The organism is Streptomyces sp. NPDC052052, assembly GCF_040680455.1.
Lineage (GTDB): Bacteria > Actinomycetota > Actinomycetes > Streptomycetales > Streptomycetaceae > Streptomyces.
In genome coordinates, this window is the sequence record NZ_JBFAWU010000021.1 from 1 (window position 1) to 113176 (window position 113176).

The 113176-nt window shown below is 70.6% G+C and carries 103 protein-coding genes, 2 tRNA genes, 2 pseudogenes and 1 riboswitch (1 of these 108 cut by a window edge); of the genes and pseudogenes, 40 read left to right on the top strand and 67 right to left on the bottom strand.

The genetic code is table 11. The features are described from left to right. Positions 1–144 precede the first annotated feature (144 nt). The 7 genes from AB0L71_RS23815 to AB0L71_RS23845 all read right to left on the bottom strand — a co-directional run bounded on the left by AB0L71_RS23815 (position 145) and on the right by AB0L71_RS23845 (position 6409). Positions 145–681 carry a nuclear transport factor 2 family protein gene (locus AB0L71_RS23815; RefSeq protein WP_365246496.1) on the bottom strand — a complete coding sequence of 179 codons (537 nt, stop codon included), beginning with the start codon at positions 679–681 and terminating at the stop codon, positions 145–147. Beyond that, positions 678–1280, bottom strand: a complete 603-nt coding sequence (locus tag AB0L71_RS23820; RefSeq protein ID WP_365246499.1) for a nuclear transport factor 2 family protein — start codon at positions 1278–1280, stop codon at positions 678–680. Before AB0L71_RS23820 ends, AB0L71_RS23815 begins: the two co-directional genes overlap by 4 nt. Positions 1281–1291: 11 nt before the next feature. Beyond that, the gene (locus tag AB0L71_RS23825; RefSeq protein WP_365246502.1) at positions 1292–1546 is read right to left on the bottom strand and encodes a hypothetical protein; all 255 of its coding nucleotides are present in this window, start codon (positions 1544–1546) and stop codon (positions 1292–1294) included. 319 nt (positions 1547–1865) lie between these two features. Beyond that, complete coding sequence (locus AB0L71_RS23830) at positions 1866–2771, bottom strand: VOC family protein (protein ID WP_365246505.1); 906 nt, start codon at positions 2769–2771, stop codon at positions 1866–1868. 35 nt (positions 2772–2806) lie between these two features. Further along, positions 2807–3985 carry an acyl-CoA dehydrogenase family protein gene (locus AB0L71_RS23835; RefSeq protein ID WP_365246508.1) on the bottom strand — a complete coding sequence of 393 codons (1179 nt, stop codon included), beginning with the start codon at positions 3983–3985 and terminating at the stop codon, positions 2807–2809. A 39-nt stretch (positions 3986–4024) separates the two neighbouring features. Then, complete coding sequence (locus AB0L71_RS23840; RefSeq protein ID WP_365246511.1) at positions 4025–5170, bottom strand: Rieske 2Fe-2S domain-containing protein; 1146 nt, start codon at positions 5168–5170, stop codon at positions 4025–4027. Between the two features lie 267 nt (positions 5171–5437). Continuing rightward, positions 5438–6409, bottom strand: a complete 972-nt coding sequence (locus tag AB0L71_RS23845) for an LLM class flavin-dependent oxidoreductase (RefSeq protein ID WP_365246514.1) — start codon at positions 6407–6409, stop codon at positions 5438–5440. 314 nt (positions 6410–6723) lie between these two features. Here AB0L71_RS23845 and AB0L71_RS23850 point away from each other — a divergent pair, with 314 nt between their 5' ends. Beyond that, positions 6724–7683: an IclR family transcriptional regulator gene (locus AB0L71_RS23850; protein WP_365246517.1), complete on the top strand. Its 960-nt coding sequence runs from the start codon at positions 6724–6726 to the stop codon at positions 7681–7683. A 261-nt stretch (positions 7684–7944) separates the two neighbouring features. Here the strand turns inward: AB0L71_RS23850 and AB0L71_RS23855 are convergent, their stop codons facing one another. From AB0L71_RS23855 to AB0L71_RS23910, 12 genes are all read right to left on the bottom strand, one after another. Next, complete coding sequence (locus tag AB0L71_RS23855) at positions 7945–8811, bottom strand: amidohydrolase family protein (protein ID WP_365246520.1); 867 nt, start codon at positions 8809–8811, stop codon at positions 7945–7947. Beyond that, positions 8808–9119 carry an L-rhamnose mutarotase gene (locus tag AB0L71_RS23860; protein WP_365246523.1) on the bottom strand — a complete coding sequence of 104 codons (312 nt, stop codon included), beginning with the start codon at positions 9117–9119 and terminating at the stop codon, positions 8808–8810. Before AB0L71_RS23860 ends, AB0L71_RS23855 begins: the two co-directional genes overlap by 4 nt. A 76-nt stretch (positions 9120–9195) precedes the next feature. Continuing rightward, positions 9196–10188: an aldo/keto reductase gene (locus tag AB0L71_RS23865; protein WP_365246732.1), complete on the bottom strand. Its 993-nt coding sequence runs from the start codon at positions 10186–10188 to the stop codon at positions 9196–9198. 2 nt (positions 10189–10190) lie between these two features. Beyond that, entirely contained in the window at positions 10191–10952 is a 762-nt protein-coding gene (locus AB0L71_RS23870; protein WP_365246526.1) for an SDR family oxidoreductase, read from the bottom strand. Further along, a complete protein-coding gene (locus tag AB0L71_RS23875) occupies positions 10949–12301 on the bottom strand; it encodes an L-fuconate dehydratase (RefSeq protein ID WP_365246529.1) in 1353 nt (450 codons plus the stop codon). The genes AB0L71_RS23870 and AB0L71_RS23875 overlap by 4 nt, the downstream gene beginning before the upstream one ends. Before the next feature lie 11 nt (positions 12302–12312). Beyond that, the gene (locus tag AB0L71_RS23880; RefSeq protein WP_365246734.1) at positions 12313–13164 is read right to left on the bottom strand and encodes a fumarylacetoacetate hydrolase family protein; all 852 of its coding nucleotides are present in this window, start codon (positions 13162–13164) and stop codon (positions 12313–12315) included. Between the two features lie 570 nt (positions 13165–13734). Further along, positions 13735–14427, bottom strand: coding sequence for a FadR/GntR family transcriptional regulator (locus tag AB0L71_RS23885; protein WP_365246532.1), 693 nt, complete (start codon positions 14425–14427; stop codon positions 13735–13737). A 142-nt stretch (positions 14428–14569) separates the two neighbouring features. Beyond that, positions 14570–15940, bottom strand: coding sequence for a nickel-dependent hydrogenase large subunit (locus AB0L71_RS23890; protein WP_365246535.1), 1371 nt, complete (start codon positions 15938–15940; stop codon positions 14570–14572). Next, positions 15937–16740 carry an oxidoreductase gene (locus AB0L71_RS23895; RefSeq protein ID WP_365246538.1) on the bottom strand — a complete coding sequence of 268 codons (804 nt, stop codon included), beginning with the start codon at positions 16738–16740 and terminating at the stop codon, positions 15937–15939. The genes AB0L71_RS23890 and AB0L71_RS23895 overlap by 4 nt, the downstream gene beginning before the upstream one ends. 1 nt (position 16741) lies before the next feature. Further along, on the bottom strand, positions 16742–17566 hold the full coding sequence (locus tag AB0L71_RS23900; protein WP_365246541.1) for an FAD/NAD(P)-binding protein: 825 nt from the start codon (positions 17564–17566) through the stop codon (positions 16742–16744). Continuing rightward, positions 17563–18048 (bottom strand): cyclic nucleotide-binding domain-containing protein, encoded by a 486-nt coding sequence (locus AB0L71_RS23905; RefSeq protein ID WP_365246544.1) that lies wholly within the window; start codon positions 18046–18048, stop codon positions 17563–17565. The genes AB0L71_RS23900 and AB0L71_RS23905 overlap by 4 nt, the downstream gene beginning before the upstream one ends. Further along, the gene (locus tag AB0L71_RS23910; protein ID WP_365246547.1) at positions 18045–19199 is read right to left on the bottom strand and encodes a 4Fe-4S dicluster domain-containing protein; all 1155 of its coding nucleotides are present in this window, start codon (positions 19197–19199) and stop codon (positions 18045–18047) included. The genes AB0L71_RS23905 and AB0L71_RS23910 overlap by 4 nt, the downstream gene beginning before the upstream one ends. Positions 19200–19389: 190 nt before the next feature. Here AB0L71_RS23910 and AB0L71_RS23915 point away from each other — a divergent pair, with 190 nt between their 5' ends. Continuing rightward, positions 19390–19884, top strand: coding sequence for a hydrogenase maturation protease (locus AB0L71_RS23915; RefSeq protein WP_365246550.1), 495 nt, complete (start codon positions 19390–19392; stop codon positions 19882–19884). Between the two features lie 28 nt (positions 19885–19912). Here AB0L71_RS23915 and AB0L71_RS23920 read toward each other — a convergent pair whose 3' ends face one another. From AB0L71_RS23920 to acsA, 5 genes are read right to left on the bottom strand one after another with little or no spacing between them, the layout of a single operon-like run. Beyond that, entirely contained in the window at positions 19913–20164 is a 252-nt protein-coding gene (locus AB0L71_RS23920) for an acyl carrier protein (RefSeq protein WP_365246553.1), read from the bottom strand. Beyond that, entirely contained in the window at positions 20161–21513 is a 1353-nt protein-coding gene (locus AB0L71_RS23925) for a dihydrolipoamide acetyltransferase family protein (protein ID WP_365246555.1), read from the bottom strand. Before AB0L71_RS23925 ends, AB0L71_RS23920 begins: the two co-directional genes overlap by 4 nt. A 1-nt stretch (position 21514) precedes the next feature. Further along, positions 21515–22510, bottom strand: coding sequence for an alpha-ketoacid dehydrogenase subunit beta (locus AB0L71_RS23930; RefSeq protein ID WP_365246557.1), 996 nt, complete (start codon positions 22508–22510; stop codon positions 21515–21517). Next, the gene (gene pdhA / locus AB0L71_RS23935) at positions 22507–23574 is read right to left on the bottom strand and encodes a pyruvate dehydrogenase (acetyl-transferring) E1 component subunit alpha (RefSeq protein ID WP_365246559.1); all 1068 of its coding nucleotides are present in this window, start codon (positions 23572–23574) and stop codon (positions 22507–22509) included. The genes AB0L71_RS23930 and pdhA overlap by 4 nt, the downstream gene beginning before the upstream one ends. Before the next feature lie 25 nt (positions 23575–23599). After that, the gene (acsA, locus tag AB0L71_RS23940; RefSeq protein ID WP_365246561.1) at positions 23600–25390 is read right to left on the bottom strand and encodes an acetate--CoA ligase; all 1791 of its coding nucleotides are present in this window, start codon (positions 25388–25390) and stop codon (positions 23600–23602) included. Between the two features lie 407 nt (positions 25391–25797). On the opposite strand from acsA, the gene AB0L71_RS23945 reads away from it, so the two are divergent. Together AB0L71_RS23945 and AB0L71_RS23950 are read left to right on the top strand one after the other, a co-directional pair. Beyond that, on the top strand, positions 25798–26673 hold the full coding sequence (locus AB0L71_RS23945; RefSeq protein ID WP_365246563.1) for a universal stress protein: 876 nt from the start codon (positions 25798–25800) through the stop codon (positions 26671–26673). 253 nt (positions 26674–26926) lie between these two features. Then, complete coding sequence (locus AB0L71_RS23950) at positions 26927–27208, top strand: dsRBD fold-containing protein (RefSeq protein ID WP_365246565.1); 282 nt, start codon at positions 26927–26929, stop codon at positions 27206–27208. 115 nt (positions 27209–27323) lie between these two features. Here AB0L71_RS23950 and AB0L71_RS23955 read toward each other — a convergent pair whose 3' ends face one another. Then, positions 27324–27998, bottom strand: coding sequence for a CBS domain-containing protein (locus tag AB0L71_RS23955; protein WP_365246567.1), 675 nt, complete (start codon positions 27996–27998; stop codon positions 27324–27326). A gap of 389 nt (positions 27999–28387) precedes the next feature. On the opposite strand from AB0L71_RS23955, the gene AB0L71_RS23960 reads away from it, so the two are divergent. From AB0L71_RS23960 to AB0L71_RS23980, 5 genes are all read left to right on the top strand, one after another. Beyond that, positions 28388–29797 carry a nicotinate phosphoribosyltransferase gene (locus AB0L71_RS23960; RefSeq protein WP_365246569.1) on the top strand — a complete coding sequence of 470 codons (1410 nt, stop codon included), beginning with the start codon at positions 28388–28390 and terminating at the stop codon, positions 29795–29797. 32 nt (positions 29798–29829) lie between these two features. Next, the gene (locus AB0L71_RS23965) at positions 29830–30453 is read left to right on the top strand and encodes a CBS domain-containing protein (protein WP_365246736.1); all 624 of its coding nucleotides are present in this window, start codon (positions 29830–29832) and stop codon (positions 30451–30453) included. A 206-nt stretch (positions 30454–30659) separates the two neighbouring features. Beyond that, positions 30660–31337: a CBS domain-containing protein gene (locus AB0L71_RS23970; protein ID WP_365246571.1), complete on the top strand. Its 678-nt coding sequence runs from the start codon at positions 30660–30662 to the stop codon at positions 31335–31337. Positions 31338–31485: 148 nt separating this feature from the next. After that, entirely contained in the window at positions 31486–32760 is a 1275-nt protein-coding gene (locus AB0L71_RS23975; RefSeq protein WP_365246572.1) for an APC family permease, read from the top strand. Positions 32761–32928: 168 nt separating this feature from the next. Next, on the top strand, positions 32929–33807 hold the full coding sequence (locus tag AB0L71_RS23980; protein ID WP_365246574.1) for a universal stress protein: 879 nt from the start codon (positions 32929–32931) through the stop codon (positions 33805–33807). Between the two features lie 86 nt (positions 33808–33893). Here the strand turns inward: AB0L71_RS23980 and AB0L71_RS23985 are convergent, their stop codons facing one another. Both AB0L71_RS23985 and AB0L71_RS23990 read right to left on the bottom strand, forming a co-directional pair. Next, positions 33894–35408, bottom strand: coding sequence for an ArsR family transcriptional regulator (locus AB0L71_RS23985; protein WP_365246576.1), 1515 nt, complete (start codon positions 35406–35408; stop codon positions 33894–33896). 258 nt (positions 35409–35666) lie between these two features. Continuing rightward, positions 35667–36545 (bottom strand): universal stress protein, encoded by an 879-nt coding sequence (locus tag AB0L71_RS23990; RefSeq protein WP_365246578.1) that lies wholly within the window; start codon positions 36543–36545, stop codon positions 35667–35669. A gap of 265 nt (positions 36546–36810) precedes the next feature. On the opposite strand from AB0L71_RS23990, the gene AB0L71_RS23995 reads away from it, so the two are divergent. Beyond that, positions 36811–37524 (top strand): response regulator transcription factor, encoded by a 714-nt coding sequence (locus tag AB0L71_RS23995; RefSeq protein WP_365246580.1) that lies wholly within the window; start codon positions 36811–36813, stop codon positions 37522–37524. An 18-nt stretch (positions 37525–37542) separates the two neighbouring features. Here AB0L71_RS23995 and AB0L71_RS24000 read toward each other — a convergent pair whose 3' ends face one another. From AB0L71_RS24000 to AB0L71_RS24015, 4 genes are all read right to left on the bottom strand, one after another. Continuing rightward, on the bottom strand, positions 37543–39180 hold the full coding sequence (locus AB0L71_RS24000) for a GAF domain-containing protein (RefSeq protein WP_365246738.1): 1638 nt from the start codon (positions 39178–39180) through the stop codon (positions 37543–37545). Between the two features lie 262 nt (positions 39181–39442). Next, a complete protein-coding gene (locus AB0L71_RS24005; RefSeq protein WP_365246582.1) occupies positions 39443–40576 on the bottom strand; it encodes a site-2 protease family protein in 1134 nt (377 codons plus the stop codon). A 245-nt stretch (positions 40577–40821) separates the two neighbouring features. Then, positions 40822–41298 (bottom strand): Hsp20/alpha crystallin family protein, encoded by a 477-nt coding sequence (locus AB0L71_RS24010; RefSeq protein ID WP_365246584.1) that lies wholly within the window; start codon positions 41296–41298, stop codon positions 40822–40824. A gap of 188 nt (positions 41299–41486) precedes the next feature. After that, a complete protein-coding gene (locus AB0L71_RS24015) occupies positions 41487–42722 on the bottom strand; it encodes a cysteine desulfurase-like protein (protein WP_365246586.1) in 1236 nt (411 codons plus the stop codon). Between the two features lie 155 nt (positions 42723–42877). Between AB0L71_RS24015 and AB0L71_RS24020 the strand changes: the two genes are divergently transcribed. Both AB0L71_RS24020 and AB0L71_RS24025 read left to right on the top strand, forming a co-directional pair. Beyond that, positions 42878–43483: a TetR family transcriptional regulator gene (locus AB0L71_RS24020; RefSeq protein WP_365246588.1), complete on the top strand. Its 606-nt coding sequence runs from the start codon at positions 42878–42880 to the stop codon at positions 43481–43483. 58 nt (positions 43484–43541) lie between these two features. Beyond that, entirely contained in the window at positions 43542–45149 is a 1608-nt protein-coding gene (locus AB0L71_RS24025; RefSeq protein ID WP_365246590.1) for an MDR family MFS transporter, read from the top strand. A gap of 118 nt (positions 45150–45267) precedes the next feature. Here the strand turns inward: AB0L71_RS24025 and AB0L71_RS24030 are convergent, their stop codons facing one another. Continuing rightward, on the bottom strand, positions 45268–45795 hold the full coding sequence (locus tag AB0L71_RS24030; RefSeq protein WP_365246592.1) for a DoxX family membrane protein: 528 nt from the start codon (positions 45793–45795) through the stop codon (positions 45268–45270). A gap of 240 nt (positions 45796–46035) precedes the next feature. On the opposite strand from AB0L71_RS24030, the gene AB0L71_RS24035 reads away from it, so the two are divergent. Both AB0L71_RS24035 and AB0L71_RS24040 read left to right on the top strand, forming a co-directional pair. Then, positions 46036–48051 carry an NADPH-dependent 2,4-dienoyl-CoA reductase gene (locus tag AB0L71_RS24035; RefSeq protein ID WP_365246594.1) on the top strand — a complete coding sequence of 672 codons (2016 nt, stop codon included), beginning with the start codon at positions 46036–46038 and terminating at the stop codon, positions 48049–48051. Positions 48052–48141: 90 nt separating this feature from the next. Next, positions 48142–48687 (top strand): PadR family transcriptional regulator, encoded by a 546-nt coding sequence (locus AB0L71_RS24040; protein ID WP_365246596.1) that lies wholly within the window; start codon positions 48142–48144, stop codon positions 48685–48687. Positions 48688–48768: 81 nt separating this feature from the next. On the opposite strand, the gene AB0L71_RS24045 is transcribed toward AB0L71_RS24040, so the two are convergent. Then, the gene (locus tag AB0L71_RS24045) at positions 48769–49734 is read right to left on the bottom strand and encodes a DMT family transporter (protein ID WP_365246598.1); all 966 of its coding nucleotides are present in this window, start codon (positions 49732–49734) and stop codon (positions 48769–48771) included. Beyond that, positions 49731–50609: a phosphatase PAP2 family protein gene (locus tag AB0L71_RS24050; RefSeq protein ID WP_365246600.1), complete on the bottom strand. Its 879-nt coding sequence runs from the start codon at positions 50607–50609 to the stop codon at positions 49731–49733. Before AB0L71_RS24050 ends, AB0L71_RS24045 begins: the two co-directional genes overlap by 4 nt. 162 nt (positions 50610–50771) lie before the next feature. On the opposite strand from AB0L71_RS24050, the gene AB0L71_RS24055 reads away from it, so the two are divergent. The 3 genes from AB0L71_RS24055 to AB0L71_RS24065 all read left to right on the top strand — a co-directional run bounded on the left by AB0L71_RS24055 (position 50772) and on the right by AB0L71_RS24065 (position 53590). After that, complete coding sequence (locus AB0L71_RS24055) at positions 50772–51389, top strand: TetR/AcrR family transcriptional regulator (protein WP_365246602.1); 618 nt, start codon at positions 50772–50774, stop codon at positions 51387–51389. A gap of 291 nt (positions 51390–51680) precedes the next feature. After that, entirely contained in the window at positions 51681–52694 is a 1014-nt protein-coding gene (locus AB0L71_RS24060; protein WP_365246604.1) for an SPFH domain-containing protein, read from the top strand. After that, on the top strand, positions 52691–53590 hold the full coding sequence (locus AB0L71_RS24065) for a hypothetical protein (protein WP_365246606.1): 900 nt from the start codon (positions 52691–52693) through the stop codon (positions 53588–53590). The genes AB0L71_RS24060 and AB0L71_RS24065 overlap by 4 nt, the downstream gene beginning before the upstream one ends. Before the next feature lie 16 nt (positions 53591–53606). On the opposite strand, the gene AB0L71_RS24070 is transcribed toward AB0L71_RS24065, so the two are convergent. Beyond that, positions 53607–55016, bottom strand: coding sequence for an MATE family efflux transporter (locus AB0L71_RS24070; RefSeq protein ID WP_365246608.1), 1410 nt, complete (start codon positions 55014–55016; stop codon positions 53607–53609). 106 nt (positions 55017–55122) lie between these two features. Here AB0L71_RS24070 and AB0L71_RS24075 point away from each other — a divergent pair, with 106 nt between their 5' ends. Then, positions 55123–55647 (top strand): PadR family transcriptional regulator, encoded by a 525-nt coding sequence (locus AB0L71_RS24075; RefSeq protein ID WP_365246610.1) that lies wholly within the window; start codon positions 55123–55125, stop codon positions 55645–55647. Between the two features lie 94 nt (positions 55648–55741). On the opposite strand, the gene AB0L71_RS24080 is transcribed toward AB0L71_RS24075, so the two are convergent. From AB0L71_RS24080 to lepB, 3 genes are all read right to left on the bottom strand, one after another. Then, positions 55742–56848, bottom strand: a complete 1107-nt coding sequence (locus tag AB0L71_RS24080; RefSeq protein WP_365246612.1) for a PP2C family protein-serine/threonine phosphatase — start codon at positions 56846–56848, stop codon at positions 55742–55744. A 135-nt stretch (positions 56849–56983) separates the two neighbouring features. After that, positions 56984–57994 (bottom strand): hypothetical protein, encoded by a 1011-nt coding sequence (locus AB0L71_RS24085; protein WP_365246614.1) that lies wholly within the window; start codon positions 57992–57994, stop codon positions 56984–56986. 153 nt (positions 57995–58147) lie between these two features. After that, positions 58148–58789, bottom strand: coding sequence for a signal peptidase I (lepB, locus tag AB0L71_RS24090; protein WP_365246616.1), 642 nt, complete (start codon positions 58787–58789; stop codon positions 58148–58150). Between the two features lie 200 nt (positions 58790–58989). On the opposite strand from lepB, the gene AB0L71_RS24095 reads away from it, so the two are divergent. Beyond that, positions 58990–59292, top strand: coding sequence for a hypothetical protein (locus AB0L71_RS24095; protein WP_365246740.1), 303 nt, complete (start codon positions 58990–58992; stop codon positions 59290–59292). Between the two features lie 301 nt (positions 59293–59593). After that, the gene (locus AB0L71_RS24100; RefSeq protein WP_365246618.1) at positions 59594–61492 is read left to right on the top strand and encodes a serine hydrolase; all 1899 of its coding nucleotides are present in this window, start codon (positions 59594–59596) and stop codon (positions 61490–61492) included. A 134-nt stretch (positions 61493–61626) separates the two neighbouring features. On the opposite strand, the gene AB0L71_RS24105 is transcribed toward AB0L71_RS24100, so the two are convergent. After that, a complete protein-coding gene (locus AB0L71_RS24105; RefSeq protein ID WP_365246620.1) occupies positions 61627–61977 on the bottom strand; it encodes a hypothetical protein in 351 nt (116 codons plus the stop codon). Between the two features lie 447 nt (positions 61978–62424). On the opposite strand from AB0L71_RS24105, the pseudogene AB0L71_RS24110 reads away from it, so the two are divergent. From AB0L71_RS24110 to AB0L71_RS24120, 3 genes and pseudogenes are all read left to right on the top strand, one after another. Continuing rightward, positions 62425–63511: pseudogene (locus tag AB0L71_RS24110) on the top strand (MerR family transcriptional regulator). A 231-nt stretch (positions 63512–63742) separates the two neighbouring features. Beyond that, positions 63743–64096, top strand: a complete 354-nt coding sequence (locus tag AB0L71_RS24115) for an antibiotic biosynthesis monooxygenase (protein ID WP_365246622.1) — start codon at positions 63743–63745, stop codon at positions 64094–64096. A gap of 392 nt (positions 64097–64488) precedes the next feature. Then, the gene (locus AB0L71_RS24120; protein ID WP_365246624.1) at positions 64489–65781 is read left to right on the top strand and encodes a YeeE/YedE family protein; all 1293 of its coding nucleotides are present in this window, start codon (positions 64489–64491) and stop codon (positions 65779–65781) included. Between the two features lie 237 nt (positions 65782–66018). Here the strand turns inward: AB0L71_RS24120 and AB0L71_RS24125 are convergent. Together AB0L71_RS24125 and AB0L71_RS24130 are read right to left on the bottom strand one after the other, a co-directional pair. Next, positions 66019–66092 (bottom strand) — tRNA-Pro (locus AB0L71_RS24125). A 50-nt stretch (positions 66093–66142) separates the two neighbouring features. Beyond that, entirely contained in the window at positions 66143–68797 is a 2655-nt protein-coding gene (locus AB0L71_RS24130; RefSeq protein ID WP_365246626.1) for an AAA family ATPase, read from the bottom strand. Between the two features lie 107 nt (positions 68798–68904). On the opposite strand from AB0L71_RS24130, the gene AB0L71_RS24135 reads away from it, so the two are divergent. Then, positions 68905–69423, top strand: a complete 519-nt coding sequence (locus tag AB0L71_RS24135; RefSeq protein ID WP_365246628.1) for a DUF309 domain-containing protein — start codon at positions 68905–68907, stop codon at positions 69421–69423. Between the two features lie 44 nt (positions 69424–69467). Further along, a complete protein-coding gene (gene cobF, locus AB0L71_RS24140) occupies positions 69468–70223 on the top strand; it encodes a precorrin-6A synthase (deacetylating) (protein WP_365246630.1) in 756 nt (251 codons plus the stop codon). Here the strand turns inward: cobF and AB0L71_RS24145 are convergent. Beyond that, a complete protein-coding gene (locus AB0L71_RS24145; protein ID WP_365246632.1) occupies positions 70192–70986 on the bottom strand; it encodes a cobalt-precorrin-6A reductase in 795 nt (264 codons plus the stop codon). The two genes, cobF and AB0L71_RS24145, sit on opposite strands and share 32 nt — an antisense overlap. An 81-nt stretch (positions 70987–71067) precedes the next feature. Between AB0L71_RS24145 and AB0L71_RS24150 the strand changes: the two genes are divergently transcribed. Continuing rightward, positions 71068–71583, top strand: coding sequence for a hypothetical protein (locus AB0L71_RS24150; RefSeq protein WP_365246634.1), 516 nt, complete (start codon positions 71068–71070; stop codon positions 71581–71583). A gap of 136 nt (positions 71584–71719) precedes the next feature. Here AB0L71_RS24150 and AB0L71_RS24155 read toward each other — a convergent pair whose 3' ends face one another. Genes AB0L71_RS24155 through AB0L71_RS24165 form a run of 3 tightly spaced genes read right to left on the bottom strand, consistent with a single transcriptional unit; the run spans position 71720 to position 74651 of the window. Continuing rightward, positions 71720–72352, bottom strand: coding sequence for an LUD domain-containing protein (locus AB0L71_RS24155; protein WP_365246636.1), 633 nt, complete (start codon positions 72350–72352; stop codon positions 71720–71722). Beyond that, the gene (locus tag AB0L71_RS24160; protein ID WP_365246637.1) at positions 72349–73887 is read right to left on the bottom strand and encodes a lactate utilization protein B; all 1539 of its coding nucleotides are present in this window, start codon (positions 73885–73887) and stop codon (positions 72349–72351) included. The genes AB0L71_RS24155 and AB0L71_RS24160 overlap by 4 nt, the downstream gene beginning before the upstream one ends. Further along, positions 73884–74651 carry a (Fe-S)-binding protein gene (locus tag AB0L71_RS24165; protein WP_365246638.1) on the bottom strand — a complete coding sequence of 256 codons (768 nt, stop codon included), beginning with the start codon at positions 74649–74651 and terminating at the stop codon, positions 73884–73886. The genes AB0L71_RS24160 and AB0L71_RS24165 overlap by 4 nt, the downstream gene beginning before the upstream one ends. A 252-nt stretch (positions 74652–74903) precedes the next feature. On the opposite strand from AB0L71_RS24165, the gene AB0L71_RS24170 reads away from it, so the two are divergent. Further along, entirely contained in the window at positions 74904–76580 is a 1677-nt protein-coding gene (locus AB0L71_RS24170; RefSeq protein ID WP_365246639.1) for an L-lactate permease, read from the top strand. A 90-nt stretch (positions 76581–76670) separates the two neighbouring features. On the opposite strand, the gene AB0L71_RS24175 is transcribed toward AB0L71_RS24170, so the two are convergent. Continuing rightward, complete coding sequence (locus tag AB0L71_RS24175; RefSeq protein ID WP_365246640.1) at positions 76671–77441, bottom strand: FCD domain-containing protein; 771 nt, start codon at positions 77439–77441, stop codon at positions 76671–76673. A gap of 141 nt (positions 77442–77582) precedes the next feature. Between AB0L71_RS24175 and AB0L71_RS24180 the strand changes: the two genes are divergently transcribed. Together AB0L71_RS24180 and AB0L71_RS24185 are read left to right on the top strand one after the other, a co-directional pair. After that, the gene (locus AB0L71_RS24180) at positions 77583–78464 is read left to right on the top strand and encodes a DUF2510 domain-containing protein (protein WP_365246641.1); all 882 of its coding nucleotides are present in this window, start codon (positions 77583–77585) and stop codon (positions 78462–78464) included. Positions 78465–78588: 124 nt separating this feature from the next. After that, the gene (locus AB0L71_RS24185) at positions 78589–78978 is read left to right on the top strand and encodes a hypothetical protein (protein ID WP_365246642.1); all 390 of its coding nucleotides are present in this window, start codon (positions 78589–78591) and stop codon (positions 78976–78978) included. Between the two features lie 169 nt (positions 78979–79147). Here AB0L71_RS24185 and AB0L71_RS24190 read toward each other — a convergent pair. Then, positions 79148–79224 (bottom strand) — tRNA-Pro (locus AB0L71_RS24190). A 126-nt stretch (positions 79225–79350) separates the two neighbouring features. On the opposite strand from AB0L71_RS24190, the gene AB0L71_RS24195 reads away from it, so the two are divergent. Together AB0L71_RS24195 and AB0L71_RS24200 are read left to right on the top strand one after the other, a co-directional pair. After that, a complete protein-coding gene (locus tag AB0L71_RS24195) occupies positions 79351–80052 on the top strand; it encodes a transketolase (RefSeq protein WP_365246643.1) in 702 nt (233 codons plus the stop codon). An 82-nt stretch (positions 80053–80134) separates the two neighbouring features. After that, positions 80135–81037: a transketolase gene (locus AB0L71_RS24200; protein WP_365246644.1), complete on the top strand. Its 903-nt coding sequence runs from the start codon at positions 80135–80137 to the stop codon at positions 81035–81037. Between the two features lie 84 nt (positions 81038–81121). On the opposite strand, the gene AB0L71_RS24205 is transcribed toward AB0L71_RS24200, so the two are convergent. From AB0L71_RS24205 to AB0L71_RS24235, 7 genes are all read right to left on the bottom strand, one after another. Further along, a complete protein-coding gene (locus AB0L71_RS24205) occupies positions 81122–81709 on the bottom strand; it encodes a GAF domain-containing protein (RefSeq protein WP_365246646.1) in 588 nt (195 codons plus the stop codon). Next, positions 81706–82266, bottom strand: a complete 561-nt coding sequence (locus tag AB0L71_RS24210; protein WP_365246742.1) for an ATP/GTP-binding protein — start codon at positions 82264–82266, stop codon at positions 81706–81708. The genes AB0L71_RS24205 and AB0L71_RS24210 overlap by 4 nt, the downstream gene beginning before the upstream one ends. 256 nt (positions 82267–82522) lie before the next feature. Continuing rightward, a complete protein-coding gene (locus AB0L71_RS24215; protein WP_365246648.1) occupies positions 82523–82894 on the bottom strand; it encodes a DUF742 domain-containing protein in 372 nt (123 codons plus the stop codon). 2 nt (positions 82895–82896) lie between these two features. Next, positions 82897–83331 carry a roadblock/LC7 domain-containing protein gene (locus AB0L71_RS24220; RefSeq protein ID WP_365246650.1) on the bottom strand — a complete coding sequence of 145 codons (435 nt, stop codon included), beginning with the start codon at positions 83329–83331 and terminating at the stop codon, positions 82897–82899. A gap of 7 nt (positions 83332–83338) precedes the next feature. Then, positions 83339–85342: an ATP-binding protein gene (locus AB0L71_RS24225; RefSeq protein ID WP_365246652.1), complete on the bottom strand. Its 2004-nt coding sequence runs from the start codon at positions 85340–85342 to the stop codon at positions 83339–83341. A gap of 442 nt (positions 85343–85784) precedes the next feature. After that, positions 85785–87029 (bottom strand): MBL fold metallo-hydrolase, encoded by a 1245-nt coding sequence (locus tag AB0L71_RS24230; RefSeq protein ID WP_365246654.1) that lies wholly within the window; start codon positions 87027–87029, stop codon positions 85785–85787. Positions 87030–87128: 99 nt separating this feature from the next. Further along, positions 87129–87569: a PPOX class F420-dependent oxidoreductase gene (locus AB0L71_RS24235; protein WP_365246656.1), complete on the bottom strand. Its 441-nt coding sequence runs from the start codon at positions 87567–87569 to the stop codon at positions 87129–87131. A gap of 283 nt (positions 87570–87852) precedes the next feature. Between AB0L71_RS24235 and AB0L71_RS24240 the strand changes: the two genes are divergently transcribed. Beyond that, complete coding sequence (locus AB0L71_RS24240) at positions 87853–91578, top strand: S8 family serine peptidase (RefSeq protein ID WP_365246658.1); 3726 nt, start codon at positions 87853–87855, stop codon at positions 91576–91578. 124 nt (positions 91579–91702) lie between these two features. Next, on the top strand, positions 91703–92293 hold the full coding sequence (locus tag AB0L71_RS24245) for a TetR/AcrR family transcriptional regulator (RefSeq protein WP_365246744.1): 591 nt from the start codon (positions 91703–91705) through the stop codon (positions 92291–92293). Positions 92294–92501: 208 nt separating this feature from the next. On the opposite strand, the gene AB0L71_RS24250 is transcribed toward AB0L71_RS24245, so the two are convergent. Then, complete coding sequence (locus AB0L71_RS24250) at positions 92502–93503, bottom strand: DUF6745 domain-containing protein (protein ID WP_365246660.1); 1002 nt, start codon at positions 93501–93503, stop codon at positions 92502–92504. Positions 93504–93681: 178 nt separating this feature from the next. Then, positions 93682–94008 (bottom strand): hypothetical protein, encoded by a 327-nt coding sequence (locus AB0L71_RS24255; protein WP_365246662.1) that lies wholly within the window; start codon positions 94006–94008, stop codon positions 93682–93684. Between the two features lie 262 nt (positions 94009–94270). On the opposite strand from AB0L71_RS24255, the gene AB0L71_RS24260 reads away from it, so the two are divergent. The 6 genes from AB0L71_RS24260 to AB0L71_RS24285 are packed head-to-tail and all read left to right on the top strand — an operon-like array spanning position 94271 to position 100462. Further along, positions 94271–95227, top strand: coding sequence for an STM4015 family protein (locus AB0L71_RS24260; RefSeq protein ID WP_365246664.1), 957 nt, complete (start codon positions 94271–94273; stop codon positions 95225–95227). Between the two features lie 6 nt (positions 95228–95233). Next, a complete protein-coding gene (locus tag AB0L71_RS24265) occupies positions 95234–96202 on the top strand; it encodes an STM4015 family protein (protein WP_365246666.1) in 969 nt (322 codons plus the stop codon). After that, complete coding sequence (locus AB0L71_RS24270) at positions 96183–97337, top strand: STM4014 family protein (protein WP_365246668.1); 1155 nt, start codon at positions 96183–96185, stop codon at positions 97335–97337. Before AB0L71_RS24265 ends, AB0L71_RS24270 begins: the two co-directional genes overlap by 20 nt. A 37-nt stretch (positions 97338–97374) precedes the next feature. Then, a complete protein-coding gene (locus AB0L71_RS24275) occupies positions 97375–98190 on the top strand; it encodes an STM4013/SEN3800 family hydrolase (protein ID WP_365246746.1) in 816 nt (271 codons plus the stop codon). Then, positions 98187–99551, top strand: a complete 1365-nt coding sequence (locus AB0L71_RS24280) for an STM4012 family radical SAM protein (protein WP_365246670.1) — start codon at positions 98187–98189, stop codon at positions 99549–99551. Before AB0L71_RS24275 ends, AB0L71_RS24280 begins: the two co-directional genes overlap by 4 nt. An 8-nt stretch (positions 99552–99559) precedes the next feature. Continuing rightward, positions 99560–100462 carry an STM4011 family radical SAM protein gene (locus AB0L71_RS24285; RefSeq protein ID WP_365246672.1) on the top strand — a complete coding sequence of 301 codons (903 nt, stop codon included), beginning with the start codon at positions 99560–99562 and terminating at the stop codon, positions 100460–100462. An 18-nt stretch (positions 100463–100480) separates the two neighbouring features. Here the strand turns inward: AB0L71_RS24285 and AB0L71_RS24290 are convergent, their stop codons facing one another. From AB0L71_RS24290 to AB0L71_RS24300, 3 genes are all read right to left on the bottom strand, one after another. Continuing rightward, positions 100481–101326, bottom strand: a complete 846-nt coding sequence (locus tag AB0L71_RS24290; RefSeq protein ID WP_365246674.1) for an SGNH/GDSL hydrolase family protein — start codon at positions 101324–101326, stop codon at positions 100481–100483. Positions 101327–101534: 208 nt separating this feature from the next. Continuing rightward, on the bottom strand, positions 101535–102452 hold the full coding sequence (locus AB0L71_RS24295; RefSeq protein WP_365246676.1) for a LysM peptidoglycan-binding domain-containing M23 family metallopeptidase: 918 nt from the start codon (positions 102450–102452) through the stop codon (positions 101535–101537). 5 nt (positions 102453–102457) lie between these two features. Next, a riboswitch (cyclic di-AMP (ydaO/yuaA leader) is annotated at positions 102458–102613 on the bottom strand. Positions 102614–102910: 297 nt separating this feature from the next. Beyond that, positions 102911–105007, bottom strand: a complete 2097-nt coding sequence (locus AB0L71_RS24300) for an alpha-galactosidase (protein ID WP_365246678.1) — start codon at positions 105005–105007, stop codon at positions 102911–102913. Between the two features lie 226 nt (positions 105008–105233). On the opposite strand from AB0L71_RS24300, the gene AB0L71_RS24305 reads away from it, so the two are divergent. Beyond that, the gene (locus AB0L71_RS24305) at positions 105234–106046 is read left to right on the top strand and encodes a tyrosine-protein phosphatase (protein WP_365246680.1); all 813 of its coding nucleotides are present in this window, start codon (positions 105234–105236) and stop codon (positions 106044–106046) included. Positions 106047–106069: 23 nt separating this feature from the next. On the opposite strand, the gene AB0L71_RS24310 is transcribed toward AB0L71_RS24305, so the two are convergent. The 8 genes and pseudogenes from AB0L71_RS24310 to shc all read right to left on the bottom strand — a co-directional run. Further along, entirely contained in the window at positions 106070–106237 is a 168-nt protein-coding gene (locus AB0L71_RS24310) for a DUF6126 family protein (protein ID WP_365246682.1), read from the bottom strand. A 33-nt stretch (positions 106238–106270) separates the two neighbouring features. Continuing rightward, entirely contained in the window at positions 106271–106879 is a 609-nt protein-coding gene (locus tag AB0L71_RS24315; RefSeq protein ID WP_365246684.1) for an XRE family transcriptional regulator, read from the bottom strand. Positions 106880–106962: 83 nt separating this feature from the next. Then, entirely contained in the window at positions 106963–108360 is a 1398-nt protein-coding gene (locus tag AB0L71_RS24320) for an aspartate aminotransferase family protein (protein WP_365246686.1), read from the bottom strand. Continuing rightward, positions 108357–110258 carry a 1-deoxy-D-xylulose-5-phosphate synthase gene (gene dxs / locus AB0L71_RS24325; RefSeq protein ID WP_365246688.1) on the bottom strand — a complete coding sequence of 634 codons (1902 nt, stop codon included), beginning with the start codon at positions 110256–110258 and terminating at the stop codon, positions 108357–108359. The genes AB0L71_RS24320 and dxs overlap by 4 nt, the downstream gene beginning before the upstream one ends. 31 nt (positions 110259–110289) lie before the next feature. Beyond that, a pseudogene (locus AB0L71_RS24330) lies at positions 110290–110495 on the bottom strand (hypothetical protein); the annotation flags it as partial. Between the two features lie 148 nt (positions 110496–110643). Next, the gene (gene hpnH, locus AB0L71_RS24335) at positions 110644–111663 is read right to left on the bottom strand and encodes an adenosyl-hopene transferase HpnH (protein WP_365246690.1); all 1020 of its coding nucleotides are present in this window, start codon (positions 111661–111663) and stop codon (positions 110644–110646) included. A 5-nt stretch (positions 111664–111668) separates the two neighbouring features. Next, positions 111669–112328 (bottom strand): 1-hydroxy-2-methyl-2-butenyl 4-diphosphate reductase, encoded by a 660-nt coding sequence (locus tag AB0L71_RS24340; RefSeq protein ID WP_365246692.1) that lies wholly within the window; start codon positions 112326–112328, stop codon positions 111669–111671. Then, positions 112328–113176, bottom strand: the 3' end of a protein-coding gene (gene shc, locus AB0L71_RS24345; protein ID WP_365246694.1) for a squalene--hopene cyclase. 1152 nt of this gene lie beyond the right edge of the window; 849 of the gene's 2001 nt are visible here — the last part of the coding sequence; its start codon lies off the right edge, out of view; it ends in the stop codon at positions 112328–112330. Before shc ends, AB0L71_RS24340 begins: the two co-directional genes overlap by 1 nt.

The window sequence follows — 113176 nt, forward strand, 5'->3', positions numbered from 1 at the left end:
GGCGACCTCGACGGTCAGCCCGAACCGGTCGAGGAGCTGGGGCCTGAGCTCCCCCTCCTCGGGGTTCATGGTCCCGACGCCGGCCTCCACGGCCGGTCCCGCCTCCGTCGCTTCTCTGTGGGGCGGCACCCCGGGGCCGCACCCTCACCCCACCGGGCCGCGCCCGTCCGCCACCCCCGGGGGAAACGTGCCGCGGCCGGTGTCGCGTTCGGGCCAGTTCGCGGGCGGGAGGTCGTTCGGCGGGGTCGCGGGGGGTGCGCCGTAGAACAGTTCGTGGTCGCGTTGCCGCTCGAACCTCCAGGCTCCGTCCTGGTGGCAGTAGTGGTCACCGTAGTGAATGGCCTGGTGGAAGAAGGACCCGTCGCCGCGCTGGACCTCGGCCCGGCAGTAGGCGCTCCCCACCGCCCGGCCGTCGTCGGTGAGGCGGACGATGTGGTTCCCGGTGTGCAGGACCGCCATCCGCACCCCGTCGGGCGGAGCACTGGACTGCTCGAACGACGCGCGCAGGGCCTCCCTGCCGCTTGCCTCGCCGCTCCGTAGCGTCACCGGATCGGCATAGAGGCCGGCCAGGGCGTCCATGTCGAGGCCGGCGTAGTGGTAGGCGTACCTGGCCGGCAGGGACCGGATCTCCGCAAGGGCCTCCAGGCGCGCGACCCGGTCCTCGACCGCGTCGCCGCTCATGTGGCCTTGTCCCCGGAGCCGGAGGCGGTGTCCGTCCCGGTGCCAATATCCGTGCCGATGTCCGTCCCGGAGCCGATGTCCGCACCCCAGAAGCGCTGCCAGGTCTCCCAGCGTTCGGGCAGGTCCGCCCGGTGGATGAAGGGGTTCCCCGGGAAATGGAACCGCCCCGGAACCTCCAGCGGATTCTCCCGGACGTCCGCCGCGTAGAACACGTGGGTGCTCCGCGAGGCGAAGTACCAACGTCCGTCGCGGCGTTCGTAGCGGTCCCAGTACTGCATCGGCATCACCACCCACAGGTCCCCGACCTCGTGCTCCGGCCGGCAGTAGACGATGCCGGTGGCGTGGTCCTCGTCCGTGAAGTCGATGATGTGGTTGCCGACGAGGTGGAAGGTGATGCCGTAGGGCCGCAGCACCGGATCGAACCACTCGGCCAGGGCCTCGCGGCCGACCCGCCCGTCATGGGTCCTGACGTCCTCGACGAAGAGGGACACCAGGGTGGGGACGTCCCGGCTGTCCAGGGCGAGGGCGTAGCGGGAGACCAGTTGCCGGATCTCCTCGATCGACTCCAGCCGCCCGACACGGGCTTCGAGATCGCTCATGGGACCCTCCTTCAGGGTGCGGGCAGGGGCGCGGGCTCGCTGAACCTGGATTCGGGTATCAGCCCGTCGCGCACCGCCGCGTCGATGGTCTCCCGCAGCGGCGGGCACGACGGTACGAAGGCGCTGGGCCTGCCCTCTTCGGCGGAGGCGGCGAACCGCGGGCAGCTGTCCTCCGCCTCGGAGAGCCACTGGACGCTGGTGTGGATCTCGCTGTACTTCGCCACGAGCACGCGGGTGTCGCACGCGCTGCACTTGACCGGTTGCATGGGAAACGCTCGCTCTCCGGGCCCGGTTCCCCTCGTGCCCTGTCACGGGTACGCGCAGGGACCGGGCCCCTGTCTACGGACGGGGAAGCGCCCCGGGGACGGAGCGCCGGGCGGGTTCGGCAGGTACCCGCCGGAGCGGTGGGGGAACGGGACACACGGCCGCCGTGCCGTTCGCGACCGACGAACGGCACGGCGGCGCGGACCGCGGTGCGCGAACGGTGGGGACCACCGCGGGGCTTCTCGTCCGGATCGTGCCGGGGCCGCGCAAGCCGCTCCCCCGGCACCGCTCCCGGGGCCTGCCTGATCGAAACGAAAGGACCTAGCCGAAGGTCGCGAGCGGTTCGGAGCCGGACCAGTCGTGACCCCAGTAGCTGTCCGCGGTGATCTCCTCCGCCGTGTAGTACGACTCGTCGACGAGCAGGCCCTGACAGCCGTACTCGATGTCCCAGCCGCCGGGCGCGCGCAGGTAGAAGGAGACCATCTTGTCGTTGGTGTGCCGACCCAGCGTCGAGGAGATCGAGAACTCGCGGCCCACACAGCGGTCGAGCGCGCGGCCCACGTCGTCCAGGTCCTGGACCTCGACCATCACGTGCACCAGCGCGGGCATGTTCACCTTCGGGGCCGGGCACAGCGCCAGGCTGTGGTGACGCCGGTTCACGCCGATGAAGCGAATCCGCTGCGCCGGGACGCCGGGCGGCGTGAGGCGCATGGCTCCGCGCGGACGGAAGCCGAGCGTGTCGAGGTAGAGCTTCTCGGACGCCTCCATGTCGGCGGTCGGCAGGACCACGTGTCCCAGTCCCTCGGCACCGGTGACGAAGCGGTTCCCGTGACGGGTGACGACCGGCGAGTGGTCGAGGACGGGACCGTGGAAGATCTCGGTCCGCACACCGGACGGGTCCACGAAGGCGATGGCCTCCTCCACCCGGCGTTCGTCCGCTTCCTCCACGGACAGCCGCTCGACCTCGTACCCGGCCTTCTCCAGGGTGTCCGTGACCCGGGCCAGCGCGAAGCGGTCGCGCACCTCCCAGCCCACGCTCCGCACCGCGTCGACGTCACCGGGGTGGACGACCATGCGCGCCGCCCGCTCGTCCATCCGCAGGTAGAGGGCGTCGGGGTCGGGGCCGGTGCCCTCGGCGAAGCTCAGGACGTCGAAGGCCAGTTCACGCCACCGGTCCATGTCGGTGGTCTGGACGGTCACGTACCCCAGAGCTCGGATCTCTGTCATGGTTCTCCTTCTGCTGTGCTGTGTGTCGACTGCGGTCAGATCAGGGCCCGCAGGGCGCCCTGGGGTTCGACTCCCATACGGGTCAGCGCGTTCGCGTGGTACGTGGGGCCGGGGATGTGGATCGCGTGGTTCAGCCCCGCGTGGGCGTCGCGCCAGTAGCGCTGCAGCGGCTTGTCCATGCGCAGGGCGTTGCCGCCGGACCGCGCGAAGATCTCGTCGACGGCACGGACGGCCCGCCAGGCGGCCCGCACCTGGGACAGCCGGCCCTCTGCCCGTACCTCGAAGGGGACTTCGCGGCCCGAGTCCACGATGTCCCAGACCCGGTTGAGGTTGCCGAGGATCTCGTTGCGGGCGGCCCGGATGTCGGCGATCGCCTCCCCCAGCACCGACAGGGTGTACGGGTCCTCACGGACCCTGGTTCCCTGGGCGTTGATCCGGTCGCGCTGGTATCCGAGGGCCGTCTCCAGGGCGCCCTCGGCGATACCGATGATCGCGGAGGTGATGCCCGCGGGGAAGGCGCACGACCACGGGATGCGGTAGAGCGTCTCCTCCCGGCCGAACTCCCTGACGGCGCTGCCGTCGATGACCTTGTCGCCGTCCATCACCCGGTAGTCGGGCACGAAGGCGTCGCGTACGACGATGTCCTTGCTGCCCGTGCCCTTGAGACCGACGACGTTCCAGGAGTCGTCGATGATCTCGTAGTCCGAGCGCGGCAGGATGACATGGACCTGCCGGGGCGGGTTGAGGGGCTCCCCCGTCTCGTCGGCGAGCAGTCCGCCGAGGAAGATCCACTGACAGTGGTCGGTGCCCGAGGAGAACTGCCAGCGCCCGGAGAAGCGGTAACCGCCGTCCACCGGCCGCAGCCTGCCCAGAGGCTGGTACGGCGAGGCGAGCCAGGTGTCGGGGTCCTCGCCCCACACCTCCTCCTGCACGCGCCGGTCGGCGTAGGCGAGCTGCCAGGGATGGACACCGACGATTCCATGGACCCATCCGGCGGCCCCCGAGAAGCGGGCGGTCTCCATGACCGCCTCGGCGAACTCGGCGATATGGGTCTGGGCTCCGCCGAACTCCTTCGGCTGGAGCATGCGCACGGCGCCCGCGGAGCGCATCAGGGCCACGGTCTCGTCGGACAGCCGTCCGAGCCGCTCGGCCTCTTCGTCCTGCTCCCGCAGCTTGTCGGCGTTGGCGATCATGTGTTCACGTACGGTGCTCATGAGGATCCTCGTGATTCGGGGTGGAAGGGGAAGTGCGCATCAGGCCTGGGTCCGGCCCTGCCGGTCGGCGTTCTCCCGGGACTCCGCCTCCCAGATACCGATCGCCCTGTCGCAGTCGACCTCGAACTCGAAGCGCTGCACCATCTCGGGCGTGACGTCCTCGACGTCGACGTAGAACTGCTCGTACCAGCGGCGCAGTTGGTAGACCGGACCGTCCTCCTCGGTGAGCAGGGGGTTCTCGATCCGCGACTTGTGCTTCCAGACCTCGACGTCCTGGAGGAACTGCTCCTCGAGACCGTCGACGAACATCGTGCCCATCTCCTGGGCCTGCTCGTCCGTCCAGCCCGGCTTCTTCTCGACGACGATCCCGTACTGCAGCAGGAACGAGTCGGGGCTGATCGGGTAGTGGCAGTTGACGAGCTTGGCCTCGACCGTGTCGCCGTTGGAATCGGTCCAGATGGTGTCCAGCATGAACGAGGGGCCGTAGTAGCTCGCCTCGGAGCGGGTGACGGCTTCGGGGAGGTCCATCTGGACGCCCGTCTTGATGTCGTCGCGCCCGGTGGACGTCATGTACTGGCTCGCGATGTGCCCCTGGAAGACGTTCTTGAAGAAGCGCGGGATCTGGAAGTGCACGTAGAAGAAGTGGGCCATGTCGACGAGGTTGTCGACGATCTCCCGGCAGTGCGCGCCCTCGACCAGGTACGACTTCCAGGCCCACTGGGTCCACCGGCCGTTGTCGTAGTCCTCGATCTCGGGGATCGTCACCTCGAGCGGGGGCGGGTTGCCCTGGGGGTCGTTCCACACGAAGAACAGCCCGTTGGATTCCCTCGTGATCCAGGCCTTGGTCCGCCCGCGCAGCGGCACCCGCCGGGCGTACGGAACGCCCGTGCAGCGACCCTCGCCGTTCCAGCGCCAGTCGTGGAACGGACAGGCGACGGTGTCGCCCTTGATCGTGCCCTTGGCCAGGTTGCCACCCATGTGCCGACAGAACGCGTCGATCATGTGGAGGGTGCCGTCCTGCCGCGCGAACACGACGGCTGTCTCGCCGAATATCTTGATCTCGTGGGGCTTGCCGTCCCGGAAGGTCTCCGCCAACCCCACGCAGTGCCAACCACGCGCGAACCTGGTGGGGTTGCTCCCCGCTTCGATGATCCGGATCTCGTCCTCGGCGACCGCGTCACCCATGTCTGCCTCCCAGACTGCCCGGTGCGCCACTGCACCGTGTCGGTGCGTCATCCTGAACAGCGTGTGGCCGAGTTCCTAACTACCGCTCCCGCTGATCGGGAGCGGCGGGAGCGGGCCGCGTACGGCCCTGCCTCGCGGTCGACGGGGAGGCGGCCGGCCTCGGCCGCGCTGCCCTCGCCGCACCGGCCGGCACCCACGCCCCGGCGCCGCGAGGATGGCGCCGGGGCGCCGCCCCGGCGGGCGCGGAATCCGCCGGGGCCGTGCCGCTCACGCGCTCCCGGAACGCAGCGCAGGCGCCACCTCACTCAACAACAGATCGACATGACGCTGCGTCAGGTCGTCGGGCATGGCGGCGACACTGGCCCAGAAGTAGACGTGTTCGACCGGGAGCCCGGCCGTACGTTTCCGGACAGCCTGGACGGCGTCCTGCGGGGTGAGCACGGTCAGCCCGGGAGCCCCGCCCTTCGGGGCGGCCCCGGCCGCCACCTCGTCGAGGGTGAGGTCGCGGGGCGCGTCCGGTCCGACCGCGCCCATCCGCCGGTAGGAGTTCACCTGATAGGCGTAGTGCGGGAGGATGCGCTGGAACGCCCTCTCGGGGTCGTCGGCCACGATGATGTCCATCAGGCCGCCCATGCGGGCGACCGACGGAAGGTGCCCGCCCTCCGCGAGAGCCTCGGTGTAGGGCTCCAGCAGACGCGGGTCCAAGGACAGCAGCCCGGTACCCAGCAGACCGGCACGACGGGCCCCCTGCGGCCCCTGGTACCCCATCCAGAGCGGCACCGGACTCTGCACGGGAGGCGGTGTCACCTCCTCGGCCAGCAGCCGGCGGATCTCGGCGGCCGCACCGTCCGTCAGGGAGTACCGGCGTCGCAGATCCGCCCCGAAGGCGTCGTACTCCCGCCGGGAGAACCCGGCGCCTATCCCGAGCTCCAGCCTGCCGCCGGAGACGAGGTCGACGACCGCGGCTTCCTCTGCGGTGTGCCGGGGGTGCCGCAGCGCCGCCAGCAGGATTCCGGTGCCGATCCGGACCCGGGAGGTGCGGGCCGCCACGGCGGCGGCGAAGGTGAGGGGCTGCGGGAGGTACCCGTCCTCGGTGAAGTGGTGCTCGGTCAGCCACACCGCGTCCGCGCCCCGCTCCTCTGCCTCGGCGATCAGGTCCAGGGTGCCGCGGTAGTGATCGGCCCAGGGCCGTTGCCAGCGGGGAGGGTTGCGCAGGTCGAAGAAGAGTCCGGTCTTCATGGTTCCACTCCTGGGGCTCCGGTTGAGAACTCGCCGCGCCTGCGTGCCGTGGATGCGCCGTCGTGGGCGCGACGCGTCGGAGCCGGTGGGGCGACGGCGACAGATCTGGGGAGCGTACGGAGGCCGGCTGACGGTTCTCGGCGGCGGATCCCGGTCAGCGGGAGACCGGACCCGCGGCCGATCCATCGCAACATGCCTCGTCAGGGGTATGGACCTGCAACGGAGCGGCGATTACAGTCCGACCCAAACAAACGCTTGATTGACAAAATCAGCACCCGCGTCCAAGGCCCTTCTGTGAAGAAGAGGAGCGGCCCGTGCCGACAGTGAAGTCCGCCATGCCCTCGCCTGCCCTCACCGAGACCGATCAGAGATACGACCTGTCCTCGTCCATGGTCAGCCGGATGACACGCATCCTCGATGCGTTCGGCCGGAGCAGAACCAGCCTCACCCTGGAGGAGGTGGAGGCCCGCACGTCACTGCCCCGTTCCACCGCGCACAGGATACTGAACCAGCTCATCCAGCTCGGCTGGATCACACGTGGCCAGCACGGGTACTCCCTCGGGCGCCGCGCACTGCAGTCCGCCGGAGGCGCGCACAGCTGGGACGAGCTGCGCAAGGCGGCGGCGCCGGTTCTGCACGGCCTCCAGGTGCACACGAAGCTGGTCGTGCACCTCGGGGTGCTCGACGGCCCCGAGGTGCTCTTCCTGGACAAGATCGGCGGGACCTTCGCCGCGTCCCTGCCGTCCGACGTGGGCACCCGCTGGTGGGTGACGAACAACGGGCTCGGCAAGGCCATGCTGGCGTATCTCCCCCCGGAGGACGTCCAGGAACTGCTGCGCGACTGCCCCGAGCACGTCGACAACGCGGACGAGGGCTTCACCTCCATCCACTGCGAGCTCAACGTCATCCGGCGTATGCGCGGGCTCGTCTTCGACCGCGGCGGAGGCATGCCGGGGGTGGGATCCGTGGCCTGTGTCATCCGCGGCGCAGACGGTCCGGTCGGCGCCATATCGGTCTGCGGCGAGCTGGCGCAGATGCATCTCGAACGTCTGGCGCCGCTGGTCGCCACGGCCGCGCACCAGGTGGCGGAGGCGCTCTACGCGGACGGGGCCGAAGCCGGTGGCGGTGAGCCCTCCGCGTCCGGCGCGGGCCGCGTGGATGCCTGGCCGGGTACCGCCCTGCGGCGGGACGCGGCGCGCGCATGGCTGGAGGGGCCGTACGGCGGTGGATGCTGCGGGCAGCGCGCGGTCTGCGATCGGCGCAAGAAGGTGTGACCGCCCGGCCGCCCGGTACTGCGGCGGGAGGCCGGGGATGTTGCCGGCTCCGGCGGCGCGCGGCACCGCCGCTCATCGCCGGTCGGCCGCCCGGCGGTTCCTCAAGGCCTCGGGCGCTGCCGGCAACGGGGCGTGACAGCCTCTCCAGCGGCGGATGGCGACCTGACGTCGGGCGGGGTGAAGCCACCCATGCTCGGGCCGAAAAGCCGGCCCGGCGCCACCGGGGAGTGGCCACGCGGCACGTCGGCGTCCCCTGCCATGTCATCCGGATGTGGCACGGAGCCCATAGACGCGCAGCGCATTGCCGCGGAACACCGCGTCCTTCTCCACGGGGTCCAGCGTCTCCGTGAGGCTGTCGGCGATCCCGACGACCGTCCCGTAGTCCGCTTCCAGGGTGCACACCGGCCAGTCGGATCCGAACAGCAGCCGCTGGGGGCCGAAGGCGTCCAGGGCGATGTCGGCCGCGGGCCTGAGGTCCTCGGTCCGCCAGGCCCCGGGGGCGGCCTCGGTGACCAGGCCGGAGAGCTTGCCCACCGTGTTGGGCAGGGCGGCGAGGCGGCGCAGGTCGGCGGCCCAGGAGGAGAGTTCTCCCCCGGCGATCGGGGGTTTGCCGAGGTGGTCGAGGACGAAGGTCAGGCCGGGGAGCCGGGTCGCCGCGTCGGCCGCGGCGGCCAGTTGACGTGGGGTGACGACGAGGTCGTAGACGAGCCCGGCTCCGGCCACGGCGGTCAGCCCGCGCAGCACGTCCGGGCGCAGCAGCCAGCGCGGGTCCGGCTCCTCCTGGACCTGGTGGCGGATGCCGACCAGCCGGTCCCCGCCCGGCAGTTCACGCAGCGCGGTGATCGTGTCGGCGACATCCGGGGCGGTGAGGTCGGTCCAGCCGACGACCCCGTTGATCAGGTCGCTGCGGGCGGCGAGGGCCAGTAGCTCGGGTGTCTCCTCGGGTACGCAGACGGTCTGCACGACGACCGTGCCGGCCATTTCCGCCACCCGCGCCTCTGCGGCGAGGTCCGCGGCCGAGAAGGACCGGGCGAGCGGGGCGAGGGCCTCGCCGGTGATCCAGGGCTGCGGCCGGGCCGTGAGGTCCCAGACGTGGTGGTGCGCGTCGATGATCCGTCGGCCGGTCACAGCTCCCACACCATCGGCAGTCCCGCCTCGGCGCCCGCCTCGGAGTAGTCGTGGGCGACGTCGAGGAGTTCCGCCGTCCGCGCCTGCCAGGCGATGTCGGCGGGGAGGTGTTCCCGTTCGGCGAGCAGGCGGGCGTAGTCCTCGCGCTCCAGCAGGTGGAACAGTTCGCGGCCGCTGCGCCAGATGGTCCACGAGGTCACGCCCGCGGCCCGGATGGCGCCGGTGAGTTCGGCGGACACCTCGCGGTGGGCCGCCTCGTACGGCGCGATCCGGTCCGCGCGCACGCGAGTGTGCAGGGCGGTCCTCACGGCTTCTCCTGAAGGGGTCCGAGGGGGCGGGGCCGACAAGGGTGGCTGAAGCGGGTGGTGGACAGGGCGACGCGCATCAGCGTTCCCGCGTGGGGGTCGGGACGTCCGGTGGGAGCAGGTCACGTTCCTTGAGCTCCGCCCAGAGCGCGTCCGGGACGGGGTGGTGGAGCATGGCTGCGGCGTCCTCGGCCTCGGTGGCGCTGCGGATGCCGACCAGCACGCTGGAGACGGCCGCGTGTCCGAACGGCAGGCGCAGGGCGGCGGCGCGCAGCGGCACGCCGTACCGCTCACAGACGGCCTGCAGGTCGAGGGCGCGGGCCACCAGGTCGTCGGGCGCGGCGGCATAGTCGAAGGTGGCGCCGGGCCGCGGGGCGGCGAGCAGGCCGGAGTTGAAGACGCCACCGATGACGACCCCCACGCCCCGCGCGGCCGCGAGCGGCAGCAGGTCGGCGAGACCGTGCTGGTCGAGCAGGGTGTAGCGGCCGGCCAGCAGCACGGCGTCGATGTCGGTCTCGCGGAGGAAGCGAGCCGGCAGCTCTGCCTGGTTCATGCCGACGCCGATGGCGCCGAGCACTCCTTCGCCGCGCAGCCGTTCCAGCTCCGGGTAGGCCTCTGTCAGGGCCTGCTCGGCGTGGTCGTCCGGGTCGTGCAGGTAGGCGATGTCGATCCGGTCGAGTCCGAGGCGTTCCAGGCTGTCTTCGAGTGAGCGGCGCACGCCGGAGGCGCTGAAGTCCCAGACGCGGCGGTGGGTCGCGGGTACGGCGAAGCCGCTCGCCAGATCGTCGGCGCCGCCGGCTGCCGCGGGTTGGAGCAGTCGGCCCACCTTGGTCGACACGGTGTACTCGTCCCTCGGGCGGCCTCGCAGAGCGGCGCCGAGGCGCCGCTCGGACAGGCCGAGGCCATAGTGCGGGGCGGTGTCGAAGTACCGCACGCCCGCGTCCCAGGCGGCGGCCACGGCTTGTCCGGCCTGCTCGTCGGTGACCGGGGTGAACAGGTTGCCGATACCAGCCGCACCGAAGGAGAGTTCGGTGACCCGCACGGCAGTGCGGCCGAGCCGGTTCCGACGCAGGGTCACGGCTGGGGCTCCGGTCGCAGACGGAGCCCCGCCATGCCGCCGTCGACCGCGAGGGCGGTGCCGGTGGTGCTGCCCGCGGCCGGGGAGGCCAGGTAGGCGATGGCGGCGGCCACTTCCTCGGCGGTGACGAGCCGACCGGTGGGCTGCCGGGCGCCCAGCGCTGCGCGTTCGGCGGCCGGGTCCGCGGCGGCGTCCAGCAGCCGGCCGACCCACGGGGTGTCGACCGTGCCCGGGTTGACGCAGTTGACGCGGATGCCCTCGCGGATGTGGTCGGCGGCCATGGCCAGGGTGAGCGCGAGCACGGCTCCCTTGCTCGCGGAGTACAGGGCGCGCTGCGGCAGGCCTGCGGTGGCGGCGATGGAGCAGGTGTTGACCACCGAGGCGGCCCGCGAGGCGCGCAGATACGGCAGGGCGGCGCGGGTGGTGCGGACGACGCCGAGGACGTTGACGTCGAGCACGCGGTGCCACTGCTCGTCCGGGTTGTCCTCGACCGTTCCGGCGGCGCCGATACCGGCGTTGTTGACCAGGATGTCGAGCCCGCCGAGCGCCTCGGCCGCCGCCTGTACGGCGGCGCGCAGGGAGTGGTCGTCGGTGACGTCGGCGGTGAAGCCGCGCAGCGGGGCGGGCGCGCCACGGGGATCGAGGTCGATGACGGCGACGTTCGCGCCCTGCTCGCTCAGCAGTCGGGCGGTGGCCAGGCCGATCCCGGAGGCGCCACCGGTGACCAGGGCCGCGAGCCCTTCGAGGCCGGTCGTCATGTGTGGTCCTCCCTTTCCGTGCCGGTGGCACCGGCGGCCAGGTCGGCCGTCCAGAACGTGCCGTCGGGGTAGCTGTAGGTGTCGAGGGTGGCCTGGTGCATGGCGGCGGAGAAGCCGGGCGCCGTGGGGGCCCGGTAGTGTCCGTCCGTGATCACCGCCGGGTCCAGGAAGTGCTGGTGGAGGTGGTCGACGTACTCGATGACCCGGTCCTCGGTGGTGCCGGTGAGCGCCACGTAGTCGAACATCGACAGGTGCTGGACGAGTTCGCACAGTCCGACGCCGCCGGCGTGCGGGCAGACCGGAGTGCCGAACTTGGCGGCGAGCAGCAGGATCGCGAGGTTCTCGTTGACGCCGGCCACCCGCGCGGAGTCCAGCTGGAGGACGTCGATGGCGCCGGCCTGCAGGAGCTGCTTGAAGATGATGCGGTTGTGCACGTGTTCGCCGGTGGCGACCTTGACGGGGTGGACGCCGCGCCGGATGGCGGCGTGTCCGAGGATGTCGTCGGGGCTGGTGGGCTCCTCGATCCAGTACGGGTCGAACTCCGCGAGTGCCTTGGTCCATTCGACGGCCTCGTCGACGTTCCAGCGCTGATTGGCGTCGATGGCCATGCGGATGCCCGGCCCGACGGCCCGACGGGCGGCGCGGCAGCGGCGGATGTCGTCCTGGAGGTCGGCGCCGACCTTCAGCTTGATCTGGGTGAAGCCCTCGGCGACGGCCTGCTCGGCGAGGCGGGTGAGTTTCTCGTCGGAGTAGCCGAGCCAGCCGGGTGAGGTGGTGTAGGCGGGGTAGCCGCGGCGCAGCAGTGCGACGGCCCGTTCGCCGGCGCCCTGCCTGCCCTTGCGCAGCAGTTCCAGGGCTTCGTCGGGGGTCAGGGCGTCGGTGAGGTAGCGGAAGTCCACCTGGGAGACCAGCCAGGCGGGGTCGGCGTCGGCCAGGAGCTGCCACAGCGGCTTGCCCGCGCGCTTGGCCGCCAGGTCCCAGACCGCGTTGACCACGGCGCCGATCGCCATGTGCATCACGCCCTTCTCCGGCCCGAGCCAGCGCAGCTGGCTGTCGCCGATGAGGTCGCGGTACAGCGAACCGGGGTCGGCGCACAGCTCGGCGACCGGGCGTCCGACGACGTGCTCGCGCAGCGCGGCGATGGCGGCGACCTGGACATCGTTGCCACGGCCGATGGTGAAGGTGAAGCCGTGGCCCTCGTGGTCGCCCGCCGAGGTGCTCAGCACGACGTATGCGGCGGAGTAGTCGGGGTCGGGATTCATCGCGTCGGACCCGTCCAGTTCCCGGGAGGTCGGGAAGCGGACGTCGTAGGTGTCGACGGCGGTGATCCGCGCGGCGGTTGCGGACAACTCGGCGCCTTTCACGCGTGGGTGAACGTCTGGCGCTGGGTACCGAGACCGTCGATGGACAGCTCGACCGTGTCACCGGCGCGCAGGTACGGGGTGCCGGGCAGGCCGAGGGCCACGCCGGCCGGGGTGCCGGTGTTGATGACGTCACCGGGGTTCAGCACCATGTACTGACTCAGGTACCGGACGAGATACGCGACGTCGAAGATCATGTTCTTGGTGTTGCCGTCCTGGCGGACCTCGCCGCCCACGGACAGGTGCAGGCCGAGCGCCTGCGGGTCACCCACCTCGTCCGGGGTCACCAGCCAGGGACCCAGGGGGTTGAAGGTCTCGCAGGACTTGCCGAGGTCCCACTGGGCGGAGTACTCGAGCTGGAACTCCCGCTCGGAGACGTCGTTGCTGACGGCGTAGCCCGCGATGTGGGCCGCGGCCTCGGCGGGGCTCTCCAGGTAGCGGGCCTCCACGCCGATGACGACGGCGAGTTCGACCTCCCAGTCGGTCTTCACCGAGCCGCGCGGAATACGCACCCCGTCGTAGGGACCCACGACGGTCGACGGGTCCTTCATGAAGACCACCGGCCGCTCGGGGACTGCCGCGCCGGTCTCCTCGGCGTGGTCACGGTAGTTGAGGCCGACGCACACCACCTTGCCCGGACGCGCGACGGGAGCGCCGATGCGGCGTCCTGCCAGGTCCAGACGCGGCAACGATCCCTCGGCCAGCGCCTGCCTGACCCGGTCGACGCCGCCGGAGGCGAGGAAAGTGCCGTCGATGTCCGTGGTGAGGCCGGTGAGCGTGTACGCGGCGCCTTCCTCGTCGAGGACCGCCGGCATCTCCGCTCCCGGCTCTCCGACGCGCAACAGCTTCATGTTCTTCTTCTCTTTCGTCGTCACGGCGGACGCCGATGCCCCCGGCGCCCCATACATCGGAGGACTTTCGGAGCCCGACCCTACGAGGAGCAGCCACACCTGCGCAACAAGTCCTCCGACCTTTCCCCGCCACCCTCCCTTCAGGGAACTTCAATCAACAGGCGGGGAGGGAGTTCAAGGACCGGGAACCCCGCCGTTGGAGCCCGTACGCCACTCGGAGATTCATCGGAGGTCCCCTCTCGCCGTGTACGTTTCCCGAGCGCCAGGCGCCGGGCCCCCCGTGCACGGCCCGGCCGATCGCCTGCCCCGGCGGACCGCCGGTTCTCCAAGGGCTGTCCCGTATTCCCTGATGGATCGGTGCACGGCGTCACGAACGCTGCATCGCAAGGCGGAAGGGCGCCCGCATACTGCGTGTCTTCGGGCGTTCCGACAACGGAGTGGGTTCCCCGTGCCGTTGAGGCTACGGCGGGGAGAGCGCGACCCGGTCCGAGCCCGCTCCAGGGGCGTGGAGGTCGGCCGCGGGCGGGAGGCCGGGCAGTCCGCCCCGGTCCCGGCGCCGCCGCCGCACCGTCAGAGCGCCGCCGCTTCGGGGCCGAGGGTGCCGCGCAGCCACCGTTCCACGCCGGCGACATGCACGGTCATCCAGGACCGGGCCAGCTCCGGATCCCGTCCGGCGATGGCGTCGCAGATCGCCCGGTGCTGGTCGCGGGTGCGCTGGACGGCGCCCTCCTCGGTCAGCCCGCGCCAGACCCGCGCCCGGGTCGTCGGGCCTGCGATCCCGTCGATCAGCGAGCACAGCACCGGGTTCCCGGTGCCGGAGGCGATCAGCCGATGGAACTCCAGGTCGTTGGCGATGAGTTCGTCCAGCGAAGGCTCCTTCGGGAGACGGTCGAGGATCTCCGCCAGAGCGGCGATCCCCTCTTCCGGCATCGCGCTTGCGGCCATCGCCGCCGCGGCGGGCTCCAGCAGCCGGCGGACCTCCAGGAAGTACAGCACCGTGTCGTCCTGGTGGAAGTCGACGACGAAACCGAGTGCGTCCAACAAGAGCTCGGGTTCCAGGCTGGTCACGTAGGTGCCGTCACCCTGACGCACGTCGAGGACCCGGATCAGCGAGAGCGCCTTGACCGCCTCTCGCAGCGAGTTGCGCGACAGGCCGAGCCGCTCGGCCAGGTCGGCCTCCTTGGGAAGCCGCTCTCCCGGTCGCAGCTCGCCATCGACGATCATCGCCTTGATCTTCTCGATGGCCTCGTCGGTAACCGGCACGGTGTGACCTCCTCGTACGAAGGCGCCACTTTACATCGGATGAATGTACGGTCCGGATCATGTGTCGCCCCCACCCCCTACATGGCCGGCTCCGGCGTCCGGAGGCGCACGCCGTCCCCCGGGGAGTGAACCGGCCCGGGCTTCAGCCTCGCTCGACAGTGAGGTCGAGGAAGTGGGTGGAGCAGGAAATACACGGGTCGTGACTGCGGATCACGCGTTCGCACAGTGCGGTCAACTCGGCATCGGTGGTGCGGCTGTCCGAGTCCAGGCGGCACTGCACCGCGCGCCGCAGGTCGTGTTCGATCGCCGCCAGGTTCTGGGCGGTCGGCGGGACCAGTACGGCATCGGTGACCGAACCGTCGGCGTCAAGGGTGTAGCGGTGGTAGAGGAGTCCTCGGGGAGCCTCGGTGGCGCCGTGGCCGGTGGCCGCTCGCGCGGGAACGTCGAGCCGGGGGTGAGGCGGGCGTTCGTAGGCATCGATGAGGCGTTGCGCCTCGTGAACGGCGTACAGCACCTCGATGGCTCGGACGATGATGCTGCGGAACGGATTGCGGCACACCGCTCCCTCGTTCGGGTCACCGAGCCCGGCCTCACGTGCGCTGCTCAGGACGTCGGGCGGAAGCCAGCGGCCGCTGATCGCGTAGCGGGCCAGCGTCCCGGTCAGATGGCGGCGTCCGTCGAGACGGGAGTGCAGCGCGGTGGAGTGCGGTACCTGGGTCTCGGTGATGTGCTCGGCAAACGCGTGGAGCGGGAAGGTGCGCGTGGGCAGGGCCCGGTCGCTGTCCGGGGGCAGGCCGGTGGTGCTCGGTGCCGGCATGACGGTGGGGGTGCCCGAGCCGATGGCGTAGCTGCCGGGCTCGGCCAGTGCGAGGAACTCGTGGTCGCTTCCGCCGTCGGGGAAGTCGAAGCCCGCCACCCAGCGCACGGTGGCCTCCGCGGCGTCGCGGGCGCGCCGCAGCCGTTCGGCCAGGGGGCGCAGTTCTTCTCTGGTGGGCACGCGGTGGAAGCCGCCGAGACAGACGTTGACGGGGTGGATGGGGCGGCCGCCGAGCAGTTCGACGACCGCATTGCCGGTCTGTTTCAGCGCCAGCCCACGTTCGACGTCGGCGGGGTGGGTGCGGGCCAGGTCGATGACACTGTCCTGCCCGAGGAAGTCGGGTGCGTGCAGGAGATAGATGTGGAGGGTCTGGCTTTCGATCCACTCGCCGCAGTAGAGCAGTCGGCGCAGGGCGTCCAGTTGTCCGTCCACGGTGATGCCGCACGCGTCCTCGATGGCCCGGCATGCGCTCATCTGGTAGGCCACCGGGCAGATTCCGCAGACGCGGGCGGTGATGTCGGGCGGTTCGGTGTAGGAGCGACCGCGCAGGAACGCCTCGAAGAACCGTGGCGGTTCGTAGATCTTCAGATGGGCATCGACGACCTGGCCGCCGTCGAGCCGAAGGTGCAGTGCGCCTTCGCCTTCCACTCGGGCGAGGGAGTTCACCCGCAGCACCCTGGTGCCCTGGTCCGTCACCGCTGCGCCTCCTTTCGGGATGCCGCGTCGAACTCGGGCGCGGCGGTGTTGAACGTGCGCAGCACCCTGACCACGTCGAGGGTGTCCATGCCGTCACGGCGCAGCAGCGGGATGAACGAGGGGAAGTTCACGGAGTTCGAGGGGCCGAAGCAGCCGTAGCAGCCTCGGTCGTAGACGGGGCACAGGGCGCCGCAGCCGGCGTGGGTGACCGGCCCCAGGCAGGGGGTGCCGTGGGCGACGGTGACACAGACCGTTCCGCGACGCTTGCACTCGAAGCACACGCTGTGTGCGGGCACATCGGGGGTCCGGCCGGAGAGGTAGGCGGTGATGACCTCGATGAGCTGGCCGCGGTCGATGGGGCAGCCGCGCAGTTCGAAGTCGACGGGGACGTGTGCGCTGATGGGAGTGGATGTGGCGAGGACGTCGATGTAGTCCGGCCGGGCGTAGACCACAGCCTGGAACTCGGCAACATCGGCGTAGTTGCGCAGCGCCTGGACGCCGCCGGCGGTGGCGCAGGCCCCGATCGTGACGAGGCGGCGGGAGGCGGCGCGGATGTGCCGGATCCGTTCGGCGTCCTCTGCGGTGGTGACCGATCCCTCGACCAGGGACAGGTCGTAGGGGCCCGGTCCGGGGTTGCTGGAGGCCTCCAGGAAGTGGGTGATCCGGACTCGGTCGGCGATGCCCAGGAGCTCGTCCTCGCAGTCGAGCAGGGTGAGTTGGCAGCCGTCGCAGGAGGCGAACTTCCACACGGCCAGCTCCGGCCGCCGTGGGGACGTACTCCTGCCGGCCGTGGTGGTCACGTCACAACTCCCTCACAGAAAGCAGGTGTTCGGCACGGCTCCAGGGGACGACCGGGCCGTCGCGGCACAGCAGCAGCGGGCCGAGCTGGCAGTGTCCGCAGTGGCCGGTGCCGCAGTGCATGGTGCGTTCCAGCGACACCCTGACCCGGTCCGGGACGAGCCCGCGGTGGACGAGCTCACGGGCGGTGGCCCTCATCATCACCTCCGGTCCGCAGACGAAGGCCGCCGCTCGCCCGGGGGTGAACTCGGCCCGGTCGAGCAACGCGGTGACCACCCCCACCTCCCCCTGCCAGTCGCCGTCCGGCCGGTCCACGGTGACGTGGACCTGGGCACCGGCACCACGCCAGTCATCCACATCTCGGCAAAAGAGCAGATCATCCGGGGTACGGGTGCCGATGAGGACGGTGAGCCGCCCGTAAAGTCGGGGCGTGGCGAGCGCGGCACGGACCAGGGGGCGCAGGGGTGCCAGGCCCAGTCCCCCGGCGATGACGAGTAGGTCGAGTCCTTGGGCGGAGGGCAGTTCCCAGCCGGTGCCGAACGGTCCGCGGATCCCGACCGTCGCGCCGCGCGGCAGGGCGTGCAGGGCGCGCGAGACCGCGCCGACGGCGCGGACCGTGTGCGTCAGCCGGCTGCCGTCGAGACGGCTCAGGGAGAGGGGGATGTCACCGATGCCGAAGGCGTACACCATGGCGAACTGGCCGGGGACAAAAGGCGACAGGGCCTCCGCCACCGGGTCGAGCACCAGCTCGGCGGTGTCCGGGGTCTCGTCCGAACGCTCGGCCACCCGGTACGGAAGCGGTGGGAGGCTCGGGCGGGCCGCCGTCACGGCCCCCGTCCTTCGGTCCCGGACTTCAACGGCTCGTCGGGCGGGCCGTAGAGGTCCAGCAGGCGGGTGCGGGCGGCCCGTAGTCTGCGGCCGATGGCCACCGCGGCAACGCACCGGGTGAGGGCCAGGCCGAACGCGCAGTCCGCGTCGATCGCGTCGCGCACCTGTCGGGCGTCGAACTCGTAGGCCGTCACGGGCGCGCGGGTCCGTGCTCCGAGATGCCATTGGTAGGGCTCGAACAGCCAGGACCAGCCGAGCAGTTCCCCCTGGCCGAGGGTTTCGACGACGGCCGTGCCGCGGCCCGGCTCGTGCATCTCCAGAGCCACGGTCCCGGAGCGGATGATCCAGAACCGGTCGGCCTCGCCGCCCTCCTCGAAGATCCGCAGCGCCGCCGGCAGGGAGACCTCGTGGGCGAGGGCCAGCAGCCGGTCGCGGTGCACCGGTGGGAGCGCCCCGAGAAATCCGGTTCGGCGGCCGGTCACGGCGTGGCCTTGCCCGGTACGCCGTCGGCCTCGCGCTCCGCGTTCAGTGCGTGGGCCTCCTCCGTGATGTCGATGCCGACCGGGCACCACACGATGCACCGTCCGCAGCCGACACATCCCGAGCTGCCGAACTGGTCGTACCAGGTGCCGAGTTTGTGGGTGGCCCACTGCCGGTAGCGGCTGTGGCCGGAGGCACGGACCGGACCGCCCGGCAGATGGGTGAACTCCAGGTCGAAGCACGACTCCCAGCGCCGCCAGCGCTCCGCGTGGTCGCCGGTCAGGTCGGTGACGTCCTCCGCGGTCGTGCAGAAGCAGGTGGGGCACGCCATGGTGCAGTTGCCGCAGGTCAGGCAGCGAGCGGCAACGTCGTTCCAGCGATCGGCATGCAGCGTCTCACGCATCAGCACCTGCAGGTCCACCTCCGGCATGGTGCGCCCCATCCGGCCCGCCGCCGCGGCGACGAGCTCCCGGGCCGCGGTGGCACACCCTGCGTCGGCCGGCTGCTGCGGCAGTTCGGCCAGTACCGAAACGCCCTCGTCGCTGCCGGCCCGGGCCCAGAAGCGGTGCCCTCTTTCGTCGATCACCTCGGTCAGCGCCAGGTCGTATGCGCCGTCCACTGCCGGCCCTGTCCCCATCGAGGTGCAGAAACAGGTGGCGCCGGGCTCGGTGCACTCCACGACGACCAGGAACACGCGTGCGCGGCGGGCACGGTAGCGGCTGTCGGTGTGCGGTCCGGCGGCCAGAACCCGGTCCTGGACGGCGATGGCCCGGAGATCACACGGCCGGACGCCCAGGAACGCGTAGGACGGAGCCGGAGTGTCGTTCCCGGTCACGGTCCAGGCGCCGTCGTTCCCGCGGTCGGCGCTCCACTGCCGCTCACGCTGCGGGTGCAGGTACGTCTTCCAGGACTGGGGCCCGGCGCTGTGTGCGAACGCCGCCCCGTCCTGGCGGGGCCGTACCCGGTAGTGGCCGGCTTCCAGCTCGACGCCCGACCCGTAGGGCAGTTCCTCACCGCTGCGGAGTTCGGCCAGCACGATCGCGCCGTCGCGCACGGTCGGCCCGATGACCGTGCGACCGCGCTCGGCGAGGACGGTGATGAGTGCCGCCAGTCCTTCCTTCCCGATCACCGCGGTGGTTGCCTGGTGTGTCATCAGCCGCCTTTCGGTGCGGGCCGTACCGGCCCGGTCGGGTACCGACCCGGTCAGTATGTGACCGGTGGCTGTTCGGGCCTGCTCCGACGGTCCGGGGTTGTGCTCCATACAGCGCTGTGGGTACCCCGCACGGTCCCCCGACCGTCCCGGACGGGGTCGCCGACGGCGGCGCCGGGGGAAGAACCGGTGCATGACTCTCCCCGGCGCCACCGCTCGCATCGCGGTGATCGGCATCGGCAATGTCCACCGTCGCGACGACGGCGTGGGCTGGACGGTCGTCGCCGGACTCGGACTGCGGCGGCTCCCCCGCGAAACCCGCCTGCTCTCCACCGACGGGGACCCCGCCCGCCTCATCGGCGCCTGGGAGGGTGCGAGTCTGGCGCTCCTCGTCGACGCCGCGCACGCCCGCCCGTGCCGGCCCGGCCACGTGCACCGGCTTCGCCTCCACGACGTGTTGTCCCACGGCACGTACGGCGCGACCAGCTCACACGGCTTCGCAGTCCGTGACGCGGTACAACTGGCCCACGTCCTGGGACGGTTGCCCGGTGAGCTGCTCGTCTACGCCGTGGAGGCCGCCGAGACCGGTCACGGTACCGGTCTGTCGCCCTCGGTCGCGGCCGCAGTGGGGCCGCTCATCGCGCGCATCGAGCAGGACCTCGACCGCCATGCCCGCGCCTCCCCTTGAGCGAGCCGCTGAGAGCCGCGCAGCCCCGCTACGCGGTGGGCGTGCGTGAGGAGACGTAGTCCGCGCAACTGTTGAGCGTGTTCAGCGCGGGGTAGTCCGTCTCCGGGAGTGCAAGGCCCGTGCGCCCGCTCAGCGCTTCGACGAAGTTGAGGAAGTCCAGCGAGTCCATCTCCAACGCGATCCTGAAGTTCTCGTCGGGCGAGAGGGCTGCGAGGTCGGCGCCGGGCACCACGTCTGTCAGGATCCGCTTGATCAGTTCGAGTGCCTCGTCGTGGTTCACAGTTCCTCCGGTCGTTGGAGCAGTTGGTCGAGCACCGTCAGGAAGCGCGCTCCGGTCGCGCCGTCACTGGCGCGGTGATCGGCGGAGAGCGTGGCCGTCACGGTCGGGTGCACCGTGAGCATCCCGTCCACGGCCACGGGACGCTCGACGACACACCCCAGTCCCACGAGCGCGACCTGAGGCGGGTAGATCACCCCGAACACCGTTTCGACTCCCTGATCGCCGAGGTTGGTCACGGTGAGCGTGGGATCGGCGGTCTCCGAGGCACGCAGGCGCCCTCCGCGAGCCCGGACGACCAGGTCCTTGAGGGTCTCCATCAGCTCCGGCAGGCCCATGGTGTCGGCGTCCGCGAGGGCCGGCGCCGCCAGGCCACCGCCGTGCAGGGACACAGCGACACCGAGCCGCACGGTGGTGGCCTGCACGAACGCGTCGTCCTTCCAGTGGCCGTTCAGCTGCGGCACCTGCCGTGCGGCCAGAGCAACGGACTTGAGCAGCAGGGCCGCGGGCACGAGGCGTTCCTTCACGGTGCTGTTCGCGTTCCTGTGAAGCATCCATGCCATGGCGGCCGCGAGGTCGATCGTCGTGGCGAGGTAGTAATGGGGGATGTCGCGGTTGGCACGTGCCATCAGCGCGGAGATCGCCGCTCGGGCGGCCGGTGTCCGCGTGCCGGGGGCGCCGGGCCCGGCCGAGGGGCGTACCGGGGGCGTGGTCCATTCCTCCGCCGCCGGCGGACGGCGGCCGTGCGGGCGGTGTGCGCCTTCCGCGGCCGCGCCGCGCACGTCGTCGGCCCTGATGGTTCCGTTCCGCCCGGTTCCCCGGACCTGGTCGAGATCCACTTCGAGGGCCTGCGCCAGACGGCGGGCCAGCGGCGACGCGCGGACGCGGCCTCGCGGCCGCGGTGCCGCCTTCAGGACGTCGGCGCGGGTGATGTGGCCGCCCTTGCCGGAACCGTGCACGGCGGCCAGGTCGATGTTCTTCTCCCGTGCCAGGTGCCTCACCAGCGGGGTGGACGTGGTTGCGGCGTCCACGGGTGCCGGACGGACGGACGCCGCGCGGGATTCAGGGGGTTGTGGTCCGGCCGATGGCCGCGCGGTGGTGCGTGCGGAGGGCTCGGTGGCGGGACCGATGACCGCAAGGGGCGCCCCGACCGGCACCGTGGTGCCGGGGGCGACCAGGAGACTGCTGACGGTTCCCGAGTCGAAGCATTCCACCTCGATGGTCGACTTGGCCGTCTCGACGACCGCTACGACTTCTCCCTTCGCCACGGTGTCACCTTCGCCGACCAGCCATTCGACCAGCTTTCCCTCGTCCATGTCGGCGCCCAGGGACGGCATGGTGAACTCGGGCATGTCAGCTCACCACCTGACCGACCGCGTCCACGATGGAGGCGGGCTGGGGCAGCGCGGCTTCCTCGAGCTGCCGGGCGTAGGGGATGGGCACTTCCGCGCTGCACACGCGCTGCACCGGGGCGTCCAGCTCGTAGAAGGCCTGCTCGGTGATGCGGGCCGAGATCTCGGCGGCGAGACTGCCACTGCGCCAGGCCTCGTCCACGACCACGGCGCGGTGCGTGCGGGCCACGGAATCCATGATCGTGGCATCGTCCAGTGGGCGCAGGGTGCGCAGGTCGAGGACTTCCGCGCTGACGCCTTCGCCGGCCAGGACGTCCGCCGCGGCCAGGGCCTTGGGCAGTGAGCCACCGTACGTGATGACGGAGACGTCCGTGCCGGGCCTGCGGATGGCGGCGCTGTCCAGGTCGACGGCATCGACCGTGGGATCCAGGACGCCCGCGGTGTTGTAGAGGCTGCCGTGCTCGAAGAGCAGTACCGGGTCCGGGTCGGCGAGGGCGGCCGCCAGCATGTGCCGTGCGTCGTCCAGGGTCGCGGGGGCGAGCACGCGGATGCCGGGGATGTGGGCGTACCACCCTTCCAGGCTGTGGGAGTGCTGGGCGCCGAGCTGCCGTCCCGCGCCGGTGGTCATGCGGATCACCACGGGCACGTTCAGCTGTCCGCCGGACATGTGCAGCAGGGTGGCCGCATTGTTGAGTATCTGGTCCAGCGCGAGAAGGCTGAAGTTGACCGTCATGATCTCGACCACCGGCCGCATCCCGCCGAGTGCGGCCCCGATGCCCGCGCCGACGAACGCGGACTCCGACAACGGGGTGTCACGGATCCGGTCGGGCCCGAACTCCTCCAGCAGTCCCAGGCTGACGCCGAAGCACCCGCCGTACCTTCCGACGTCCTCACCCATGAGGAACACCCGATCGTCGTGCAGTGCTTGGCGCAGTGCTTCGCGCAGTGCCTCCCGGTAGGTGGTGGGACCGTTCCTGGCTGCCCGGCGTGCGGTCATGAGGCGCCCCCGGCTTCACTCGTCACATGGCGAAGCAGGTCCGCGACAGGCTCCTCCGGTGCCTTCTCCGCCGACCGTACGGCCCGCTCGACGACATCGAGGACCTCCTGCTCCAGCTCTTGCGACGTCCGGTCGCCCAGCTGCCCTTCGGAACGCATCCGGTCGGCCAGTCCTTGGATCGGGTCGCGCTTCTTCCACTGCTCGATCTCGGTTTTGGCCCGGTAGCGATCCGGGTCGTACATGGAGTGGGCACGGAACCGGTAGGTCTGCGCTTCGAGGAAGTGCGGCCCGTTGCCCGCCCGGACGGACTCCGCAGCGCGGTCCGCGGCGGCTTCGACGGCGAGCACATCCATGCCGTCCACGGTCCAGGCGGGCATTCCGTAGGACGAGGCACGCATCGCGAGGTTGGTCTGCGCGTGTTCACGGGCCAGGCTCGTGCCCATCGCGTACAGGTTGTTCTCGCAGACCAGGAGCAGCGGCAGCCGCCAGAGTGCGGCCAGGTTGGCCGTCTCGTGGAACTCTCCTTCCGCGAAGGCGCCGTCACCGAAGAAACAGCAGGTGACATGCTCGCTTCCGCGCATGCGGTCGGCGAGCGCGAGCCCGGCCGCCAAGGGCAGTCCGCCCGCCACGATCGCGTTGCCGCCGTAGAAGCGTCGGTCCGCGTCGAACAGGTGCATGGAGCCGCCATGTCCGTGACTGCAACCGGTGGCCTTGCCGTACATTTCCGCCATCACGGCGTCCGTCGGCACTCCGCGGGCCAGAGCGTGCCCGTGCTCGCGGTAGGTGGACACCACGGCGTCCTCGGGGCGCAGAGCCGCGTTGACGCCCACGGCGACGGCCTCCTCACCGATGTAGAGGTGGACGAACCCCCGGATCTTCGTGCTGCTGTACAACTCGACGCACTGCTCCTCGAACCGGCGGATGAGGAGCATCTGCCGGAGGAGCGAAAGGCGGTGGTCGGATGCGGGCGCATGGCCTTCCGTGCTGGTGAGCGCTTTCCTGCGCGTGCCCTTGTGTGCTGCCGGACGGGCTCGTCCGCCGGCTCGCGCGGTGGTGGTGCTCATGGTCGTGCCTTCTCTCGCGGATGCGTCATCCCGGGTTCTCGACCGTGGACAGGTCTCCTTCGGGCAGACCCGTTTCCCGGGCACGCAGAACCCTGCGCATGACCTTGCCGCTGCGGGTCCTGGGGAGGTTCTGCTCGAACTCGATCTCTCTGGGGGCCACGGCCGGCCCCAGCCGTCGCCGTGCGAACGCCAGAAGGTCCCGCTTCAGGGACAGGTCGGGCGTGTATTCCGGGCGCAGGGACACGAAGGCCTTGACGACCGCTCCCGCCACTGGATCCGGACGGCCGATGACACCCGCTTCCGCTACGGCGGGGTGCTCCATGAGGGCGCTCTCCACCTCGAACGGGCCGATCAGATGTCCGGCCGACTTGATGACGTCGTCGGCGCGGCCCACGAACCAGAACCAGCCGTCCCGGTCCCGTCTCGCCAGGTCGCCCGTGAGGTACCAGCCGCCGGCGAAGCACGCCGCGTAGCGGGCCTCGTCATGCAGATAGCCCCGGAACATGGACGGCCAGCCCGGACGGAGCGCCAGTTCTCCCACCCGGTCCGGTTCGCCGATCACGCGTACGCGGCCACCGGTGACCTCGGCGCGGCCGTCCTCGCCGCGTTCGAGCAGGCCGGCCTCGACTCCGGGCAGGGGACGCCCCATGGAGCCCGGCCGGACGTCGTCGGAGCCGAAGTTGGCGATCATGATGGCGCCCGTCTCCGTCTGCCACCAGGTGTCGTGGATGGGCAGGCCGAGGACGTCCTGTCCCCACAGGACGGCTTCGGGGTTCAGCGGTTCCCCGACGCTGGCGACGAAGCGCAGGGCCGACAGGTCGTACGGCCCCGGGAGGTGTTTCGGCCCGGTCCGGGGCGTGCCGCGCATCAGCATGCGGATCGCGGTAGGTGCCGTGTACCAGACCGTGACCCTCTGGTCGTCCAGGATGCGGTACCAGCGGTGCACGTCGAACTCGCCCTCGTCCACCACCAGGGTCACCCCGTGGGAGAGCGGAGCGATGATGCCGTACGAAGTGCCGGTCACCCAACCGGGGTCGGCTGTGCACCAGTAGACGTCACCCGGGCGAAGGTCGAGCGCGAAGGCCGCCGTCGCGTGATGGGCGACGACGGCCTCGTGCACATGGATCGCGCCTTTGGGCGCCCCGGTTGTGCCACTGGTGAAGTGGAGCAGCGCCCTGTCCTCCGGTTCGGTCCGGGGAACGGTGTACGCGGGTGACGCCTGCCGCATCACGTCGGCGAACGAGTCCGTTCCCGGCGGCGGATCCTTGACCGGGCCGACGAGCAGCACATGGTCCAGGCGAGGCAGGCGGCACCTGTTCTCCTCCACCTTGCGCCGGTACAGCTCCTCCGTCGTGACGAGCACGCGGGCGTCACCCAGTTCAAGCCGCTGGTGTACGGGCTCCGGGCCGAACGCGGGGAACAGCGGACACAGCACGCGGGCGCTGCGCAGCGTGCCCAGCACGGTCGCAAAGAGCTCCTGGCAACGGCCCAGGAGTGTGAACACCGTTTCCTGCCGGGCCACCCCCATGGCCGTGAGCACGTTGGCAAAGCGTCCGGTGAGACCGGCGAGCTCGGAGTAGCTGATACGAGTGACCGTTCCGTCCGCCGCCACGCAGCGCAACGCCTCCCGGCCCCCAGCGCCTGCGGCCACCTGCCGGTCCACCGCTTCGTACCCCATGTTGAGCCCGCCACCAGGCAGTCCGGCCAGCCGAGCCCGAGCGCCGTCCCAGGTGAACTCGGCGCGGATCCGGTCATGGTCCAGGTGCGCGGAAGCGTCACCGGGCGGGTGCTGATCACGGGTGATGCGATGGTCCATGGCCGGGTCCCTGTCCTCGCTCCGGATTCCTCGAGAGCCTGCTCAGAAGTCACGATCCGCCGGTCCCCGGCCGGGTGAGGAGGGCCGAACGGGTCTGGGCCGGGGCCACTCGGACCCGGCTCGGGCGCACGGACGGGGCAGGACCGCCTCGACACCTCGAGTGCGGACCGGGGCGGCCGTGTGCTTCTGCGCGTCGGGCCACTCCGGGCTCCGGGTGCACCACCGGAGGATCTGGGATATCTCTCGAATGAGCGGAGGCCCTGCTGGGCGCGACCGCGCGGGCCCCACCCCGTTGATCACTCCCCCTTCGCCCACCACGCCTCTGAACCGGGGCGCGGGGCGGCAGTCGTGCGGAAGGACGGCTCGCAGACCGTCGTTCCGGACTTCTCGCGAGACGGAGGCAGTCCATGGAGCCAGTCGTCACCGTCGGCCTCGACGGGTCACCCGAGAGCCTGGCCGCTGCCCGCTGGGCCGCCGACGAGGCCGGGCGGCGGAGGCTTCCTCTCCGCCTCCTGCACGCCTGGCCCATGCTGGTGCCGGAACCGACCCGCGTTCCTGCCGAGCTCGACCAGAACTACTGGGCACGGCGGATCGTGCACAACGCACAGACGGAACTCCAGGCGCGCCACCCGGGCCTCTCCGTGGCCGGAAGTCTGGTTGCCGACGACGCCGAGCACGCGCTTCTGCGCGCGGCATCGGAGTCCGAGATGACCGTCCTCGGTTCGCGAGGGCTGCTGCCCGTCGAGAGCTATTTCCTCGGGGACATCAGCCTGAACGTCGTGGCCCGGGCCGAGCGGCCGGTGGTCCTGGTACGGGCTGGGACGGGCGAAGAAGGTCAGGAGGTCCCACAGACCTCGACAAGGGAGGTGGTGGTGGCGCTGAAACTGCACGGTTCCTGCGACGACCTGCTCGAATTCGCCTTCAAAACCGCTGCCGCGCACGGCGTGACTCTTCGAGCCGTCCATGGCCGGAGTCTTCCGGTGCAGGCATACGCACCCTGGGGCGTGAATCACGACGTGGCCCACGAAATCACTCGGGACGCACAGAAGCTCCTCAGCCAGACCCTCCGCCCCTGGTGTGAGCGATTCCCGCTGGTGGACGTGGCGGACAGCGTCGCACTCGTCAGTCCGGCCAAGGCCGTCGTACGGGCCGCCGACGGTGCCGGGCTGCTCGTCGTCGGCCGGCGTCAGCACCGCCCTGCGCTGACGCCGCAGCTCGGCCCCGTGGTCCAGGCCGCCATTCATCACGCACACTGCCCCGTCGCCGTCGTCCCCCACGCCTGACACGAGGAACGCGCGGCGCCGATGCGGGAGAGAGCGGACACGAGAGTGCTGTCCGACGGTGCCGGGTGGCGGACCCGTCCGGTCCGCGTGGTGGTTCCAGTAGGCCCAAGCCGCGGACAACACGCGCAGCGCATGCTGGAGTCCTGAGCAGGTCGAGGAGGCGCTTGCCGCTTCGCCGGCGGGGAGAAAGCCCGGTACGCCGTCGGGCGGCACGTCTTCGGGCAGCCTGGAGCATTCAGCGGAAGGACCGGCCATGCCCCAGCACACCGGCACCGAAAAGCCCCGCACCAAACGGTGGAGCGTGCGTCTGGACCTCTTCGAGGAAGGTGACCTCACCAAGGTTCACGCCGTCCTCGACACCGAGGACACCACGCTGCAGAGCCGCACCTCCGCACACCGCAACCCTCACGATGCCCCCGTCCCCGAGATCGGCGACGAGTACGCTGCGGGCCGGGCCCTGATCGACCTCGGCAACCAGCTGCTCCGCGCCGGAAGCCTGGACGCCACACGAAGCGGCCTCACGGTCCCGGAGTGAACGAGAACCCCCGATTCCGTCGGACGGCCACGCGTCCACACCGCATGGGCGGCTCCGGAGGCCCGTTGCCGCCTCGTCACGCCGGGCCCGACCTCGCTCCGGCGGCAGGCCGGTCTCACCTGCCGGTGGAATCGCTCCGGCCGTCGTCGGTGCGATAGGAGAGGTGTTCGGTCACGGACACCACCCCGTCCACACTCCGGCAGAGCCGTTCGACGATCGGAATCAGGCTCTTGAACTCGACCGTTCCGCCGAGTGCCACCTGCCCTTCCCGGACCTCCGCGGTGACCGCCCCCGGTGCGAGCCCCAGTGTCTGCTGCAGGACGTCCCGGTCGATCTCCTCCCGGATGGCCTCGTCCCGGCGCAGGAAGATCCGCAGGAGGTCACCGCGGCTGACGATGCCGAGCAGCTTGTCCGTCTCGTCCACGACGGGCAGCCGCTTCACGTTGTGCACCTCCATGAGGCGGGCCGCCTCGACCACGGTCCAGTCCGGACGCGCGCACACCGCGGGGGCCGACATGATCTCCTCCGCGCGGGCTCCCTCGGCCTTGGCCCGCTCCCACGCCTCGATGTGCGGAAGGGGCGTCAGGCCGGACGGATCGGTCTGGTCGGAGGACTTGCGCAGCAGATCGGCCTCGGACACCACCCCCAGCGGCCGGCCGAGTTCGTCCACCACGGGCACCGCGGTGACATCGTTCTCCGACAGCAGTTTGACGATCTCCTTGAACGGCAGGTCACGCCGCGCCCGGACGACGTCCCGGGTCATGAGTTCTGCAACCGTGCGATGACGCATGCGACGCCCCTTCGGAATGTGGCGGCGGAAAATGGTGACGCGTTCGGCCGATCAAGGCACCGGGCTGCTGCGACGGGGCCCGCGGGGCTCCCCCGGACCCGGTGGAACCCTCCACGGCGGCCCGGTCCGCCCTCCGGGCATTGTGCGTCTCTCCTCGTGCGCGTGCACGCCGTACAGGGCAGTTCGAGTGCGGCGATACGACGAGGGAGTGTGCGAGCCCGCGTCGGCGATCACCTGGTCGTCGCCGGTCCGGCACCTCCCGGCCTCCGGCTGGCCCGCCGTGTACGGGCGACCGATAGTGGAGACAGGAGGGCGAAGCCGGAGCGGCGGTCACGAAGGACCGGGTGACGTTGCCGGCGTGTTCGCGCGGCCGGAGGAGGGTGCCTTCGATGTCCAGGGCCACGAGCACCGACCTCTACGAGGTCACCATGGCTCGTTCGTATCTCTGCGAGGGCATGACCGGGCCGGCCACGTTCAGTCTGTTCGTGCGAAAGCTGCCGCCGGACCGTGGGTTCCTCGTCTGCGCCGGACTGGAGTCGGTACTCGACTTCCTCACCGCCTACCAGGTGGAGACGGAGGACGTGGCCGTGTTCGCGTCGGTGACGGGGCGGCGGTACGAAGACCTGGAGCCGCTGCTGGGTCTGCGGTTCGAGGGCGAGGTCCGGGCGATGCCCGAGGGAACCGTCGCACTGGCCGACGAACCCCTGCTCGAGATCACGGCTCCTCTGCCCCAGGCACAGCTGGTGGAGACCTACGTGCTCAACCAGGTCAATCACCAGACCGCGGTGGCCTCCAAGTGCGCGCGGTGCGTGCTTGCGGCTGCCGGGCAGGCGGTCGTCGACTTCTCGCTGCGCCGCACACACGGCATCGAAGCAGGGCATCAGGCCGCCCGGCTGGGCGCCATGGTCGGGTTCACCGGGACAAGCGATGTGGCGGCCGCGTACGCCGAGGGGCTGACCGCGGTCGGCACGATGGCCCACTCGTACGTCGAGGCATTCGGTACGGAGGAGGCCGCGTTCCGTGCTTTCGCCCGGTCCTGCCCCGGTCCGGTGACGCTGCTCGTGGACACCTACGACACCCTGGCGGGCGTGGAGACGGCGGCGAAGGTGCTGCGCGACCTGGGTCTCGGCCCGGGGTGTGCGATCCGCCTCGACAGCGGGGACCTGGGGGCCCTGGCCGAACAGGCTCGAGCCGTGCTGGACGGCGCCGGACTCCAAGAGACCCGGATCGTGGCGAGCGGGGGTCTCGACGAGTTCGCGGTCGACGAGCTGGTCCGTGCGGGAGCGCCCATCGACACGTTCGCGGTCGGCACCCGGATCGGGGTCTCCGCGGATGCTCCGTACCTGGATTCCGCTTACAAGCTGGTCGAGTTCGACGGTCGGCCGGTGATGAAACTGTCGTCGGCCAAGGTGACGGCGCCGGGCCGCAAGCAGGTGTTCCGCCGGCCGGGGCAGGCGGATCTCGTCGCCCTCGCCGACGAGCGGCCGCCGCCCGGTGCCACCGCCCTGCTGGAGCCGGTCATGCGTGAGGGGCGCCGGACATCGCCCCCACCCGGACCGGCGGACGCCCGAGAACGGTTCGCCGACGGTCTCGCGGCGCTGCCACCCCGGGCCCGCGCCCTGCGAGCGCCCACCGCACCGACGGCGGAGATCTCCGAACGCCTCGGTTCGCTCACCGCGGAGGTCCGCCGGCACATCGAGACCCATCTCCTGCCGGACGGCCACCGGCCCGGTGGCGGGGCCGAGCACGCCGACAGACCTTCGGCGTCCGGCCGTGCGCCCGCAGGAGGCTGTCGATGAGCACCGCCCGAGCCACTCCCGAGGAGCACCTCATGGCCGCGTCCCAGTACACCGTCAGCGATGTCATGACCCACACCGCCGTGGCGATCGGCCGCGAAGCCTCGTACAAGGAGATCGTCGAGCTCATGCACAAGTGGAACGTCAGCGCGGTGCCGGTCCTCGAGGGCGAGGGCCGCGTCGTCGGTGTCGTCTCCGAGGCGGACCTGCTGCTCAAGGAGGGGTTCCGGGGGAACGGGCCGGAGCAGCCGCTCCGGGTCGAGGACGCGTCCAGGGCCGACGCGGTGCTGGCCGAGGAGCTCATGTCGAGCCCGGCCGTCACCGTCCATCCCGATGCCACACTCGCCGAGGCCGCCCGGATCATGGCGCGCAGGAAGGTCAAACGCCTGCCCGTCGTCAACGGCCTGGGCATGCTGGAGGGCGTCGTGAGCCGCAGCGACCTGCTGAAGGTGTTCCTGCGCCCCGACGACGAACTGTGCGAGGAGATCCGTTCCGCCGTGGTCGCCGAGTTCCCTGACACCGAACGCGTGGAATTCTCGGTACTGGAGGGGGTGGTGACTCTTCGGGGACCCTTGCGGAACCACTCCCTGCTGCCCCTGTTGGTGCGGGCCGTTCGCGCCGTCGAGGGCGTCGTGGACGTGCGGGTGGAGGTCACCTGACGTTCCTCCTCGCCCCCTTCCGTTTCCTCCTGCCCGGTCGGCGCTCCGAACCAGGACCGACCGGCCCCCGCCGCGGCCCGTTCGGCCCTGCTCTCCCGGGTGCGGCCCGGCGGATCGTGGCTCCTGAAGGACCTGTGGAACTCACGAAATCCCATCCCCGGATCGGCTTCGGGTCTCCGCCGGACACAGCGGGAGGAGGTGCTGCCGTGCAGCACATTAGAGTGGGCGACCTGATGACCGACGAGGTCGTCTCGGTCGTTCCCGCCTCCCCCTTCAAGGACGTCGCGAAGCTGCTCGCGCAGCACGACGTCAGTGGGCTGCCGGTGCTCGACGAAGAGGACCGGGTCGTGGGTGTCGTGTCCGAGAGCGATCTGCTGGGCCGTACGGCGATGGCCCCGGAGCAGGGCCCGGTCCCGCTCGCGGTCACCCCCGGCCGGGCGGGTGCGGCCGGGACGGGGCTCACCGCCGGTGACATCATGTCGGCCCCCGCGGTGACCGTCCGCGCCGAGGCGATGGCCCCGGACGCCGCCCGGCTGATGACCCGCCGCGGGGTGGAGAGGCTCCCGGTGGTGGACCACGAGGACCGGCTCGTGGGCATCCTCACGCGCCGGGACCTGCTGTGCCTCTTCCTGCGGCCCGACGCGGAGATACGCCGCCGCCTGGTCGACGCGCTCGTGGAGAACATGGGCCTCCAGGCGGACGTGGTCTCCGTCCATGTGGTGGATGGCGTCGTCACGCTGGAGGGCCGCCTCGGAGCCCCGGAACGGATCGCGTTCCTCACCTGCCTCGCGGAACACCTCGACGGGGTGGTCTCGGTCGTCAACCGTGTCACCGCGTGCCCGCCGGGTCCGGCGGCCGCCGCGCCGGGGTACGCCGGTTCCTGACCGGACGCTGGGCGAGGAAGCGTACGGCCGCTCCGACGATTCATCCGGGGGACGGGCGGCGTGCCGCGTCACCGCGCGTTCACCTCGTTCCCCTACCGTCTTCCGGCATCGATCGCGTCCTACGCTGCGGCCGCCCAGGAGCAACGACATGAGCAAGGGTCCCTCGCAGACGCCGAGCGAACCGGGCGGGCTCCAGCGGCGCCTGGGCGTGACCGATGCGGTGGTGATCGGCCTGGGGTCGATGGTCGGTGCCGGCATCTTCGCCTCACCGGCCCCGGCCGCCCGTGCCGCCGGATCCGGTCTGCTCCTCGGTCTGGCCCTCGCGGCAGCCGTGGCGTACTGCAATGCGACCTCCTCGGCCCGGCTCGCCGCCCAGTACCCGACTTCCGGCGGTACCTACGTCTACGGCCGCGAGCGCCTGGGCGCGTTCTGGGGGTACCTGGCCGGGTGGGCGTTCGTCGTCGGCAAGACCGCTTCCTGCGCGGCCATGGCCCTGACTGTCGGCGCCTACGTCCGGCCGGGCCAGGCCCACGCGGTGGCGGTCGGGGCCGTGGTGGCCGTGACGGCGGTCAACTGCGCCGGGGTACGGAAGTCCGCGTCGCTGACGCGGATCATCGTGGCGGTGGTGCTGGCGGTGCTGGCCGCCCTCGTCGTCTCCTCGTCGGCCTCCGGCGCGGCGGACCCGGCACGTCTGGACATCGGTCCGGACGTCACGTTCGGCGGGGTGCTCCAGGCGGCGGGCCTCCTCTTCTTCGCCTTCGCCGGCTACGCCCGCATCGCCACCCTCGGCGAGGAGGTCCGTGACCCGGCACGCACCATCCCGCGGGCCATCCCGCTCGCGCTCGGCATCGCTCTCGTCGTCTACGCGGCCGTGGCGGTCTGTGCGCTCACCGTGCTGGGCCCGTCCGGGCTGGCGACGGCCGAGGCGCCGCTGTCCGACACCGCCCGCGTCGCCGGGGCCGGATGGCTCGTCCCGGTGATCCGGGCGGCGGCCGCCGTCGCGGCCCTGGGCTCGCTCCTCGCGCTCACCCTCGGCGTCTCCCGCACCACCCTGGCCATGGCACGCGATCGGCACCTGCCCGCCGCACTCGCCACGATCCGGCCCGGGTCCCACACCCCGTACCGCGCCGAGCTCCTGGTGGGGGCCGTGGTCGCCCTCACGGCCGCACTCACGGACGTACGCGGGGCCATCGGGTTCTCCTCCTTCGGCGTGCTGACGTACTACGCCCTGGCGAACGTCTCGGCCCGAACTCTGTCCCCCGCCGAGGGCCGTCCGGCCCGGGTCGTCCCCGTTCTCGGTCTGGCCGGCTGCCTCGTCCTGGCCCTTGCCCTGCCGCTGTCCTCCGTGATCACCGGCGCCGCGGTGATCACGGCAGGAGCCGCCGTCTACGGGGGACGCCGCGCGCTGACCCGTCGGAGGTGATCACGACCGCTTCGCACCGGGCGCCAGGGCCGACCGGGCCAGGTCCGACCGGGTCGGCCCGGGTGCCGGCGGAGGTGGGGTGCGGGACCCTCGAATACAGCGGGTCCGTCGTCCGGACGTACCGGCGCGGGCCGCACGCACGGGTGCCCGGTGTGACGGGAGGCCATCATGAACCAACGCGTCGTCGTCGGCCTCGACGGTTCCGCGGAGAGCGCAGCCGCGTCCCATTGGGCCGCGAGGGAAGCAGTCCTGCGCGGCACCTCCCTGCATCTCGTCCATGCGGAGGAGCGGGGGGCGGCCCTCGACGCCCCGGCCGCCAAGTCGGATCCGGACCGGACGTGGGTACAGGACCTGTTCGACCGGATCTCCGGGGAGCTGCGCGAAGAGCACCCGCGGCTGCGCATCAGTTCGGAATCCCTGGACGGGCGTCCGGCGGACGTACTGGCCGGGGCAGCGGAGAGCGGGAGCATGCTGGTCCTCGGTTCGCGCGGATTGGGCACGCTCATGGGGTTCGTGCTCGGCTCCGTCGGTATGGCGGTCGTCCACACCGCGCGGCAGCCGGTGGTCCTGGTCCGTGCGCCCCGGCGCACGCCCCCGGACGCACGGAAGGATCAGGCTGCGCGCACGGTGGTGGTCGGCATCGGCCTGGGCCGCCGGTGCGACGCCCTGCTCGCCTTCGCCTTCGAGGAGGCGTGCCGCCGAGGCTGCGGGCTCGTCGCCCTGCACGGGTGGACGCCGCCTCCGCTGGCGGGATCCGGGCTGGCCTACAGCCCGGAGCTCAACGCGCGCCTCATCCGCGACGCGCAGACGGGTCTGGAGGACCTGCTGCGTCCCTGGCGGGAGAGGTACCCCACGGTCGTGGTCGACGCGCGTGCCGCGGCCGGACGTCCTTCCGTACAGCTGCTGGACGCCTGCGCCGAAGCGGAGCTCGTGGCCGTCGGCCGTCGCGTCCGCCGTCTGCCGACGGGCGGGGAGCACATCGGGCCGGTCACCCACGCGGTCCTCCACCACTCCACCGCCCCGGTCGCCGTGGTCGCCCACACCTGAGGCGCTCGGCCGGTGGCTTCGGGCCCGTGCTGCGCCGATGCGTGGGGCCGACGGGTTCCGTAGGGCGGTCAAGCGCCCCAGGGCATTCAAGAGCCTCGGTAGAGACGTTCGAGGTCCACCAGCATCACCTCGCCGCGCGCCTGGGCGAAGTGCAGTGCCGGGCTGAACCCGGAGGCACCGTAGAGGGCCAATCGGACCGAGCCGGGGCCGGCTCGGTCGCGGGAGTCGAGCCGGTCCAGGATGCGGCGCAGATGGTGCAGATGGTGGAGGTCCATGCCGGTGCTCCAGCGCGCAAGCCCCAGCGACACGAGCGGGCCGGCCGGTGAGCCGTTCGTCCGCCGCACCACGACCTCGGCGTCGAGGCCGGCCTCCCCCGACGGGCCGCTGAGCGCACCGTGCGATGCCACGACCTGTTCGGTCCCGAGGCCCCAGTCGGCGTAGGAGACGGCCCAGTCCCGGCAGATCTGGGCGAATCCGCGGACGGCGACCAGGGCATCGAAGTCGGGCCGGGCCTCTTCCCACACGGTCCGGGCATCGCTCAGTTCCAGAGCGGCCCTGCGCGGGCGTGCCACGGCGTGTTCGAAGGCGAGCAGCGGGTCGGCGATGTGGTGGCGGGTGATTCCCAGCTGCAGTCCGTCCGGCTGGGACCGGAGCAGACCGCGGTCGCGCAGCACGGCGAGCGCACGTGAGGTGTCGGTGAGCTGCTGTCCCAGGAACGTGGCGATCTCTCCATGGGTCGTGCAGCCTCTGGCCAGGGCGGCGAGCACGGAGTGGCAGACCCCGCGGTTCCACGGTCCGGTCTCCTCGTCCAGGAGATGGCGGGCCTCGTGGTACAGCGGCATGCGTGGGTTGAGAACGGTGCGGCAGACCCAGGCGTCGAAGTCGTTCCGGTCGGCCGGGACGTCGTCGTCCACGTAGTCGTGCCGGTAGGCGGGCGTGCCCCCGACCACGGTGTGGACGAGGAAGGCGAGCGCGGGTTCGTCGATGCCCCACAGGCGCGCCGCTCCCCGGAAGTCCATCGGTTGCACGTCGAGTATCAGTCCGGTGCGGGCGCGCAGGGGTGAGGCCGAGCCGAAGAGCCGGGTCATCACGGGCGCGGCCTCACCTCCGAGCAGCAGCCGCACCCGGTTCTCCAGGGGCGGCCGGTCGAAGTGGCGCAGGGCGCCGTAGATGATGGACGGCAGCGCCGGGCTCGCCGCGACGAGATCGGGGAAGGAGTCGATGACGACGGGCACGGGACCGTCGTCCCCCGTCGCCACCAGGGCGTCGAGGCATTCCTTCCAGTCGCGCCAGCACAGAGGTCGCGATTCCCGTCGGTATCGGGCGTACTCCTCCCCCATCCTCCGCAGGGCTTCGGCCTCGGTGGCCTGCTGGCCGCAGAAGTAGAAGCCTCCGGTGGCACCTGCCAGCGACTCCAGCAGGAGTGTCTTGCCCTGACGGTGACGGCCCATGACGACGGCCAGGTCCGGCCCCGGGTGGGGGTCACAGGCGAAGGACAACAGGGCGGCCCACTCGCTCTCCCGGTCGAAGAGGCGCTCCGGCCTGGGCGCGCCGTCGGGGGCCATGACCGGATTCCGTCGCTGTGCATGTACGGCGTTCATGCGGGACACCTCCGCAGGTGCTGCCGTTCTCCGGTCGGCCGCCTTCTCGTCCACGCACGTCCGTCGGCGTCCACTCCCAGGCTGCCCCGGGTCCGGGAGCCACGCTTGGGCCGTTCGGTCCCCGGCCGGTCCTTTCGGCCCCTGGTACCCGGTGCCCGGTGCGTGTGGGCGTCGACCGGGGAGGGTGGTCTCGCTGTGCACGACACCGCCCTGGTCCGCGCCGCGAGCCGACTCGTCCGGGGCCGGGCCCTGACCGGGTCAGGGCTGGGGGACGAGGACGACCGGGCAGTGGCTGTGGTGCAGAACGGCATGGGCCACATGGCCGAGCGGAGAACCCACGAGGTGGGAATGGCGGCGGGGTCCGATGACGATCAGGTCGGCTTCGCCGGTCGCCTCCACCAGCGCCTCGGAGACGGATCCGGCACGCAGGACGGCTTCGGTCACCGACAGTCCCGGGAAGTCGACGCGCACGGTCTGAACGATCTCGGCGACGGTTCCCGAACGGTCGGCGGCGAACCGGTCCGCTCCTTCGAACCTGCTCGCCATGTTGCCGACGCTCTCGAGGAGGACCCAGGCACTCACCACCCGCAGCACCGCACCGTCCCGGTCGGCCAGCCGGGCGGCGACGCGCAGCGTTTCGCTGTCGCGTTCGTCCTTCACCGCGGCCAGGACGACACCCACCGGTTCGCGGTCCTCGGCGGGCACCACGACGACCGGGAAGGGGGAATGGCACGCCACTTGGAGCGAGTCCGACCCGAGGAGCAGGGAGGAGAACCCTCCGCGCCCGCGGGAGCCCACCACGACGGTGGCGCCGGGGCCCGCCTCGGCGAGCAGACACGGTGTGGTGCCGTGCTCGCAGAGCGTCGTGGTCACTGCGACGGACGGTGCCAGCCGGCGGGCGAGCTCGGCGGCGTCGTCCAGTACCGAGCCGCCGAATGCCGCGATGCGTCGATGGTCCTCCTCGGAGAGGTACGGACTCGCGAGGCGGATCCCGGTGGCGTGCACCAGGTGCAGTGCCGTACCACGGGCGGCTGCCTCGCCCGTCGCCCACCGCACCGCCCGCAGCGCGTCAGGGGAGCCATCGGTGCCGACCACGAGCGCCCCCGTCATGAACACGTCGCTCGGCGTGCTGGGCATCCTGCCTCCCTGGTGTTTCCGCGGACCGGCACAGAGCCATACGACCACGGTGCGCCCACCACCGGCCTCTCGGCATGGGCCGGGCGGACACGGGACCGGGCCGGGCGGCCCCTGCGCCGCGGGGCCACGGTGACGTTTCCGGGGCTCAAGCGTGCGCCCAGGACGGGCGCGGACCCGTTCGGCCCTGGCGCGGATCCGCCGGAGCGGACCACCATGGACCGAGCGGGGAACGAGTCGACTGGCCGCCGACGGTGCGGAGGATGCCATGAGCGAGGATTCGGGTTTCTCGGCCTCCAGGCCCATCCGGGTGTTCCTGGTCGACGACCACGAGGTGGTGAGGCGCGGAGTACAGGACCTGCTGGACGCGGAGCCGGACCTCGAAGTCGTCGGCGACGCCGGTACGGCCGATCACGCACTGGCCCGCGGCCCCGCCCTCCGCCCCGATGTCGCGATTCTCGATGTGCGGCTGCCGGACGGTGACGGCATCACGGTCTGCCGTGAACTGCGCTCCCGCACACCGGGGCTGGCCTGTCTGATGCTCACCTCGTTCGACGACGACGAAGCCCTGCTCGATGCCATCATGGCGGGCGCGGCCGGCTACGTACTCAAGGAGATCAAGGGGGCCGATCTCGTCACCGCCGTCCGTACCGTGGCCTCCGGGCGCTCGACGCTCGACCCCGCGACCACGGCTCGGCTGATGAACAACCTGCGCGCGGAGGAGTTCGGGGCCGAGTCCGCCGCGGACGGTGCGCTGTCGGAGCTGTCGCCCCGGGAGAAGGACGTCCTCGCACTGATCGGCGAAGGGCTGACGAACAGTCAGATCGGCAAGCGTCTGTACCTGTCCGAGAAGACGGTCAAGAACCACATCTCACGTCTGCTGGCCAAGCTCGGTGTCGAACGACGCATCCAGGCGGCGGTGATCGCGGCACACAGCGAGGAGCCCCCGCGTGCCGACGGCACCGGATACCGGCATCGGTGACCCCGCAGGCGCGGGGCTTCACGGCTGCCGCAACGGCACCTGCCACTCCAACCGGGTGCCTCCGCCCGCGGCCGCTCCGAGCCGCAGTTCCCCACCGAGTTTCTCGGCTCGCCGCGCGAGGTTGTCGAGTCCGCTCCGGGATCCCCCGTCCTCGGGCATCCCCACCCCGCTGTCGGGCATCCCCACCCCGTTGTCGGACACGACCAGCGCCAGCCGGCCGCCTTTGACCATCAACGACACATCCACCGCCGTCGCCCGCGCATGGCGCGCGACATTGCTCAGCGCCTCGCCGAGAACCGCGACCACCTGTTCGGCGACATCGGCAGGAACATCCGTGTCGATCAGCCCGCCCATGCGCAGGGACGGCTGGAATCCCAGGGCCCGCGCCGCTTGCTCGATCTCCTTGGCGATGCGTACACGCAGTCCCTGGCCCGCCCGGTCACGCGCCCGGAGGTCGAAGATGGCCGAACGGATGATCTTGATGGTTTCGTCCAGGTCGTCCACCGCACGCACCAGCCGCTCGCTCGCCTCTGGTTGCTCCACCAGCCGCACCACGCTCTGCAGGGTCATCCCGGTGGCGAACAACCGTTGGATGGCCAGGTCGTGCAGATCCCTCGCGATCCGGTCGCGCTCCTCCAGCAGGGCGATCTGTTCGGCGGACTCGCGCCGCTCCGTGAGCTCCATGGCCAGGGCCGCCTGCCCGGCGAACGTCCGCAGCGGTGCGATCTCGGCGTCCGTGAACGCGGGACCGCCCTGCGCGCGGGCCAGCAGCAGCACGCCGCACGTCCGATGCCCCGTGACCATGGGAACCGCGACGGCAGGGCCGAACCCCTTCCACCGCAGGCCGTCGGCCGCCCGGGGATCGTGCGCGATGTCGGCGCTGGTGACCGGCTCGCCCGCGTCGAGCGCCGCTCCCGCGAACGATCCCTCGCGCGGCAGGGTCAGGCCGCGTTGCGTCTCGGCCCCCGGCCCCGATGCCAGCGCCACCTGGACGGACGAACCCCTGGCGGGGAGCGCCAGGATGGCGAGGTCCGCGCCGAGAATGCCCGAGGAACGGTCGACGATCATGCGCAGCACGCGTGCGTCGTCCGCGCCGCTCAGCAGCCCCGCGACGATCTCGTTGCTGGCCTCCTGCCAGCGCTGACGGTCGCGGGTCAGCGTGTACACGCGCGCGTTCTCGATGGCGACTCCCGCCGCCACCGCGAGTGTGGACAGCACGACCTCGTCCTCGGCGTCGAACGCGCGTCCGCCTCGCTTCTCGGTGAGATACAGGTTGCCGAACACCTCGTCGTCGATCCGGATGGGAACCCCCAGGAACGAGTGCATCGGGGGGTGGTTCGGAGGGAACCCGTGGGAAGAGGGGTGCTCCGAGAGTTCGGCCAGTCGCAACGCCCGGGGGTGACGGATCAACTCGCCGAGGATTCCATGGCCTTCGGGCAAGGGACCGATGGCCGAGCGCTGCTCCCCGGTGACCCCCACGGGCAGGAACTGTGCGAGCCGGGTCCCCTCACCGACCACGCCCAGGGCCCCGTACTCCGCGTCCACCACGACGACGGCTGCCTCGACGATGCGACGCAGCACCTGTGACAGTTCCAGTTCCCGTCCGACCGACATGACGGCCTGCAGAAGCAGGGCCGCGTCGGCCGGGCTGTGCATCACGGCGTCGAGGCGGCCCCGGAGGTCTTCCGGCAGCGCACTGCTGAGGCCACGGCGCCCCTCTTCGCTGGGTCCGGTCGCGTTGCCGCCCACGGCGCCTCCGTCCCGCCCCGCGCTCCCGGGGCCGGTTACCTCTCTCCACGGTAAGTCCGTGGACAGTCCGGCACCCGGTTCGCGAGCCCCCGCGCATCCCGAGGCCCGCCCGGACGCACGCCCTGCGAACCGACGCACCGGCCGTCTCGGGGACGCCGTGATCGGTTTCTCAGCGCCGCGGTGCGGCCTTCATCAGCCAGTTCACCGTGCGGCTCACATCGGAGAGCGACAGGATTCCGACCAGTGTGCCCCGATCCATGACCAGGACACGGTGTTCGGCGCCGGGCTCCATACCGGGGAGCAGGTCGGCGAGAGGGGTTGCCGGGTCCGCGACGGTGACCTGCGACAGCGGCACCATCACGTCGCCGACCGTCACCGTGCCGCGTTCCTCGGCAGGCACCCGCCTGGCGGCTTCGAGGGTCACGAGCCCGACCGGTACGCCGTCCGCGCCGGTCACCGGGAAGGCGGAGTGCCGGTAACGGTAGAGCCGGTCGGCCAGCAGGGCCGCGACCGTCAGGAAGACGGGTACCGTCAGCGGGTCCCTCGTCATGACGTCCCGTACCGGAACGCCTGCGAGCAGACCGCGCATCTGGGCCTGCTTCCCCTCCGCCGTGGCGGCCGTGATGAGGAACCAGCCGATCAGGGCCAGCCAGAGCCCCCCGAATCCGCCGCCTCTCAGGAACGCCAGGAGCCCCAGCGCGACGAGCACCCAGCCGAGGACACGCCCCGCCTTGGTGGCTCCGGCTGTTGCCCGCAGACGGTCTCCGGTGCGCCACCACAGGAAGGCCCGCAGCAGCCGGCCACCGTCGAGCGGGGCGGCGGGAAGCGCGTTGAACACCGCGAGCAGCAGGTTGATGCCCGCGAGCCACGCCACGACCTCGACCAGAAGACCGGGCGCGGAAACCAGGGCGAGGAGCCAGTCCGCCAGGACGAAGAGTCCGGCCAGCAGCAGGCTGACCAGGGGACCCACCCCGGCGATACGCAGTTCCGCCGCCGGGGTCGACGCCTCCGACTTCAACCGGGCCATCCCGCCCAGCAGCCACAGCACGATGTCGTCGACGGTCACCCCGTTGCGCCGCGCCACCACCGCGTGGGCCAGTTCGTGCGCGAGCAGTGAGGCCAGGAAGACAACGGCGGCCCCGAGCCCCGCGGCCCAGTACACCACCGGGGCATGTCCCGGATAGCTCCGGGGAAGGCGGCCCTGAGCAAGGGCGAACGCGATGATCAAGAAGATGAACAGCACGCTCCAGTGGACGCCGATGCGCACCCCCGCGATCCGCCCCAGACTCAAGCTCGCCCGCACGGCGTCTCTCCCTGTTCGGCCCTTCTCCGGGGATCACCCGGCTCGCACGGCACCCCGCTCTCGCGTCCGGTCCCGCGTTCCGTGCTCGCCGAGACCCTGGCTGCGCCCGGGACCGAGCAGAGGGCCGACGCGGACTTGTGCGCACGCCGACCCCGGTCACCCGGGCGGGCGCACCCGTCGCCGCGCGGCTTCCCCCGGTCCAATCGGGCCGCCCACGCCCGGTCCTCGGGCCGGGCGTGGGGACGTCAGGATTCGCTGATCGCGACGTGTCGGGGCTTCGCGGTCCGCGCCTTGGGCACGGTGACGGTCAGCACGCCGTCGTTGAGGCTGGCGCTCACGTCCTCCGCGCTGACGTCGGACGGCAGGAGTGCGTGGTACTCGAAGTGGCCGGTCCGCCTGGTGCTGCGGCGCAGTATCCCCTCACGCTCGCGCTCCTTGAGTTCCCCGGTGATCCGCAGTTCCCGGTCGCTCAACTCGATGTCGATGTCGTCCCGCATCACACCCGGGAGTTCCGCCTCGATGACGTAGGCGTTTTCGGTGTCCCGCATGTCCGCCGCAGGGGACCACGCGAGGGCGGCCGGTGTGGCGGCAGCGGATCCCAGCAACTGGTTCATCCGCTCGAACAGTTCGTCGAACTCGGCGGCGACCGGCTCGTTCCACCCGAGGCCGGGGAAAGAGCGTTCGAGCAGGCTGCCGGGCCTGTGTCGTGCAGGAAGCGTCATCGCGGTTCACCTCCGCGGAGCAGGTCTTTCGGTCACTTTCCATGGTGCGCGTCGTGCCGGAATCGGGCGACCGCGTCGCGGGGCGGGGCAGACCCCCGTGTCGGCCAGGGGCTGTCCGTACCCCCTACGCCGTGTCCGGGCGCCGGTGGCGATCGGCGCCCGGGCGGCATCGTCGGCCCCGGGGCCGATCAGCCCGCGTCAACCGGCCTCACGGGTTCGGTGCCGAGAAAGCCGGCCAGCGCGTCCAGCAGCCGGTCCACGTCCTCGTTGTCGGTGTAGGGAGCCAGACCGATCCGCAGCCCTCCCCCGTCGCCGAGCCCGAGCCGTCGGGATGCCTCCAGGGCATAGAAGGAGCCCGCCGGGGCGTCGACGCCCCGCTCGGCCAGGTACCGCGAGGCGTCGGTCGCGTCGTGGTCCGCGAAGGTCAGCAGGAGGGTGGGGGTGCGGTGGGCGGCCCGGGAGTGCACGGTGATGCCTTCGAGGCGGGCCAGGCCCTGCTCGATACGGGCGCGCAGAGCGTCTTCGTGGGTCTCGATCGTCCGGAAGGCGGCGATCAGCCGCTCCCGCCGGGTGGCGCCATCGGCTGCGGGGGCCAGTTCGGCCAGGAAGTCCACCGCCGCCTGGACCCCGGCCAGCAATTCGTAGGGCAGAGTGCCGAGTTCGAAGCGCTCGGGCACGGCGTCGGTGGACGGCAGCAGTTTGTCCGGCCGCAGGGTCTCCAGCAGTTCGGGGCTGCTCGCCAGCACGCCGAGGTGGGGGCCGAGGAACTTGTACGGCGAGCAGACCAGGAAGTCGGCGCCCAGGCAGGGCAGGTCGACGACCGCGTGCGAGGCGTAGTGCACCGCGTCCACGTGCAGCAGGGCCCCGGCGCGGTGGACCAGGTCGGCGATGGCGGGGATGTCGGGGCGGGTGCCGATGAGGTTCGACGCCGCGGTGACGGCGACCAGACGGGTGCGCGCGGAGAGCACGGCATCGATGTGATCGACCCTCAGCTCACCGGTCGCCGGGTCGAAGTCGGCCCATCGGACCGTGGCGCCCACCAACTCGGCCGCCTGGATCCAGGGACGGATGTCGGAGTCGTGGTCGAGCCGGCTGACGACCACCTCGTCCCCCGGGCCCCAGTCCTTCGCCAGGGTGCGGGCCAGGTCGTAGGCGAGCTGGGTGGAGCTGCGGCCGAAGACGATGCCCCGCGGATCCGCGCCCAGCAGGTCCGCCATCGCGCGGCGGGCGGCGATCACCACTGCCTCGGCGTTGCGTTCGCCCTCGGTGGTGGTCCCCCTGTTGGCGAGCGGGTTGGCGAGCACGTCCGCGATGGCGTCGATCACCGGTTGCGGTGTCTGGGTGCCGCCGGGGGCGTCGAACCGGGCGGTGCCTGACTTCAGAGCGGGGATCCGGGCGCGGACGGCGCCGACGTCGAAGGCCATGCGAACTCCTGGGACGAGAGAAGCGAGATGGCCGTCACCGTACGGGGCGGGGAGCGCCGCCGCGCACAGGGCTCCCGGTCGCGGTCGCCTGCGGTGCGAGGCCGACCCCCGAAAGAATTTTGCACGCAGAGCAAACTTGCATAGCATGCACCCCCGTGACCACCGACGCCATACCCCTCGGACTGCGTGAGCGCAAGAAGCGCGCGACGCGCGACTCCCTTGCCGACGTGGCGCTGCACATGGCAGCGGAGCGCGGGATCGAGAATGTGACCGTGGAGGCGGTCACCGATGCGGTCGGCGTCTCCGTGCGTACTTTCTTCAACTACTTCGCGTGTCTGGAAGACGCGGTCACCCGGCCCGACCCGGACAGCGCCAGGCGGACCCGCCGGGCGGTGCTCGACGCACCGGAGGAACTCACGGCACTCCAGGCTCTGGCCGAGGCGATCGGCCAGGAACTGGCCCACATCGAGGAGGATCACGAACGCTGGGAGCTCCAGACAGCCGTGCTCAGGACCAGCCCTTCGTTGCTGCCCGGCCTCCTGGCGGCCCAGGGTGCGGACGAACGCGCACTGGTCGCTGTCGTGGCCGAGCGTCTCGGCCGGGATCCCGAGTCCGATCTCCAGCCCCGGCTCCTGGCGTACGTGGCGATCGCCGCTGTCCGCGCCGCCGCCGAACTGTGGGTGGCGTCCGGCCGTTCCCGCACGTTCCAGAGCATCTACCGCGAGGCGTTCTCCTCGCTCGCCGACGGCCTGAACAGCTGAAGCACATCCGAAGCCCTCACCGGGGGGCCTTTCACCAGAAAATGAGGAACGTCAGCAGATGACCTCTGCCGTCACACCCGAAACCGCTGCCGCAGGGGCGCCCGAAGAGGCCGCACCTGCGATGCCGCGTCGTCACGTACTCCAGGCCATGTCCGGCCTGATGGCCGGCATGTTCGTGGCCATCCTTGCCTCCACCGTGGTCTCCAACGCCCTTCCGAGGATCATCGCCGACCTGCACGGCAGCCAGTCCTCGTACACCTGGGTCGTCACCGCCGAGCTCCTGGCCATGACGGCAACCGTCCCGATCTGGGGCAAGCTGTCCGACCTCTACGACAAGAAGCTGCTCATCCAGCTCTCGCTGTCGATGTTCATCGTCGGCTCGCTCGTCGCCGGCTTCTCGCACAGCGTCGGCCTGCTCATCGTGAGCCGTGTGGTGCAGGGCATCGGCGCCGGTGGTCTCACCGCGCTCGCCCAGGTCGTGATGGCGTCGATCATCCCGCCGCGCGAACTCGGCCGCTACTCGGGCATCTTCGGTGCCGTGTTCGCCGTCGGCACCGTCGCGGGACCGCTCATCGGCGGTGTCCTCGTGGACACCTCCTGGCTGGGCTGGCGCTGGTGCTTCTTCATCGGTGTGCCGTTCGCCCTGCTCGCGATCGTGCTGCTCCAGCTGACCCTGAAGCTGCCCACGGTCCGCCGCGAGGTGAAGATCGACTATCTCGGTGCCGTCCTCATCATGAGCGGCGTCAGCGCCCTGCTGCTCTGGGTGACCCTCGCGGGCAACAACTTCGACTGGGCGTCGTGGCAGACCGCCGCCCTGGTCACCGCCGGTGTGGTCCTGCTGGGCCTCGCGGTGCTGGTCGAGTCCCGGGTCGCGGAACCGATGATCCCGCTGGACATCTTCCGCAACCGCACCGTGGCCCTGACGACGGTGGCCAGCATGCTGGTCGGCGTGGCGATGTTCGGCGGCACGGTGTTCCTCTCCCAGTACTTCCAGATCTCGCTCGGCAAGACGCCGACCACGGCGGGCCTGATGAGCCTGCCGATGATCCTCGGACTGATGCTCTCCACCACCATCGCCGGGCAGATCATCTCCGCGCGGGGCAAGTGGAAGGGCTTCCTGGTCGCGGGCGGCATCATCATGACCGCGGGCATGGGCCTGCTGTCCACGATCGGCGCGGACACCTCGTTCGGCCTCCTCAGCGTCTACATGGTGGTACTCGGCGTCGGCGTCGGCATGCTGATGCAGAACCTGGTGCTGGCGGCGCAGAACGACGTACCCGCCTCGGAGCTCGGCGCGGCGACCTCCGTGCTGTCGTTCTTCCGCAGCCTCGGCGGGGCGATCGGCACGAGCGCGCTCGGCGCCGTCCTCGCCCATCGGGTGGCCCAGGAGATGGAGAAGGGCTTCGGCGGTGCGGCGGCCTCCGGGGGCGGCGGGCACAGCGTCCCCGACCTCTCCACCCTGCCCGAGCCCGCCCGGCACGTGGTCGAGCAGGCGTACGGAATCGCGACCGGGGACATCTTCCTGGTCGGTGCGCCGTTCGCGTTCCTCGCCCTGATCGCGGTCCTGTTCATCAAGGAGAAGCCGCTCAAGACGCAGAGCGGCATGGAGCGTCTCGCGGAGGAGAACGCCGCCGCGGCGAACGCGCAGCCGTCCCCGATGCACTGAGACACGGCGCGTTGCGGACCCCGTCCGCACCGGGACCGGGCGACTCCCTCCCTGGGGTGTCGCCCGGTCCCCGTTTCTGTGGGCCCGGTCCCTGTTCCGTCGGCGTTCCGTCGGATGGTCAGGTAGCTTCCGGGTCGACCACGGGCCGGCCCCTGGCCCGCCTGCCGACGACGGCGGCCGCCGCGACCGCGCTGCCCGCGAAGGCGAGGGCAACCATCCAGGGCTGGTTGAAGGTGTGCCGGGTGGCGTGGTCGAGGGAGTACCGGCCGGGGCCGGTCAGGCCGACTGCCGCGGCGGTGAAGCCGAGAAAGGCCGGGTACTCGTAGCCGCCGCCCTGCGCGAAGAATCCGGCGGGTGCGTGCACGGCCACGGCGCCGGCCATCGCCCCGGCCGCGGCGGCACCGGCTGCCGGTGTGGCGAGGCCGAGGGCCAGCAGCGCACCACCACCCGCTTCGCCGAGCCCGGCGGCGAACGCACTGTGCTTGGGCGGGTGGAAACCCATGGCCTCCATCGCGGCCGTGGTTCCTTCGATGCCTCCCCCGCCGAACCAGCCGGCCAGCTTCTGCATACCGTGCGCGGCGAGTACCGCGCCGGTGCCGGCGCGTAGGACCAGCAGGCCGAGATCTCTCCGGTCGAGGCAGCCCATGAAAGCCTCCGCAACAGGTCGGGGATCGGCGGACTTCGACGGGTGACCCGCGCCGTGACGGGCCGATGCCGCCCTTCCCACTCTCCGCCGTCCGGGACGCCGACGTGGTGCGGTGTTACGCCATCCGAGGGATGCCCGCACCCCCCTCCCCGCGATGAACACCATTATGCAACTTGTTGCACAATCGCCTCCCGATGGTCTACAACTGGCCCGAGACCAAGCCCCAGAAGGAGGCATCCCATGAGCCCGTATCCGCATCTGCTGCGCCCGCTCGACCTCGGGTTCACCACCCTCCCCAACCGGGTGCTGATGGGCTCGATGCACATCGGCCTGGAGGAGGCCGAGCACGGCTTCGAGCGGATGGCTGCCTTCTACGCGGAGCGCGCCCGGGGCGGCGTCGGCCTGATGGTCACCGGCGGCATCGCCCCGAACGCCCGTGCCTGCTCGCTGCCCGGCGGCGCCAAGATGACCACCGAGGCGGAGGCCGAGCAGCATGCGAAGGTCACCGCCGCCGTGCATGCGGCGGGCGGCCGGATCGCCCTGCAGATCCTGCACTTCGGCCGGTACGCACACCATCCCGACCTGGTCGCGCCGAGCGCGATCCAGGCACCGATCAGCGCCTTCACCCCGCACGCCCTGACGGACGACGAGGTCGAGGAGACCGTCGAGGACTTCGTCCGGGCCGCGGAACTGGCCCGGCACGCCGGGTACGACGGGGTCGAGATCATGGGCTCCGAGGGCTATCTGATCAACGAGTTCATCGCGACCGCCACCAATCACCGCACCGACCGGTGGGGCGGCTCGTACGAGAACCGCATCCGGTTCCCCGTCGAGATCGTGCGCCGGGTCCGGGAGCGGGTCGGCAGCGACTTCATCCTGATCTACCGGCTCTCGATGCTGGACCTGGTGCCCGGAGGGTCCTCGCTGGAGGAGGTCGTACAGCTCGCCCGTGCGATCGAGTCGGCCGGCGCGACGATCATCAACACGGGGATCGGCTGGCACGAGGCCCGCATCCCCACCATCGCCACCTCGGTGCCGCGCGGCGCCTACACCTGGGTCACCGAGAAGGTGCGCGGCGCCGTCTCCGTGCCCCTGGTGACGAGCAACCGCATCAACACCCCCGAGGTCGCTGAGCAGGTCCTGGCCTCGGGGCGGGCGGACATGGTGTCGATGGCCCGGCCGTTCCTGGCCGACCCGGACTTCGTCGTCAAGGCGTCCGAGGGCCGCGCCGAGGCGATCAACACCTGCATCGGCTGCAACCAGGCCTGCCTGGACCACGTCTTCAGTGGCCGGGTCACCTCCTGCCTGGTCAATCCGCGCGCCTGCCACGAGACCGAACTCGTCCTGTCGCCGACCCGCACCGTCAAGCGGCTGGCGGTCGTCGGTGCCGGGCCCGCCGGTCTCGCCTGCGCCGTGTCGGCGGCCGAACGCGGGCACCGGGTGACGCTCTTCGACCTGGCCGAGGAGATCGGCGGCCAGCTGAACGTGGCCCGCAGAATTCCCGGCAAGGAGGAGTTCGACGAGACCCTGCGCTACTTCCGCACCCGGCTCGCCGAGGAGACGGTCGAACTGCGGCTCGGCAGGCGGGTCACGGCCGAGGAGCTCGACGGCTTCGACGAGGTCGTCCTCGCCACCGGTGTCACCCCCCGCTCCCCCGCGATACCGGGCCTGGACCACCCCAGCGTGGTCGGCTATCTCGACGTCCTGCGCGACGGGGCCCCGGTCGGCGAGCGGGTGGCGGTCATCGGGGCGGGCGGTATCGGCTTCGACGTCGCCGAGTTCCTGACCGATGCGGGTGAGGCGGCAAGCACCGACCCCGAGGTGTTCTTCCGGCAGTGGGGCGTGGACACCGACTACCGGGACCGGGGCGGTCTGCGCACCCCGCAGCGTCCGAAGGCACCACGCACCGTCCATCTGATCCAGCGCAGGGCCGGCAAGGTCGGGGCGGGGCTGGGCACGACGACCGGCTGGATCCACCGTACCGAGCTGCGGCACCGCGGCGTCACGATGGTCTCGGGGGCCACCTACGACCGGATCGACGACGACGGGCTGCACCTCACAGTCGACGGCGAGCAGCACCTTCTGCCGGTCGACACGGTGGTGGTCTGCGCGGGCCAGGAGCCGCGGCGCGATCTGTACGAGGAGCTGCTCGCCGCGGGCCGTCCGGCGCATCTCATCGGCGGTGCCGACGTGGCCGCCGAACTGGACGCCAAGCGCGCGATCCACCAGGGCACGGAGCTCGCGGCCTCGTTGTGACGGCGTCGGGCCCCTTCGCCGAGAAGGCGTCCGGCCGGCCCGGCCCCTCCGTCATGGGGCCCTTGCCCGGCCGTCCTTAGGATGCACCTCATGTCACTGCCCCACGCGATCCTCACCGCCCTGCTCGAAAAGCCGTCGTCGGGGCTGGAGCTGACCCGTAGGTTCGACCGGTCGATCGGTTATTTCTGGTCCGCCACCCATCAGCAGATCTATCGCGAGCTGGGAAAGCTGGAGCGGGCGGGACAGATCCGGGCGCTGCCGTCACCGCAGCCCGCCCGGGGCCAGAAGAAGGAGTACGAGGTCCTGCCCGCGGGCCAGGAGGCACTGCGGGCCTGGGTGGCCCGCTCCGAGGACCCCAAGCCGGTCCGGGATCCGCTGCTGCTGCGGATGCGCGCGGCGGCGGTCGTCGGGGCCCCCGGTCTGAACGAGGAGCTGCGCCGCCATCTGGAGTTGCACCGCCGGCAGCTGGCGGAGTACCTGGACATCGAGAAGCGGGACTTCCCGCCCGAGCGGACCTCCGACCAGGACCGGTTGCGGCACCTGGTGCTGCGCGGCGGGATCGACCTGGAGAACTTCTGGATCGGGTGGCTGACGCGGGCGCTGGACGAGGGCGAGGGCGAGGAGGCGGGCCGGTAGGGGGCGTTCCGCCCTGTGACACCTCGGTGGGCAGATCTCAGGCCCTTGCAACGCCCCCGGAGACCGGCGCCGCTCCCGGCATCACGGACCCCCGACCGGGGCCCGGCCCAGTTCCGGTCCGAACATCGGCTGGTCCAGCTGCCCCCGGTTCCCGGCCACGACCCGCGACGCCGATCCGGCCCCGCCTCTCGGTCCGGCCGTGTCCAGGGCGGTGAGAGCCGAGGTCTCCGCCTGGGCGCGGCTCAGCAGGATCACGCCCCGTACCGCGGCGACCGTGCCCAGCAGGGCCGGGACGAGACCGATCGTGCCGCCTTGGAGGCGTTCGCCGAGCAGGGCGACACCGATGACGGCGGCAGCCACCGGATTGGCGAGGGTGACGACAGCCAGCGGCGCGCCCAGGCCGCCTCGGTAGGCGGTCTGGGAGAGCAGCAGTCCGCCCATCGCGAAGGCGGAGACCAGGAGTGCGACGATCACCAGACGCCAGGTCAGCAACGGGCCGGTGCGGTCGGTGACGGCGACGGTCAGGGTCTGTGTGAGCGCCGAGGCGACGCCGGAGGTGATGCCGGAGGCCGCCGCGTGCCGCAGGCCGGGGCGTGCGCCCGGACGGCTGAGCCCGGCGACGACGGCCATGGTCGCGACTCCGACGGCCAGGGCCTCGGGGAGGCTGAGCGTCTCATGGGGCGCGGTGCCGCCCGTGGTCATCAGGAGGGCGGCGAGGCCGAGCAGGGTGAGGATCGTGCCGCGCCATTCGATGCCGGTGACCCGGCGTCCGGCGACCCTCGCGCCCAGTGGTACCGCGGCGACCAGGGTGAGGGCGCCGAGGGGCTGGACGAGGGTGAGCGGTCCGTACTTGAGCGCCGCGACGTGCAGCAGTGCGCCACCGGCGTTCAGCCCGACCGCCGACCACCAGGCGCCGCAGCCGAGGAGCCGCAGGAATCCGGCGTCCGGCTCGGTGCGGCCGGCGAGCCGGGCCTGTGCCACCGCGGCCGAGGCGTACGCGGCGGCGGACACCAGGGACAGCGCGACGGCGATCAGGGTGGCGTTCATCGACGGGTCCCGGACGAGACGTACGAGGACGTGGGGCGCGCCGGCTGCGGCACGGTGCAGGCCGCGGGCTCGGCGGGCCGGGGCACGACCGCCAGCGCGGGCTCGTTCGCCGTGGAAGGCCACGGGACGTGCACCCGTACCGGCTCCGTGCGCTTCAGCGGCAGTGCCGCGAGCGCCAGCGCGAGCAGTGCGGCGACCACGATCGAGTCGAGCCAGTAGTGGTTGGCCGTCCCGACTATCACCAGCAGGGTGACGAGCGGGTGCAGCAGCCACAGCCAGCGCCACCGGGTGCGGGTGGCGGCGATCAGCCCGACGGCGACCATCACCGCCCAGCCGAAGTGCAGCGAGGGCATCGCGGCGAACTGGTTCGCCATGGAGTCGGCCTCCGGGGCCGCGCCGTACACCGAGGGTCCGTAGACCTGGCCGGTGTCGACGAGTCCCGTGGCGGTCAGCAGCCGCGGCGGGGCGAGCGGGAACAGCAGATGGAGCACGAGCGCGGCGCCGGTGAGCGCGGCGAGGACCCGGCGCGACCATATGTAGTGGCGTGGACGGCGCCAGTAGAGCCACACCAGGAAGAGCAGCGTGGCCGGGAAGTGCACGGTCGCGTAGTAGGTGTTCGCCAGGTGGATCAGCGTCTCGTCGTGCAGCAGCAGACTCTGGACCGCGCCCTCGCCCGGCAGATGCACGGATCGCTCGAAGTCCCAGATGTTTCCGGCGTTGCGGAACGCCTCCTCGACGTGACCGGTCGCGGCCTGTCGGCCGAGCTTGTAGACCACGAAGAGTCCCACGACGAGAAGAAGCTCCCGCACGAGGGGCGGTCGGGCAGAACTGTCCGGCTCCCGTCGGTCTGCGGGCTCGCTACCGGCATACATCACCCGGTGCCCCTTTGCTGACGAAGCAATGTATCGACGGCACGGATCAGCCTGCGCCGCATCGATACGACAGTGTACCGATACGCAACCGTATCGGTACACGCGCGTTTCGGTACACTGGCGTATCGATGAACCTCGTCGCACCATTGCCGAGAGGGAAGACGCATGTCACGAGCCGCGCAGGAGACGGCACACACGCCACGCCGCTCGAAGATCACTCCGGAGCGTGTGCAGGAGTTCTACACGGCCGTGCTCGACATGCTCAGAGAGTCCGGCTACGAGGCCCTCACGATGGAAGGAGTCGCCGCGCGGACGCGCTGCGGCAAGTCCACGCTCTACCGGCAGTGGGGCTCCAAGCCCGAACTGGTGGTGGCCGCACTGCACGGCACCCGCCGCAAACTGCTCTCGACCATCGACACCGGCACACTGGCAGGGGACCTGCGCGAGGCGGCCAGGGTGATCGCCACCAGCTCCCGCCGCGACACCCCGCTGATGCACGCACTCGGCCATGCCGCACTGCAGAGCCCGGAGCTGCTGTGCGCGATGCGCGAGGCGCTGATCCTGCCGGAACTGGCGTCGATCGAGGTCATGTTGCACCGTGGGGCGGAGCGCGGCGAGATCCCGGAGGACTGCCCCGCCGCGGAGTTCGTCTCCGTGCAACTGATGGGCGTGATGCGTGCCCGGCCGATGCTGGAGGGGGCGTTCGCGGACGAGGAGTACCTCACCCGCTTCGTGGAGCATTCCCTCTTTCCCGCACTTGGGCTGGACGCGACCACGTCCTAGTCCCGACAGACGTGGGCCGTCGCCGGAGCGGATGACGGCGGCCCGCAGGCGCCGCACCGTGGGGACGGGGGCGGCGCACCAACCGGTCGGCCGGTGACTTCTCGGGGGAGTCACCGGCCGCTCGCGTTTCCTGCCCGGTCGCTCGCGTTCTCCACCCGGCCACTCGCGTTCTCCGGCCGGTCGCTCACCCCGCCCGCCGAACGGCGCCCCATCGCGATCATTCTCGTCCGCTTGACGATATCCCTCGACCCCCCTTATCGTCTTAACGACGAGAACAAGGGGGTTTCCACCATGTCCGACATCACCAGACGTTTCGGCTGGCGCCATCTGCGCTCAGCACCCACGGCCCACATCCGTCACCACAAGCGCGGCCGGCTCGCTCACGACGGACCCGGACTGAGCTTCTGGTACCGGTCGCTGACCGCCGCGCTGTCGGAGGTGCCGGTCAACGACCGGGAGCTGGCGATGGCCTTCCACGCCCGTACGTCCGACTTCCAGGACGTCACCGTGCAGGCCACCGTGACGTACCGGATCAACGACCCGGCCGAGGCCGCCGCCCGCCTGGACTTCTCCATCGACCCGGACACCGGCGTGTGGCGCGGTGCACCGCTGGAGCAGATAGCGACGCTGCTCACCGAGACGGCCCAGCAGCACACCCTGGACGTACTGGCACGCACAGCGCTGGCGGCGGCTCTGGTCGACGGTGTCGCAGCGGTCCGCGACCGGGTCGCCGCGGGGCTTGCCGCCGAACCCCGGCTGCCCGCCACCGGCATCGAGGTGGTCGCGGTCCGGGTGGTCGCCATCCGCCCCGAGGCCGAGGTGGAGCGGGCCCTGCGCACCCCCGCGCGCGAGCAGATCCAACAGGAGGCCGACCGGGCCACCTACGAGCGCCGCGCCGTGGCGGTCGAGCGGGAACGGACCATCGCCGAGAACGAACTGGCCAGCCAGATCGAACTGGCCCGCCGCGAGGAGCAGCTGGTCGAACAGCGCGGCACCAACACCCGCCGCGAGGCCGAGGAGAACGCGGCGGCCGACGGGGTGCGCGCCGAGGCCGAGGCCGCCCGCACGGTGCGGCTGGCCCGGGCCCAGGCCGAGGCCGCACGCGAGACCGGCGCCGCCCGAGCCGAGGCCCAGGCGGCCTGGCTGAGAGTGCACGGCGAGGTGGACGCCGAGACCCTGCACGCCCTGGCCGCGACCAGGCTCGCCGAGAACCTGCCGCGCATCGACAGCCTCACCCTCTCCCCCGATGTCCTCACCGGCCTGCTCAGCAAACTCGGCAGGCCCGGTCCGGAGCCCCGGGCATGAGCCTCGCTCCGCGCGCCGTACTGGTCCACCGCACCACCGAGTACGAGGAACTGCTGGCCCGGCACGGCACGCACGGCCAGGCCGCGTTCTTCCTCTCCAGCCGCGGCCGGTCCATCGACGAGGTGGCCCGGCGGCACCACCGCACCCAGCAGTCGCTCGCCGATGTGACGGCGGCCGTACCGCTCCAGTGGCGCCAGTCACGGGTGGAGCGCGCCGATCTCGACCGTTTCCTGTTCGCACCCGAGGACGTGGTGGTCGTCGTCGGGCAGGACGGGCTGGTCGCCAACGCCGCCAAGTACCTGTCCGGACAGCCCGTCGTCGGCATCGACACCGACCCGGGACGCAATCCCGGCGTGCTCGTGCGCCACCGGCCCTCCGACGCGGCCGCGCTGCTCCGGGCGGCCGTTTCCCCCGGTGGCAGGACGGAAGATCTCACCATGGTCGAGGCGGTCGCCGACGACACCCAGCGCCTGCTCGCCCTCAACGAGATCTACCTCGGCCCGCCGGGCCACCAGACCGCCCGCTATCGGATCGGCCCCGACGCGCCCGGCGCCCCCGCCGAGTCGCAGGCCTCGTCCGGCGTCCTGGTCGGCACAGGCACTGGCGCCACCGGCTGGATCCGCTCGCTGTGGCAGGAACGCCACAGCCCGCTGCGGCTCCCCGCCCCCACCGACCCCCGGCTGCTCTGGTTCGTCCGCGAGGCCTGGCCCTCCCCCGCGACCGGCACCTCGCTGGTCGCGGGGGAACTGGGACGCGGACAGGGACTGCGGCTCACCGTGGAGTCCGACCGGGTGGTGGTGTTCGGCGACGGCATGGAGGCGGACGCGCTGGATCTGGCCTGGGGTCAGACGGTACGGCTCGGCATCGCGTCCACATCGCTCCGGCTGGCCGCCTGAAGGATCCGGCACCGGGTCAGTTGTCGGGTGTGGTGTTGCTGCGTGTTGTGTTGCCGGGTGTTGTGTTGCCGGGTTCCGTGGCCGATGCCTTCGGCCGGCTTTCGCTCCTCCTGCCTGCACCCTCGGACCGTGCCGTGCGCCGGTACATCCGGGTAACGGCCACACACTGCAGTGCCATCGACAGCGCCATGGCCAGGCAGATGCCCGGGAAGCCCGATCCCGACATGCCGTACGCGAGCACGAGTTGGAGTACCACCCCGCACGCGGTGATCCGGGCGAGAGCCGGGCTGCTGCCGCTGCCCTCGAACACTCCGCCCAGCGCGATGAAGCACGCGAGCAGGACGAGGTAGGGACCCGAGCAGCGCAGATAGAGCGCTCCGGCCCCGGCCACCTCGCCCTCTGCACCGAAGGCCCGCATGATCCACGGTGCGACGGCGAGCAGGGCCAGGGCAGCCGTCAGTCCCAGCGCTCCGGCCAGGACCAGCGTCTGGCGTCCGATGTCCCGCCGTTCGTCCTGTCCGGCGCCGAGCCGATGCGCGGTGTGGATGGCGACAGCCTGGCGAACCGCGTAGAAGGCCATGGTCGCGACGTACATCGCCTTGGTCGCAATCCCGTACGCAGCGACGTCACTCACGCCGATCTGGGCGACAACGGCGACGAGTGCGAGTGCCCCTGCCATTCTGACGAGGAAGTCGGCAGACATCGGCAGCCCAGTCGCAGCTGTCCTGCGCACGTCGGTGCCGATCCTCGTCACCCAGGGCGAAGTCTCTCCAGCAGCCTGCCGCAGCGGACCGTTGCGGCGCAGCGCACGGAGGCCGCATCCGAGCGCGGCAGCCCGTCCCAGCACGGTGGAGATCGCCGCTCCACGCACTCCGAGTCCGAGCCCGAGGATGAGGGCGGGGTCCAGTGCGAGGATCAGCCCGTTCGCGAGCACGGCGAGTTTCATCGGGGTACGGGTGTCGCCGGTTCCCTTGAGGATGCCGTCGACGACGTTCGTGGCGAAGAACACCGCGATCCCCGGTAACGCGATGGCGAAGTACCCGGTGGTGAGGGACAGTGCGGGGCCGTCATCGCCGAGCACGAGTCGGGCCAGCGGGTCGCGGTACAGGTATCCACCGATCGCGACCACGGGTGTGACGAGTGCCCACAGCGCCCAGCCGCCGCGTACGGCCGAACGCATCCCCGCCGGGTCCTCCGCGCCCCTGGCCCGTGCGACCAGCACAGTCGTGCCGGTGCCGGCCACGAGGATGATGCCGAGCAGCAGGTTCTCGACATTCGTGGCGACCGCCACCGCCGCGACGGCATCCCCGCCGAGCCGGGCGACCCAGACCATGTTGATGACCCCGGACATGACGCCGGCGAGGAGCTCGAAGTACACCGGATACGCGAGTGAGATCAGCTTTCGACGGTGTTCCGCAGCCTCCATGACTCCCCCTCTATTCGCTGCACCTCGAATCGAGGTACAGCGAATAGAGGTAGCATGATGCCCCTGAGCGAACAAGTGCGCGCAGTACGAGCGAGGGGGTCGGTGCATGTTGGAGCTGTCGATTCTGGGGTTCCTGTACGACGAACCCCTGCATGGCTATGAGCTGAAGGCGCGCATCCAAGCCCTCAACGGCCACATTCGTCCGGTGAGCGACGGCGCGCTCTATCCGGCCATCACCCGGCTGGCGAAGGCCGGCCTGATCGAGCACCGCACCGAGCCCGGCAGCGGTGCCGCCCACCGGCGGATTCTGTCTCTCACGACGGCGGGGCGCGCCGAGCTGCTGGATCGTCTGAGGAACCCCAAGGACGTCGACATCACCGATGGCCAGCGCTTCTTCACCGTGCTCGCCTTCTTGCGCCATCTCCCGGACCGCGCCGATCAGGCCGTGGTCCTCCGCCGTCGCCAGGCGTTTCTCGCCACCCCGTCGAGCTTCTTCTACCGCGACGGTGAGCCGGTGGGGGCCGAGGAGGCTCCCGACCTGTTCCGGCAGGGCATGCTGCGCATCGCCCGCGCCACCGGAGCCGAGGAGAGGAAGTGGCTGGCGGAGGCGATCGGCAGCCTGGAAGGCTGAACCCGACCTCCGCGTCCGGCTCTGACCCCGGCCATCCGCCCCTGCGATCCGAGGCTCATGGACGAACCCGGCCTCGGCCCCACGCGCTCCGGCTTCAGCCGTACCGGCGACCGCCGCGCCGGGCGACGACGAGGATGGCCATGTCGTCCTGATGCCCCTCGCCGCTCCACCGCTCGACGTCGGCCGTCACCGCGTGGACCAGCTCGTCGGGGTCCCGGAACCGGGCGCCGGTGAGCGCCGCGGACGTGCACGGGTCGTAGAAGATGCCCGCACGGTTGCGCGCTTCGGTGACACCGTCCGTGATCATGAGCAACAGCGCGTCGGCGGGCAGCGAGAAGACATCGGTGAGGGCCTCGTCGTCGGATGCCGGTCCCGGCCCCAGCCCCATGCCCAGGGGCAACTGAGGACGGGACGCGTCGAGTCGGGCGATCGTCCCGTCACGGATGACGTACGGGCCCGGATGGCCGCGGTTGACCAGGCGGAGCGTGCCGCTGTCATCGGGGACCTCGGCCAGCACGGCCGTGGTGAAGTCCTCGTCGGACGTCGCGTTCCCGCGACGGGCCGCGTCCCTGCACAGCGCGTCGTCCAGACGCCGCGCCAGCTCGGCCAGGGTGGGGGCGTTCTCGGCCTCCTGACGGAAGGCGCCGATCGCCACCGATACGGAAGCCACCGCCCGCAGCCCTTTGCCCTTCACGTCGCCGATCATCATGCGCACGCCGTACGGGGTCTCCTGCACCGCGAAGAGGTCGCCGCCGATCCTGGCCTCGGCCTGTGCCGGGGTGTATCCGGCGGCAACCACCAGCGGCCCGGCCTGTGCCGGCGGGTCCGGCAGCACCACCCGCTGCACGGACTCCGCGATGAACCGTGCTCGCGCAAGGTCACGCCCCTGGCGCTGGAGGAGCAGGTTGACCGCGAGGGCCAGGATTCCGATGAGACCGATCACGGCGAAATCGACGAAAGTAGCCGACGGGGGGCGGCCCTGCGCGATGTCGAGCCCTGTCGACAGCGCACAGGCGACGATCGCGACGAGAACACCCGCCCGGAAGGAGAGCATCGCTCCGGCGATCAGCGGTGCCGCGGCCAGCAACGGCAGCCCCATGTAGGGCTCGGGCGCGAGGACGTTCAGCAGTACACCCAACACCAGCGCCGGCCCGACAAGCAGCCAACCCGCCCATGCCGGCGGACGCCGACTTTCCTTCACCCGTGCTCCCGGTCGCTCCCTTATCAAGCCCGAAAAGTGAACGTATCACTCATGTTATCCGCATATACGACGCCTTCTCCCGGCTTCTGGGGCGCCAGCGGCACCACACGAATGCCGGCCGGCAGGTCGAGTCGCTCAGCCTCGCCCTCCCCCGACGGTTCCGGCGACCAGTGCCACCGGGCGGAAGTCGATGACGTCCACCGGCTCCGCCTCCGACCTGCGGCCCTGCCCGCGCACGCGGAAGGCGACGAGCGCGCCCCCGGCGACCGGCAACCGCTCCTCGCAGGTGACGTCGAAGGAGAGCAGGTCGTCCTCGAAGCACGGGGCGAGGTGGTCGCACGAGCGCCAGCCGACGACGGCGGCCAGTCCGGGCACCAGACGGCCCAGGGACGCCTGCGCAAGGGCGACGACGTGCCCGCCGTACACCAGACGGCGGCCCTGCTGTCCGCGGGCGGGGTCACGGTGGGCGGCGGCCTGGTTCTGCGTCAGACGTACGAGGTCCAGGGCACCGCTGAGGGAGTCGTACAGCGGGTCGGTGACCCGGTGGCCCACCTCGGGCAGCGGCTGCTGCGGCAGCCGGGTGAGGTCCCAGCCCTTCGGTACGGCCGGCAGCAGTTCCGCGAGCGGGCGCGCGGAGTCGGCGCCGCCGATGTCCCCGGCCTCCACCAGGCAGTCCCGGTTCCGGACCGGCAGCAGGGACAGGCGCTCCAGTGAGGCGACCAGGGTGCCGTGCTCGTCTCGCGCCTCGATGGACAGCAGCACCTTGGCCCGCCGCCCCTTGCCGTTGTCCCGGCTGAACGCACGGGCGACAGGGGTGACGGTCGAGGTCAGGGTCGTGCCGACGTGGATCTGCCGGTGCAGGGTCACGTCCCGGTAGAAGAGGTTGGCGATGACGTTCTTCGTCGCGACGGTCGACTGGCCGATGGCGACCTGGAGAACCAGTGCCGAGTTCACCACCCGGGCCGCAGCGCCCGTGGTGGCGTGCGACAGCGGTGTGCTCAGCGGGAGAGGGGCCGGATCGCCGCTGATGGCCTGGTACAGCGCCGCCGTGCCCTCGTCGATGGTGAGGGCGGGTGCGGGCGGCAGCGGTTCGCCGATGACGAAGTCATCACCGTAGGGGCCGTCGGGAAAAGAGGATGGGCTCACTGTTCGACCTCCGTGACGATGCGCTGGGCCGGTCGGTGACGGACCGGTCCACCTTTGCCCGTCCGCGCCGATCCCGCCAGCGGCAGGCATCCGGGCCGCCACGCCCACGACCGGACAGGCCCGGACGACCGGGCGAAGTTCCTGTGCAGACACTCACAGGTACACGGCGGACGGCGTTGCGGAACGGCGGCGACGCAGTACCCAGCCGATCAGGACACAGATGGCCCCTGCCACGGCAAGAAGCACGCCCAGCACCAGGGCCAGTCCGAGCACCATCGGCACAGCACTGGTGAGGATCACACGGCCCTGGACCGCGGCTGTCGGTACGGAGCCGGATTCCTCGCTCAGGAAAAAGCGTGAATCCATCGAGTCCGCGCGGTTGTCACCCAAGGGGAACATGCGCCCCTGCGGTACCTCAACGTCGTACGACGCGGCGCCCGTCCCGATGTCCCCACCCTTCAGATAGGGCTCCTGAAGCTCCGCCCCATTGACCGTCAGCCGCCCGCCGGCGAAGACCACATGGTCACCACCGAGCCCGATGACCCGCTGAAGTACCGCCTGCCCGTTGTACCGTCCGGGCACCGTGTAGAGCACCACGTCGCCTCGGTGCACCGCTTCACCACTGACCTTTTCGACTATGACCCGATCACCTTCGCGGTAGGCGGGCTCCATGGCCCCACTCGCGGTCGTGACCGTGTAGCCGCTCCGGACGACCCAGAACGCACCCGCGGCAATCATGCCCCCCACAGCCGCGAGCAGGATTCCGCATATCAGCAGACCACGCTCAGCACGCACCTGTTGCCCCTCCCTCACTTCACTACATACGAGATCGCATGACCGGCTCAACTGCACGCCGACTTGCACCACCAAGCCTCGAAGGCACTGAACCTTTTCCAACCTGCTTGGCGGGTGGGCTGGTTGGGCTGACAAACGGGTGAAGCCCCTGGTAGATGGGGTTTTCGACCAAGAAGAACACGCTCCACCAGAGGCTTCACGTGCTTGTCTACCCGTCCGGGCTGGACCTGTCCAGCTCCACCCTGCGCTTCTTGACCACTCGCCTGCGAGAACGCCGCCGGGCACTTGGCACCCGCTGGCGGCGCCTGAGCTGGGGGCGGTGGGAAACCCTTTCCGCCGGTCAGCAGGCAGTGAACCGGCCCCACGCGAAGACCCGCGCCCTCGTCGAGCAGGCCATAGCCACCCTCAAGTCCTGGCGACTCCGCAAGCTCCGGTGCGCCACCACCCGGATCACCAGCCTCGTCCAAGCCGTCCTCGCCCTGCTGGCCAGCTCATACCGGTGATGGAAAAAGCTCACTATCAGCGACAAGCCGCCCAGACATGAAGATCGCGATCTACAGCTGGAGTACTACTCAGCGGTGTCAAGAGACCCACCCACCCCAGGTTCCGGTCACTCCCTGGAGTTGCGGGGCCAGTCGGTACGGGTTACGTTCGCATTAACCGCGCCGGTCGTATCTGGCTTTCGCGCCCGGGGCCCTCAGCGCCTATTCGTGCAGCCCGGCGCGTTTCCAAAGGCCTCTCGGTGCGCTGCCTCCCCCATTCCGCAAGGCCGCTTCAGGCGTGCCCGTGGTCATGATCCATAGGATGGGTGAGAAGTTGAACGGCTATGAGCTTTCCTTCGATCGCTATGAGGTTTTCTTCGATCTTGACGATCACGCCTATAGGGATGCCTTCCAGAGCGAGATCATCGAACGGGGCTGGAGAATAGAAGACCTCAGTGGCTACGAGGTGAACGGAGTGGCCCGATTCGCAGCGATATTTGCGGAGGGGCACTTCCGTGATCAATGGTCAGACCACTTCATGAGGGAAGGTGACTGGCTGAGTTCGTTCTTGAAGAGAACCCAAGACGGTTACCAGCTCGTCCGCGATCACTCCTTTGAGGTGGCCGGCGATAGGTTCTATTCAGTGCTTTGGGAAAGGTTCGGATACAACGATCCTACGGCCTGGCTGTGTAGTCATGACCAGCACATCCAGCGGTGGGGACCTATGATCGACGAGGCGATCCGGGATGGATTCAGAATCGTCGATATCGAAGGAAACCCGCTTATCGGCGCCGAGGAAACATTCAACGCCACCCAGCACGTCACGGACGGGCGCGACTGGAAGATCACGTTCAGCGCCCTCAACAAGTTCCCTGAGACTCGCAACAGCATGAAGAATCTGGGTTACCGCGCGGTGCGAGTCAGCGGCTTCAACAACGCCACCTCCTTCGGTGACGACTTCCAGTTCATTGTCGGGCTCTGGGAGAAAAATGACGGGCGAGCTTGGAGTGCATTCCACGATCTCTCCCCGATTACACTGCGGGACACGATCATTTATGGGGATTCCCTGCAGCAGAGACTGACCAGTCTAAAAGGCTTCTCGTATGGGCATGGGAGCAATGCCCGTCAGCGATTTAACATCGTGTGTGAGAAGCGTGAAGCGGATCCAGTAGTGGACACTATGGTAACGCGCTTCATGAACCTTCATCAGATCCCTGGAATGGCCATCGCCGTATCTCAGTACGGAAAGCTTGTCTACTCACGCGGATACGGATTCGGCGACCAGACGGGGCGAACGCCGGCAACACCCAACACTCTGTTCCGGGTGGCTAGCTGTGCCAAGCCAATCACGGCTGTGGCTGTTCTGCGCCTGGTAGAGCAAAACCAACTCAAGCTCAGTGACCACGTCTTCGGGACAAACGGGATCCTCAGCCAGTACGTGACGGCCGATACCAGGGCGCACTCGATAACGGTTGAGGATCTCTTGCATCACACCAGCGGCGGATGGCCGAACGATGATAGTGACCCCATGTTTTCGAACTATTCAATGTCCCGGGATGAGCTCATAACTTGGACGCTAGGTAATACTTCCCTCAGGCACGATCCACATACGACGTTCATGTACTCCAACTTCGGATACTGTCTGCTTGGGCGCATCATAGAGAAGATCACGCGGCAAACCTATGAGCACCACGTCCAGACGGCCATTCTGGCCCCCTGTGGAATCACCGACATGCGGATCGCTGGCGATACTCTGGCGGACCGTCTCCCGGGGGAAGCTGTCTACTACGGTGAGGGCCATGACGACCCCTACGCCATACATATTCAACGAACAGACTCTCACGGGGGGTGGGTTGCCAGTGCACTCGACTTGCTACGCTTCGTCCTGAGAGTGGATGGCTACTCCGATCCGGCGCAAATACTGTCCTCGGACGTCATGGCTGATTATATGATTGCACCTTCTGGACTCCCCGACGAGAAGGGCATAGACCAGCACTACGCCTGCGGATGGTGGATACAGGATCGTGACTGGGAATGCAATGGCGACCTTCCCGGCAACACCGCCACGCTTGATCGCGCCTCCGACTCCGTTTGCCTGGCAGCTGTGATGAATACGCGTCGACGTTCGCCTGCATACCTAAACACGCCGGAAGGTCTTAGGCGTCTGATGTGGGGCATAAATGACGAGGTGGATTTCTGGCCGCCGGGATCCCCGATCTAACCGCCGGTAGTCATCTCCTAACCAGGCGCCTCGCCCCTCAGTAGTGCACACAACCGTCTGCTCGAGCGAGAGGATTCCAAGTAATACGGGAGATTGCTTCCGCTCTTCCCTAGCATTACTCATATCGGAATCATTCACCTCTTCATTCGCCGGTAATAACAAATCAGCCAGAATATATTGAAGAGACCCCGACCGTACGGACTGCCACGCTTCATGAGGGGCGGAAGCCCTCGACGTTCCCGCTCGTCAAAATCATCTTGGATGCCATAACGCCAGATTTCGGTTCTGACATCAATAGCGAATATCAGCACGAAGGCAGCCGCACTCGCCGCTTCGATCGAGATCGCGAACCCTGCGACAACAGCTGCGAGGCCGAGCCCCAACCAGACTGCCGCCACAATCCTCCCTCTTGCGCTCAGATGAAAAAGGGCAACGTAGAGCAGGGCGGCCCCCGCGAGTGCAACAAGGAATGCGAGAAGCGTCATCACAACTCTCCACGCCAGGACTTGCATCCATCGTTTATTCGCGCGGCTCCGACTTTCCCCGCAACGGCGTCATAGTGCGAGGCATGGTCCTTGAATCCTGGGCGGGCCCGATGCGAGAAGGCTTTCACGGCGCATACTCTCATGACGCGACCGGCATGACGCCCACTGCCCTACGAAGTGATGTCACCCCTGCCGTAGGCATCGCGCAAAGCCCCATCGCCTGCAGAGCGGCCAGACAGGAGGGCACACTGCGCGAACCACCCCGGTATGAGATCCGGGCCCGCGCCCGCGGGTGCCCCTCCCACGCGAGCGGTTCCGTGCCTGTCACCGCCCGAGGCCGTGGGGCGCGGTGGAGTCACGCGCGGTACCAGGAACGAAGCGCTTGACCCTCACGTGGCGTCATACCGCATTCTCGGGGGCGTGGAAGAGCACCTGACCGTGGGGCGTGTGGCCGGCTTGGCCGGCGTGAGCGTCCGCACGCTGCATCACTATGACGGGATCGGCCTCGTGCGGCCCTCCGCGCGGACCTCCGCCGGGTACCGGGCCTACTCGGCGGGCGACGTGGAGCGGCTGCGGGAGGTGCTCGCCTACCGGCGGCTCGGCTTCGGATTGCGCGAGATCGCGGATCTGGTCGACGACCCGACCACCGACGCGGTCGCGCACCTGCACCGGCTCCGCGGCCTGCTGCTGGAACAGCGCGACCGCGCCGCTGCCACGGTGGCGGCCATCGACAGGGAACTGGAGGCACGGGCCATGGGGATCAGGACGACACCGGAGGAACAACTCAAGGTGTTCGGGGCGCAGTTGTACGACGCCATCGGGTCCGCTTACCCGGCGACGCGGCGCACCGAGCCGCGGATCGCCGCGCGGATCTGGGATGCGCTCGGGGACGCACGGACGGTACTCAATGTCGGGGCCGGCACCGGTTCCTACGAGCCACCCGACCGCGACGTCACGGCGGTGGAGCCGTCGGCGGTCATGCGGGCACAGCGTCCCGCGGGCGCGGCGCCGTGTGTGGCCGCCCGCGCGGAGAGCCTCCCGTTCGAGGACCAGTCCTTCGACGCCGCGATGGCCTTCAGCACCGTTCATCACTGGCAGGACCCGATCGCGGGCCTGCGCGAGATGCGGCGTGTGGCCCGCCGTGTAGTGGTGTTCACGTACGACGCCAGTACCACCGGCTGGCGCGAGAGATTCTGGCTCACCCTCGACTACTTGCCCGAATTCGCCGGCCTGCTCGTCGACTGGCCTTCGCTGGCCGACCTGACCCGCGCGATCGGGGGCCGCGGAGCCGGTGCTGATCCCGTGGGACTGCGCCGACGGCTTCTTCGAGGCCCACTGGCGCCGGCCCGAGGCGTACCTGGACGAACAGGTGCGCCGCGCGGTATCGGTATGGACCAGAGTCGGTCCGGAGGCCGAGGAGCGGGCAGTGAACAGACTCCGCGACGACCTCTCCTCAGGCCGGTGGGCCGAAGGCAACCGCGACCTCGTCGCCCTCGACGCGGCAGAGCTCGACCTCCGCCTGCTCGTAGCGTGAACCCTCGTGCGCGAGAACGCCGCAGAGGACTGACCCGCCGCAATCAGTAGAGGAAGTTCCCCGCGGTCGGCAGCCATGACCGGGCTCATGTCCGGTGGGCTTCCCAAGGCACTGTCCCCGGCAACAAGCCTGGTCATCACCGCCGTTGTCGGTCCGCAGGTTCGTCCGGGTTGCGGCGTGGTTCAGGAAAGAAGCTGACTCTCGGGGCTCGTCCTGCCTCAGAGTGGTGCCATGAGCAATGACGCAGAAGCGCCTGTCGTGCCCGTAGAGGCCTTTGAACCCCCCTACTACGCGGCTGTCTTCACTTCGGTCCGGACCGAGGACCAGAGCGGCTACAGCGAGACCAGTGCCCGCATGGAAGACCTCGTGAAGGACGTCCCTGGGTTCCTGGGGATGGACCACGCGCAGACTCCTGGGGGGTTGTCCATCACCGTCGGGTACTTCCGCGACGCCGACGCACTCACGGCGTGGCGGAACAACGCCGAGCACCTCGCGGCGCAGAAGCGCGGGCGAGTCGAGTGGTACCAGAGCTACACGCTGCATGTGGCGAAAGTGGAGCGGAGCCACGGGTTCGAGCGAGCGTAGGTGCCCGCCTTCCCCTTCTCCCCACAGGTGAGGTGGAGGGTCTGAGGGCCGGCAACACACCGCGCCGGCCACCAGGCTCCTGCGGCCGGGACCATCGCGCTCGACACATGCGCGCCTCTGCCGCCCCCGGCCACCCCGTCATCTCACCAAACGAAAAAAGTGTCCGCATATCAAGACAACATGGTGATCGGAAGCTTGCGTTCCGTACATTTGTCCGCATGTCTGCCCCGGCCTCTCTGCTGTGCCTCGCACTGTTCGCGACCTCCGCGTGGTGTGTCGACGACGGCCTCTGTCGCCGCTGAACCCGGCCCTGCCGCGTCGCCCGTGACGCGCCCCTGCCGCTCAGTGCCCCGCCCGTCGCTCGCTTCGTGCAACCACCCCGGAGACCTTCCGTGACCACCGCGCCCCCCGCCGGGCCGGTCGCGCCCTCACGCGCGCCCATCGGCCTCTTCACCCCCTCCCCCACCTCCTCCGCCCGACCGGACGCACCGCCGCTCCCGCCCCTGCGGTGGATCCCGCTCACGGTGGCCGCGGTGCTCGCCGTGGCGCTGACGGCGTACGTCTGGTCCGCGCACGGCGCCAAGCCGGGCGTCCTGCTGCTGCTCGGGCTCGGTCTGGGCATCGCTCTCTTCCACTCCCGGTTCGGCTTCACCTCCGCCTGGCGCCAGCTCGTGGCCGTCGGCAACGGCAGCGGACTGCGCGCCCACACCCTTCTGCTCGGCACCACCGCCACTCTGTTCGCCCTGATCATCGGCACCGGCACCGGGCTGTTCGGCAGCCAGCCGGCCGCGTCCGGCGGCACCCTCGGTATCGGCCTCGTCCTGGGGTCGGTGCTCTTCGCGATCGGTATGCAGATCGGCGGCGCCTGTGCCTCGGGCACCCTCTTCGCCGTGGGCTCGGGACAGACCTCGCTGGTGCTGACGCTGGGCGGGTTCATCATCGGCGGCACGGCCGCCGCCTGGCAGTACGACCTGTGGAAGGACCTGCCGGCCTGGCAGCCCGTCGTGCTCTCCGACCACATCGGCTGGTTCGGCTCCTGGGCCGTGACCATCGCCGTACTGCTGCTGGTGGTGTGGGTGTCACGCCGGATCCAGGCCCGCCGCAACCCGCCTCCGCTCGGGCCAGTGCCCTCCGCCCGAGGCGCGGCCCTGCGCGCCCTGCGCGGCTCCTGGCCGACGGCAGTCGGTGCCCTGGCCCTCGCCGTGCTCGGCGCCGGCGTGCTCCTGGTCTCCGGGGGCGCCTGGGGTGTCACCAGCGCCTTCGCCCTGTGGGGTTCGAAGCTGATCGGCGCGCTCGGCGGCCGGCCGGAGACCTGGACCTGGTGGCAGCAGCCCGGCAACTCCAACATGCTCGCCGGCTCGATCCTGGCCGACAAGAACAGCCTCACCGACATCGGCATCATGATCGGCGCGGCCGTGGCCGCCACCCTCGCCGGCAGCTGGGTCCTGCACCGGCACATCCCCTGGCGTACCGCGGTCGCCTCGCTGCTCGGCGGTGTCCTGATGGGCATCGGCTCGCGCCTCGCCGGGGGCTGCAACATCGGCGCCTATCTCGCGGGCATCGCCTCGGGCAGCCTCAGCGGCTGGCTGTGGGGTCTCTTCGCGCTGGCCGGCACCTGGGTGGGTCTCCGACTGCGCCCGCTGTTCGGTCTGGGCAACCCCAAGCCCGGCGACAGCGTCTGCTGACGCCGTCTCACCTCCGTCGAGGGTGCGCGGACGACTCCGCGCGCCCTCGACGCGCATCTGGCGGTCTCGGGCCCTCAGCCTTAGCACCCCGGCCTGGTGACTCCTGCCGGGTGACTCCCGGCCCGCCGACCGCGCTGACACCGGTCACGGAGGCCGGTCCCCAACTGGTCCCCGGACACGATCAAGGGCCGATTTCGGATACTTCCGAAATCGGCCCTGAGCTACGACTCTCACGAGTCGGGACGACAGGATTTGAACCTGCGACCCCTTGACCCCCAGTCAAGTGCGCTACCAAGCTGCGCCACGTCCCGGTGCGCTTCCTCCCGGTGCTCCCGGGCGGCGGCGCAGGACAAACATTACCTCACTCCGAGGAGCGGATTGACGCCCGTGCCTGGTGGGCGCGGTGTGCCAGGGTTTCGGCCCCGCAGGCGGTGGCCAGTTTCTGGGCCCTGGCCAGCTCCCTCGGGGAGCTGATCGCGATGCCGTAGTCGACGAGGGCCAGGGCGTGTTCGTACGCGGACGGGGACGCCTCCAGGTGGCGGACCGACTCGGCCAGCAGTTGCGGGACCTCCTCGGGGCGGGCGAACAGCGCGACGCAGCGCAGGGCCTCCCCTATCGCGGTCTCCGTGCCGAAGCGTTCGGCGTGCATCCGGGCCGTGGCGGCGAGTTGTGCGGCACGGGCCGGGTCCTCCTCGGCCAGGGCGCGGGCGAGATCACCGGCCCAGGGCGCCCATACGCCGTTGAACCGGCCGCGGGGTTCAAGGGCTTGACCGGCCGCTTCCAGTTCGGTGGCGGCTTCCTTCATCCGGCCTTCGGCCAGCAGCAGCCGGCCGCGTACGCACGGCGCGTCGGGCAGCACCATCGCGCTCGGGTAGGGCGTGCCGAAGTCGTAGCGGTCGGCGATCCGGCGGGCCTCGCCGACCCGGCCGCGGGCGACGAGGGTGTCGATGAGCAGGCAGGTGGCGTCCCAGTGGACGGGAAGTCCGCTGCCGACACGGTCGGCGAGCCGCAGTCCTTCGCGGAGAAAGCCCTCGGCCTCGGCCAGGTGGCCGCGGCGGCGGTGGACCAGGCCGAGCAGGGTGTGCGCGAAGGCCAGGTGCGCACCGCTCCAGCCGGAGATCTCGAAGGCGCGGACGGCCTCGCCGAAGAGTTCCTCGGCGCGGTCGACCTGGTCGGTGAAGGCGTAGGTGATGCCGACGAGGGTGGGGAGTTCGAAGCCCCATTCGGTGTCGGTCCAGCCGAGCCCTCGGGCGGGATGGCCGTCGACCAGGGCGCGTTCGCAGAGGTCGACGACGAGCTGGGCGTTCTCGCCGCGCATCATGGCGTCGAAGGCGCGGATGGTGAGCAGGGCGCGTTCGGCGTTGTCACGGCCGGAGAGGTGATCGGCGTTCTGGGCGAGACGACGGGAACGAGCGGGCCCGTCGTCCTCGGCGGCCTGCATGCCCTCCCACAGGAAGGCTCCGGCCTGGAGCCGCATGAGGCCGGAGCCCGGGGTGGTGCGCGCGGCCTCGGCAGCGAGGGCGCGCACCGCTTCCTTCAGCTCGTTGTTGTGGGCGTGTGCTGCGGCCAGCCGGTAGGTGGCGTCGACCCGTTGGTCGTCGTCGAGACCGGGCATGTCGAGGGCGGCCCGCAGATGCCGGACCGTGGTGGCCGGGGAGCTGAGCAGTGTGGCGCAGCCCAGTTCGTACAGCAGGGTGGCTCTGACCCGTTGCCGCGGTGGTTCCTCCAGAGCGCGTTCGAGGCAGCGGCGGGCGGCGTCCGGGGCGCCGACCGCGAGGTGCTGTGTGGCTGCTTCGCGCAGCTGCTCGACCAGTTCCTGGTCGTCGTCGGGGTGTACTTCGAGCAGATGCCGGGAGGCCGCGGCGGCGCCGAGTCCGGCACGCGTGATGGCCCAGGCGGCCCTGCCGTGCATGGCGGTGCGGGTGGCCGGCGGGATGGAGCGGTACACCGCCGAGGCGATCAGCGGGTGTACGAACTCCAGCGGGTCGAAGCCGGTGACGATGCGGGCCTCACGCAGTCGCGCCGTACAGTCCGCGGCCTCCGCGGAGGTCATTCCGGCGAGGGTGGCGGCGAGGTCCTGGGAGATGTCGGTGCCGAGCACGGCGGCTGCCCAGGCGAACCGGGTGGCGTTGGTGCCGAGCCGTTCGAGCCGGGCGACGAGGCCGCTGCCGCGGGCCGAGGCGCCGAGTTCGCGCAGCAGCCCCGCCGATTCGTCCAGCGGTGCCAGTTCGCGGTCCTGGACCTTGGCGACGAGTTCGACGGCCTCGTAGGGGTTGCCTCCGGTGACGGCCCACACCTCGCGGCAGAACGGGTCGTCGGCGTGCTCGCCGAGGGCCGCGCGGACCAGTTCCGCGGTGGCGTCCGGGGTGAGGGCGCGCAGGGCGACCCGGATCTGGCAGGGGTGGGCGCCGCCTTGTCCGCTCTCCTCCGTCCGTTCCGCCCGTTCCTCCGTCCGTTCTGCCCGTTCCTCCGGCCGCTGGGCCTGGACGACGAGGACGGGCAGTTCGCCGAGGCGCGCGGTGAACGAGGCGAGCCAGGCGAGGGACTCGCCGTCGGCCCAGTGCGCGTCGTCGATGATGAGCAGCAGCGGACGGTGGCTCAGCAGGGACGCGATCCGGGAGACGAGGAAGTCCAGGCCGTCCCGCACCCCTTGCGGATCGGGCTGGGGACCACTCGGTTCGGCGAGTCCGAGTGCGGGAGCGGCAATCTCGTACCAGGGTCCGAACAGGTTGCGCACCTCGTCGGGCGGGAACTGGCCGAGGGCGGGCTGCAGCAGTTGGCGTACGACGTGGAACGGCACGGACGTGACCGTTTCGCCACCGCGTGCGGACCAGACGGTGCACCGGCCGGCGGCCAGGACCTGGATCTCGTCGAGCAGAGCCGTCTTCCCGATACCGGCCTCACCGCTGAAGATCAGCAGCCCGCCGGTCGCCTGGGCGCCGCACAGGGCGTCCACGGCCTGTGCGGCGGCGGCGAGTTCCGGTTCGCGCTCGTACAACGGCCGGGACTGCTTCATCCCTACCCTCCCCAAGTGGTGCGGATGCACGTCGACCCTAGTGGGGCCCGCGCGTCCCCCGACAGTGATTCGGACAGTTCTCCGCAGGTGCGAGGCACAATCGAAGGGTGGACGAGACCCGCAGGGACCGCGACGCAGAGGGCCGGGCACGCAATGCGCGCCCCCGTGACGGGCTGGGGCGCCCGCTGCCGTACGGGGCACCGGGAGTGGCGCGGCAGCCCGAGGGCGTGGTACGCACCCCCGAGGAGACCCTGCGCGAGGCGCAACGGCTGCTGGGTGCGGGGATGCCGTTCCACGCGCACGAGGTGTTCGAGGACGCGTGGAAGTCGGGTCCGGAGGCGGAACGGCAGCTGTGGCGCGGTCTGGCGCAGCTCGCCGTGGGTCTGACCCACGCGGCGCGGGGCAATACGACGGGCGGCGCCCGGCTGCTGCGCAGGGGCGCCACGGCACTGGCACCGTCCGCGGGCACCCGGCCGCACGGCATCGGGGTCGACGAACTCATCGGCTGGGCCGAGGACTTGGCCGGGCGCGTCGAGACGGAGCGGGCCCACGGCGCGGACCCGACGCAGGTCCGGCCGGTCGATGCCGCGGACGAGGCGCCGTGCCTGCGGCCCGGGAGCCGGTGACCCGGCCGCCCGGACGCGGTGGGGCATGGGGCAGACTCGGTGCCGTGAGACAGATCTATGTCATCGGTATCGGCGCGGGCGACCCCGACCATCTGACCCTTCAGGCCGTCAAGGCGCTGAACCGGGCGGATGCGTTCTTCATCCTCGACAAGGGCGCGCAGAAGGCCGATCTGACCGGGCTGCGGCGGGACATCCTCGATGTGCACGTGCGGAACACCGCGTACCGCCTCGTGGAGGCACGGGACCCGGAGCGGGACCGCGCGACCGCGGACTACTCCCCCGCGGTGGACGACTGGCGCAGCCGACGGGCGGATCTGTACGAGCGGTTCATCGCGGAGGAACTCGGTGAGGACGAGTGCGGGGCGTTCCTGGTGTGGGGTGATCCCGCACTGTACGACTCCACGCTCGGCATCCTCGAGGAGATCCTGGACCGGGGTTCGGTGGCCTTCGAGCACGAGGTGGTTCCCGGGATCAGCAGTGTCTCCGCACTGCTGGCCAAGCACCGCACAGGTCTGAACCGGGTGGCTCGTCCGGTGCAGATCACCACGGGCCGGCGGCTGGCCGAGGGCTGGCCCGAGGGGGTCGACGACGTGGTGGTGATGCTCGACGCACGGCAGGCGTTCACCCGCCATCTCGACCAGGACCTCTTCATCTACTGGGGCGCGTACGTGGGAACCGAGGACGAGATCCTCGTGTCCGGGCGCCTCGCCGAAGTGTCCGACCGGATCGAGGAGTTGCGGGCCGAGGCGCGCGCCCGAAAGGGCTGGATCATGGACACGTATCTGCTGCGCCGCGGCTGAACCGGCCTTCCTGGCCCAGCAGTCGGAGTACGGACGCGACATCGCGCACGACGGTGGTGCCGGGTGGCGGCGGTGGGCGGCGGACCACCACCACGGGCACGCCGAGGTTCCTGGCCGCGGTCAGTTTCGCGGCCGTCGCGGGGCCGCCGCTGTCCTTGGTGACGAGGACGTCGATGGCGGCCTCGCGCATCAGCGCCGTCTCGCCCTCGACGGTGTACGGGCCCCGGTCGAGGACCAGGTCGGTGTGGCGGGGCAGCGGTGGCTCGGGGGGTTCGACGGAGCGTACGAGGAAGTGGAGCGCGTCCGCGCCGGGGGCCGTGGCGAAGGCGGCCAGGCCGAGGCGGCCGGTGGTGAGGAAGATCCGCCGGCCCAGGGCAGGCAGCTGCGCGGCGGCGTGTGCGAGGTCGTCGGCCGGGTACCAGCGGTCGCCGGGACCCGCCGTCCACCCGGGACGGCGCAGCGCGAACAGGGCGGTCCCGGTGGCCTTCGCGGCCTCGGCGGCATGGGCGCTGATGGTGCGGGCGAACGGGTGGGTGGCGTCGACGACGGTGTCCACGCCATGAGTACGCAACCAGTCGGCGAGGCCCCGGGGCCCACCGAAGCCTCCGATGCGGACCTCACCGGCGGGCGTCCGGGGCCGGGCGACTCTGCCTGCCAGTGAGCTGGTGACGCGCACCGTCGTGTCGGCGCCGGGCCCGGTCAGCTCGGCGGCGAGGTGCCGGGCCTCGGCCGTACCGCCGAGGATCAGTATGTGGCCGCTCATGCACCGAACCTACGTCACATTCGGCGCAGGAGTCCCGGAGCGGCGAACAGGGCGGCCCTGAGCGCATTACGATCCGGCGTCATGAGCATTTCTGACCAGGACCAGGCAGTGGATGTCCCGATAGCCACGTCCGGGACCGTTGCGGAACCCGAGTCCCAGGATGCTGCGGAGGCTCCCGCACCACCCGATACCGAGGCCGAGGCGCAGGCCGCTGCGGAGGGGAGCGGCTCCCGAGACGTTGAGCGGACGCCGCCGGGTGCCGGTCCCGACGTCAGGTCCGAAACCGTTCCCGAGGCCCTTTCCGGCCCCGGTCCCGAGGCCGCCTCCGAGGCCGGTGACCGGCGGCTGACGCCGCGTCAGGCCAGGCGGCTGCGCGTCGTTCTCTCGTCGGTCGGCATGGCGGCGATGGCGGTCGTGCTGGTGCTGCGGATCGCCGCCAGGTCCTCGGTCCTGGTGGTCGGTGTGTACGGGCTCGCCCTCATCCTCTGCGGCATCGTGATCGAGCTCAGCAGGAACGGCCGTACCCGGCTGGGAAGTTGGCTGCTGGCCCTCGGCCTGCTGGCCGCGATCGGCTCGGACTGGCTGCTGATCCCCTGACGCGGGTCGGCGCACCGCCGACGGCGAGGACGCCGGTCCCGGTCGTACGGTGCGCAGCGTCGTGCGCGGGGCCGCGGGTGCCGGATCCAGGTCACCGCAGCGCAGCGGTGCCGGATGGCCGCGCGGCCCCGCCCGGCTACACGTCCGTCCGGATCACCACGACCAGCGTGCGCGGACCGTGCACACCCTCCACCCGTTCCAGTTCGATGTCGGACGTGGCCGAGGGTCCGCTGATCAGCGTCGTCGGCCGCTCCGGCACCAGCCTGGACACCGCCTCCGGCACCCCGACCTCGACGGTCGACAGGTCGACGACGCACACATGCAGATCGGGGACGAGGGACAGCGCCCGTCGGCCCTGGTCGGGCGAACCGTCCAGGAAGATCGTGCCCGTCTCGGCGCAGCTGACGGCCGAGGCGGTCACGACCCCGTCCAGTGCGTCGAGCCGGGGTGCCGGGATGTCCGCGGAGTCCCGCTGGACCTCGCCGTCGTACGCGCCGAGCCAGACCGCGTCGAGCCCGGCGGGCACTCCGATCCGCCGGGCGCCCTGTTCCTGCAGCACCTCGGCAACGGCCTGTGCCGTGCGGTCGGCGGTGCAGGTGTGCACCAGTGCCTTGTAGTCGACGAGCCGGTCGGTGAAGAGCGCCAGCCGTTCGTCGTCGGGGAGGGTGCGGCCGGTGCGGTAGGCGCGGGGAACGGTGATGTCCGGGGCCGGGGCGAGGGCCAGGGCGTCCCTGATCCTGCCCAGCACCGTTTCGCGAGCGGTCGTCACTTGTCCTCCTCCTTCTTCTGCTTCTGCTCGTGCTCGGCGGCGGCGGCGCGCATCGTCGCGGCGCCTTCGTCCGATGCGAGCCAGGACCGGAAGGTCTGCTTCGGCGGGGCGGCGGTGTCGCGACTATTGCTCCAGCCGTCGAACGGAGGCGGAAGATGCGAGATCTGCCCGTCCCGCCCGGCGACGACGCGGAGGATCGCCGCGCTCTTCTGCGCGGCGGTGAACAGCTTCGGGCTCTTCATCACTCCGGCCGCGGCCTTCATGGCCAGCTTCTCCGCCGTCGTGCCGGCCTGTTCGGTGTTCTGATGGCGCAGCTCGACCAGGAGCGAGGGAATGTCGATCTTGACCGGGCAGGCGTCGAAGCAGGCGCCGCAGAGGCTGGAGGCGTACGGCAGCGAGCTGTTGGGGTCGTTCTTGGCCGCGTGCATCCCGGCGAGCTGCGGGGTGAGGACGGCACCGATCGGACCGGGGTAGGTCGATCCGTACGCGTGGCCGCCGGCCCGTTCGTACACCGGGCAGACATTGAGGCAGGCCGAGCAGCGGATGCAGTTGAGCGCCTCGCGTCCGATGCGGTCGGCGAGCGCGGCGGTGCGTCCGTTGTCGAGGAGGACCAGGTGGAAGTCCTGCGGGCCGTCGCCGGGTGTCACGCCGGTCCACATCGAGGTGTACGGGTTCATCCGCTCGCCGGTGGAGGAGCGCGGCAGCAGCTGGAAGAAGACCTCCAGGTCCTGGAAGCGCGGCAGGACCTTCTCGATGCCCATGACGGTGATCAGGGTGTCGGGCATGGTCAGGCACATCCGGCCGTTGCCCTCGGACTCGACGACGGAGAGGGTGCCGGTCTCGGCGATGCCGAAGTTGGCGCCGGAGATCGCCACCTTGGTGGTCATGAACTTCTCGCGCAGGTAGGCGCGGGCGGCGGCGGCCAGGTGAGCGGGCACGCTGTCCAGGTCCGGGTCGACTCCGGGGATCTCGTTCAGGAAGATCTGGCGGATCTCGTCGCGGTTGCGGTGGATCGCGGGGACCAGGATGTGCGAGGGCTTGTCGTGGGCGAGCTGCACGATGAGCTCGGCAAGGTCGGTCTCGTACGGGGTGATGCCGACGGACTCCAGGTGCTCGTTGAGCCCGATCTCCTGGGTGGCCATCGACTTGACCTTGATGACGTCGCTGCTGCCCGTCGCCTTGACCAGCCGGGTGACGATCTCGTTGGCCTCGACGCCGTCGCGCGCCCAGTGGACGGTTCCGCCGCGCTCGGTGACCTTCTGTTCGAGCTGCTCCAGGAGTTCGGGCAGCCGGTTCATCGTGTCGGTCTTGATGGCCGACCCGGCGTCGCGCAGCTGTTCCCAGTCCGGGAGTTCACCCGTGACGTTGAGGCGCTTGGCGCGGATGGTGTGGGTGGCCCGGCCGAGGTTGCGACGCAGCTGCTCGTTGCGCAGTTCGTCGTGCGCGGCCTTGGGGAACTTGCGTTCACCCCGCAGGTTTCCCGTCCCGTACGGGGAGCGGGGCGGGGTGGCGGGCATGCCGAGGAACGTGCTCATCGGGCGGCCTCCGTCAGGGCGTACGGCGCGTTGCGGGTGGAGCCGAGGATCTGGGCGAGGTGCAGGGTCTGCGTGCCGGCCTTGATGCGGTGCAGGCCGCCGCCGATGTGCATCAGACAGGAGGAGTCGCCGGCCGTGCAGACCGCCGCCTTCGTGGCCAGGACGTTGCGCATCTTGTCCTGGAGCATTGCGGAGGACGTCTCGGCGTTCTTGACGGCGAAGGTGCCGCCGAAGCCGCAGCAGGAGTCGGCCTCGGGCAGCTCGACGAGGTCGATCCCCTCGACGGCGCGCAGCAGCCGGAGCGGCTTGTCGCCGACCCGCAGCATCCGCAGGGAGTGGCAGGTGGGGTGGTAGGTCACCCGGTGCGGGAAGTAGGCACCGACGTCGGTGACGCCGAGGACGTCCACGAGGAGCTCGGAGAGTTCGTACGTCTTGGCCTTGACGCGGGCGACGCCCGCACGCAGCGGGGCGTCGCCGTACCGTTCGGCGATGATCTCGTGCTGGTGCCGGACGGAGCCCGCGCACGAACCGGACGGCATGACGACGGCGTCGATGGAGGCATCGCCGAACTGGTCGGCGAAGTTACGCACGAGCGGCAGGGGTTCGCGCTGGTAGCCGGTGTTGACATGCATCTGGCCGCAGCAGGTCTGGCCGGGCGGGAACACCACCTCGTGGCCCAGGCGGGCGAGCAGCACCGCGGTGGACTTCACCGCCTCGGGGAAGAGAGTGTCTCCCAGACAGGTGGCGAAGAGTCCGATACGCATGGGGTCTCCTCGATCGATTGTTTTGGTCGGACCATACTAGCCTCCGTCCATTTTAAGGGGACGAGGCGCACGCCCTTTCGGGCGAGTGACCTATCAGTCAAGTTGGTCCGACCTTATTGACATACGACATATCGGATGTCCTACTAATGCCCTGAACCATTCGGCTGCCACGCATTCCCCCACGGGGCCATACAGGGCGGCCCAGGACATTGCTCCCGGTTCGCCCCGTACAGCTCAATGAGGAGTACTTTCGTGGCCTCCGCACCACCAGTCACCACGCTCGCTTCGTACATACCGGACTCACATGCCATCGGTGGCAGCCTCCTGGCCACCGCACTGGTCAGTCTGATCCCCCTCGTGGTGTTCTTCCTGTTGCTGATGGCCGCCAAGCGCTCGGCGCTGCTGTCCGCGCTCGGCTCGGTGCTCTCGGCCCTCCTGGTGGCGGCGCTCGGGTTCGGCATGCCTGTCGGGCTCGGGCTGCTCTCGGCGTCCCAGGGCCTGGTCTTCGGCCTGTTCCCGGTGATGCTGATCGTCGTGGCCGCCATCTGGTTCTACGAGCTCACGGTGGTCAGCGGCAGGTTCGAGGACCTGCGGCGCTCGTTCAGTGCGGTGGGACGCGGCGACCTGCGGATCCAGGCAATGCTCATCGCCTTCTGCTTCGGGGGACTGCTGGAGGCCCTGGCCGGCTTCGGCGCGCCCATCGCCATCACCGCCGTCATGCTGATGGCGCTCGGTCTGCCGCCGGTCAAGGCGGCCATGGCCGTGCTGCTGGCCAACACGGCGCCGGTCGCCTTCGGCGCGATGGCCATCCCGGTCACCACCGCGGGCAACCTGACCGGCATCCCGGCGGACGACATCGCCGCGGTCATCGGCCGGCAGTCCCCGCTGCTCGCCCTGTTCGTGCCCCTGCTGCTGCTGTTCGTCGTGGACGGCATGCGAGGCGTCCGCCAGCTCTGGCCGATCGCCCTGGTCACCGGATTCGTCTTCGCCGTGGCGCAGTTCTGGTGCTCGGGCCACTTCGCCTACGAGCTCACGGACGTCGTCGCCTCGCTCGCCGGCTTCGCCGCGGCCGTGCTGATGCTGCGCTTCTGGAAGCCCCGCACCCCCGAGGGCCAGCTCTCCCAGGTGGAGAACGAGCCCCTCACACCGCGCCGGGTCACCTTCGCCGTTCTCCCGTACTTCCTGGTCATCGCCATCTTCGCGCTCGCCAAGCTGAACGTCGGACCGCTCGACATGCCGAAGCTGCTGGGTCACTTCAACCTCACCGTCGAGTGGCCGGGTCTGTACGGCCGGCTGCTGACCCAGGCGGGCGAGCCCTCCTCCAGCCCTATCTACAAGCTGGAGGTACTCGCGAACCCGGGCACCCTGCTGATCATCGCGGGCATCCTGGTCACGCTGGTCTACCGGTACGCCAAGGACCGCGACGCCTACCCGATGACCGCGCACATGGCCGCCTCCGCGGCCGGCCGCACCATCAAGAACATGCGGGTCGCGATCATGACGGTCGCCACGGTGCTCGCGCTCAGCTACGTCATGAACCAGTCGGGCCAGACCGTGGCCATCGGCGCCTGGCTGGCCACGGCGGGCGGCCTCTTCGCGCTCCTCTCGCCGACGCTGGGCTGGCTGGGGACCGCCGTGACGGGTTCCGACACCTCCGCCAACGCCCTCTTCGCCAACCTCCAGCAGACGGCCGGCCAGACGGCCGGGATCAACCCGACCCTGCTCGTCGCCGCGAACACCTCGGGTGGTGTGGTGGGCAAGCTCGTGAGCATGCAGAACCTGACGATCGCCGCGACCTCGGTGGAGATGCCCGGTTCCGAACGCATCCTGCTGCGCAAGGTGGTCGGCTACAGCGTGGCCATGCTGGCCATCCTGTGTGCGCTGGTCTACCTCCAGTCCACGTCGGTGCTCTCGTGGATGCTGCCGTAACGGCACCGCTCACGGCCTGAAGGGGCCGGTGCACGACCCGGGCGGCGGGTCGTGCACCGGCCCCTTCTCGGTTCCCGGTCTCGGTGGCGCCTACCGCTCCGCGGCGGGCTCCCCGTCCTCGCCGGCGTCGTGGGCGTCGTTGACCTCGTCGACCAGCGTGCCGTGGAAGCCCCGGATGTGGGCCTCCGCCAGATCGGCCGCCTCCTCACCCCGGCCCGCTCGCACCAGTCGCAGCAACTCGGTGTGCTCGTCGTTGAGATGGGCCTGCGTGGCAGGCCAGTCGTCCACCTCTTCGAGCGCCCGAAGGATGAGGGTCCGCACGGACTCACGTACGGCCGCGGTGAGGGTCGAGGTGAGCGCGTTGCCCGAGCTGCTGGCCACCAGGACGTGGAACCGGGTGTCCAGCTCGTTGAACTCCGAGGGCGTGACGCCCGGCCGGGTCATCCGGTCGAGCACGGACTCCGCCTCGTCCAGGTCCGCCGCCTCGGCATGGCGCGCGGCGGCGGCGAAGCTGGAACGCTCCAGGGCGACCCGCGCCTCCAGCACGTCGTGCAGGCCGTAGCTGCCCAGGGCGAAGTGGAGCCGCAGCAGCCTGCCGAGCGCGTCGTCCGGGTTGCGCACGATGCGCGCACCCGAGTCCGGGCCTCGGCCGGGCTGCGCGACGAGCACACCGATGGTCTCCAGCACCCGGAGCGCCTCCCGCAGCGCGGACCGGCTGACCCCGAACACAGGCGCGAGCTCACGCTCGGGGGGCAGCCGGTCACCGGCCCTGAGCTTCCCGGCGAAGACCTGCTCCTCGATGCTCTGGAGCACGAGTTCATGCGTACGGGACTGCCGCACGGGCTGCCACTCGACAGACATCCGCCACTCCTTCGGGCCGATACGTATGACCCGACTATGTCACACACCCCTTATGGTCAGACCACTCAGCTTTCCGACCCCCCGTCGACCCCGCCCAACGGATTCATCGGATTCTCACGCAACGGCTCTACGGTGGTCCGCGTGACCCAGACGAGCCCGCCCGGCTGGCATCCAGACCCCGGGTATACAGGAACCGGCCCTTTGCACGAACGCTGGTGGGACGGCCACCAGTGGACCGACCACCTCCGCGTACCGCCCGCCGCGATCCGGCGCCGCCGCATGCGCATCGGCATCACCGCGGGGGTGGTGGTTCTCGCCGCCGTCGGGGGCTGCCTCTTCCTGCTGTCGGACGATTCCGGCGATCCGAAGGAGACCGTGGCCACGGCCCCCTCCACCGGACCTTCCGGTGCACCCGGCGGCCGCGGACCGGGCGCGCCCGGAGGCGACGGCCAGAGCCAGGCCCCCGAACAGCAGCAGCCGCGGGCCGAGGACGGCTACGCCATGGACCTGGCCAGCGGGATCAGCCTCCCGGTACCCGACGGCTGGACAGGACAGTCGGGGATGACGGGTGCCGGCGTGACGACGGGTGAGTACGCCTGCCCCGGCGACACGTCCCAGGAGTGCGTACGCGGCGGAGTGTTCTCCACGCCGGCGGAGGCGCTGGACCTCACCACCACCACGGCGAAAGCCACGGCGACGGCGGACATCTCCGCCAACGCCGAGGAGTCCTACGGCGAGAAGATCTACGGGGGTATCACCTCCCATCAGGAGCTCAAGTCCGGGCCGGTCACGGTGGCCGGTCAACAGGGCTATCTGGTGCGCTGGAAAGTGGTGACGAAGAACGGCGACGACGGGTACGTCCAGTCGCTGGCCTTTCCGTCCCCCCACGCCAAGGACACGCTCGTCGTCGTCCGCTCCGGCTTCGACATCAACGCGAAGGCCCCGAAGCTCTCCGTGATGGACGAGATCACCAAGGGCATCAAGGCCTCCTCCACCACGGGCGGGTCCGGCACGGACACATAGTGCCGCGATCCAGCGATCCACGCGGGCGGAGCGGACGCCGGGCACCAGAGATGAGTACGGGAGGACGACCGGACTGAGTATCTCGGCCGATCCACCACTGGATCATCATTGGTCGAATGACCCCATGACTCCTGGCACCCCGCTCCGGCCCCGTATGCAGCATGTCGCCACGGCCGGTACAGCCCTGGCCGTCACCCTGGCCCCGGTGGTGATCGGAGTGTTGCTGGCCAAGACCATGGCGGCGGACCCGATGACACCGATCAACGCGATGGTCACCCGGGGCGGACAGACCGTCCCCCTGTCGCCCACGCAGTGGCGCCGCTGCGGACACCAGGCACTGCGCAGGTGCGTTCGGCGGCCAGGGGGCCATCAACGGGCCGCCCTTCACCTGCTGTTCGAGCGCGGACCCAAGGTCTCCTACCACCGGGGAGGCGTGAAGGTGGCCGGCGGGTCCGTCGCGGACCATGCTCCAGGTCCAGCCGGCCTGGAGGGTGGTCACGGCGCCTGGCGGTGATGAGCCGGCCGGCGAACTCCGGGGGCGCGCGGTCCTGTTCGATGCGCCCCCACACGGCTTCCGGACCAGCTCCGGAACACCTTTGAAGGCGCCGCGACCACCACCCCCACAGACACGTGAAAGGCCGCCCTCCCGAATACGAGAGAACGGCCTCCGACCTGCAAAAAGCTGGTCGGGACGACAGGATTTGAACCTGCGACCCCTTGACCCCCAGTCAAGTGCGCTACCAAGCTGCGCCACGTCCCGATGCCCGTCTGACCTGGATAATTCCCCGGCCCGAACGCGCATGAGAACAATACCGCACTTCCATGGGTGGTCACGAACCCCTTTCGGGCTTGACCTCAACCTAGCTTGATGTTCAAGCCTGGGTACATGACGTACACACCCACTGCCCCCATGGGCGGCTATCGCGACATGAACAGGCTGATGAGCCTGATGACGGGGGACGAGAAGCACGGTCCCGCCGCCACCTCCACACTGGACGCCCTCTGGGTGCTGTACGACCGGGTACTCCGGGTGACGCCCGACACCGTCGACGCTCCGGACCGCGATCGCTTCCTGCTGTCGAAGGGGCACGGTCCGATGGCGTACTACGCGGTCCTGGCCGCGCATGGATTCTTCGGGGAGGAGCTGCTGCCGGGGTTCGGGGTGTACGACTCGCCGCTCGGCCACCACCCGGACCGGACGCTCGTACCGGGCGTCGAGATCGGCAGCGGCTCCCTGGGGCACGGGCTGCCGCTGGCCGTGGGCACGGTGCTCGGCCTGCGGGCACAGGGGCTGACCGACCCGAGGGTGTGGGTGCTGGTCGGGGACGCCGAACTGGACGAGGGCAGCAACCACGAAGCCCTCGCCTACGCGGGCCCGGCCGGACTGGAGCAACTGCACACCGTGGTGATCGACAACGCGTCGGCCTCCTACGCCCGGCCCGACGGCATCGCCGCCCGGTTCGAGGCCGCCGGCTGGTCGGTCGATGCCGTCGACGGACGGGACCACGAGGCGCTGTACACGGCCTTCACGGCACCGCACCCCGGGCGGCCGCGGGCCGTGATCGCGCGCGTCGCACCGAAGAGCTGAGCGCACCGGTCGAGGACCGACGCACAGCACGCCCCTCCGCGCAGGGGCTCGGAGACACCGGAACCGGAGAGGAACACTTCCCATGGACACGATGCGTGACCGCTTCATCTCGACCACATCGCAGCTGCTGGACGACGACCCCCGCCTCGCACTGGTGCTGGCCGAGATCAGCCGGGACGGCTTCGAGCGTGCCGCACGGACCCATCCGGACCGGGTCATCAATGTGGGGATCAGGGAACAGCTGCTGGTCGGGGCGGGCGCCGGGATGGCGCTCACCGGCCTGCGGCCGATCATCCACACCTTCGCCAGCTTTCTGGTGGAGCGGCCGTTCGAGCAGGTCAAGCTGGACTTCGGCCATCAAGGAGTGAGCGGTGTGCTGGTGAGCGCCGGCGGTTCGTACGACTGGCCCGCCGGTGGCTTCACCCATATGTCACCGGGCGATGTGGCGCTCCTGGACACCCTCGACGGCTGGGCGGTTCATGTCCCGGGCCACCCCGACGAGGCCGAGGCACTGCTGCGGGAGGCGGCCGCTGGGGACGACCGGGTCTATCTACGGCTGTCGCTCCAGTCGAACGAGCAGGCGCGCGAGGTCGGCGCGGGGACCGGTTTCACCGCCGTACGGAAGGGGCGGCGCGGCGTGGTGATCGGGGTCGGGCCGATGCTCGACCCGGTCCTCGCGGCGACCGACGGTCTGGATGTGACCGTGCTGTACGCGACGACGGTGCGCCCGTTCGACGGACCCGGGCTGCGACGGGCGGTGGACGGTCTCGAAGCCGCCGATGTGGTGGTCGTGGAGCCGTATCTGGCGGGCACGTCCACGGCCGCGGCCAATGACGCGCTCGCCGAACTGCCGCACCGGGTCCTGGGTCTGGGAGTGGGGCGGGCCGAACTTCGCAAGTACGGGGAGATGGACGAGCACCTCGCCGCTCATGGGCTGGACCCGCGCGGCCTGCGGGAACGCATCAGCGCCTTCCTCCGCCGATGACCGGGGCGGTTCCGCCGCAGCGTGGCGGAACCGGGCAGGCACGGCGGTCGGGCTCCCCAGGGACCGGTTGGTCGGCCCTCCCGGTCAGATTCCGAGACTGTTCTCCTCACGCCGGTCCATGTAGCGGACCAGCTCCCGTGCCAGGGACTTGATCGTGTCGAGCCCCGCCCTCCCCCACGGGCGGGGCACCGTGTCCACCGCGCACACGGCGCCCAGCGCGATGCCCGTGCGGTCGATGAGCGGCGCACCGAGGTAGGAGCGGATGCCCATGTCGTCGACGACGGGGTTCCCGGCGAATCGCGGGTAGTCGCAGACGTCCTCCAGGACGAGCGCCTTGCGGCGTGCGACAACATGCGGGCAGTAGCCACGGTCCAGGGCCACGTACCGGCCGGTGCGGCTGCTGTTCGCGGCCGTGGCGCCCAGGTCCGAGCCCTTGTGCGTGCCCGCGGGGGTGTGCAGGCCGGCGTAGAACTGCCGGTTCCCGTCGATGAAGTTGACCATCGAGAAGGGCACTTCGGTCACTTCGGCCACCCGGTTGGCGAAGGCGTCGAAGTCGTCGAAGGAACCGTCGGAGCGCCGGCCGAGGCCCAGGGTCCGCAGCCGATGGGCGCGGACGGCGGCGTCGCGGTCGACGGGCGTGAGCAGCGGCCGACCGGCGGCATGCGGGATCACCGGTGGGCTCCGGAGCCGGACATCGGGGCCGGGGCGGAGGTGGCGTTGATGAGGTACTGAACCAGGGTGACCAGGGCCCCGGTGCCGGAGCTGGCGATCCTGGCATCGCAGAGCACCACCGGCACGTCCGGTCCCAGGTCGAGAGCGGCCCGCACCTCCTCGGGCGCGTAGCGGTGGGCGCCGTCGAACTCGTTCACCGCGACGATGAATCCGATGCCACGACGTTCGAAGAAGTCGACGGCGGCGAAGCATTCGGCGAGCCTGCGGGTGTCCGCGATCACGACCGCTCCGAGTGCTCCGCGGGAGAGCTCGTCCCACATGAACCAGAAGCGCTCCTGGCCGGGGGTGCCGAACAGGTAGAGCACGTGTCTGTCGTCGAGCGTGATGCGGCCGAAGTCCATCGCCACCGTGGTCGACATCTTGGACTCGACACCGTTGAGACTGTCGGTGGTGGCGCCGACCTGGGTCAGCAGCTCTTCGGTGCTCAGCGGCGCGATATCGCTGACCGCACCGACAAAAGTCGTCTTGCCGACGCCGAATCCCCCTGCCACCAGCACTTTGAGCGCGACAGGAAAACCCTCCGAGTCATCGGGGCCGCCGGTTCCATCGGGGCCGCCTGCCGGGCCGGTGTCGTACGCATCCCCGGAGTCGTATCCGGCAGGCGAGAGGTGCGGACCGCCCGCCTCGTACGCATCACGCGCGTCGTACCGGCCGCCGGGGCCGCCGTACTCTCTCGTACCACCGTGGCTTGTGTGACTGCCGAAGCCTTCGGAGCTTGCGCTGTTCTCGTACGCGGCAATGCTGCTGAAGTCGTCAGAGCTGTCGTCGTAAGCCATCGAGTACTGCCTCCAGCAGGGATCGGTCGGTGGGCATGTCATGGAACGCGGGCGGATGCGCAGTGACTGCCCCGCAGTCCACCAGGTCCGAGACGAGCACCTTGGTGACGACTGCGGGCAGCCGGAGATGGGCGGCGATCTCGGCCACCGAGGTGGGGCCGCCGCACAATTCCAGTGCGACGGAGTGTTCGGGGCCGAGGTGCGTCTGCGGCTCGGTCCCGGTGGCTCTCACCAGGGACAGCAGGTCCAGCAGGGCCGTCGGGCGGGTGCGGCCGTTGCTCACGGTGTACGGGCGGATGAGTCGGCCTGCCGCGTCGTCGAGCAACGGGCCGTCCTGCGACACCGACACCGTCACAGCCCCGTGACGCCCGGTGTCCCGGCCGCCAGTCTCGCCGGGGTCATCAGATAGGGGCGGACGCTCTTGACCAGCATGGTCATCTCGTAGCCGAGCACGGCCGCGTCCGTCTCACGGCCGGCGAGCACGGCGAGGCAGGTGCCCGACCCGGCGCTGGAGACGAACAACAGCGTCGAGTCGAGTTCGACCACCACCTGTCGCACCTCACCGCTGTCGCCGAAGCGGGCACCGGCGCTGCGGCCGAGCGAGTACAGTCCGGCGGCCAGCGCGGCCATGTGGTCGGCGCTGTCCGCGTCCATGCCGTGGAGGGACTTCACCAGTCCGTCGGCGGAGAGGAGGACTGCGCTGCGTGTGTACGGCACGCGCTGGACCAGTCCGGACAACAGCCAGTCGAGGTCCGGGACCTGACCGGACGACATATCGGTCGTCATGGGACATCTACTCCTTGAAGGAATGCGTTTCGAGGGGCTCGACGGCCGGGGCCGCGTCCGGAATCGGCAACGGGTCCTGGGCGGGGTTCGGGCCCGGGGTGGGGTTCGGGCCCAGGGCGGGGTTCCGGTGCGGGTCCTCAGCCGGTTTCCGGTGGCGGCGGACGGTGGTCGGGGTGAAGCCGCGAACGGGTAGCGGTCCGGGCGGGTCCTGGGCCTTCCGGATCTGCGGGGACGCGGGTTCGGGGCTCGGGCCCGGTTCACGGACCGCGTCCGCCTCGGACTCGGAACGGGCCTCCGCGAGTTCGATGCCCCGCCGGAAGGCCGCCACGAGTCCCGGGTCGTGCAGGTCCTGTTCGTCCGCGGGGCGCGGCACCGGCGACTGCCTGAGCTGCGGGGCCAGGTTCTCCTGGTGGGCGCGCTTGGGGAGTTGCGGCCGGCCGGTCGTTCCGACGGCTTCGGATCTGGGAATCACCGTCGTCGGGGTGTCGTCCGCATGCCCGGTTCCGGGGCGGGCCTCTGCCGGATCCGGACGGTCGAGGCGCACGGTGCGCAGGGGCAGCGGAGGGGCTGCGTCCTGGTGCCGGGTCTGCTGCGGTGGTTGATGCAGACGCACCGGTCGTGTGGTCACGTACGGCCGGCGCTCGGCGTTGGTCCGCGATTCCGGGCCGGGACCGGGGTTCGGGACACGATGGCCGCCGGTGCCGTCCTCGGCGGGCGGACGGTGTACGGGTCCAGGGGGCGGGACCGGAGCCGCGCCGGACTCGGCCAGAACCTCCCCGTCCACACCCAGCAGGGACTGCGGGAGGACGAGTACGGCCTGTGTGCCTCCGTAGATGTTGCTCTGCAGACGAACCGCGATGCCGTGGCGTCGGGCGAGTGACGCGACGACGAACAGGCCGATCCGGCCGTCCTGCAGGAGGTGCGCCATATCGACCTGGTCGGGGTCGGCGAGCAGGGCGTTCATCCGTTTCTGCTCGTTGCCCGGCATGCCGAGTCCGCGGTCCTCCACCTCGAGGGCCAGTCCGGCGGTGACCTGTTGGGCGCGGAGGAGCACCTGGGTGTGCGGGGCGGAGAACACCGTGGCGTTCTCCACCAGTTCGGCCAGCAGGTGGATCACGTCGGCCACGGCGTGACCGCGCAGTGTGCCGTCGATCGGCGGTACCAGCTTGACCCGCGGGTACTGCTCGACCTCGGCGATCGCCGAGCGCATGACCTCGGTCATGGAGACCGGGTTGCTCCACTGACGCCGCGACACGGCGCCACCGAGGACGGCGAGGTTCTCGGCGTGCCTGCGGATGCGTGTGGCGAGGTGGTCGACATGGAAGAGGCCCTTGAGCAGATCGGGGTCCTCGACCTCGCGCTCCAGCTCGTCGAGCAGCTGGATCTCACGGTGCACGAGCGACTGCAGCCGGCGGGCGAGATTGACGAAGACCTCGACCTTCTGTTCCTCACCGCTGCGGTCGGAGAGCTGCGACACCTGCATGACCGCGGCCACGGCGATTTCCTGCTGGCGGCCGATCTCCTGCTCGAGCAGCTCGAAGGCATCGCTGCCGGGGGCAATCGACCGCACGGGTTTCCGTGCGGGCACGGGCTCTCCGTTGCGGAGCTGTTCCACCACCCGCTGGAGTTCGGTCCGGCTCTGCGCGCTGGCGCGGCGCAGGGCCAGGCAGCGGGCGAAGACGGTGGTGGTGACGCGGTTGGCGGCGAGGTACGCGGCCAGCACGGCGGCGACGGCCAGCGCGCCGGTCCCGCCCAGCGCGGTCCACAGTTCGATGGACGACCGGGCCCCGGTGGAACGGACGGTGAAGGTGACCGCCGCGGCTCCGCTCAGCACCGCGGCGCCGGCCGGCAGCACCGCGGCACGCAGGAGTTGGGGCTGTAAGCGCATCTGCGGGGAGTGCTGGGCGGCTCGCGGCCTGGACGTGGCCGAGCGGGAGCGGGCACCCGGTCGGCCGTGCCGTCCGCCCTCTTGGCGTTCCGGTCGCGCTTCGGCTGCGCGCAGTTGAGACATCAGCGTCCTCGGGACGTGGGGCGCCAGGAGTCATCGTTCGTGCGATGGCCCCTGGGGTGGCGGGTCGGGCTCGGCTCATCGGTCGGGCAGGCTCCGCAGAGATGTGCCCTGCGTTGATCACTGGCCACACACGGTAGTCGTCCCTCACATGTGCCCGGCGGGCAGTTGTCGAACTTGCCCACCATCCGTCCCACCGCGGTGTGACGACCCGTACACAAGACCGATTAAGCCGCAGGAACTCCTGGTCGACGACCACCCGAACGGCCTACGCCCGCACTCCGCTGAACGCCGGGAACGGCTCGGCCCGTCCGGTTATGCCGAACGGGCCGAGCCGTCTGACGGTGCGTGGTCCGGTGCTCGTGGTCCGGTGCACATGGTCCGCGCCCCCTGCCCCGACCTCGCATGGTACGGAGCAGCGGTCACTCGCTGCCGTCGTGCGTCGTCACCGCTCCCCCGCGAGGTCGAGGTCACCCCGGGGAGCGGCCCCGGAAATGGGGGTCGGCGCCCCGGGGCCACGCCAGGGATGGGCGATCGGCTGGGAGACCGGCCGCCACCAGGGATCGACGGGGAGGACGCCAGCAGGCTCGAAGGGTTCTCCCGGGCGGGGAACCGCGACCGGCTGCCCCGCGTCCGCCGCCGCGTCCACCGTCCACTCGGCCGGCTCCGCCCACGCGTGGAGGGCCAGGCTGAAGGTCCCCCAGTGGATCGGCAGCAGGACACCGTGGGGTCTGCCGCCTTGCAGGTCCAGGTGGGCCTCCACCCCTTCCGCAGGGGTCATGTGGATGTCCGGCCAGGCTCCGGGGAGCGGTGTGGGGTCCGTGTGCCCCTCGGGCCAGTACTGCGAGTACGCACCGATCTGGATCATGGTCGCGTCGAAGGGTCCGTGTGCGGCGCCGATGTCCTTGAAGCCGGGGAAATAACCGGTGTCGCCACTGTGGAAGATCCGGTGCTCGGGTCCCGCGACGGCCCAGGACGCCCAGAGGGTGTGCTGCTGGTTGCGCAGGCCCCGGCCGCAGAAGTGCCGGGCCGGGGTGGCGGTCAGGCCGATCCCGGCGATCTTCGTGCTCTCGTTCCAGTCCAGTTCGCGCATCCGGTCGGCGGACACGCCCCATCGCTCCAGATGGGCGCCGACGCCGAGCGGAACGGCGAACACCGTGTCCGTGCCCGCGAGGGCGCGGATCGTCGGCAGATCGAGGTGGTCGTAGTGGTCGTGGGAGATCACCACGGCGTCGACGGGGCCGAGCGCGGCGAGCGGCAGGGGCACGGGATGCAGCCGCTTGGGCCCGGCGAAGGCGAAGGGCGAACAGCGCTCGCCCCACACCGGGTCGAAGAGGATCCGTCGGCCGTCGATCTCGGCCAGCACGCTGGAATGACCCATCCAGGTGAGTCGCAGCCCGGAGACGGGCGGTTCGGCGAGGTCGGCGTAGGTGGTGCCGTGGACGGGCACGGTTCCGGCCGGTGCCCTGCGGAGCCGCTCGTCCTTTCGGAAATAGGCCTTCGCGAGCTCCAGGGCGGATCCGGAGGGCCTGGTCCGTGCTCCCTCCGGGTTCTGGAAGACGCCGTCGGCGAAGTGGGGCGAGCGGCGGATGCGCTCCATGCGGGCCCCGGTCGGATCGGCACCGAACGCGTCCGGGCGCAGCGATCGCAGCCCGGTACGGAGCGGAGGCAAGGGTTCAGCGCCGGTCACAGCATCTCCTGAGGGAGTCGGTGTCGTCTCATTATCGGCGGGGGCGTCGACTGTGCGCGTGCGGAGCGACCGGGCGGCCGATCGCCGGACCGTGCTCCGTCAGCCACGCGGCTGCCCGTACACATGGCTGATCCGGAGCCGCAGCACGACGCGGCGGTCCCGGACCATCGCGCGGCGGTAGTCGTCCCAGTCGGGGTGTTCCCCCTGGACGTCGCGGTAGAGCGTGATCAGCTCCTCCACCGTCGCGTCGTGCGGGTCGGTGGCGACCGGGGACAGATCGGCGGTGCCGTCGACGACCGTCCACGCCCAGCGGTCCACGGTGGTGACGTGGTAGCTCGCCCGTGGGTCGCGGCGCAGGTTCTTCGTCTTCGCCCGGTCCTCGGTGATCGAGACCCGGATGACGTGCTCGTCGGGGTAGTAGAAGTGGTTGACATTGGACAGCTGGGGTCTGCCGTCCCGTCTGAGCGTCACGAGTACGCCGCCGTTCTCCTCTCCGAGCAGCCCGAGCAATGCGTCCTGCTGTGTGTCGAATGCTGTCATGCAGGATCCAACGTCCGTACCCGTCACAGGATTCCGCGCGGCGGGCACTCCGTCCCACGCCCCGAGGACCCCGCCCGCGTGAGCGGTACCGGTCCCGGACCCTCACGGGTACCGCCGGCCTCTGCCACCTGCCGCGTCGTGCGGTGACGGCCGGCCAGGACGGCGGATGCGGCGTATTGCCGCCATGGCGCCTTCCCGCCAGGGCCGACTCCGGCCCAGGTCTCCATGTACCTGACAGTCTCGCCTCACCACCCCCTGAAAACACACGAGTTCATGAGGTGAAATGAGACGGACCAGATGGGCGACTGTCTGCGCCACCGCGCTTGCCGTCGCCCTTGCCGGTGGAACACTGCCTGCCGCCGCCGACAGCCCGCCCGCCTTCGCCGCACCGGCCACATCACCGGGAACCGGCGGCGGGAGCGGGACCGTCACCCTGCTGACCGGCGACGTGGTGACGTACTCCGGCCGTGGGGACAACCTGCAGATCGACTCGATCATGCCGGGAACGGGCCGTGAGGGCATGGGCTTCACACGTTTCCGGGCCGACAGCCACGAGTACGCGGTACCGATCGACGCCATCGGCGAGATCTCCGGCGGCCGCGTGGACCAGCGGCTGTTCGATGTGACCGAGCTGGTCGCCTCTGGCTACTCGGATGCCGCCACGAAGACACTGCGCATCCTCGTCGGCGGTTCCGCCTCGTCGTCCGCGAGTCCCGCGGCCCCGAAGGGCGCACGGGTCGCGACGGCCTTCCCGGCCACCAGGACCACCGCGTTGCAGGTGCCGAAGAAGTCGGCCGAGACCGTATGGAAGCAGCTCGGCACCACACCACGGGCCCGTGCCGAGGGCATCGGCAGGGTCTGGCTCGACGGCAGGGTGCGGGCCACGCTCGACCAGTCGGTACCCCAGATCGGTGCCGACCGGGCCCACCGTGCCGGAATCACTGGCAAGGGAACCCGGGTTGCCGTTCTCGACACCGGCTACGACCCGGACCACCCCGATCTGAAGGATGCCGTCGTCGCCTCCGAGGACTTCACCGGGGACGGCATGCAGGACATGCAGGGCCACGGCACCCATGTGTCCTCGATCATCGCCGGTTCCGGGGCCGCGTCCGGCGGCCGGTACGCGGGCGTCGCACCGGACGCGGAGCTCGTCGAGGGCAAGGTTCTCGGCAACGACGGTTACGGCTACGACTCCTGGATCCTGGCGGGCATGCAGTGGGCCGTCGACCAGGGCGCCGATGTCGTCAACATGAGCCTCGGATCGAACATCGCGTCCGACGGCACCGACCCGTTGTCGGCGGCCGTGGACAAGCTCTCCGCGGAACACGGCACGCTCTTCGTGATCGCCGCGGGCAACAGCGGCGACGCGACGATCGGCGGCCCGGGCGCCGCCGACACCGCCCTGACGGTCGGCTCGGTCACCAAGTCCGGCACGATGTCGTCGTTCTCCTCGAGCGGCCCCCGTCAGGGCCGGCCCGCCGTCAAACCGGAGATCTCCGCCCCCGGGAGCGCCATCGTCGCCGCGCGCGCCGCAGGCACCCTGGACGACGCCGCCGTCACCGAGCAGTACGCCTCGCTCTCCGGTACCTCGATGGCGAGCCCCCATGTGGCGGGCGCCGCGGCCCTGTTGGCACAGCGGCACCCCGACTGGTCCGGTGCACGGCTGAAGGCGGCGCTGGTCGGCAGCGCCGCGCCGGTGGACGGCGCGACGGTCTCCGACACCGGGTCCGGCCTCGCCGACGTACCGGCCGCGCTGGCCACGCGGGTGGTCGCCGAGCCCGCCACGCTGGCCGCCCACACCACGTACCCGAACGCCTCCGCCGAGCCCCTGACCCGTGAGCTGACCTGGACGAACACCAGCGACAAGCAGGTCCGGCTGAAGCTCTCCACCGGCCCGGGCGATGCGGTGCGCCTCGACGCGCGGACGCTGACCGTACCGGCGCGTTCCTCCGCCGTCACGGAGGTCACCCTCGACCCGTCGCAGGTCGAGGCGGGCACCACGTACGGCGACGCCGTGACCGCGACCTGGCAGGGAGGCGGACGGGCCGTCGTACCGGTCTCGGTGCAGGCCGACCCGGAGACGTACACCCTGACCCTGACCGGACCGGCGCCGCGTGAGGGCAGCCAGGCCACCTCGACGGGCGTGGTCCTGCAGAACGAGCGGACCGGATCCTCCCAGCTGGTCGGGCTGACGGGCACCACGCCGAAGAAGGTGACGCTGCCGCGCGGCAGTTACCGGGTTCTCGGGCACACCTGGGAGTACGACAAGGTGGGCACCACCGTCGTCGGCACCACGGCGATCCACTTCGCCCAGCGGGTGACGGTCGATCAGGACACCGCCGTGGTCCTGGAGACCAAGGGCGCCGAGCCGGTGCGGATCGGCGTGGACGACGGTTCGGCCCGGGTGGCCCTCCAGTCGGCGACCGGCATCGTCTCCCGGATCTCCACCGGCACCACCTCCCTGGACAGCGGTCTGGTCGCGCCGAGTTCGGCAGGCCAGTACCGGGTCGAGGCCGTGCCCACCACCGGTGCGGCGCTGGACGGTCTGACCTTCTTCGGCGGACTGAGCTGGCAGCAGCGCGAGGTCGACGCGCACGAACCCGGCTCCTCGGCCGACGCACTGAAGCTGCTGCTGTCGCAGTACAGCGTGTACAGCTGGCTGGGCACCGCCACGGGTGAGGTCGTCGACATCGGCACCGGGGCGGACTTCGACCCGGCGACGACGGACCTCAAGGGCAGGATCGTCCTGTGGACACCGGCGACCAGCAAGACCGCTTTCAACAACGAGGTCTACCAGAAGCTGACCGACGCAGGCGCCGCCGCCGTCATGTACGTCGGCTACGGGCTCTCCGTCTACCGGCCGACCCCGGTGCTCCGGCTGGACCAGGCCAGCGTGCCGCTGCTGCGCGACCGGCTGGCCCAGGGGCCGCTGACACTGACGCTCGACGGGGTCAGCACCGGGGCCGACGCCTACTATCTGCACCACTCGGTCGACGGCGGGGTCCCGGCCGGGGCCGACTGGTTCGATCGCCGCTCCGACCTGGCGCAGGTGCACACGACGGAGCGCACCCACGGCTACCCGACCGACCCCAAGGGCATGTATGCCTGGACCACCTGGCACGGGCTGACGCTCTACCAGCAGGTGACCCGCTACCGTCCGCCGTCGGAGCAGACGCTGTACTTCACCCCGGGCGTGGCGTGGACGACGGCGACCTTCCACTACCAGTACGACGTGAGCGAGCAGGTGTACCCACTGGGCACTCTGGTCGGTGCGCCCACCGTGTACCGCAAGAACGGCGAGTACCGCGACGACTGGATGTCCGCCCCGTTCAACCCGGCACTGGGCAGTACGGCCGGTGCCGCCCAGGTCGTCAGGGAGGGCGACAAGCTCAAGGTGGCGCTCCCGGCGTTCTCCGACGCGGCCGGGCACCGGAGCGAGACGGCACCGGGTGCGGACAGCGGGAGCACCGTCCTCGCGGACGACAGCGGAAAGGTGCTGGCCCGCAACGGCGCACCGGGACGTGCCACGTTCGACCTGCCGCGCAAGGAGGGTTGGTACCGGCTGACCGTCCACGCCACCCGGACGTCGCCCGACCCGGTGACCTGGATGCTCGGGACCGAGGTCACCAGCGAGTGGCGGCTGCGCTCCGGCCACGAGAAGTCGGCCGCACCGGCCCGGCTGCTGGACCTCGACTACCGGCTGCCGCTGAGCGGCGAGAACGCGGCCGACCCCTCGGAACCGCTCGAATACACCGTCGGTCTCTCCGCGCAGGGCAGCAGCAAGGCGGTTCCCATCACCTCGCTGAAGGTCTGGTACGCCACGGACGGCACCGACTGGCAGCCGGCCGCGGCGGCCCGCGGGGCGGACGGCCGCTGGAACGTCAGCGTTCCGGCCGTCGGGACCGCCAAGGTGGACCTGCGGTCCACTGTCACGGACGCCTCGGGTGCGTCCCTGACGGAGACCCTGATCGACGCCTACAACTCCGGCTGCCCGGACATCTGGTGCTGATGGACCAGGCCGGCCGCACCGGAGCCGGATGAACCCGGGGCGGGGCCGCGTGCGCGGCTCCGCCCCCCTGCCAGGACCCCGCGCATTCGTTAGGCTGGCGCCCGTGGCACGAGTGCGGATGAGCGTGGCGGAGCGGCGCGAGGAACTCCTGCGCGCCGCCGTCGAGCAGATCGAGGTGCGGGGGATCACGGCGGTACGGATCGGCGACGTGGCAACCGTGCTCGGTGTGAGCAACGCCTTGGTGCTGTACCACTTCTCGACCAAGGAGAAGCTGGTCGCGGCCGCCTTCGCCCACGCCGCGGAGGCCGACCTCGCACATCTGCGCAAGCTGCTGAGCCGCCGCACCAGCGCGGTACGGCGGCTGCGCGCCGCGCTGCGCTGGTATGCGCCGACGGGCCGGGCCAAGGGCTGGCGCCTGCGGATGGAGGGCTGGGCGGCCTCGCTGCGCGACCCGGCGCTGCGCAATGTGGCCGGCGATCTCGACCAGCAGTGGAAGGCGGAGCTCGCCGAAGTCATCGAAGAGGGCGCCGCCGCCGGGGAGTTCCACTGCGACGACCCGATGTCCGTGGCCTGGCGGCTGACCGCTCTGCTGGACGGCCTGGCGGTGCAGACGACGTCGTACGCAGGTCCGCTGTCCCGGGCCACGATACTGGCCTGGACCGATGAGGCTCTCGCCCGGGAACTCGGCATCGACCGGACACAACTGACGGTCTGACACACAATGCCCCGATCGGCCGGGGCTGCCGGATCGCCGGGCGTGCTGCCGCCCGGAGGGCCGATGCCCGGCCTGCCTCCCCCGCTCCCCCGGCCCCGTCGTTCCGGAGCGGTCTCCCTCGCTCCCCCGGCCCCGTGGTTCCGGGGCTGTCTCCCTCGCTCCCGGCGGCCCCGCGGTTCCGGGCCTGCGTCCGTCCTGGTGGCAGCGCTCAGGTCTGGCGCAGGGGCGCGTACTCCTCGCCCTGGAGTCCGAACGTCCAGGCCACACCGTCCTTCGCGGTCCTCGTGCTGGGCGGCACCCTGAGCCAGTAGGTGCGATGCGTACCGTCCGGCTCCGGGGTCGAGTTGACCACCTCTACCATCACCACGGCCTCGTCGCCGTCCAGGGCTATGCGCCAGAGGATGCCGGTCTCGTCCCGGTGGACGGGCTGGGCACCCGACTCGGCGAGGTAGCGGTCGTAACCGTAGAACTCCAGCATCACGCGACGGAGTTCGGCGTTCTCCTCCTCACGTATCCGTGCGGGTGTCAGGGATTTCAGTTCCGCGAGAAACTCCGGGGGAACGGGCATCCCGCGCCAGGCGTGGAGCGCGAAGCCGTCACGGAAGGCGAGCGCCGGACCGTCCCCGCGGTCGAGCCGTCCCGCTTCGTCCCGATGGAGCTCCTCGGGGCGCTCGCTGATCACCGCGACGCGCTCGTACGGCCACCACCAGCCCGCGTTCCGGGCCACTTCGGCCAGACCGGTCAGCCGGTCGCCCCGCCCGTCGAACGCGGCGAGCCAGGCCGCGTCGTGTTGCCCCAGAACCGCGTCGAGCAGGACCAGCCGGACGTCCGACTCGGCCTCCGGGCGCTCCGCGAGGTCTGCGACGACACCGGCCCTGATGCGTTCGGCGAGCCCCGCCGTGGTCTCCCAGAGCTGCGCCCCGGTGGCGGACCACAGGGCGGACCAGCCCGCCGGGCCCAACTCGTCGTACATCCGGCGCCGTTCCTGTGCCCAGGGCCGGGTCCGCACGTTCTCACGCACCGAGCGCCCCGGGTCATCCAGCCTCCTCACGGTCTCGACCGCGGCCCTGGGCGAGTCGGCCCAGACGATCCGCTCCGGCTCGGCAAGTCCCGCACTGCGGTAGGCGAGCCTCAGCCCGTCCTCGGCCGCGGCTCGGTCCGCGTCGCCCGTCGCCGCTGCCACGCCCCGCCATGAGTCCACGTACTGCATCGGTCTTCCCCGTCCCCTGATTCCGTGTCTGTTCGCTGTCGCGCTGAAGGTGGTGTGCATGGTGTGCACGGGGCGGTGTGCCGTGTTCGGCGCCGCGTCCTTCGAAGCCGCCCGCTTCCGCGCCGTGCGGTGTGCTCTGGTGGTGCCGTTCTCCATGCCCCGAACGCTTCCGGCACCGTCAGTCCGCGACGATGCGGACCGCCCCCGGTGCGTACTCCCGCTGGCGGACCACGCGGTACCAGCCCTTCGGCAGCGGTATCGTCGCGTGCTCCTCGTGCACCACGCGCCCGCCCTCGGGAAGGTGGAGCAGCATCGGCCCGAAGGCCCCCGCCTCGCGCATCAGCCGACCCGGCCCCTGAACCGCATGGGCGTGGCCGGTGACTTCTCCCAGCGCCAGGATCAACCGTCCGCGCCCGTCCCTCGGTTCACCCGGCGCGTCCACGAGGTGTGCGGGCACGGCCGACTCCTCCAACGACACGATCAGTACATCGCCCTGGCGGTACACAGACGTCTCCCCTCCATGGCCGCACCCGGTGTGCCGGCCACGGGAAAAACGCTACGGGGAGGGTCTGACATCGGTACTCGCCGACGGCTGCCGACGGCCCGGTCCACGGTCCGGCCAGGTCCGTTCCGGGTCGTCACGGCCGTCGCGCGTATCTCGGCGGGCGCCGGTGGACGCGTCCGGAGGTCCCCGGTCGCGCCGTTGTCAGTGGGGCTTGATAAACCTTGCGGACATCAGCCGTCCCCAGCACCAGGAGCCCAGGGTCATGTCCATCGTGGACCAACTGCACGAGTTGCTCGGCCTTCCTGCCATCGACTTCCCGCACACGACGGAAGAAGCGCCGGTCCAGGCCGCCGATGCGGTGGCCTGGCGCATCTCGGTCGATCCGTACGACGACGATTCCGACGCCACCTGGGAGGAGGCCTTCCGGATATTCCTGGAGCGAGTCCGTCCGGACGGTGTGCGGGCACTGATCATCGGTCAGTGGGGCGAGTCGTACGAGGAAACCTCGTCCTACCCGATCGATCTGGTCGTGGCCGCGGCCGACCGGCTGACCTCGCTGGAGGCCGTCTTCGTCGGCGACATCGCCCAGGAGCAGGCCGAGATCTCCTGGATCGAGCAGTCCGATGTGACGGCACTGCTGGCCGCGTACCCCGGCCTGCTGGAGCTGGGTGTGCGAGGCGGCACCGGCCTGGAGTTTCCTCCCACGAAACACGAGCGACTGCGTTCCCTGACCATCGAGTCCGGCGGCCTGCCGGTCGGCGCGATCCGCGGCGTTCTGGAGAGCGAACTGCCCGCGCTGGAACGGCTCGATCTCTGGCTCGGCGTCTCCGCGTACGGCGGCGACGCCGATGTGGCGGACCTGGCCCCGTTGCTCTCCGGCTCCCGCTTCCCTCGGCTCCACCATCTCGGTCTGCGCAACAGCGAGCTGCAGAACGAGATCGCGACGGCCGTGGCGAGTGCCCCGGTCGTCGCTCAGCTGCGCGTCCTGGACCTGTCGCACGGGACCCTGGGCGACGAGGGCGCGGCGGCGCTGCTGGACGGTCAGCCGCTCACCCATCTCGAACGGCTGGATCTTCATCACCACTTCATGACCGAGCCGATGGAGCGCCGCATCGCTCAGGCGGTCGGATCCCACGGCGTGCGGGTCGACGTGTCGGAACGGAACGAGCCCTGGGGCGGGCGCGGCGCCGAAGGGCGCTACACCGCGGTCGCGGAGTGAGGTGCGATGACCGACGTCGAACACCCGGACACCTTCTACGGTCTGCCGGTCCTGACCGTGTCGGGACCGGACCGGCAGAGGACCGGTCCGCGGCCGGCCGCCGATGCGGTCGCCTGGCGGCTGGAGAGCGACTGGGACGGGGACACGACGTTCGCCGCGCTCTGGCGGCACTTCCTCGACACGGTCGACACGTCGCAGGTCCGGGCGCTGCTGATCGGCCCCTGGTGGGCGAGCGAATACGAATCGATCGCGCCCGTCGTCGGGTTGCTGGCCGGTGACGCGGACCGTTTCCCGTCCCTGCGGGCGCTCTTCCTCGCCGATGTCGTCGGCGAGGAGTGCGAGTTGTCGTGGCTCGTCATGTCCGACATCACCCCGGTCCTTGAGGCGTTCGGGCAGCTCCAGGAGCTGACGGTACGCGGGTGCGGGGAGGAGAACGACGGCAGCTCGCTCGCTCTGCGGCCCGTCCGGCACACATCGCTCAGGTCGCTGCGGTTCGAGTCGGGCGGGCTGCCGTCCGGAATCGTGCGGGCGATCGGGGCGTCGGAGCTGCCCGCGCTGGAACGTCTCGAGCTCTGGCTCGGGGTCGGCGAGTACGGCGGGGACACGACGGTCGAGGATCTGGCACCGCTGCTGTCCGGTGCGGCCTTCCCGGCCCTGCGTCATCTGGGGCTGCAGAACAGCGAGATCCAGGACGAGATCGCGGCGGCGGTCGCCTCGGCGCCGGTGGTGGCCCAGCTGGAATCGCTCTCCCTCGCCATGGGCACCCTCGGCGACGAGGGCGCCCAGTCCCTCCTCTCGGGCCAGCCGCTCACCCACCTGACCTCGCTCGATCTGCACCACCACTACATCAGTGACGTATGGATGGACCGTCTCGGGAGCCTGCTCGGCCGCGACCGGGTGAACAGCGCTCTCGACGAGGCCGCCTACGCGGACCCGGAAGAGGACGGCACACGTTATGTCGCCGTCTCCGAGTAGCCCGGCCGGCCAGGTGCCGCGCTTCGCCGTCGTGGGAGTGCCCGGCAACCGCCGGGTCACGTTCTTCCAGGACGCCGTGCGTGCCGCCGGGCTGCCGGCCCCGCGGCTCGTGCCCTGGCAGGACGTCCTGCGCGGCGACGCCGCCTTCCTGCCCGGCGAGACCGTGCGGATCGACTCGCCCGGTGAGGACGCGGAGGTGGAGCGGCTGCTGAGAGAGGTCGACGATCCGGCACGGGTCGAGGGAACGGCCCTGTGGTACGCCCGGTTCACCTCGGCCGTACGGGTGGCGGCGCGGGCGGCGGCCGCCTCCGGGGCTGTGCTGCTCGACGACCCCGGCGATGTCGCGGTGCTGTTCGACAAACGGCTCTGCCATGCCGTGCTGGACGGTGCCGATGTGCCTGTGCCGGCCTCGTCCACCTCGGGTGCCGCGGCGCCCGAGGTGCGGGACTGGGCGGACGTACGCGCGCGCATGATGGCCCATCGCATGCCGCGGGCCTTCGTGAAGCTCGCGCACGGCTCGTCCGCCTCGGGGGTCCTGGCCGTGGAGACGGCCGGGCCCGGACGCGTCAGGGCGACCACATCGGTGGAGCGCGACCCGTCCGGCCGGCTCTTCAACTCGCTGCGCGTGCGCCACTGCACGTCGGAGCGGGAAGTCGGGGCGCTCGTCGACGCGCTCGCACCGGACGGCCTGCACATCGAACGCTGGCTGCCCAAGGCCGCCCTGGGCGGCCGGGTGGCGGATCTCCGGGTCGTGGTGGTGGCCGGACGGGCCACCCATGCCGTGGTCCGCACCAGCCGCTCCCCGATGACCAACCTTCACCTCGGCGGTGAGCGCGGGAGTCTCGACGAGGCCCGTGCGGCCGTCAGGGCAGCGGGCGGCAGCTGGGCGGAGGTTCTCGGCCTGTGCGAACGGGCCGCGGCCTGCTTCCCGGACACGCTGTGCGTGGGAGTCGACCTGCTGCCCGCCACCGGCTGGCGCCGCTTCGCCGTCGGCGAGGTCAACGCCTTCGGAGACCTCCTGCCACGGCTCACCGGCCTTCCCGGCAGCGGCGCCGAGGGCCTGGACACCTACGCGGCGCAGGTAGCCGCCGTACTGAACCGAGCAAGGAACGACCATGAAACCGCCACTCCCTGACCCCGGGCCCACCGTCGCGGACGCCCGGAATCCCGACATGAACGAGATCGTGGGCAGCCACGACCTGCTGCTCATCACGCTCGACACACTGCGCCACGACGTGGCGGCGGAGCTCGCCGCCGCCGGACGCCTTCCGCATCTGGTGCGCCATCTCCCGGGTGGTGTCTGGGAGAAACGGCATGCGCCGGGCAGCTTCACCTACGCCTCGCACCAGGCGATCTTCGCGGGATTCCTGCCCACCCCGGCCGGACCCGGACCTCATCCCCGGCTGTTCGCCGCACGTTTCGCGGGCAGTGAGTCCACCGCTCCCAGGACCTTCGTCTTCGACACTCCCGATCTCCCGTCCGGCCTCGCCCGCGCGGGCTATCGCACGGTGTGCATCGGTGGCGTCGGCTTCTTCAACCAACAGGGACCGCTCGGTTCGGTGCTGCCCGGCCTGTTCCAGGAGAGCCACTGGGAACCGGAGTTCGGCGTCGCGTCGCCCACCTCCTTCGAGGCACAGGTGGCCCGCGCCGAGCAGGTCGTCGCCCAGCTCCCCGCCGAGCAGAAGCTGTTCCTCTTCGTCAATGTGGCCGCCCTGCACCAGCCCAACTGGTTCCACCAGCCGGGGGCCACCCGCGAGGCCGGCGATTCCCGCGCCACCCACGCCGCCGCTCTGGAATACGTCGACGCACACATCGGCCGGCTCTTCGCCGCGGCGAGCAGCCGCCGCCGCTGTTTCACCATCGTCTGCTCCGATCACGGAACGGCGTACGGGGACGACGGCTACACCGGCCACCGGATCGGCCACGAGTCCGTCTGGACCGTTCCGTACGCGCACTTCTTCCTGGAACCGGGGACCACCGCAGCATGAGCCGCACCATGACCGACGCGCGGGACGTCCGCCCGTACCAGAGCTACGTCTACGCCTATCCGCACAAGACCGCGTACCGCCCGCTCGCCGACCGGCCGGCGTTGCGCGAGCTGTGGGCGGCCGAGCCCAAGGAAGCGCTGTCGCTCTATCTGCACATACCGTTCTGCGAGGTGCGGTGCGGATTCTGCAATCTCTTCACCCGGGTCGGTGCTCCCGGTGAGCTGACGACCCGGTACCTCGACGCACTCGACCGGCAGGCCACCGCCGTCCGCGACGCGCTGGGCGACGCCGAACCGGTCCGTTTCGCCGCGGCGGCGTTCGGCGGGGGCACGCCCACCTACCTGACCGCACCGGAGCTGGAGCGGCTGTGCGACATCGCGGAGAAGCGGATGGGCGCCGATCTGGGGTCCGTCCCGCTGTCGGTCGAGACGTCCCCGTCGACCGCGACCGCCGACCGGCTGGCCGTCCTCGCCGACCGCGGCACGACCAGGATCAGCATCGGGGTGCAGAGCTTCGTCGAGGCCGAGGCACGTGCCGCGGTGCGTCCGCAGCGCCGCACGGATGTGGAGGCGGCACTGGACCGGATCCGCGAGGCACGCATCCCGGTCCTGAACATCGATCTGATCTACGGCATCGACGGGCAGACCGAACGGAGCTGGCTCACCTCGCTGGACGCGGCGCTGGAATGGCTGCCCGAGGAGCTGTACCTCTACCCCTTGTACGTTCGTCCGCTGACCGGTCTGGGCAGGCTCGACCCCGCGGGTGAGGCAGCGGCGGACGCCGCCTGGGACGAGCAGCGGCTGCGCCTGTACCGCGCGGGACGTGACCATCTCCTGGCCCGCGGCTACGAGCAGGTGTCCATGCGGATGTTCCGCCGGGCCGACGCACCACGGACGGACGGCCCCGACGACTACGCCTGCCAGACCGACGGGATGATCGGGCTGGGGTGCGGTGCCCGTTCCTACACCTCGAAGCTGCACTACTCCTTCGACTACGCGGTGGAGATGCGTCAGGTGCGGGCGATCATCGACTCCTACACCGCGACCGAGGACTTCTCCCACGCCGAGGTCGGCCGGTACGTCGACGGCGACGAGGCCCGCCGCCGCCACCTCCTGCAGTCGGTGCTCCAGGCCGAGGGGCTGCAACGGGACGAGTACCGGGAGCGGTTCGGCACCAGCCCGGGCGACGACTTCCCCGTCGAACTGGCCCGGTTCGAGGCCCGCGGCTGGCTCGACTCCGCGGCCGGGGCCGCAGGCCTGCTGCGCCTCTCCCCGGAGGGTCTGGCCCACTCCGACGCCCTGGGTCCCGAACTCTTCTCCCCCGCTGTACGGGCTGCCATGGCCGCGTACGAACGCAAGTGAGCGCGCCCATGGACCTGACCATCCTCTACCGCGGTCCGCTCGCGTCCTGCGACTACGACTGCCCGTACTGCCCGTTCGCGAAGCGGCGCGACAGCCGGGAGCAGCTGCGCGCCGACCGCGCCGCGCTGGAGCGGTTCACGGCGTGGGCCGCGGACCGGCCGGTCGACCGGCTGTCGGTGCTGTTCACTCCGTGGGGCGAGGGCCTGGTCCGGTCCTGGTACCGACGCGCCCTGGTGGAGCTGGCGCAGCTGCCGCACATCGCCCGGGTCGCGATCCAGACCAACCTCAGCAGCCGTACGGGGTGGCTGGCCGAGGCAGGTGACGCGGGCCGCGAGAAGATCGCGCTCTGGTGCACGTACCACCCGGGGCAGACACCGTACGAGCGGTTCCTGGCCAAGTGCCGGGAGCTGTCGGCACTGGGCATCCGCCACAGCGTCGGGGTCGTCGGTCTCGACGAGCATCTCGACGAGGCGCGGCGGCTGCGTGCCGCCCTGCCGGACGAGGTCTATCTCTGGGTGAACGCCGCGGAGGGCCACACCTACACGGACGAGGAGGCGGATCGCTGGACGGCCCTCGACCCGCTCTTCCCGTACAGCCGTCACCCGCACCGGTCGGCCGGACTGCCCTGCCGGACGGGCGAGTCGGTCGTCTCGGTGGACGGTGAGGGCACGGTGCGGCGCTGTCATTTCGTCCCGGCACCGCTGGGCAACCTCTACGACGGGAGCTTCCGGCGTGCGCTCGCCCCGCGTGCCTGTCCGCTGGCCGTCTGCGACTGCCACATCGGCTATGTGCATCTGGAGACGCTGCCGTTGTACGACGTCTTCGCAGGCGGTGTCCTGGAACGCATACCGGCGCAGCCGTTGCCGTCGCTCGCCGGGCGGGTCCGGGCCTTCGGCCCGTCCGGCGAGTAAGTTCACCCGGAGGCGGCCTCAGAGCGGCAGGAGGTCCGGACGCTTGGCCTCGACGTGGTCGCCGGAGGATTCGCCGCGCAGCCGTCGGCCGATCCACGGGACCAGGTGCTCACGCGCCCAGTGGATGTCGTCGCGCCGTACTTCGAGCGTGCCGCGCTGTTCCTGCGGGGGCCATTCCTGGTCCGGGTCCGCCGGTACGTCGATGCCGAGGACCTGGGCGGCGCGCAGCGCGACCCGGGTGTGTCCCTCGGGCGACAGGTGGAGCCGGTCGTCGTCCCAGGCTCGCCGGTCCTGGACGGAGCGCAGGGACCACAGGTCGAGGACCGGGCAGTCGTAGCGGTCGGCGATGGACCGCACATGGGCGGTGTAGGTGGCGATCTTGCCGCGCAGATGGCGCAGCACCGGAACACCCCGGGTGTCGAAGCCGGTGGTGACCATCACGGTGCCGACCGATGCGGTCAGCTCGGCGACCGCTCGCTCGAAGCGCTCGGCCACGTCGTCGGGGTCGGTACCCGGTCTGAGGATGTCGTTGCCGCCCGCGCAGAAGCTCACCAGGTCCGGTCCGAGCTCCTTGGCGCGGGGCACCTGTTCCTCGACGATCTGATCGAGGAGGCGTCCGCGTACGGCGAGATTGGCGTACCTGAAATGTCCGTCCGTAGAGCCCTCGGTGTTCGTCCCCTCGTCGGGGTCCGGGAGCTGGTCCGCGAGAAGTACCGCGAAACGGTCCGCCCAGCCCACGAAGGTTCCATCCGGGCCGGGGTCACCGACTCCCTCGGTGAAGCTGTCGCCGATCGCCGCGTACGACCCGATGACGCCTTGTCGGTTGATGACGCCACGTTGATTTTTTCTCGAATCGTCTGCCACGAGCGCTTATCCTGCACCGCCGAATGTGACCTACGCGACCGTAATAAAGGGTTGACGGGTGGTGAGATAGGCCACCCGGTCAGGTTTTGGTAAAAGGGGAATAAGCAGAAGGGACAGTGCGCCGCCGCGCACTGCCCCTTCTGTGTTGCCTGGGTCACGCCCTTTTGCTCAGGTCGCGCTCCGTGGCCCGCTCACCCGGTCGTTCGGCTCAGACGTAGATGCCGTGCGAAGCCAGGTAGGTGATCGGGTTGATGTCCGAGCCGTACCCCGGGCCCGTGCGGACCTCGAAGTGCAGGTGCGGTCCGGTGACGTTGCCGGTGGCACCGGAGAGACCGATCTGCTGACCGTTGCCCACGGCCTGTCCCGCCGAGACGGAGAGGGAGGACAGGTGGCCGTACTGCGAGTAGCGGCCGTCGGCGTGCTTGATGACGACCTGGTTGCCGTAGGCGCCGCCCCAGCCGGCGGTGACGACCGTGCCGGAGGTGATGGCCTTCACGCTGGTGCCGGTGGAGACGGGGAAGTCGATTCCGGTGTGGCTGCCGCTGGACCAGTTGGAGCCGGAGGCGCGGTAAGCGGTGGTGTGGTTGCCGGGGACCGGGTGGCTGTAACCGGAGCTGGTGCTCTGGGCGGCCGAGGCGGAGGACTTGGACTCCGTGGCCGTCGAGGTCTTGGCCGTCGAGGTCTTGGACGGAGTGGACTTCTTCGCGGCGGACGAGGAGGCCGCGGACGAACCGGCCGAGGAGGACTGGGCCGTGGCCTTGCCGGCGAGCGTCAGCTTCATGCCCGGGAAGATCAGGCTGGGGTCGTCGCCGACGACCGTGCGGTTGTCCTGGTACAGCTCCTGCCAGCCGCCCTCGACGTTGTGGTCGGAGGCGATCTTCGCCAGGTAGTCGCCGGAGACGACGGAGTACGTCGTGGTGGCGGCGGTCTTCTGTGCGACTGGCTTGACGGTTGCGGCCTGCGTGGCGACCGACTGGGCGGCGGCCGGGGCGGCCTGCGGCGCGGCGTGGGCGCCGGTGGCACCGAGCAGCGGCAGCGCGATGACGGCGCCGCCCGTGCTCACCGCGGCAACGCCACGGGCAACGGTGCCGACCTTGGTACGACGGTGCTTACCCGAGATGGGCATGATGAGCTTCCTCTCCGGCGCCTGCGAGGTGAGCTGTCGGGTTCGGGCTGGAGATGCCCGGTCGCGACGAGCGCGACTTCACCCCTAGCCGACCGGAATTCTCCGGTTCGGCGGCTTACCTGGTTCCCCCGCTCCTGCCACACGATGAGTGGATGCGAATTCCGGGCGGCGGCAGGATTAGGCGGTCCGACCGGATTGACCGTGACCGTAGGCGAGCCGGGACGAAGAGAACAAGCTGTCGGTTCCTCAGCGGAATCCGTTCCGGAGAAATCGACAGGGAATGCCGGTCACACTCCGTGGATTAAAGATCTTGAATTTCCGTGCGGCGCGGGGAATACCCATCCGTCCGGCACATACACACGGTCACGGATATGATCCCGCTCACCAGGGACCGGATCCCCTAGCACAACTCAGGCGCATGGCCATCAAATCCCTCTATTTCGGACATGACGCGCTTGTCATATCTGGCTAAGCCTCAGCACGCCCGCGTCGAGATCTCCCCGGAGCCCGGTGTGCAGCCCCTGGTGCAGCAGCACCGCACCGTGGTGCACCGCGCCGGTCTCACGGCAGAGGTACGTCGCTGCGGGATCGAGTCCGCGCAGTCTCAGGGCCGGCGGCAGCTCCCCGTACCGCTGCGCCTCCAGCCACATCAGGACCACGACCTCGTCACCGTGGACGTACTGGACCGCACTGAGCCCACCACGTGGGGCGCGCAGCCGGTACAGGGCGCCGTGCTGGACCACCGGCCGGATCTCCTTGTACAGGTCCACCCAGGTCCGCGCCTCGGCCAACTCCCCCTCGCTCCACTCGGCAAGGTTCCCGCCGATCCCGAGCACACCGGCCATCGCGCTCACGAACCGGAATCGCAGCGTGCTGGCCCTGCCGTTGAGCTGGGTATGCGGACTGTCGGTGACCCAGGCCGCCATCACCCGGGCCGGATGGATCTGGCTGAAGCCCTCCTGGATGGTCAGCCGGTCCAACGGGTCGGTGTTGTCGGAGGTCCACACCTGGTCCGTACGGGACAGCATCCCCAGGTCGATCCGCCCGCCACCGCCCGAGCAGGACTCGAAGGCGACCGAGGGGTGCGCGGCGCGGAGCCGGTCGATCAGTGCGTACAGGGCGTCCACGTGCTCGATCCAGAGCTTCTGCTGATACTCCTCGCCCGGCCAGCCGGCGTCGGTGAAACTGCGGTTGAAGTCCCATTTCACGTAGTCGATGCTCGCGCTGGAGAGCAGTGCGTCCAGTTGCTCCCAGAGATGCGCCCGCACATCGGTGCGGGCCAGGTTGAGCACCAGCTGATGACGGAACTCGGTCCGTACCCGCCCGGGAAAATGCTGCACCCAGTCGGGATGTGCGCGATAAAGATCACTGTCCGCATTGACCATTTCCGGTTCGACCCAGATACCGAACTGCATGCCGAGTCCGTGCACTTCGTCGGCGAGCGGCTTCAGTCCGCCGGGAAAGCGGTCCGGATTCGGGGACCAGTCGCCGAGCCCGGCGCGGTCACTGGTGCGTTGCCCGAACCACGCGTCGTCCACCACGAACAGTTCGACACCCATCGCGGCGGCGCGCTCGGCGAGGGCCCGCTGCTGTTCCTCGGAGATGTCGAAGCCGGTCGCCTCCCAGGAGTTGTAGAGCACCGGCCGCAGACTCCCCGCGTCCGGGATCACATGGGCCAGCTGCCAGGCGTGCCAGGCCCGGCTCGCCCCGCCGAATCCCTGCGCGCTCCAGAGACCGGCGAACACGGGTGTGGTGTAGGACTCGCCGGGCGCGAGGAGCAGAAGTCCCGATGCGTCGTGGCCGGCCCCGCCGGTGATCTGGACGAGTCCGTCGGGGAGCTGCTGGACGGAGATCCGCCACGATCCGGACCAGCCGAGCGCACAGCCGTAGACCTCGCCGCTCTCCTCGGTCGCCACGCCGCCGGCATCGAGTGCGACCCACGGCAGGTGCTGGTGTCCGGTGTGGCCGCGCCGGCTGGAGATGACGCTCTCGCCGTACGTGAGCTCCGCCCGTACCAGCTGCGACTCCGCCGCCCAGCGCCCGTGCAGCCGGCTCAGCCGCCAGCCGTCGCGGGCGGGCAGCGACCAGGTGGCCGCGTCGGCGCGGAGCAGTTCCAGCGCCGGACCGCCTGGCCCGGCATGGGCGACGGTGGCCCAGCGCTCGATCACATCGGAGTCGTCCCGCATCCGGTAGTGCAGGGTGAGGGCGAGCCGGTGCACCGGGTCGGTGAAGCCGAGACGGAGTTCCGCACCGTCCACCGTGGCGTCGGCGAAGGCCCACTCGGTCCCGCGGACCTGTGGAGTACGCACCGACAGGGCCGGGCGGACGAACCGGGGGCCGCCCTCCACGGGGTACTCCTCGCGGCCGTCGAGCCGGGACTCGAAGCCCCGGGCAGGCGGCTCGGGCGCCGCGGCCAGGGCCTCGGCCGCGGCGAGGGTGATCCGCGGCCCCCAGTGCAGATGGACCAGCTCGTCCCGGTCGGTGAGCCGCAGTGCGTAGCTGCTGCTCGCCCCGGTGAGCAGCCAGGTCCGGCCTCCGTCACCCGACTCGACCATCCCGCCCCCGTCATCCGACAGCTCCGTACATCATCGGCCGTCACCACCGGGGCGGGCAATGGGCGCATCGGGAATTCACCGGGTGGATCCGGCGCGGGAGCAACGGGGTTCGCCAAGTATCGACAAGCAAAGACCGAGATGATTGCCTGGGGAATCAATGTCGTATCGTCGCGGAAATGCCCTTGTCGGCGACGTGCGCCGGCACCAGACACTTCAGGAGTTCAGTGTGACGCAGCAGTTGCCGCAGATCCCGTCGACGGAACCCGAACTGGTGGGTGTCCGGAACTTCCGCGACGTGGGCGGCCTGCCCACCACCGACGGCCGTCGGGTGCGGTACGGGCGGCTCTTCCGCAGCGGCCACCTGGCGCACGCCACCGCCGAGGACGCGGCCTTCCTCGGCGGTCTCGGTCTGCACACGGTCTTCGACTTCCGCAATGCGGCCGACCACGGGCTCGACGGTCAGGATGTGGAGCTGCCGGGCGTACGGAACGTGAACATCCCGCTCAGCGACCCCGCCGACGGGGCCGAGTTCTGGCGGATGGTCCGCGACGGCGACCTGGACCAGCTGCGCTCGATCCTGGCCGACGGCAAGGGATCGGACCGGATGATCGCCTCGTACCGTGCGATCATCCGGGACCGCACCGCCGAGCACAGCCGGGTGCTGCACGCCCTGGCCGAGGACAGCGTTCCGGCACTGATGCACTGCGCGGCGGGCAAGGACCGGGCCGGACTGTCGATCGCGGTGTCGCTGCTCGCGGTCGGTGTCGAGCGCGAGGCCATCGAGGCCGACTACCTGAAGTCGAACGACGCCCACCGCCGCTACCGGGTGCACCGCAGCGACCCGTCGCCCGACGGCATGTCGCCCGAGGTGATGGAGCTGCTCAATCCGCTCTTCGGTGCCCACATCGACTACCTGACCGCGGCCTTCGCCACCATCGAGGAGACCTGGGGCTCCACCGACCGGTACTTCTCCGAAGGTCTGGGGCTCGCCCCGGAAACCCGTGAGCGGCTGCGCGAGCGGCTTCTCGACGAGGCGTAGCGGACCCTCCTCGACCGAGGTGGTCAGCCCTTGCCGGCCACCTCGAAGAGCAGGTAGAGGAAGGCCGCGAAGACGTGTCCGGCGACGAGGTAGGCGATCAGTCGGATCACCACGCCGCGCGGGAACTTCCGCTCCTGGGCTTCGTACTTCTTGGTGGACCCGAGTGGGTCGAAGTTCTCTGAATCGGACATGACGGTCCTCTCTGGCGGCCGGACGGACCGGCCTCAGCGGCGGTGTACGCCGTTGCCGAGGCACAGCTCGGCAGCGGGGCTCTGCAACAGGGTGTGGACGAACAGCAGCTCGGCGCCGTCGCGGTCGACGGCCGCGATCCGGTGCGGGGTGAGCGAGTCGAAGTGCGCGCTGTCTCCGGGGCCGAGATCGTGCACGGTGTCCCCGAGCGTGACCCGCAGGTGCCCGCCGAGCACGTGCAGCCACTCCTCGCCGGGATGGACGCGGACGAGCTCGCCCTGGGCGCCGTACGGGACCCGGACGCGGAGCGCCTGCATGGCCCGGCCCGAACCGCCGGCCTGCTGATACATCCAGCCGTCGGCCTCGGCTCCTTCGAACCTCCCGCCGCGGATGATCGCCCCGCGTTCCGGGGGCGTCTCGCCGAGCAGTTCGGAGACCGTCGTACCGTAGATCCTGGCAAGTCCGAGGAGCATCGGCAGCGACGGCTGCCGACGGCCCGTTTCGAGCCGGGAGAGGTGGGCGGGCGAGAGCCCGGCCCGCTGGGCGGCGGCCTCCAGGGTGAGACTGCGACTGCGGCGCAGATCGCGCAGGCGGGGCGCGACTTCCGGCAGCTCGTCGGGCGCCCCTCCGTCGGGAGTGTTCATACACCCATTGAGCCAGGACCTTTCCCCAGAGGCAAATTTCTTACCTCCGGGGCAAACTCCCTCGTGATCGGGCCCGTCCCTGCTCAGCGGTTGGCGAGGGCCTGCTTCACCAGGGTCCTTCCGAAGTCCCACATCAGTCCGCTGCCACCGTGCGCGTCGTCCATCACCGCGGTGAACGCCTCGACGAACCGGTCGACGTCCGCTTCGTCGATCACCAGCGGCGGAATCAGCTTGATCACTTCCAGGTGGTCGCCCGAGACCTGAGTGAGGATGCGGTGCTTCTGGAGCAGGGGCACCACCACCATCTGCGCGAAGAGTCCCTTGCGGGCCGCCTGCAGCATGGCCCAGCGGCTGCGCAGCTTGAGTGACGAGGGCCGGCCGAACTCGATGCCGATCATCAGCCCGCGCCCCCGCACCTCGTGCAGCAGCTCGTAGCGGCCGACGAGCGCGTTCAGCCGCCCGCGCAGCAGATCGCCGGTGCGGCGGGCGGCCGCGACGGTCTCCTCGTCCTCCATCACCGAGAGGACGGCGAGTCCGGCCGCCATCGCCTGGGCGTTGGAGCCGAAGCTCGCGGAGTGGACCAGGACCCGGTCCATCGACGAATAGACGCGCCTGAAGATCCAGTCCTTGCCGAGGGTCGCGCCGATCGGCACATAGCCGCCGGAGAGGGCCTTGGCGACACAGACCAGATCGGGTTCGACCCCCTCCTCGTGCTGGTACGCGTAGAAGTCGCCGGTCCTGCCGAGGCCGGTCTGCACCTCGTCGGCGATGAGCAGCGCCTTGTGCCGGTGCAGCAGTTCCTGCGCGTCCCGCAGGAAGCCGGGCGGCGCCGCGTGGACGCCCTTGCCCTGGATGGGCTCGACCACCAGAGCGGCCACGTCGCCGCGCTTCAGTTCGCGACGCAGGGCGTCGAGATCACCGAGTTCGATGGCGGTGTCCGGCAGCAGCGGTGCGAAGCCGTCCCGGAAGCCGCTCTCCCCGTTGACCGAGAGCGAACCGGTCGTGAGCCCGTGGAAGGCGTGGGCGCAGTAGAGGATCCTGGGCCTTCCGGTGGCGTACCGGGCGAACTTCAGGGCGGTCTCGACGGCCTCGGTTCCGCTGTTGCCGAAGAAGACCCGGTCCAGGTGCGGGCTGTGCACGAGCAGCTTCTCGGCCAGCAGTCCGGGCAGTGGCTGGCAGTCGAAGCGGGTGAGATCGGCGAGCGACGCGTCCAGGACGTCGTGCAGGGCCTTGCGGACGACCGGGTGGTGCCGGCCGAGACCCATCACCCCGAATCCGGCCAGCATGTCGAGGTAGTCGTTGCCGTCCGCGTCCCAGAAGTGTGCGCCCTCGGCCCGTTCGTAGACCCGGTCGAAACCGATGGTGTGCAGCATGCGGGGCAGTTGGTGGTTGAGGTGTTTCGTGTGCAGCTCGTAGCGTTCGGCGCCGCGCTCCGCGAGAAGCTGCGCCAGATCGAAGCCCTTGGGCCCGTCGTCCTTCATGCCCCGTTCTCCTCCGTCCTTCTCGCTGCTTCCCGGGCCTCCAGTGCGGCGCCGATGGCTCCGGCGATCTCCACTGGGGTCAGCCCGATGTCGGCCAGCACCTCGGCGCGTTTGCCGTGGGCGAGGAACTGCTCGGGAATGCCGAACGTCCGCAGCGGCACATCGACCCCGGCGTCCCTCAGCGCCTGCCCGACCGCCCAACCGACTCCTCCTGCACGGCTGTTGTCCTCGACGACCGCGACGAGGCGGTGCTGCGCGGCCAGTGGGGCCAGCTGTTCGTCGACCGGCTTCACCCAGCGCGGGTCGACGACGGTGCAGCGGACACCCATGCCCGCCAGCAGGTCGGCCGCGTCCAGGCAGACCGGGGCGAGCACGCCGACGGCCACGATCAGCACATCGGAGTCGTCCGCACGGTGCAGGACGTCCATTCCGCCGATCCGGTCGATGGCGGGGATCGACTCCCCCACCGACTCCTTGGGGAACCGGATGACGGTGGGTGCGTCGTCGACGTCCACCGCCTCCCGGAGCCCGGCGCGCAGTTCGTCGGCGTCGCGCGGGGCGGCGATCCGCAGCCCGGGGACGGTCTGGAGCACCGACATGTCCCACATGCCGTTGTGCGAGGGCCCGTCGGGCCCGGTGACCCCGGCCCGGTCGAGCACGAAGGTCACCCCGCACCTGTGCAGCGCGACGTCCATCAGCACCTGGTCGAAGGCCCGGTTGAGGAAGGTGGCGTAGAGGGCCACGACCGGATGCAGGCCACCGGTGGCGAGTCCCGCCGCACAGACCGCGGCGTGCTGCTCGGCGATCCCCACGTCCCAGACCCGGTCGGGGAACGCCTCGGCGAACTTCGTCAGTCCGACGGGGTGCAGCATCGCCGCGGTGATCGCGACGACGTCCGGCCGCTCCGCACCGATCGCGGCGATCTCGTCCCCGAACACCGAGGTCCAGGAGGGGCGGTACACCGGATCGAGCGGCGCGCAGGTCAGCGGGTCCATCGCGCCCACGGTGTGGAAACGGTCGGCGTCGTCGCTGAGCGCGGGCGGATAGCCGCGGCCCTTCTCGGTGAGGCAGTGCACCAGCACCGGTCCGCGGAAGCGCTTGGCCCGCTCCAGTGCGGATTCGACGGCTGCGATGTGGTGGCCGTCGATCGGGCCCAGGTACTTGAGTCCGAGGTCCTCGAACATGCCCTGCGGGGCGACGGCGTCCTTGAACCCCTTCTTGGCGCCGTGCAGCGAGTCGTACAGCGGCTGTCCGACGACAGGGGTCTGCTGGAGCACCTTCTTGCCCCAGGAGAGGAAGCGTTCGTATCCGTCGGTGGTGCGCAGGGTGGCGAGGTGGTCGGCGAGGCCGCCGATCGTGGGGCCGTAGGAGCGCTCGTTGTCGTTCACCACGATGATCAGCGGCCGGTCCCGCGCGGCCGCGATGTTGTTCAGCGCCTCCCAGGCCATCCCGCCGGTGAGGGCCCCGTCGCCGATGACGGCCACGACATGGTCGCTGCGCCCCAGCACCTGGTTGGCCTTGGCGAGCCCGTCGGCCCAGCCCAGGACGGTCGAGGCATGCGAGTTCTCGATGACGTCGTGCTCGGACTCCTCGCGGGAGGGGTACCCGGAAAGCCCGCCCTTGCCCCGCAGCTTGGAGAAGTCCTGCCGTCCGGTGAGGAGTTTGTGCACATAGCTCTGGTGGCCGGTGTCCCACAGGATGCGGTCCACGGGCGAGTCGAAGGCCCTGTGCAGGGCGATGGAGAGCTCCACCACCCCCAGGTTGGGGCCGAGATGCCCCCCGGTCCTCGCCACCGCCCGAATGAGGAACTGCCGGATGTCATCGGCGAGTTCGACCAGTTCTGCTTCACTCAGCGCCTTGAGATCGTGCGGCCCCCGGATGCTCTCCAGAATCGTCACGCTCGGGCCCCCTCTCTGGTTCCTTCTCAGCTCACGGCGACGGCGGGAACCGCCGGTGGTGTTCCCCACACCGTCCATGCCCTCGGTGAGCTTCCTGCTTCCTTGCTTCCTCGATCAGCGTCGCGGCGGGCCTCGGCCCGGGCACCGCCGTGCCGACGCCGCCCTTCACGGAGATCCGTCCCTTGCCGTTGCCGGACGCGACACCGGATCCGCCCCACGGGCCTCACCGGGACCGTGGGCGGCCCGGCCGCTCGTGCCGGGCCCGCGCCCCGCCGGCCGCCACCGGCCCCGGCCCGGATGCGCCGCGCGTGGCGGCGCATCACGGGCGGCCGGGCCGGTGGCTCGCCGGAGATCCGGTGCGACCGGGTCTCCGGCGGACTGGGCCTCACCCGTTCCCGGAGACGGTCTCCCGCATGGCGCGCAGGGACTCCTTCAGCGATCCCATGGTGGCGAGGACGGCGGTGGGCTCATAGCCGCAGTGCGCCATGCAGTTGGCGCAGCGCGGATCCTTGCCCCGGCCGTACTTGTCCCAGTCGGTCTCCTCGATGAGTTCGCGGTACGTCGGCACGTACCCGTCGGCCATCAGGTAGCAGGGCCGCTGCCAGCCGAAGAGCGAGTAGTTCGGGATGGCCCACGCCGTGCAGGGGAAGTCCGCCCGGCCCTCCAGGAAGTCCAGGAAGAGCGGGGAGTGGTTCAGCCGCCAGCGGGACCTGTTGCCGCCCGCGAACGACTTCCTGAACAGATCGCGGGTCTGCTCGACACCGAGGAAGTGCTCCTGGTCGGGGGCCTTCTCGTACGCGTAGGCGGGCGAGATCATCATCTCGTCGACCTTCAGCTCGTCATTGAGGTAGTTGAGGACCTCGATGACGGTCTGCGGGGTGTCCGTGTTGAAGAAGGTGGAGTTGGTGGTGACCCGGAAGCCGCGTCGCTTGGCCTCCTTGATCGCCGCCACCGCCTCGTCGAACACGCCCTCCTTGGCGACCGACTCGTCGTGCCGTTCACGCAGCCCGTCGATGTGCACGGCGAAGGCGAAGAACGGCGACGGCTTGAATTTATCGATCTTCTTCCGCAACAGCATGGCATTGGTGCACAGGAAGACATACTTCCTGCGCGCCACCAGCTGGCGGACGATTTCATCGATCTGCGGATGCATCAGCGGCTCACCGCCCGCGATGGAGACCATCGGGGCGCCCGATTCGAGGACGGCACCCACCGCCTGGGCAACCGGCATGCGCTGCTTGAGCACGCCCGCCGGATGCTGGATCTTCCCGCAGCCCTCGCACGCGAGATTGCAGGCGTACAAAGGCTCCAGTTCCACAATGAGCGGGAATTTCTCCCGCTTGCGGAGCTTCTGTTCAATGAGGTACGTCGCAACCTTGATGGACTGACGGAGCGGCATGGCCATCTGGCTCACCTCCTGGGGAGCAACAAAGATCGGTGCCATTCATAGAAAGCCGGCAGGACGGCACGGAGAACACGGAAAGCCGATATTCCACCGCTTATCGTGCCGATGCGGACGAGCTCATGCTCCGGAGCGTCCACGACCACCCGTACGGCCGCAACCGGCCGTGGGCCGGACCGCAGGGCGGTGCGCAGAGTGGCGGCGGACTCCATGTCCACCGCGATCGCTCCGGTGGCCCGCAGCTCGGCCCGCTCATGTCCGCGTACGACATGGGCGGAGCCGGTCAGCGGACCGGTGTGGACAGTGCGGCCGGGCACCGCCCTGGCGAGGGCCTCGGCCAGCAGGCCGGTGCCCGCGCAGACGGTCGAACTTCCCGGTTCCCGGGTCTCGACGGCCACCACGAGGTCCCCCGGGTGCATACCAAGGGACAGTCCGGCGCAGAATCCGGCGGCGAGGACCGCCGTTCGGGGGTCCCCCTCCGCGCCGAGCGCCCTGGACACGGCCGCCTCGGCGGCCTTGGGGCCCATGCCGGTACGCAGCACGGTGACCGGCCCCGGGGCGTCACCGGCCCTGCCCAGGCCGCTGCGGAGGGCGAACTGCTCGATTCCGAGCGCACACGCGATCAGCAGCGGCGATGCGGGCCCGGCCGGCCCCGGACCATGGTCCATCAGGCCCCCTTGCGGGTGGCTGTGCGGTCGGCGAACGGTTCGCCGTGCACATACCGCCCGAGCGCGGTGAGCGGGAAGACCTGCCGGTAGAGGTGGTAGTTGATGGAGAAGTCCCAGGGGAACCCGGTGCCGGTGAAGTACGGCTCGTCCCAGGACCCGTCGGCCTGCTGCGTCTCGCTGAGCCAGGCCACGCCCCGCTGCACCGCCCTGCTGTCCCGCTGTCCTGCGGCGAGCAGCGCGATCAGTGCCCACGCGGTCTGCGAAGCGGTCGAGGCGCCGTGCCCGATCCACTTCTCCTCCTGGTAGGAGCGCAGGTCCTCGCCCCAGCCTCCGTCGTCGTTCTGCACGGACTCCAGCCAGCCGACCGCGCGGCGGATCGCCGCATGTGAGACCGGCAGTCCGGCGGCCACCAGCGCGGGGACCACCGACCCTGTTCCGTACACGTAGTTGACGCCCCAGCGGCCGAACCAGGCACCGCTCGCCTCCTGATCGGCGAGCAGCCACTCGATACCACGCCGGGTGGCGGGGTCCTCGGACTGTCCCTCGACCGCCAGCATCTCGACCACGTGCCCGGTGACGTCGGCGGACGGCGGGTCGATGACCTCGCCGAAGTCGCAGAAGGGCAGCCGGTTGGGGAACGCGCTGGTGTTGTCCGCGTCGAAGGCGCCCCAGGCCCCGTTGCGGGACTGCATGCCGAGGTTCCAACGCACTCCGCGCTCGATGGCGGCCTCGACCCGGGCGGCGTCGGGGTGGCGGACCCGCCGCAGCGCGAGGACCACTTCGGCGGTGTCGTCGATGTCCGGGTAGTTGTCGTTGTGGAACTCGAAGGCCCAGCCGCCGGGGCTGAG

What these genes read in the sequence shown, in the direction of transcription:
- AB0L71_RS24195 (WP_365246643.1), top strand. Translation starts at nt 79,351, where the DNA reads ATGACGTACACACCCACTGCCCCCATGGGCGGCTATCGCGACATGAAC.
- AB0L71_RS24070 (WP_365246608.1), bottom strand. Translation starts at nt 55,016, where the DNA reads ATGGAGGCTGCGGAACACCGTCGAAAGCTGATCTCACTCGCGTATCCG.
- AB0L71_RS23840 (WP_365246511.1), bottom strand. Translation starts at nt 5,170, where the DNA reads ATGGGTGACGCGGTCGCCGAGGACGAGATCCGGATCATCGAAGCGGGG.
- AB0L71_RS24260 (WP_365246664.1), top strand. Translation starts at nt 94,271, where the DNA reads ATGTCCATCGTGGACCAACTGCACGAGTTGCTCGGCCTTCCTGCCATC.
- AB0L71_RS24225 (WP_365246652.1), bottom strand. Translation starts at nt 85,342, where the DNA reads ATGTCTCAACTGCGCGCAGCCGAAGCGCGACCGGAACGCCAAGAGGGC.
- AB0L71_RS23985 (WP_365246576.1), bottom strand. Translation starts at nt 35,408, where the DNA reads ATGAACGCCGTACATGCACAGCGACGGAATCCGGTCATGGCCCCCGAC.
- AB0L71_RS24200 (WP_365246644.1), top strand. Translation starts at nt 80,135, where the DNA reads ATGGACACGATGCGTGACCGCTTCATCTCGACCACATCGCAGCTGCTG.
- AB0L71_RS24030 (WP_365246592.1), bottom strand. Translation starts at nt 45,795, where the DNA reads ATGGGCTGCCTCGACCGGAGAGATCTCGGCCTGCTGGTCCTACGCGCC.
- AB0L71_RS24060 (WP_365246604.1), top strand. Translation starts at nt 51,681, where the DNA reads ATGTCCGACATCACCAGACGTTTCGGCTGGCGCCATCTGCGCTCAGCA.
- AB0L71_RS23925 (WP_365246555.1), bottom strand. Translation starts at nt 21,513, where the DNA reads ATGCCCGAGTTCACCATGCCGTCCCTGGGCGCCGACATGGACGAGGGA.
- pdhA (WP_365246559.1), bottom strand. Translation starts at nt 23,574, where the DNA reads ATGAGCACCACCACCGCGCGAGCCGGCGGACGAGCCCGTCCGGCAGCA.
- AB0L71_RS23815 (WP_365246496.1), bottom strand. Translation starts at nt 681, where the DNA reads ATGAGCGGCGACGCGGTCGAGGACCGGGTCGCGCGCCTGGAGGCCCTT.
- hpnH (WP_365246690.1), bottom strand. Translation starts at nt 111,663, where the DNA reads ATGGCCATGCCGCTCCGTCAGTCCATCAAGGTTGCGACGTACCTCATT.
- AB0L71_RS24285 (WP_365246672.1), top strand. Translation starts at nt 99,560, where the DNA reads ATGGACCTGACCATCCTCTACCGCGGTCCGCTCGCGTCCTGCGACTAC.
- acsA (WP_365246561.1), bottom strand. Translation starts at nt 25,390, where the DNA reads ATGGACCATCGCATCACCCGTGATCAGCACCCGCCCGGTGACGCTTCC.
- AB0L71_RS24175 (WP_365246640.1), bottom strand. Translation starts at nt 77,441, where the DNA reads ATGTCTGTCGAGTGGCAGCCCGTGCGGCAGTCCCGTACGCATGAACTC.
- AB0L71_RS24065 (WP_365246606.1), top strand. Translation starts at nt 52,691, where the DNA reads ATGAGCCTCGCTCCGCGCGCCGTACTGGTCCACCGCACCACCGAGTAC.
- AB0L71_RS24000 (WP_365246738.1), bottom strand. Translation starts at nt 39,180, where the DNA reads ATGCACAGCCCGGCCGACGCGGCCCTGCTTCTGCAGGCCGTCATGTCG.
- AB0L71_RS23980 (WP_365246574.1), top strand. Translation starts at nt 32,929, where the DNA reads ATGAACCAACGCGTCGTCGTCGGCCTCGACGGTTCCGCGGAGAGCGCA.
- AB0L71_RS24235 (WP_365246656.1), bottom strand. Translation starts at nt 87,569, where the DNA reads ATGACAGCATTCGACACACAGCAGGACGCATTGCTCGGGCTGCTCGGA.
- AB0L71_RS24040 (WP_365246596.1), top strand. Translation starts at nt 48,142, where the DNA reads ATGTCACTGCCCCACGCGATCCTCACCGCCCTGCTCGAAAAGCCGTCG.
- AB0L71_RS24015 (WP_365246586.1), bottom strand. Translation starts at nt 42,722, where the DNA reads ATGGCCTTCGACGTCGGCGCCGTCCGCGCCCGGATCCCCGCTCTGAAG.
- AB0L71_RS23830 (WP_365246505.1), bottom strand. Translation starts at nt 2,771, where the DNA reads ATGACAGAGATCCGAGCTCTGGGGTACGTGACCGTCCAGACCACCGAC.
- AB0L71_RS24055 (WP_365246602.1), top strand. Translation starts at nt 50,772, where the DNA reads ATGTCACGAGCCGCGCAGGAGACGGCACACACGCCACGCCGCTCGAAG.
- AB0L71_RS24075 (WP_365246610.1), top strand. Translation starts at nt 55,123, where the DNA reads ATGTTGGAGCTGTCGATTCTGGGGTTCCTGTACGACGAACCCCTGCAT.
- AB0L71_RS23825 (WP_365246502.1), bottom strand. Translation starts at nt 1,546, where the DNA reads ATGCAACCGGTCAAGTGCAGCGCGTGCGACACCCGCGTGCTCGTGGCG.
- AB0L71_RS23960 (WP_365246569.1), top strand. Translation starts at nt 28,388, where the DNA reads ATGTCCAGGGCCACGAGCACCGACCTCTACGAGGTCACCATGGCTCGT.
- AB0L71_RS24250 (WP_365246660.1), bottom strand. Translation starts at nt 93,503, where the DNA reads ATGCAGTACGTGGACTCATGGCGGGGCGTGGCAGCGGCGACGGGCGAC.
- AB0L71_RS24315 (WP_365246684.1), bottom strand. Translation starts at nt 106,879, where the DNA reads ATGAACACTCCCGACGGAGGGGCGCCCGACGAGCTGCCGGAAGTCGCG.
- AB0L71_RS24115 (WP_365246622.1), top strand. Translation starts at nt 63,743, where the DNA reads ATGAGCAATGACGCAGAAGCGCCTGTCGTGCCCGTAGAGGCCTTTGAA.
- AB0L71_RS24300 (WP_365246678.1), bottom strand. Translation starts at nt 105,007, where the DNA reads ATGGTCGAGTCGGGTGACGGAGGCCGGACCTGGCTGCTCACCGGGGCG.
- AB0L71_RS23930 (WP_365246557.1), bottom strand. Translation starts at nt 22,510, where the DNA reads ATGACCGCACGCCGGGCAGCCAGGAACGGTCCCACCACCTACCGGGAG.
- AB0L71_RS23870 (WP_365246526.1), bottom strand. Translation starts at nt 10,952, where the DNA reads ATGACGACCGGCCTCGAAGGGCTCGCGGCCCTGGTCACCGGTGGCGCC.
- AB0L71_RS23955 (WP_365246567.1), bottom strand. Translation starts at nt 27,998, where the DNA reads ATGCGTCATCGCACGGTTGCAGAACTCATGACCCGGGACGTCGTCCGG.
- AB0L71_RS24185 (WP_365246642.1), top strand. Translation starts at nt 78,589, where the DNA reads ATGACTCCTGGCACCCCGCTCCGGCCCCGTATGCAGCATGTCGCCACG.
- AB0L71_RS23910 (WP_365246547.1), bottom strand. Translation starts at nt 19,199, where the DNA reads ATGACACACCAGGCAACCACCGCGGTGATCGGGAAGGAAGGACTGGCG.
- AB0L71_RS23990 (WP_365246578.1), bottom strand. Translation starts at nt 36,545, where the DNA reads ATGCCCAGCACGCCGAGCGACGTGTTCATGACGGGGGCGCTCGTGGTC.
- AB0L71_RS24295 (WP_365246676.1), bottom strand. Translation starts at nt 102,452, where the DNA reads ATGCCCATCTCGGGTAAGCACCGTCGTACCAAGGTCGGCACCGTTGCC.
- AB0L71_RS23820 (WP_365246499.1), bottom strand. Translation starts at nt 1,280, where the DNA reads ATGAGCGATCTCGAAGCCCGTGTCGGGCGGCTGGAGTCGATCGAGGAG.
- AB0L71_RS24265 (WP_365246666.1), top strand. Translation starts at nt 95,234, where the DNA reads ATGACCGACGTCGAACACCCGGACACCTTCTACGGTCTGCCGGTCCTG.
- AB0L71_RS24150 (WP_365246634.1), top strand. Translation starts at nt 71,068, where the DNA reads ATGAGCATTTCTGACCAGGACCAGGCAGTGGATGTCCCGATAGCCACG.
- AB0L71_RS24045 (WP_365246598.1), bottom strand. Translation starts at nt 49,734, where the DNA reads ATGAACGCCACCCTGATCGCCGTCGCGCTGTCCCTGGTGTCCGCCGCC.
- AB0L71_RS23975 (WP_365246572.1), top strand. Translation starts at nt 31,486, where the DNA reads ATGAGCAAGGGTCCCTCGCAGACGCCGAGCGAACCGGGCGGGCTCCAG.
- AB0L71_RS24320 (WP_365246686.1), bottom strand. Translation starts at nt 108,360, where the DNA reads ATGAAGGACGACGGGCCCAAGGGCTTCGATCTGGCGCAGCTTCTCGCG.
- AB0L71_RS24280 (WP_365246670.1), top strand. Translation starts at nt 98,187, where the DNA reads ATGAGCCGCACCATGACCGACGCGCGGGACGTCCGCCCGTACCAGAGC.
- AB0L71_RS23880 (WP_365246734.1), bottom strand. Translation starts at nt 13,164, where the DNA reads ATGAAGCTGTTGCGCGTCGGAGAGCCGGGAGCGGAGATGCCGGCGGTC.
- AB0L71_RS24240 (WP_365246658.1), top strand. Translation starts at nt 87,853, where the DNA reads ATGAGACGGACCAGATGGGCGACTGTCTGCGCCACCGCGCTTGCCGTC.
- AB0L71_RS24340 (WP_365246692.1), bottom strand. Translation starts at nt 112,328, where the DNA reads ATGGACCATGGTCCGGGGCCGGCCGGGCCCGCATCGCCGCTGCTGATC.
- AB0L71_RS24035 (WP_365246594.1), top strand. Translation starts at nt 46,036, where the DNA reads ATGAGCCCGTATCCGCATCTGCTGCGCCCGCTCGACCTCGGGTTCACC.
- AB0L71_RS23945 (WP_365246563.1), top strand. Translation starts at nt 25,798, where the DNA reads ATGGAGCCAGTCGTCACCGTCGGCCTCGACGGGTCACCCGAGAGCCTG.
- AB0L71_RS23835 (WP_365246508.1), bottom strand. Translation starts at nt 3,985, where the DNA reads ATGAGCACCGTACGTGAACACATGATCGCCAACGCCGACAAGCTGCGG.
- AB0L71_RS24310 (WP_365246682.1), bottom strand. Translation starts at nt 106,237, where the DNA reads ATGTCCGATTCAGAGAACTTCGACCCACTCGGGTCCACCAAGAAGTAC.
- AB0L71_RS23845 (WP_365246514.1), bottom strand. Translation starts at nt 6,409, where the DNA reads ATGAAGACCGGACTCTTCTTCGACCTGCGCAACCCTCCCCGCTGGCAA.
- AB0L71_RS24270 (WP_365246668.1), top strand. Translation starts at nt 96,183, where the DNA reads ATGTCGCCGTCTCCGAGTAGCCCGGCCGGCCAGGTGCCGCGCTTCGCC.
- AB0L71_RS24100 (WP_365246618.1), top strand. Translation starts at nt 59,594, where the DNA reads ATGGGTGAGAAGTTGAACGGCTATGAGCTTTCCTTCGATCGCTATGAG.
- AB0L71_RS23995 (WP_365246580.1), top strand. Translation starts at nt 36,811, where the DNA reads ATGAGCGAGGATTCGGGTTTCTCGGCCTCCAGGCCCATCCGGGTGTTC.
- AB0L71_RS24130 (WP_365246626.1), bottom strand. Translation starts at nt 68,797, where the DNA reads ATGAAGCAGTCCCGGCCGTTGTACGAGCGCGAACCGGAACTCGCCGCC.
- AB0L71_RS24220 (WP_365246650.1), bottom strand. Translation starts at nt 83,331, where the DNA reads ATGACGACCGATATGTCGTCCGGTCAGGTCCCGGACCTCGACTGGCTG.
- AB0L71_RS24275 (WP_365246746.1), top strand. Translation starts at nt 97,375, where the DNA reads ATGAACGAGATCGTGGGCAGCCACGACCTGCTGCTCATCACGCTCGAC.
- AB0L71_RS23950 (WP_365246565.1), top strand. Translation starts at nt 26,927, where the DNA reads ATGCCCCAGCACACCGGCACCGAAAAGCCCCGCACCAAACGGTGGAGC.
- AB0L71_RS23915 (WP_365246550.1), top strand. Translation starts at nt 19,390, where the DNA reads ATGACTCTCCCCGGCGCCACCGCTCGCATCGCGGTGATCGGCATCGGC.
- AB0L71_RS24010 (WP_365246584.1), bottom strand. Translation starts at nt 41,298, where the DNA reads ATGACGCTTCCTGCACGACACAGGCCCGGCAGCCTGCTCGAACGCTCT.
- AB0L71_RS24025 (WP_365246590.1), top strand. Translation starts at nt 43,542, where the DNA reads ATGACCTCTGCCGTCACACCCGAAACCGCTGCCGCAGGGGCGCCCGAA.
- AB0L71_RS24145 (WP_365246632.1), bottom strand. Translation starts at nt 70,986, where the DNA reads ATGAGCGGCCACATACTGATCCTCGGCGGTACGGCCGAGGCCCGGCAC.
- AB0L71_RS24165 (WP_365246638.1), bottom strand. Translation starts at nt 74,651, where the DNA reads ATGCGTATCGGACTCTTCGCCACCTGTCTGGGAGACACTCTCTTCCCC.
- AB0L71_RS24160 (WP_365246637.1), bottom strand. Translation starts at nt 73,887, where the DNA reads ATGAGCACGTTCCTCGGCATGCCCGCCACCCCGCCCCGCTCCCCGTAC.
- AB0L71_RS23965 (WP_365246736.1), top strand. Translation starts at nt 29,830, where the DNA reads ATGGCCGCGTCCCAGTACACCGTCAGCGATGTCATGACCCACACCGCC.
- AB0L71_RS24105 (WP_365246620.1), bottom strand. Translation starts at nt 61,977, where the DNA reads ATGACGCTTCTCGCATTCCTTGTTGCACTCGCGGGGGCCGCCCTGCTC.